We start from the raw sequence: 110,897 nt of genomic DNA, 5'->3' as shown, positions 1-110,897 counted from the left end.
GACGAAGCGGTGCGTGATGGGCGGATCCAGCGCGGCCAACTGGTGCTGCTGGAAGCCTTTGGCGGCGGCTTTACCTGGGGCTCGGCGCTGGTTCGTTTCTGATTAACAGGAAGAAAAAATGACGCAATTTGCTTTTGTTTTTCCAGGTCAGGGGTCACAGACTCTTGGCATGCTGGCCGATTTGGCCACTGAATATCCGATTGTTGAAGCGACCTTCAGCGAAGCCTCTTCCGTCCTGGGTTACGACCTGTGGCAACTGGTGCAGCAAGGGCCTGCGGAAGAGCTAAACAAAACCTGGCAGACGCAGCCGGCATTGCTGGCCGCCTCCGTGGCGATTTTCCGCGTCTGGCAGCAGCAGGGCGGTAAAATGCCTGCAATCATGGCCGGCCACAGCCTGGGTGAATACTCGGCGCTGGTGTGTGCGGGCGTGTTGGATTTCCAGGCGGCAATCCGTCTGGTTGAACTGCGCGGCAAACTGATGCAGGAAGCGGTACCGGAAGGCACGGGTGCGATGTCCGCCATTATCGGTCTGGACAACGCCGCGATCGCCAAAGCCTGTGAAGAGTCTGCTCAGGGGCAGGTCGTTTCTCCGGTGAACTTTAACTCACCGGGCCAGGTTGTCATTGCTGGCAATAAAGAAGCGGTTGAGCGTGCAGGGGCTGCCTGTAAAGCCGCTGGCGCTAAACGTGCGTTGCCGTTGCCGGTGAGCGTACCTTCACACTGTGCACTGATGAAACCGGCGGCAGACAAACTGGCCGTTGCGTTGCAAGAAATCACTTTCAGCGCGCCACAGGTTGCAGTGGTGAATAACGTCGACGTGCGCACCGAAACCGATCCTGAAGCGATCCGCAGTGCGCTGGTGCGTCAGTTGTACAGCCCGGTACGTTGGACTGAGAGCGTAGAGTTTATGGCAGCACAGGGCGTTACGTTGCTGCTAGAGGTTGGTCCGGGCAAAGTTCTGACCGGTCTGACTAAACGTATTGTTGATACCCTGACGGCGGCGGCAGTTAATGACACCGCCAGCCTGTCAGCGGCGCTTGAACAATAAAGAGGAAAACAATGAGCTTCGAAGGTAAAGTTGTTCTGGTCACCGGCGCTAGCCGGGGTATTGGCCGGGCTATTGCAGAAACGTTTGTGGCACGCGGCGCTAAAGTGATCGGCACCGCCACCAGTGAAAGCGGCGCTGAGGCTATCAGCAGCTACCTGGGTGCAAACGGCAAAGGGTTTGCGTTGAACGTGGTTGATGCTCAATCTATCGACAGCGTTCTGGCATCTATTCGTGCTGAATTTGGCGAAATCGACATTTTAGTGAATAATGCCGGTATTACGCGTGATAACCTGCTGATGCGTATGAAGGACGATGAGTGGCAGGATATCCTGAACACCAATCTGACTTCCGTATTCCGTCTGTCAAAAGCGGTAATGCGAGCTATGATGAAAAAGCGGTTTGGCCGGATCATCACCATCGGTTCCGTTGTTGGTACCATGGGGAACGCAGGGCAGGCTAATTACGCGGCGGCTAAAGCCGGTTTGATTGGTTTTAGTAAGTCTTTGGCACGTGAAGTTGCTTCACGTGGCATTACAGTCAACGTCGTGGCACCTGGCTTTATTGAGACGGACATGACACGGGCGTTGACAGATGATCAACGTGCAGGCATTTTGTCATCAGTTCCAGCCAATCGGCTGGGGGATGCTAAAGAAATCGCCAGCGCTGTTGCATTTTTAGCCTCTGATGAGGCTGGCTACATCACCGGTGAAACGTTACATGTCAATGGCGGCATGTACATGATTTAAAAAATGCGAAAACTATTTGCGTTATTTGGGGTAAAAACCGCAGAATAGCGTAAAATCGTGGTTTGACCAGCCGGGATTTAGTTGCATCTTTTTCAACATTTTATACACTACGAAAACCATCGCGAAAGCGAGTTTTGATAGGAAATTTAAGAGTATGAGCACTATCGAAGAACGCGTTAAGAAAATCATTGTTGAGCAATTGGGTGTTAAACAGGAAGAAGTTTTAAATAACGCTTCTTTCGTTGAAGATCTGGGTGCTGATTCTCTTGACACTGTTGAGCTGGTAATGGCACTGGAAGAAGAATTCGACACTGAGATTCCAGACGAAGAAGCTGAGAAAATCACTACTGTTCAGGCAGCTATTGATTTCATCAACGCTAGCCAGCAGTAAGAGAACATATCTAGGCGGTCACTCGACCGCCTAAGTTTTTTCTATCCCTAGTGTTATATTTTCCCTCCTTGGAGGACAAACGTGTCTAAGCGTCGAGTAGTTGTGACCGGACTGGGCATGTTGTCTCCTGTCGGCAATACGGTAGAGTCCACATGGAACGCTCTTCTTGCCGGTCAGAGTGGCATCAGCCTGATCGACCATTTCGATACTACTGCCTATGCAACGCGTTTTGCTGGCTTGGTAAAGAATTTTAACGTTGAAGATTTCATCTCCCGCAAAGATGCGCGCAAGATGGATGCCTTCATCCAGTACGGTATCGCTGCCGGCATGCAAGCTATGCAGGATGCTGGGCTAGATATCACCGAGGCTAACGCCAACCGCATTGGCGCCGCTATCGGCTCCGGTATCGGCGGCCTGGGTTTGATTGAAGAGAACCACAGTTCACTGGTTAACGGTGGCCCACGGAAAATCAGTCCGTTCTTTGTGCCGTCAACCATTGTTAACATGATTGCAGGCCATCTGACTATCATGTACGGCATGCGTGGCCCGAGCATTTCGATCGCCACCGCCTGTACTTCAGGTGTGCACAACATTGGCCATGCTGCGCGTATCATTGCTTACAATGATGCCGACGTGATGCTGGCCGGTGGGGCAGAGAAAGCCAGTACCCCGTTGGGCGTCGGCGGCTTTGGCGCAGCACGCGCGTTGTCGACCCGTAACGAAGATCCTCAAGCGGCTAGCCGCCCATGGGATAAAGACCGTGACGGTTTTGTTCTGGGTGATGGTGCCGGCATGATGGTGCTGGAAGAGTACGAACACGCCAAAAAACGCGGCGCCAAGATTTATGCTGAAATCGTCGGCTTTGGGATGAGCAGCGATGCTTATCACATGACGTCACCACCTGAGAACGGTGCGGGCGCAGCGCTGGCGATGGAAAATGCGTTGCTTGATGCCGGTGTGACTACGTCACAAATCGGTTATATCAATGCGCACGGCACTTCAACGCCAGCAGGCGATAAAGCCGAAACGCAAGCAGTGAAGTCGGTCTTTGGCAGTGATGCACAGCGTGTATTGGTCAGTTCGACCAAATCGATGACTGGCCACCTGTTAGGTGCTGCGGGTGCGATTGAGTCGATCTTCACCGTACTGGCATTGCGTGATCAAGCTGTACCACCAACCATCAACCTGGATAATCCAGATGAAGGTTGCGATCTGGACTTCGTTGCACATGAAGCTCGTCAAGTAAGTGATATGCAGTATACGCTGTGTAACTCCTTTGGCTTCGGCGGCACCAACGGTTCATTGATCTTCCGCAAGGTGTAATACCTCTGCTGGCAGACGACATAAAAGCCCGGTTTTTTAAACCGGGCTTTTTTTATGGCGCAGACCTGTGACTCGGAAAACTCTGCTTGTCGGTGCATTTGCTCAATAGCAAGCTGCTGCTAACGGCATCTGTGCCTGTTATTCTGTACGGAAAGTCATAGTGGCCAGGGGGAGTCTATGTACTGGATTAATGGGCATCAGCACGATGCGCTCGCGCCAAGCGATCGCGGTTTGCAGTTTGGTGACGGCTGTTTCACTACAGCTCGGGTGATGGACGGCAAAATCGACCTATTGCCCTGGCATATCGAACGCCTAAAGCTGGCGGCGCAACGGCTGATGCTGCCTGTTTGCGACTGGGCTGCATTAGAACGTGAAATGGTGCATGCAGCAGAATCTATTTCGCTGGGTGTGGTCAAAGCGATACTGACACGAGGCAGCGGTGGGCGAGGTTACAGCCCAAAAGGGTGTGAAAATCCCACACGCATTGTCTCTCGCAGCACTTTCCCTGTGCATTATCTGCAATGGCGTGAACAAGGTATCAGCCTGACGCTCAGCCCGGTCGCGCTGTCGCGCAACCCGCTGCTGGCAGGGCTGAAACACCTGAATCGTTTGGAGCAAGTGTTGATCCGCACGCATCTTGACCAGACAACTGCCGACGAGGCGCTGGTGCTTGACACTGCGGGTATGCTGGTGGAATGCTGTGCGGCTAATTTGTTCTGGCGTAAGGGAAATGCGGTATTCACGCCAGATTTGAGTCAGGCCGGTGTAGCCGGGCTGATGCGTCGCCGTGTCATTGAGTTGCTGGCGGACAGTGGTTACGCGCTGCATTGCGTCAGTGAGCCGCTGGAGACGCTGGCAGACGCCGAGGAAGTGCTGGTGAGCAATGCGTTGATGCCGTTGTTGCCGGTGAATATCGCGCAATCATGGCGTTATCCATCTCGCCAACTCTATGATTTTTTGCGCCCACATTGTTAACGATGGCTGATTGATGAAGAAAAGAAAGCTGAAGTTCGTTTCTATTACGCTTGTTCTGGTGTTAGGCCTGCTGTTTTGGGGGTACCAGAAGGTTGAACGTTTCGCGGATACCCCGCTGGCCATCCAGCAGGACGCTATTTTTAAATTACCAGCAGGCACTGGACGGGTTGCATTGGAAGGGCTGCTGGTACGCGATAAGCTGATCCACAATGGTACGTGGTTCCCGTGGTTGCTACGCCTGGAGCCACAACTGGCGGAGTTTAAGGCAGGAACCTACCGCTTTACTCCGGGTATGACCGTGCGCCAGATGCTTAAATTGCTGGCCAGCGGTAAAGAGGCCCAGTTTAGCGCTCGCTTTATTGAAGGCTCTCGCCTGCGTGACTGGCTGACGGTGCTACAACAGTCGAAATACCTCAAACATACGCTGGCAGGTAAAAGCGAGGCGGAGATCGCCGTGGCGCTGGGAATGCCGGAAGGCAGCAACCCAGAAGGGCGTCTGTATCCCGACACCTATTCGTACACTGCCGGCATGAGTGATCTGGCTTTGTTGAAGCGTGCACACTTGCGAATGACCAAAGCCTTGGATGACGCCTGGCAGGGACGTGATACCAGTTTGCCGTACAAAACACCTGAAGACCTGCTAACCATGGCCTCAATCATTGAGAAAGAGACGGCGGTGCCAGAAGAGCGCACCAAGGTGGCCTCGGTGTTTATCAACCGCCTGCGCATCGGCATGCGTTTGCAGACGGACCCAACGGTGATCTACGGCATGGGCGAGGGTTATAATGGCAACATTACCCGCAAAGATTTAGAAACGGCGACACCGTATAACACCTACGTGATCAACGGCCTGCCGCCAACGCCGATTGCCATGCCAGGACAAGCATCGCTGGAAGCTGCGGCCAACCCAGCTAAGACGCCTTACCTGTACTTTGTTGCCGACGGCAAGGGCGGCCATCAATTTACCACTAACCTGGCCAGTCATAATCAGGCAGTGAGAGCCTATCGCCAGGCGTTAAAGGAAAAGAATGAAAAGTAAATTCGTGGTTATCGAAGGCCTTGAGGGCGCAGGTAAAACTACCGCGCGCGATACCGTTGTAAGCGTACTGCGTGAGCATGGCGTCAACGAAATTGTCTTTACCCGAGAACCCGGCGGCACACCCCTGGCAGAGAAGCTACGCGACCTGTTTAAACGTGGTGTGGACGGTGAGTTACCAACGATCAAGGCCGAAGTGCTGATGCTGTATGCGGCCCGTGTACAATTGGTGGAAACGGTAATCAAACCGGCGATGGCGCGTGGTGCCTGGGTTGTTGGTGACCGTCATGACCTGTCTTCGCAAGCCTACCAGGGCGGTGGTCGAGGGGTTGACCAACAACTGATGGCCTCACTGCGCGATACGGTGTTGGGAGACTTTCGTCCGGACCTGACGCTTTACCTGGATTTACCGCCTTTAGTGGGTTTGCAACGCGCCCGTGCGCGCGGCGAACTGGATCGTATCGAGCAAGAAGCCTTGCCGTTTTTTGAACGTACCCGCGCACGTTACCTGGCGTTGGCGGCGCAGGACGAGTCCATTGTTACTGTTGATGCCTCTCAATCGCTGGAGCAGGTAACCGCAGCGATTCGGGATTGTGTCAGCCAATGGCTACAGCAGCAGGAAGGCGCGTAATGAACTGGTACCCGTGGCTGAATACCCCTTACCGGCAGTTGGTCGGGCAATATGCTGCCGGGCGCGGTCACCACGCATTATTGTTACATGCCGCAGTGGGCAACGGTGAGGACGCATTGGCCTATGGCCTGAGTCGCTGGTTGATCTGTCAGCGCCGTAACGGTGAGAAAAGCTGCGGAGAATGTCATAGCTGTCGGTTAATGCTTGCGGGGAATCACCCGGACTATCATGTGCTGATGCCAGAAAAAGGCAAAAGCAGCCTGGGGGTCGAACCCATCCGTCAGGTCATTGAGATCCTTTACTCCCATGCGCAGCAGGGCGGTGCCAAGGTTATCTGGTTACCTCAGGCGGAGTTGCTGACCGAAGCTGCCGCTAATGCCCTGCTAAAAACGCTGGAAGAACCGCCGGAGAAAACCTATTTCCTGTTGAGTTGCCGTGAGCCATCACGTTTGTTGGCGACGTTACGCAGTCGTTGTTTGTACTGGCACCTGGCTAGCCCGGATGAGCAACTCAGCCTGCAATGGCTCAACCGACAAACACCGGGTAACCAGGTTGATCTTCTGACCGCGTTACGTTTACACGATGGCGCACCACTGGCTGCTGAGCAGTTGTTGCAGCCGGAACGTTGGCAGCAGCGTGGGGCATTATGTGCCGCTCTGAGTGCAGCCCTGCCACAACGTAACATGTTGTCGTTGCTGCCGGTGTTGAACCACGAAGACGTCGCAGAACGGCTACACTGGTTATGCGCGTTGTTGGTGGATGCCATGAAATGGCAGCAGGGTGCGGCAAGCTTTGCACTTAACCAGGATCAACAAACGCTGGTGCACCAATTGGCCAGTGGTTTGAGCAGTACTTCACTACAGCAAGTGGTGCAACAATGGCTTAATTGCCGCCATCAATTGCTCAGTGTGGTTGGCGTTAACCGCGAGCTGCTGCTGACCGAACAGTTACTCAGCTGGGAGCAAATGCTCGACGCGACCGGCTATTCTCATCCTCATTCGCTGTAAAGAGCTAAAATATTATGTTGTTAGTAGATTCTCATTGTCACCTGGACGGCCTGGATTACCAAACGTTGCACCAAAACGTAGATGACGCACTTGCAAAGGCCAAGGCGCGCGATGTCGGCTACGTACTGGCTGTCGCAACAACTTTGCCAGGTTATCAAGCGATGACGCAGTTGATCGGCTCTCGCGATGACGTGGCGTTCTCTTGCGGTGTACATCCACTTAATATTGACGGCGGTTACGATTACGCGGAATTACGTCGTTTGGCGGCGGCAGAACAGGTCGTGGCTCTGGGTGAGACTGGGCTGGATTACTTCTATCAGAAGGACAATCTGGAACTGCAACAAGCGTCGTTCCGCGAGCATATCCGTATCGGCCGTGATCTTAATAAACCGGTGATCGTGCATACTCGCGATGCACGTGAAGACACACTGGCGATCCTACGAGAAGAAAATGCCCAAGATTGCGGTGGTGTGCTGCATTGCTTCACTGAAGATTGCGCTACCGCAGAAGCGCTGCTTGATCTGGGGTTCTACATTTCGTTCTCCGGTATTTTAACCTTCCGTAATGCCGAACAGCTGCGTGAGGTGGCGCGTTATGTACCGCTTGATCGCATTCTGGTGGAAACCGACTCCCCGTATCTGGCACCCGTGCCGCATCGCGGCAAAGAAAACCAACCTGCCTATGTGCGTGATGTGGCTGAATACATGGCGGTATTGAAAGGCGTGAGCCTGGAAACGCTGGCCGAAACCACCACCGCCAATTTTTCACGCTTATTTCACATCGACCTCTAATCTTTGACCTAGGCTATAGCTGTAGTCATTGATGTCGGAATTTTTTTTAAGCTCGTAATTAATCACCGAAACGGGTAATGTTCCCACCCGTTTTCGGGCGAGGTGTGGGCGTTTTTCCCTCTTTTTTGATAAAAAATAGGCAATTTAAGAAAAACACTCGGTTTTGTTCATCGAAACGTGACTGTCATCAAACATTGCGCAGCCTATTTATTTTACTCTGCGTAAAAATTCAAGGGGTGCTCAGACACCCTGAATTGCAGGGGTTTTTTCTCCCCCCCTTGCAACGCGAAGAATCGCGGAAAGTAGCAAAGCACTATTACTCAGGAGCACACTCAACTATGTTCAAGAACGCATTTGCAAACCTGCAAAAAGTAGGTAAGTCGCTAATGCTGCCGGTGTCCGTATTGCCTATCGCAGGTATCCTGCTGGGCGTCGGTTCCGCCAACTTTAGCTGGCTACCTGCGGTAGTCTCCCACGTGATGGCGGAAGCCGGCGGTTCTGTTTTCGCCAATATGCCGTTAATTTTCGCCATCGGTGTTGCCCTGGGCTTCACCAACAACGACGGTGTATCCGCACTGGCTGCAGTCGTGGCTTACGGCATCATGGTGAAAACCATGGCGGTGGTTGCACCTTTGGTGCTGCACTTGCCGGCTGAAGAGATTGCGGCCAAACATTTGGCGGATACCGGTGTGCTCGGGGGGATTATCTCCGGCTCCATCGCTGCCTATATGTTCAACCGCTTCTTCCGCATTCAATTGCCGGAATACCTGGGCTTCTTTGCAGGTAAGCGTTTTGTGCCGATTATCTCCGGCCTGGCGGCGATCGTTCTGGGCGTAGTATTGTCCTTCATCTGGCCTCCAATCGGTACGGCTATCCAGACCTTCTCCCAGTGGGCTGCTTATCAGAACCCGGTAGTGGCGTTTGGTATTTACGGCGTGGTTGAACGTGCGCTGGTGCCATTTGGTCTGCACCATATCTGGAACGTACCGTTCCAAATGCAGATTGGTGAGTACACCAACGCAGCAGGTCAGGTATTCCACGGCGATATCCCACGTTATATGGCGGGTGACCCAACTGCGGGTAAACTGTCCGGTGGCTTCCTGTTCAAAATGTACGGTCTGCCTGCTGCTGCGATTGCCATCTGGCACTCAGCCAAGCCGGAAAACCGCGCTAAAGTCGGCGGTATCATGATCTCCGCTGCCTTGACCTCGTTCCTGACCGGTATCACCGAACCGATCGAGTTCTCATTCATGTTCGTCGCGCCGATCCTGTACGCAATCCATGCCATCCTGGCTGGCCTGGCGTTCCCGATCTGTATCCTGCTGGGTATGCGTGACGGCACCAGCTTCTCACACGGTTTGATCGACTTTATCGTACTGAGCGGTAACAGCAGCAAAATTTGGCTGTTCCCAATCGTCGGTATCATCTACGGTCTGGTGTACTACACCATCTTCCGTGTGCTGATTGCCAAGCTGGATCTGAAAACCCCAGGTCGCGAAGACACTGTTTCTGAGCAGGTTGCACAGGGCGGTTCTGAAATGTCTGCGGCGCTGGTTCAGGCTTTCGGCGGTAAAGAAAACATCACCAACCTGGATGCCTGTATCACCCGTCTGCGTGTTAGCGTGGCGGACGTGAGCAAGGTTGACCAGGCTGGCCTGAAAAAACTGGGTGCTGCCGGCGTAGTTGTCGCAGGCTCTGGTGTTCAGGCTATCTTTGGTACCAAATCTGATAACCTGAAAACGGATATGGACGAATACATCCGTAACCATTAATTCAGGCAGGGGAGTTTTAAGGGAGGCGAAAGCCTCCCTTTTTTATTGGCGAGGATTTATTTTACTGCGTGCTTTTGCAGATACTGTTCAAACACTGCCAGAGTGTCGCTAGAAATGTGGTGCTCAATCCCTTCGCTGTCCAGCTCGGCGGTTTCATTCGGTACCCCGAGACACACCAGCAGGTCAACGACAATTCGGTGGCGACGCCGTACCTTCTGTGCCAATTGCTCGCCTTCTTCAGTCAGAAAAACTCCCCGGTAAGGGCGCGACTCGACCAAGCCAGCGCTTTTCAGCCGGGCGATGTTCTTGATCGCCGTCGGGTGTGAAACGCCGAAGCGTTTGGCAATGTCGGTGGTTCTGGCCTCGCGAGTGGTCATCAACAAGTCGGCAATCAGCTCGACATAATCCTCTATCAGCGCATTAGATTGCGCCTCACGAGCGCGGGTGAAGCGCAGGGCATGTTCAGCCTCGTCCGGCATTTCAGCCACCACGGGGCGTTCGGCGTCATCTGATGCGCTTGTAACCATATTCTGAGACGTCCTTTAAACGTTAAACCAGTAAGTTGCAGGTTGATGCAGTTCCGCCATACGTTAGTCCAAAGGCGACGCATTATCAATTCGGCTGGTGTATTCGATGACAATAAGAAATATTTGTACACAAAGGCAGTGAATCTTCCATTTTGCATAAAGTGTAGCCGATGCTACATTGCTGTGAGTGTTGGGTGAAAAATAACCAGAGAAAGATTGAGGGTAAACCATGCGTGATGCGGCAACCACCACATCGTTAACCGAACGAACCAATGCGGCAATTGGTAACGCACTTGCCGGGCGCAAGCGTGGAGCATTCACGCCGCTACTGTTCGCTGGGCCCGCTGTGATTGCCTCTATTGCCTATATGGATCCCGGTAATTTTGCCACCAATATTCAAGCCGGGTCGAAATACGGCTACAGCCTGTTATGGGTGGTCGTGATGGCTAACCTGATTGCCATGCTGTTTCAGGCGTTGTCGGCCAAGCTGGGGATCGTCACCAACCGTAATCTGGCCGAGATGTGCCGCGATCAATTTTCACGTCCGGTGGTCATCGGTATGTGGTTGCTCAGTGAAGTGGCCGCGATGGCGACAGATCTGGCTGAGTTTCTCGGCGGGGCTATAGCGTTGGCCTTGCTGTTTCACATGCCGTTGTTGCCGGGAATGGGGGTGACGGCGGTTATCACTTACGCGTTGCTGATGGTCGAGAAAAAAGGTTTCCGCCCGGTAGAACTGATGATTGGCGGCTTGGTCGCGGTGATTGCACTGTGTTATCTGGTCGAAATGTTTATCGTGCCAGTTGACTGGGCGGCAGCCGGTATTGGCATGGTAACGCCGCAATTGCCGGATGCACAGGCACTGACCATTGCCGTCGGTATTATCGGTGCCACGGTGATGCCGCATGCTATTTTCCTGCACTCAGGTTTGACCCAGCACCGTGCGCCGGCCAGCGACAGCGGCGAGCGGCGTAAATTGCTGCGCTTTTCCAATATCGAAGTGGTAATTGCGTTGTCGATCGCGGGGCTGGTGAATATTGCTATGGTGATTATGGCCTCAAGCGCCTTCCATGCGGGTAATAGCGATGTGGCAGAGATAGGCACGGCTTACCACACATTGACTCCGTTGTTTGGTGCTGCCGCTGCTGGCATCTTCCTGATGTCGTTGATTGCCTCCGGCATTTCCAGTTCGGTGGTGGGCACCATGGCGGGCCAGATGATTATGCAGGGGTTTGTCGGTTTCCGCATTCCGGTCTGGGTACGCCGTATGGTAACCATGATCCCGGCATTCATTGTGGTGGCGTTAGGCGTGAATGCGACCGATGCGCTGGTTTACAGCCAGGTGGTGTTGAGTCTGGCGTTGCCGGCACCGATGATTGCGTTGGTGATGTTTACCCGTCGTCGCGACATTATGGGCGAGTTTGTCAATAGCCGCCTGACCAGCCTGGTATCGATCATCGGCACAGTGATTATTCTCCTGCTCAACATGGTGTTGCTGTTGCAGACTTTTGGTGTTGCCATCCCAGGGTTGGGATAACCGATAAGCCGTGCAGCCAATGCTGTCACGGCTTGCCGCCTTTCTTTATCACGCTATCTCCCACAGTGGCGTCATTTTGACGTTGGGTTTTGACCATTGGTCAGTGCTTTCTCGTCGTTAGAAATACTGCCGGTATTTGCAGCCCATACGCCTTCCTGCGTTTTGGTGACTTTCTGGTGTGTGGCATTCAGGTTTTGACCTACGGCGGCAATGTGATTGGATTCAACACCGCCGGTATTTTCCCCCCAAGGGATTGTCTGGTCGTTGGCTTGGGCTATTCCCCCTAGCACCAACGGCATTAGCAGTAGCATGGTATTAATCAGGTATTTTACTCTCATCGTCTCAGTCTCCACTTATGCGTTCTGCACCTTACTTACTGGCGGGTGCATGGCACTATCAGGAAAAAAAGTATAAGAGGGTGAGGGATAGCTAGGGTCAGTCGGGGTTTTGGCTGGCGATAAGGGATCCACAATACGCCCTGTATATACAGTCTAGGTCTAACGGTCTGCGGTGTAGTGACGTTGATGTAAACGGAGTCGCTAATTTCTAAGCGAGTATGTAGGACTGTTTCATGAGAAATAATTCGCATGCTGGCAATGAGGGAACCCCGTCTTATTAATGTGCCTTGAACAAAATTAACTCGCTCTATTTTCTTGTTTTTCGGAGAAAAGCGCACTGATGAAATCGACGAACACACGTATTTTATGGCTGCGATCGCGCAGCCTTGGGTAAAGAATATTGACAGGTGCACCGACGGGTGACCATTCCTGCAGCACAGGTTCCAGCGTGCCTGCACGCAGATAACTTTCTAACGTGCAATCCAGGAGATAAACCAGGCCAAGATGGTTTTTTGCCACTTCGCACAAAGAGTGCGAATGATTAAAGCTCAGCAGTGGGCTGGGTGCCAGTTGGTAGACGTGCTCATTACGTATAAATTGCCACGAGTCCGCCATTGCCTCACCTGAGCGTATAAAACCAAGCCGCACGTGTTCTTGCAGCTGCTCCGGGTTTTTTGGCCGGCCATGGCGTTCAAAATACACCCTTGAGCCGCAGCACAGGTAGTGCGGTTGGAAGAGCTTGAGGCTGACCATATCTGGCACGTCGTTGGCACCGATCCGAATAAACACGTCTGCACGATCTTCCACTGGGTTCACCAGTCGATCGTTCACTGAAACGCTGAGCTGTATTTCTGGATATTGTGCCAAAAATGCCGGTAGTGCAGGGGCGATATGCATACTGCTAAGCATCGAGGCGATCTCAACGCGCAAGGGGCCACGAGGCTGTTCAAACTCACCGGACATGTCATTCTTCAACTGATCAAACTGCTGCAATATCTCCTGTGCCGAACGATAGCAACGTTCGCCGGCGCCAGTGAGTGAGAACCGGCGGGTTGAGCGTTTAAATAAAGGCTGTTGAAATTGCTTCTCAAGCTGGTTAATGCTGTAAGTGATGCTCGCGGGTGATAATCCAAGTTTGGTTGCAGCCTGGCTGAACCCATCCATTTCCACTACCTGACAGAAAACGCGCAGGGCGTGCAATTCATTCATTTCGGCCACATCCATTATTTAAGTTTTTTAAAGAATATTTTTAAATCTGTCGGCTGTCAATCAAGGTGGATGTTGGGTAAATTATTTTTCGTTACCTATCGTTTAATGATGGCTTATTATTTTCGTAGTTAAATAAAATCCGTTAAGGAAAAAATATGAAAAAATTAATCGCTGCGTTATTGCTGGCGGGACCTGGTTTATTCACTCAAACCTATGCGGCTGAAAATGATTCAGCGCATCAACGTTATAAGGTTTCTGCTGACGCTAGTGTAGCGGCGGAACAAAAAGCGGTTTACGACACGGTCAATCGCTACCAGACTGCACTTAATGCAGGTGATACCAACACTATTTTGTCGTTGTTCGCTAAAGAGAGTTACTCGCAATGGAATGATAAACCAACGGCAGATACCAGTGAAAAACGTCGGCAGCAATATGATGACTTATTTAAAAAAGAAAAATTTGAAACGGAATTTGCTTATGACAGTGTTAGTGTCAATGGCAATATGGCCTATGTGCGCACTCACCATCACCGCGGTGCGACAGTAAGCCGAATTAGCGATGGTGCGACGTTAATTGATTTAAATCGAGAGGTCTTTGTTTTGGAAAAACAGCAGGGGCGCTGGAATATTGTTGTTTACACATTTAATACTAACCCCATTCAAGGTGTAGGCTGATTTATTATTAGATAAAGACCGCGTTTGCGGTCTTTATCTATGGTTTGATGTGACTAAAGGTTTCTTACACCACCGTCTAACAATAATTCACTGCCGACCATAAAGGCAGATTCATCGGATGCCAGAAACACCGCCGCTTTGGCCAATTCCAGCGGCGTGCCCATACGACCAATGGGGACCAATTGGCGGATCTCGTCACGTAATACCTGTTCATCGGCATCTTTCAAACCGAGCTTACCCAGTGCCGGAGTTTCTGTCGGTCCGGGGCTGAGACCATTGACCCGGATGCCGCGTGGATGCAGTTCACCGGACAGCGTTCTGGCCAGTGACAGCAGACCAGCTTTGCTGGCAGCGTAGACATTACTTAACGGCAGGCCAATATGCGCGCTGACCGATCCGCACAAGATAATTGACGCGGGGTTAGCTAACAGCGGCAACAACGATTGGATCAGAAAAAAGGGCCCTTTAAGGTTAATGTCCATCAAGCGTTGATAGCTCTGTTCATCCCATTCTTGTAGAGGATGGTGAGTGACGTCACCTGCATTGATGTACAGCACATCGAGGCGTGGCCAATGGCTGGCCAATTGCTGCGCTAAAACACGTTGCTGCCCAATATCTCCTGCATCGCTGCGTAACAACAGTACGTTACCCAGTTCTTTCCCCGCCGCCTCTAGGCTGTTCTGATTGCGACCGGTAATCGCTACGGCGGCGCCTTCGGCGATAAACTGACGTGCAGTTTCCAAACCAATGCCGCTGGTACCACCGGTGATCAATGCGTACTTGCCTTTAAGTCGTGACATAACGTACTCCTGTTTATTGTCGGAACAGGCATTATTTGCGCTATAGTATCTTTTGCATAGTAGGCACCTTTTGGATACTAGAGGACAAGGTGGGATGAAATGACCAAAGCAGGGCTGTCGACAGCGGAAATAAATTTAGCGGCATTGCCAGCAGCGGGGGAATCTTGCCCAATGGTAGGCTTCGTGAATCTGGTTGCGGGCAAATGGGCTATTCCAATCCTCTACCGGTTGATACTGATCGATAACCCGGTCCGTTTTAGCGAGCTGCAGCGTGCAGTTGCACCCATTGCCCAGAAAGAGTTGACGCGTCAACTGCGGCAGTTCGAACAACGCGGTTTGGTCACTCGGCAGGTGTTCCCGGAGGTTCCGCCGCGGGTTGAATATCAAATTACGCCACTGGGTAAAACGTTGCGCCCGACACTCGATTCTTTGGCCAACTGGATGCGCACCCACGCACCCCAGTTGATTGATAACTAGTCACCGATACCCGGCGGATTGATGACGGAACGTGGGACTTTCTCATCATGTTCCCCCCAGCGGTCCAAGACCTGAGCATATTCACCGCTGACGATTACACCATTGATGGCTGCGTTGATTGCTGTAACCAGACCATTATCTTTTTTAGTGGTCACTGCCACATAGGCGACGTTCGGGCCAATGCCGACCATTTTCGTCCTGCCAGTCAGCGCTGCTTTGTAGGCACCGGTTGAGTGGGGGCCGAAGAACGCATCGGCGCGTCCGGACTGAATGCTCAGGTTAGCGGCTGCGTCATCGGTGACATAAATAGGTTGTACCGGTGCTAAGCCATTAGTCTGGTTCTGCTTATCCCAACCCAGCAAGATATTTTCCTGATTGGTCCCTGAGCCGACAATAACGCGTAGCCCGGCAATGTCCGCAGGTTGGTTAATGGAACTGATTTTGCTGGTGGATTTGACGTAAAAGCCCAGCGTATCCACGCGATAGGTAGCGAAATCAAACTTGGTTTTCCGCAGCTTGGTCACAGCAATATTGAAAATTGCAGCATCATATTTACCGGAGCTGATACCGAGAGGCCAGTCTTCCCAAGACGTTGGTACCAGGTTCAGCTCTAGCCCCAGACTGTCTGCAACCAGTTGCGCTATGTCCGGGTCGCTGCCAATCAACGTTTTATTATCTTCGGCAAACAGCGCCAGTGGAGGGGAATTTTCAGACGCCACTGCTATGGTTAGCTTGCCCGGTACGGCAAAATGATAATTGGCTGGGATCAGCGCTACAGCGGCTGGGTTTTTCTCCGCACGCAAATGTTGCTGGTTGGCCTGTAGATCAATAATGCTTTTGGTTTCAGCCACAGAATGGCCGCATATCAGCAATGCGCTCAGTGCCAGAGTTTTGAATCGCATGTTGTTCTCTATCCTTTTTAATCATAGAGTTACTATTCGCGTCGACAGCGGGCAAGTAAAGCAACAATAGTGAATATCGAAAGTGAAAAAAATCAGATGATTGCCGCCGGACGGCAACGAGAGAGGGAGGATAATCCCAAAGGGTTGTCTGATTCTGCATCACTCAACGCGGAAAGTGCGCAATCAGGTTGAAAGCAGTAGAATTTGTCACTCATACTGCGTACAGCTTATTTTCCTCTACAAGGAACGCCAGATGGCCGAAGAAACGATTTTCAGTAAAATTATCCGCCGCGAAATCCCTGCTGATGTGGTCTACCAGGACGAATTGGTCACCGCTTTCCGTGATATTTCACCTCAGGCTCCGACACATATTCTGATTGTACCCAATGTGCTGATCCCTACTATCAACGACGTCACTGTTGAACACGAAGCTGCACTTGGCCGTATGATCACTGCCGCGGCGAAAATCGCTGAACAAGAAGGCATTGCCGATGATGGCTACCGCCTGATTGTTAACTGCAATCGCCATGCGGGCCAAGAGGTCTATCATATTCATATGCATTTGGTCGGTGGCCGCTCGTTAGGGCCTTTGTTGTCTCGCTAATCGAGGAAAGTCATGCGCTATAGCAAATCCCTGCGTCTCTTGGCGCTGGCGTTGCCCGCTGTCATTTTGATGGGGTGTAGCAGCCCACGTGGCATCGCGGTGAACGATCGGCAGACGGTAGTGATGGATTCGCCGGTGCTTACCGCAGGCATTCTGGCCGACAACCCGTCGATTTCGAATGCCTCCGGGCGCGTGATGGCTACCTCGGAGCTCAGTAACAGCCAACCTACGCCGGTAACGGTGCATTATCGCTTCTACTGGTATGACGATCAGGGGCTGGATATCCGGCCTTTTGAAGCGCAGCGTACAATCACTATTGCACCAAATTCAGACGCCACCATTTATTCACTCAATGGCAATCTCGATGCCAAACGCGTGCGTCTGTACCTATTCTTATAACCTCTTGGTTCAGTGGGAGAGAGATGAATGAAAAAGTATCTATTTGTTGCACTGGCCGCGTTGATGTTAACCGGTTGTCTGTCGCGCCCGCCGGAACCCGAACAACCTCAGCCGCCGGTGACTGTTGAGCCGGTGACGCCGCCAGTCGTTGAGCCACAGCCGCCAGTCACAGAACCTGTGCCTCAACCGCCGAAAATTCAGCAGCTCGACTGGCTGAGCAGTGTACAGCCACTGGTGAATCAGATGCTGAAAGCTGATGGTGTCAATCCAGGTAGCGTGTTGTTGCTGGACAGCGTAAAGAACAACACCAATGGTGCGTTACAGACCGCGAAGGCGACATCGGCTCTGCATAAAGCGTTAGCGTCGAATCAGACGTTCTCTATCGTGCCAGAAGCGCAGTTGGCAACCGCCAAACAGACCCTGGGCCTATCGGCGGATGATAGCCTGGGTTCGCGTAGCAAGGCCATTGGTCTGGCGCGTATCGTCAGTGCGCAATATGTACTGTATAGCGACGTTAGCGGTGATGTGAAGTCTCCAACCTTGGACATGCAACTGATGTTGGTACAAACCGGTGAAATCGTCTGGTCAGGTAATGGCGCAGTCACACACTGAAGCCGCACTGCGAAAACTGATTGAAAGCGAGCTGCCGGCGGTGAAAACCGCCGGTTGTCGTTTCAGCCCGGTACAGGGGCTGACAGGCGAAAGTTGGCGTATTGAAGGTGACGGCGTACAGCTTCTGGCGCGTCAACAAAGCGCAGAGAAAAGCGCGCTTGGTGTCAGTCGTCGGCGTGAGGCGCGCCTGCTTCGGCGTAGTGGAAGAAGAATCGGCCCGCAGGTTTTAGCGCAGAATAATCAGTGGATTATCCTGCAATGGCTTGATGGTGACGTTGTCACAGAGTCCGGTTTCATTCAGCTAAATGAGTGTGGAAACTTGTCAGAGTTGATGGCAAGTTTGCATCGGCAACCGCGCAGTGGCTACCCGCTAAATCTGCAGCGACAGTTTGCCCGTTATTGGCAGCAGTTGGATCGCCAGCGTCTTACGCCCGCTTGGTTACGGCTGCATCAGCGTTTCCTGCATCGCTGCCCGCCGACACCCTTGAAATTGGCACCGTTGCATATGGATATTCATCCGGGCAATCTGATAGCACAGGCCGAAGGCCTGAGATTGATTGACTGGGAGTATGCCGCTGACGGGGATATCGCGCTGGACATCGCTGCGCTGTTTCGTGGTAACGCCTGGTCGTCAGCCGACCAACAGCGTTTTTTACAGCGTTATGCGCAGATCGGTTATCTCAATGTGCAGGTGCTGAGCGCGCAGGTGCAGCGCTGGCTGCCGTGGGTAGATTATCTGATGTTGTTATGGTTTGAAGTGCGCTGGCAACAGACCGGCGATCCTGAATTTTTGCGCTGGGGTGCCGTGTTGCACCGGCGTTTTTGTTTAACATCCCATGTTCTATACCTAAAATAATGGGCGTTGCATTGAGGCGCAGCCAACAAAGATGCAGCTTCAAGTATGACAGGTATAAATGAATAATGAAGTGAGGTGGCCGTGGGCCCAGTAATGTTAGATGTCGCCAGCTATGAGCTGGATGCAGAAGAACGTGAGATCCTAAAACATCCGCTGGTGGGCGGTCTGATCCTGTTCACCCGTAATTTCCATGACGCAGAACAGTTGCGTGAATTGGTACGCCAGATCCGTGAGGCTTCCCACGATCGACTGGTGGTGGCGGTGGATCAGGAAGGTGGCCGCGTGCAGCGTTTCCGCGAAGGTTTCACCCGGTTACCGGCTGCGCAGTCGTTCGCGGCCCTGAACTCAGCCCATGAAGGTGGTCGACTGGCGCAGGAAGCCGGCTGGCTAATGGCGGCGGAAATGATCGCGCAGGATATCGACATCAGCTTTGCTCCAGTGCTTGATATTGGCCATGTTAGTGCAGCGATCGGCGAACGTTCTTTCCACAGCGATCCACAGCAGGCGCTGGTGATGGCCGAACGTTTCATTTTGGGCATGCACAGCGCTGGAATGAAAACCACCGGTAAGCATTTCCCTGGTCACGGTGCAGTGAGCGCAGATTCGCATAAAGAAACGCCTCGCGATCCGCGTCCGTTGGCTGAGATCCGCGAACATGATATGGCGATCTTCCGTGAATTGATTAACCGTCAGCTGTTGGACGCCGTGATGCCAGCGCACGTCATCTATACTGAAGCAGACCCACGTCCAGCCAGCGGCTCACCTTACTGGCTAAAACAGATTTTGCGTCAGGAGCTGGGCTTCGACGGTGTTATCTTCTCGGACGATTTGTCGATGGAAGGGGCGGCGATTATGGGCAGCTATGCCGAACGTGGCCAGGCAGCATTGGATGCCGGCTGCGACATGATTCTGGTATGCAATAATCGCGCAGGGGCGGTCAGCGTGCTGGATAACCTGTCCCCGGTCAAAGCAGAGCGTGTTAAGCAGTTATATCATCGCGGTCAGTTCACCCGTCAGGAGCTGCGTGATTCTGCGCGCTGGCAGCAGGCGCATAAAGAGCTGAATGCGCTAAGCGAACGCTGGGAGGAGCACAAACAGCGTAATGCGGGGTGAACCCAGGGCGTCGTAATGCGGCGTAAATGATGAGGGCTGCGGCACGGCCCTCAGCTTGTTGCGAGGATCCACATGATTATCTATTTGCATGGTTTCGATTCCACCAGTCCCGGCAATCATGAAAAGGTGTTACAGCTACAGTTTATCGATCCGGACGTACGCTTTATTAGCTACAGCACCTTGCATCCACGCCATGACATGCAGCATTTATTGAAAGAAGTAGACAAGGCAGTTCAACAGGAAGGGGACAAGCACCCGCTAATCTGCGGTGTTGGTTTGGGCGGATTTTGGGCCGAACGCATTGGCTTTCTGTGTGGTATCCGACAGGTGATCTTCAACCCCAACTTGTATCCTGAAGAACATATGCAAGGCAAAATCGATCGGCCGGAGGAGTATCGCGATATTGCCACCAAGTGCGTGGACGATTTCCGAGAAAAAAACCGCGATCGTTGCCTGGCGGTGCTTTCCCGTCATGATGAGGTACTCGACAGTCAGCGCAGTGCTGAATTGCTGCATAAGTACTATGAAATTGTCTGGGATGAACAGCAGACCCACAAGTTCAAAAATATCTCGCCACATTTGCAACGCATCAAAGCATTCAAGACGCTGGCGTAACAGTTTCATAACGCCTGAAGCCGCCGCAATGATTGCTTTTTACGGGCAAAAATTGCGGCATTTTTTTGCCAAAATGCCGGGTTTTGCCTCATGGGCGACAAAATTTAAAACTGTGACCCAGCGCTAACTATTTGAATCACAATCCTCAAAATTTCCCTTCGTCCAGGCTTTAACCAAAAAAGTTTGATGTACATCAATTTTGGTATGACCAAATAACCTCGCATGCTATTCTGGCTTCAGATAGCAGGTTTATTTTACGCGAACCCTATGTATTCTAAGGATATTATTTATTTACCCTTGGATAACAATTGGTTCACATTTAGGGGATTATTTTGACAACGCCAAAGAAAAAAATCGTCATTGTGGGCGGTGGTGCTGGTGGTCTAGAACTGGCGACCAGCCTGGGCCATAAACTCGGTCGTAAGCACAAAGCAGACATCACACTGGTAGACCGTAATCACAGCCATCTGTGGAAACCTTTGCTGCATGAAGTCGCAACCGGTTCCCTTGATGACGGCGTCGATGCGCTGAGCTACCTGGCGCACGCACGTAATCATGCTTTCAGCTTCCAACTGGGTTCGCTGACCAATATTAACCGTGAGACGAAAACGATCCACCTGGCGCAAATCTGCGATGAACAGGGCGGCGAACTGGTACCTGAGCGCGAGTTGTCTTATGACATCTTGGTCATGGCGCTGGGCAGTACTTCGAACGATTTCGGCACGGCTGGCGTAAAAGATCACTGTATCTTCCTGGATAACCCTCACCAGGCGCGACGCTTCCACAACGAAATGCTTAACCTGTTCCTTAAGTTCTCGGCGCAGCCGGGGCAAAAAGAACGGGTAAACATCGCCATCGTCGGTGGTGGTGCTACCGGTGTTGAGCTGTCAGCTGAACTGCATAACGCGGTGAAGCAATTGCACAGCTACGGCTTTGAAGGCCTGGACAACAGCGCACTTAACGTGACGTTGGTCGAAGCAGGTGAACGCATTCTGCCTGCATTGCCGCCACGTATTTCTGCCGCTGCACATCAGGAATTGAACAAACTGGGCGTACGCGTACTGACCAACACTATGGTCACCAGCGCGGATGCCAAAGGTCTGAACACCAAAGGTGGCGAATTTATCGATGCTGATCTGATGGTGTGGGCTGCCGGTATCAAGGCGCCAGACTTTATGAAAGACATCGCCGGGCTGGAAACCAACCGTATTAACCAACTGGTGGTAGAGCCAACGCTGCAGACCACGCGTGATCCGAACATTTTCGCTATCGGTGACTGTGCTTCCTGTCCGAAAGAGGGCGGCGGTTTCGTCCCGCCACGTGCACAATCGGCACATCAGATGGCATCGCGCTGCTTCACCAACATTCTGGCTCTGATGAATGGTCAGACGTTGAAGCCGTACGTGTACAAAGACCACGGTTCCTTGGTGTCTCTGTCCCGCTTCAGTACCGTTGGTAGCCTGATGGGCAACCTGATGCGTGGTTCAATGATGGTAGAAGGCCGCATAGCGCGTTTCGTCTATATCTCACTGTACCGTATGCACCAGGTCGCTTTGCACGGCTATATCAAAACCGGTCTGATGATGCTGGTCGGTGGCATTAACCGGGTGATCCGCCCGCGTTTGAAAATGCACTAACAGCTCGCGTTGTCGACTCCACCCACGCCGGTTCGCCCGCGTGGGTTTTTTTATGGCTTATCCCGGTGAAATAGGGCGGTTATGGACTGATTGTTCAGAACAATGTCCCGCCTCTATAGGTAAAAGTCTTAAGAATCCTCCTAAACACTGGGGGCAAACGTGATTTCCGGCATCTTTGGTCATATTGTCTTATTGCGAGGTTCTGGAACATTGTGCAGACTTTATCTCGTTTACAGACGGCGCGTCGCGCACGCCGTAAACCGGAATACCACGTGCCGCCAATGCGCAAAATAATAAGCGCGGTGCAATGTCGGTAAAGTCCCCGGTACAAATGCGTGGTAACACTTTCAGGAGGATTTCCTGTGAACAAGTCAATGTTAGCTGGTGTGGGTATTGGTATCGCTGCAGCTCTGGGTATTGCTGCGGTCGCCAGTCTTGATGTCTTTTCTTCTGGTCCGCAATACGCGCAGGTACTTGCTGCAACGCCGATCAAAGAAACGATCAAGACCCCGCGTCAGGAATGCCGCAATGTGACCGTGACTCACCGTGCGCCTGTACAGGATGAGAACCGTCTTGCCGGTTCTGTTCTGGGTGCAGTGGCGGGTGGGGTAATAGGCCATCAGTTCGGCGGGGGTCGTGGGCGTGATGTTGCGACGGTCGTCGGTGCTCTGGGTGGCGGCTACGCCGGTAATCAGGTACAGGGGGCGATGCAGAATAACGACACCACCACCAGTACGCAGCAGCGTTGCAGAACAGTCTACGACAAATCACAGAAAATGCTGGGTTACGATGTGACCTACAAGATCGGTACTCAGCAGGGCAAGATCCGTATGGATCATGATCCTGGTACCCAGATTCCGCTGGATAAAAGCGGCCAGCTGGTGCTGAATAAAGCCTGATCACAGTTTAAGAATTAAACCCGCGGACAGTGTTAGTTCTGATCGTTTAACGCAGTTAAGCGAGCGGCATTAATATTGACGCGGGTTTCTGCTTTTTGTCCCCGTAGTCGTTCAAACAGCAACAACGAGATTCATAGGGTTTTAATCCCTGCCATTTGCTATCAGGCCAGTTCTGACGCGATTTCCGACCTAATGTATCCGTGCGATTTATCCGGGCATACCTTCAATAGTGCAACAGTGTTTGTTATATTATTGTGCAGTTGAGTGGGTGTGATGACGTGCATCTTGCACCGACCCAGTCCAAGCATTTAGTCTCCCGGAGACAGAGATAAAAACATGTTAGATTTTCGCTTTCCGACTGCAATGCAAATGGTACTTAGCGTGGCCGTGGCTGAGAAGCTGGGCGTGCGTTCGACCAGCGCGGTGCTTGCCGCCGGTCTGGAAGCTAACCCCAGTTTTATCCGCAAGCTGATGGTGCCCTTGACCAAAAGTGGCATCATTGTCTCGACCCTAGGCCGTAATGGCTCGATTCATCTGGGCCGCCCGGCGGAACAGATCACCCTGCGGGATATCTATCTGTCTGTTATCGATGATAAACGCATCTGGGCAGCCAGACCGGAAGGGCCGGCACGTTGCCTGGTCAGTGCCAACGCCTGCTGGTATTTCAAGTCGGTGGTGAACGAGGCGGAAGAGGCATCGCTGAACGTACTGGCGCGCTACACGGTGGCGGATTCTCTGGCTGAACTGGAGCGTGGCGATAAGCGTGCCTGCGCGGCCTATGCAATGCAAGACGTAAAAGACGAAGAAACAGCGGAAAAATAGTCTGCGGTACACGCGATATAAAGAATAAAGCAAAGAAAAGCCCGGTTTAAAAAACGGGCTTTTTTGTGGCTGTGGCAGGCGTATTATTCGGCCACGTGTTGCCGCGTTTTGCGTGTCACCATACGGCGCAGAGTAACGTAGAACACCGGGGTCAGGAACAACCCAAACAGCGTGACGCCCAGCATGCCGGAAAACACCGTGATGCCGGTGACGCCACGGACTTCAGCACCGGCTCCGTGCCCCATGATCAGTGGGATAGTCCCGGCGATAAAGGCAATGGAGGTCATGACGATCGGCCGCAGTCGCAGACGACAGGCTTCAAGCGCTGCTTCCATAATACTTTTGCCTTGCAGTTCCAGCTCGCGAGCGAACTCAACGATCAAAATGGCGTTCTTACAAGCCAGCCCCATCAACACGACTAACCCCACTTGTACGAATACGTTGTTGTCACCGCCGGTCAGCCAGACGCCGAACAGTGCCGACAGCATGGTCATCGGCACGATCAGGATCACTGCCAACGGCAACGTCCAGCTTTCGTACAAGGCTGCCAGCGCCAGGAAAGCCAATAGCACGGCTACCGGGAACACAATAATCGCCGCATTGCCCTGGGTAGATTGCTGATAGCTCAGATCGGTCCATTGAATGTTCATGCCATTCGGCAACAGCTTGTTGGCCATCACGGTCAATTCACTCATGGCTTGTGAAGAAGACAATACGCGTGGATCGGCATCACCAATCAGATCCGCCGCCGGGAAGCCGTTGTAACGGATTACCGGATCGGGGCCGTAAGTGGTACTGATGCTGACCATACTGCCAATGGGGACCATTTCACCCTTATCGTTACGGGTACGGAGGTTGGCAATATCCTCCACGCTGTCGCGGAACTGGCCGTCGGCCTGCGCCATCACCTTCCAGGTACGGCCATAACGGTTGAAGTCATTGATATAAGACGAACCGAGATAGGTTTGCAGGGTGCTGAACAGGGCGTTGAGTGGGACACCTTGGGCTTTAGCCTTATCGCGGTCAATTTTCGCATCCAACTGGGGAACATTGGCCTGATAAGATGAGATTGGGAACCCCATGCCCGGTGTTTGCATGATCGCGCCTGACATCGTGTTGACTGCGGTTTGCAGCGCGCCATAGCCCAGACCGGCACGGTCCTGAATATACAGTGAGTAACCAGAACCTTGGCCGATGCCGAGGATCGGCGGTGGCATAATGGAGAACGCGAATCCTTCCTGGATCTGTGAAATCTTGGCGTTAATCTCGGCATTAATCTGCGCCGCACTGCGCGTGCGGGTGCTTAATGATTCCAGTGCAAAGAACACGGTGCCGGTGTTCGGCGTATTGGTAAATTGCAGCGCATTCAGCCCAGGGAAGGACACCGCATCCGTCACTCCGTCAACGCTTAGACCGATGGCGCTCATTTTGCGAATCACGGCATCAGTACGTTCCAGTGATGACCCCTCCGGCATTTTCACCCCGCCAATCAGGTAAAGCTTATCCTGAGTCGGGATAAATCCGCCGGGCACGGTTTTAAACATTACTCCAGCGGCACACAGCAACAGCACATACACCACAAATACCGCGCCACGTTTGCCTAAAGCTCGTGAAACTCCACGTTGATACCGTTGTGAGCTGTTGGCAAAGAATCGGTTAAACGGACGGAACAGCCAACCAAACAGTCGATCAATCAGACGTGACGGCATGTCTTTAGGCGCACCGTGCGGCTTCAGCAGCAGTGCTGCCAATGCAGGTGATAAGGTCAGTGAGTTGATCGCGGATATCACGGTTGAAATAGCGATAGTGACAGCGAACTGTTTATAGAACTGACCGGTGACCCCAGACAAGAATGCCATCGGCACGAACACGGCGCACAGGACGACGGCAATCGCGATAATCGGGCCGGACACTTCACGCATTGCCTGATGCGCCGCTGCGAGCGGTGACAAGCCTTCTTCGATATTACGCTCGACGTTTTCCACCACGACGATGGCGTCATCGACCACGATGCCGATAGCCAATACCAACCCGAATAGGCTCAGTGTATTGAGCGAGAAACCCAACAGATAGAGCGCAGCGAAGGTACCGACGATAGAAATGGGTACTGCCAGCAGCGGGATGATTGATGCACGCCAGGTTTGCAGGAAGAGAATAACCACCAACACCACCAGCAACACCGCTTCGAGCAGGGTATCTATCACTGAGCTTATTGAATCACGCACGAACACAGTGGGATCGTACGGTGATTGCCAGCTCATCCCTTCAGGGAAACGGGTCGAGAGTTCGGCCATTTTGGCTCGCACTGCATTGGACAGTTCAATGGCATTAGCGCCCGGAGCCTGGAAGATACCGATCCCCACGGCATCTTTGTTATTCAACTGAGCACGTAGCGCGTAGCTGCCCGAGCCCATCTCAATGCGAGCGACGTCGCGCAGACGCACCACTTCGCCGTTGTCGCCATTCTTGAGGATAATATTGCCGAACTCTTCTTCGGTTTGCAGGCGGCCCTGTGCATTAATCGACAGCAGATAATCGCTGCGCGTCGGCATAGGTTCCGCACCCAATTGGCCAGCGGAAACCTGCACGTTCTGCTCTTGCATCGCGGTGACAACGTCAGACGCCGTCAGCCCGCGTGAGGCGACTTTGTTTGGATCCAACCAGATGCGCATGGCGTACTCACCAGCACCAAAAATTTGCACCTGTCCAATCCCCGGTAAACGGGCAAGCTCATCTTTGACCTTCAGGGTGGCGTAGTTGCGCAGGTAGAGCGAATCGTATTTGCCTGACGGGGAGACCAGATGCACCACCAATGTCAGAGCTGGTGACTGTTTCTGAGTGGTAACCCCTTGGCGACGGACGTCTTCCGGCAAGCGCGCCTCGGCCTGTGCCACACGGTTTTGCACCTGCACCTGCGCCTGGTCCGGATCGGTTCCTGGGCGGAAGGTGACGGTAGTGACCAGCACGCCGTCAGAACCGGCTACCGATTTCATATACATCATGTTTTCGACGCCGTTGATCGCCTCTTCCAGTGGGGTTGCCACCGTTTCAGCGATCTCTTTCGGGTTAGCGCCGGGGTATTGGGCACGCACCTGCACGCTAGGCGGCACCACGTCCGGGTATTCACTGATCGGCAGCAATGGAATAGCGATAACGCCGCCGACAAAAATCAGGATCGACAGCACCGCGGCAAATATCGGCCGGTCAATGAAAAAACGGGAAAAGTCCATGGATCAGGATCCTTTGCTGGGGCTCAGTTAAGCGCGGACGCGTCGGCGTTGATCGCCACGTTTTTGGCTGCGACCGGCATGCCCGGCATAAACACTTTTTGCATGCCGTCGACGATCACCCGGTCACCCGCAGAAAGGCCCTTTTGCACAATGCGCAGCCCGTCGGCTACCCGGCCCACTTCGATATCGCGTCGCTGTGCTTTACCGTCTTTATCGACGATATAAACAAATTTGCGATCCTGATCGGTCATGACGGATTTATCGTTGATCAGCATGGCATTGAACTCGGCGCTGCCAGGCATCTGTACGCGTGCGAACAGTCCTGGGGTAAAGCGGCGCTCAGCGTTTTCCAGCAGGGCACGCATGCGAATAGTGCCGGTACCGGCGTTCAACTGGTTGTCGGTAAAATCAACAGTTCCCTGATGCGGATAGCCGTCCTCGCCGACCAATCCGACTTTCACCGGCAGTTTTTCCGTGCGTCGGCCATCATTTTGGTAACGCAGAAAAGTGGCTTCATCCACGTCGAAATAGACATAGACCTTATCGAGTGACACCAGAGTGGTGAGTACGCTGGCGCTGTCGCCTGCGGTGACCAGGTTACCTGTGGTGATCATCGCACGGCTGGCACGGCCGTCGATGGGCGCGATCACACGGGTAAAGTCGAGGTTCAACTGTGCCATATCGAACTGTGCCTGTGCCGCCAATACGTTGCTTTGCGCTTGAGCGGCAGAGGCTTTGCGTTGTTCCCATACTTCAGTCGAAATCGCTTGGCTGCCGATCAGTTTTTCGGTACGGCCGGATTCGCTGCGTGCCAGTGCAGCTTGGTTACGTGCTCGCACTAGCTCGGCCTGAGCTTGTTCGCGCGCGGCGCGGTAGGTGCGATCGTCGATGGTGAATAGCACCTGGCCTTTCTTCACTTCATCGCCTTCGGTGTAATTGACTTTATCGATATAGCCGGAGACGCGTGGTCGCAGCTGTACGCTTTGCACTGCCTCGATCCGGCCGTTAAAGGCATCCCATTGACTGATGGGTTTTATCACCACGTCGGCAGTGCTGACGGCGGGCGGTGGGGGGGCAGCATTGTGTGCGACGCTGTTATCACATCCGGCCAGCAGTACAGCCAACAGCGCGACGGCTGATAGATGTCCGCTGAAACCGAAACCGCGCTGACGGCTGCGTGGATGGAGCGATGAAGCAGGCTGGCTTGGCATTATTTTTATTTCCAGTAGTAAGTGCGTTCAGGCCATACACCCGGCCCTGTTATCCGGGTAACGTCCTTGGCCTGAGATCGGCGGCAGAGCAGTTGCACCCTTCATCGGTGCAACGGTTAGGTTTTGAAACACATTGTTGTCACATTAATGTATTAATATCGGGTACATTAATTGGCTGGATTATAGAAGTGCCTCTCCGTTAAATGCAATAATAAAAATTGCATTTAGTGCGAAACTGCTGCAACGTATCTACATCGGGCAGCGGATCTACCTGCCAAGTCATGGGAGCGTCAGCATGAACAGCACGGGTTTTATTACGGATTTGATTGAGTGGATTGATAACAATCTGGAAGAAAAGCTGGATATCAATACTGTGGCGGGCCGCGCCGGGTATTCCAAATGGCATTTGCAGCGAATGTTCAAACGCCAAACGGGCTATGCGCTGGGGGAATATATCCGCATGCAGAAGCTGAGGGTGTCGGCAGAGCGTCTGGCTAACAGTGGTGAGCCGATCGTCAGTGTGGCAATTTCACTCGGCTTCGACTCACAGCAATCTTTCAATCGCAGCTTTAAACGCCACTACGGTCAAACACCGGGTGACTGGCGCCGTGCCGTGATGCAGCCCTCGATGGCAGCTAGCCGCACGCACTGAGGCGGCTGGCCGGCAACAAAAAGCCTGAACTTGCGTGCAGGCTTTTTGTGAAATAGAACTGAGAGGGAAGAGGGGATTGCCACTTTCCCGGCCGATATTACAGGCATAAAAAAAGCCCGGAGGTTAATCCGGGCTCTCTCTTTAAAATATGGCGGTGAGGGAGGGCTTGATTCGCTGCGCTCACCCTGCGGGCCGCCTTTGGCGGTCCAAAACGCATGCGTTTTGTCAAACCCTGTCGAGGGTTCTCGCCCCTCCTGGTCTGTGTAACAGGCATAAAAAAAGCCTGAAGGTTAATCCAGGCTCTTTCTTTAAAATATGGCGGTGAGGGAGGGGTTCGAACCCTCGATACACTTACGCGTATACACACTTTCCAGGCGTGCTCCTTCAGCCACTCAGACACCTCACCGTATTTTGTTGTTGCGTACTCTCTGCTGCAACGGGGCCGTACTATAGGGAGAGTGAGCGATCCGGTCAAGCAGAATTTCTACGTTCCGGTGCGTCCGCTTAACCTGTGTTCGCTTTGCTGAAAACTGCGGCGAACCTTACGGGCGGCAGGATTAGCTCCCGTACGGCGGACAACAAAAAAGCCTGAACTTGCGTTCAGGCTTTCTCGTGGAATATGGCGGTGAGAGAGGGGTTCGAACCCTCGATACACTTTCGCGTATACACACTTTCCAGGCGTGCTCCTTCAGCCACTCAGACACCTCACCGTTTTACTTCATCGCTAACGCATTGCGCTGTCGACGGGCGCTAATGTAGGAGAATCTGATCCCAGCGTCAACCCTCTTGTGACATAACCATGACTGTTTAGCTAAACTTGCAGCAATTTGCTGATTTCCCGAGCGATAGGTTGCCATAAGGCACAGATTTCCAAGATGGTCACGGGACTAAATTATCTTTAAGACTGTTATTTGTACATTTCAGTGCGAGTTAGCTCAATATACCAGCAATGATATTATCTATGGTGCAGTTATATGCATTAATACTGGATTATTAGTCATATGTGTCGCTAAATGGAGTGGTGCTGACGTGGGGTTTTGGCAAGGAATATCACACCCCCGCGCAGGTTGCCGGGCATTGTACTGGCGATAACACAGACAGGGACTGATCTATCAAATAATAATGCAGCAGAGGTTCACTTTGACTTCATCGGATTCCACAACGGCGGCGCCACAGCGTCATGCCATCCCCCCGGGTGCCGGGGCACTGTTCTTTATCCAAATCTTCGCCACACTGGGTTTTGCCGTGCTGTACTCCACGCTGGTGCTTTACGCCACCAAGCGTCTGGGTTTCAGCGAAGGTAATGCCAACGCCATGATGGGCGTATTCGGCGCGTTCAACTACGGTCTGCATATGTTCGGTGGCTACCTCGGCGGACGTTTCCTCAGCAACCGCAATTTATTCGTGCTGGGGATGGTGTTACAGGTGATCGGCTGCGCGTTGATCGCTGTTGCAGGCGTCTGGGGCCTTTACTGGGGGTTAGCGATGTTCCTGACCGGCAGCGGGCTGAACGTCACGTGCATTAATATGATGTTGACCCAGCGCTTTAAGCCGGACGACGATCGGCGCGAATCGGCCTTTTTGTGGAACTACGCCGGGATGAACCTGGGGTTCTTTGTCGGCTTTACCGTGGCGGGCTATTTCCAACTGACCGAAAATTATCGTGCTCTGTTCTTGTTTGCCACCTTGGGTAATGCGGCGGCGATCATTGTCGCCGTCAGCCGTTGGCGCATCCTGGCCGATCTCAACACGCCGCTGCACGATGCCAGTCGTTCACAATACCGCTGGCGCATGCTGGTTGGGTTAGCGGTGCTGGTGGCACTGGTACCGATCATCCGCGTGATGCTGACCCATGCTGAGTTCAGTGGTCATTTTGTTATTGGCCTCGGTGTGTTGATTTTCCTGATGCTGTGTGTGGTCACGTTACGTCATCATCCGCGTGATGAACGCCGTCGGATGACTGCATATCTCATTCTGGCGTTGGGTTCTCTGGTCTTCTGGGCGCTGTATCAGCTGGCCCCTATGGGGTTAATGCTGTTCTCTGAGCACAATATCAACCTGAACGTTTATGGCATTCAGGTGGCCCCACAGTGGATTCAGAACATCAATACATTGGTGATTGTGGTGGGTGGCCCGTTAATGGCCTGGTGGTTTAATCGCCTGCGCGCACGCGGTTGCAAGATTGACATCCCAATGCAGTTTTCCGGTTCGCTGTTCTGTATCGGCTTGGGCATGCTGGTACTGCCGTTAGGCATCAGTCTGGCCGGTGGTGATGGGTTGGTGGCGTTTAAATGGATTGTCATCAGCTATGTGTTGCAAAGCATTGGTGAACTGATGATTTCCCCGATCGGCTACGCAATGATTGGTAAACTGGCACCGCCGCGTTATCAGGGGGTAATGATGGGGTGCTGGATGATGGTTACCGGGGTCGCATCGGTATTGGCTGGTTACGTCTCCGGTCTGATGCCTGAAAACAGTGGCAGCACTCCAGTGATGACCAATCCCGGTTACAGCGAAGTGTTCAGTGCGCTGGGTTGGGGGGCAGCAGGCGTTGGTGTGGTGATGTTAATCTTGATCCCATTGTTACGACGGCTAATACGGCACGATGCTCCTGTTGCAGCCTGATAGTATTCAGCATAAAAACAGCCCCACTGGTCGGGGCTGTTTTCATTTTGGGCTTTAACACTTGCATCTGTCAGCGAATCGCGGAAGTCTGGTTGCAAATACATAAAAACAGACAGGAGCAGAACAGATGAACATCCTTTTTTATCACCCTTTCTTTAATGACCAGGAATGGATAGCAGGTATGTCACAACGTTTGCCGCAGGCGACGGTGCGTGCCTGGCAAACGGGCGATGATCGTCCGGCAGATTACGCGTTGGTGTGGCGACCGCCGCACGAGATGTTGGCTAACCGTGGTGAGTTAAAAGGTGTGTTTGCCCTGGGGGCGGGCGTCGACGCTATCTTAGATCAAGAGCGCCAGTACCCAGGTACTCTGCCGGCAGGTGTACCGCTGGTACGCCTTGAGGATACCGGCATGGCGCAACAGATGCAGGAATATGCACTGAGCTATGTGCTGCGTTATTTCCGCCGTTTTGATGAGTATCAATTGCTGCAACAACAGCAGGAGTGGCGGCCGCTCGATCCTCATCAACAGGATAATTTCACCATTGGCATCCTCGGTGCCGGGGTGTTGGGGAAAAGCGTGGCTCAGAAGCTGACGGCGTTTGGTTTTAACGTGCGTTGCTGGAGCCGCAGCCCCAAGCAAATTGACGGCGTGCAGAGCTTTGCCGGAGCCGAACAGCGCGCCGCGTTTTTGGATGGTGTGAAATTGCTGATAAACCTATTGCCCAATACGCCGGAAACCACCGGCATCCTCAATCAACAATTGTTTGCGCATCTGGCGCCGGGGGCTTATCTGATCAACCTGGCACGCGGTGCGCATCTGATTGAGGACGATTTGTTGCAGGCACTGGAGCAAGGTCAACTGGCCGCCGCTACGCTGGATGTGTTCGTCAACGAGCCGCTGCCACAGACGCATCCGTTCTGGCGTCATCCGCGTGTCACCATTACCCCGCATATTGCTGCCATCACTTTGCCGGAAGTGGCAATGGATCAGATAGCGGCAAACATCCTCGCGCTTGAGGCCGGGCAAGCACCTGCCGGGTTGGTGGATGTACAACGTGGCTACTGATCTTTCGGTGATGCACCTGCTAAGCTAAATAAATAAGAAATCGCCGCCTGCCGTTGTACTCCTGGCAGGCCGCCCAGAAGGAGAAGCAATGTACCCCGTTGATTTACATATGCACACCGTCGCCAGCACCCACGCCTACAGCACGTTGCATGATTACATCGTCGAAGCCCAGCAAAAGGGCATCAAACTGTTCGCTATCACCGACCACGGCCCGGATATGGCTGATGCACCGCATTATTGGCATTTTATGAACATGCACGTGTGGCCGCGTCTGGTAGATGGCGTAGGCATCCTGCGTGGTATAGAGGCCAACATCAAAAACCTGCAGGGTGATATCGACTGCACCGGCCCGATGCTGGATAAAATCGACGTGATTATCGCCGGTTTCCACGAGCCGGTGTTTGCGCCACAGGACAAGGCCGCCAATACCGAAGCAATGATTGCCGCGATGGCGCAGGGGGATGTGCACATTATCAGCCACCCTGGTAACCCAAGATACCCGATTGATATTGCGGCGGTGGCCGCTGCGGCGGCTAAATACGAAGTGGCGCTGGAGCTGAATAACTCGTCGTTCACCCACTCGCGCAAGGGCAGCGAAGACAACTGCCGTGCGATTGCAGCAGCGGTACGTGATGCCGGCGGCTGGCTGGCGCTGGGCTCAGATTCACATATTGCTTTCTCACTTGGCGGTTTTGAACACTGTGAGCGAATTATTGCCGAAGTGGCGTTCCCGCAGGAACGTATCCTTAACGTCAGCCCACGGCGCCTGTTGGACTTTCTCGAACGACGTGGCAAGCCGGCGATTGCGGAACTGGCCGATTTGTGACATCGTCCCGGCAAATTTTTCCGTATTGTATAAGGCATTATCATGAATGAGTTTTCCGTTGTTTGCCGCGTGCTGGGTACGCTGTTTTACCGTCAGCCACAGGATCCGTTGTTGGTGCCGCTGTTCACGCTGATCAAAGAAGGCAAACTGAAACAACACTGGCCGCTGGAACAGGACGAATTGTTGGTACGTCTGCAACAAGGTTGCGATGTCAATCAACTGTCCACTGATTTCAACGCGATGTTTGTCGGCAGTGAATGCAGTGTGTCACCGTACCGTTCTGCCTATGTTGAAGGGGCATCGGAAGCTGAAGTACGTACGTTCTTGCAGCAACGTGGTATGCCACTGGGCGAAGCACCAGCTGATCATTTTGGTTCTTTGCTGCTGGCAGCCTCTTGGCTGGAGGATCAGTCACAGGAAGACGAAGCGCAGGCGCAAATCACCTTGTTTGACGAATACCTGCTGCCGTGGTGCGGCCGTTTCCTCGGCAAAGTAGAAGCTCATGCCACCACCGGTTTTTACCGTACGCTGTCGTTGTTGGCTCGCGAGTCGATCCAGGCGATGCGTGATGAACTGGCAGAATACGAACAGGAAGAAGAACAGCCGGGTGAAGAGGACGAACAGCCTTAATGCCGTGCTGGCCGGCTTACGCTTAACGGTGAAGCCGGCTTTTCCCCCTCGTAAATGCCTCGCTACACAGGTTTTCATCCCCCATACGTAAATTGACATAAAATCCCCTAATCTGGCGGTTTACCGGCGGTCTGGCCTTCGTATGCCTGCGCGCCCTGTTTTCTCACGCAAAGGGTAGATCATGAAAAATAACTGGATGCAGCAGATCCAATCGATGATTGGGCAAAAGGCCGGTTCAATTGGCGGTTCGGAAGGCATCGGCAAACTGCTGGCCCCCACCGCGCTGGGGGGGCTTGTGGGGGTCTTATTGGCGAATAAGTCTTCACGCAAACTGGTGGGGAAATTCGGCAAGAACGCGTTGATTATTGGCGGCAGCGCAGCGGTGGGGGCGGTGCTGTGGAATAAATACAAACAGCGGGTAAAAGAAACCCATCAGGATGAACCGCAGTTCGGTTTGCAAACCACGCCAGTAGATTTACGCGCCAAACGGCTGGTGCAGGCGCTGGTGTTTGCCGCCAAGAGTGACGGCCATATTGATGCGGAAGAAAAACTTGCCATCGATCACAGCCTGGAGCAATTGCAGGTAGGTGAGGAAGCGCAAAAATGGGTGCAAGAGGCTATCGATCAACCGTTGAACCCGGATCTGATCGCCCAAAGCGTGAAAAATGAAGACGAAGCGCTAGAAGTGTATTACCTGAGCTGCATGGTAATCGACGTCGATCACTTTATGGAACGTGGTTATCTTGACGCACTGGCGCAGTCGTTGAAGATCCCCGCGGATGTTAAGCAGGGCATTGAAAACGACGTGAATGAGAAAAAGCGCGAGCTGGCATAGCGCTGCTTGGCAAGCCGGGGGGAATCGTGTCACTCTTGCCGTAATCAAGGTAAGCGGATGATTTAGCAATGATGACACCCCCTAAGGCAGAAAAACGTCCTTATCCCATCACTACGCACGGTGACACGCGTGTTGATGACTATTATTGGCTGCGTGACGATGAGCGCGCAGACCCGCAGGTGCTGGACTATCTGCAGGCGGAAAATGCCTTTACTGACGCGGCATTGAAACCACAGCAGGCGTTGCGCGAAACGTTGTATGAGGAGATGGTTGCGCGTATTCCTCAGCAGGAACATTCGGTACCTTATGTTCGGCACGGTTACCGCTATCAGACGCGTTTCGAACCAGGCAATGAATATGCGATTTACGTCCGCCAGCCCGAGGCAGAGAACGCACATTGGGATACACTGATCGACGGTAATCAGCGTGCTGAGCAGCGCGAGTTTTATACTTTGGGTGGGTTGGAAGTCAGTCCAGATAACCAACAACTGGCGGTTGCAGAAGATTTTCTCTCTCGTCGCCAGTACGACATTCGTTTCAAAAACCTCAGCAACGATACCTGGGCTGACGAAGTGCTGGAAAACACATCCGGTAGCTTTGAATGGGCAAACGACTCGTCCACCGTGTACTACGTTCGTAAACATGCCAAAACCTTGTTGCCTTACCAGGTGTATCGTCATGTGGTAGGCACGGATCCACAGCTGGATGAGCTCATCTACGAAGAACTGGATGATACTTTCTACGTCGGGCTGGAAAAAACCACCTCCGAACGTTTTATTTTGATCCATCTCAGCAGCACAACCACCTCAGAAATCCTGCTGCTGGACGCCGATCGCGCCGACAGCACGCCGCAGATGTTTGTGCCGCGCCGTAAGGATCATGAATACGGTATTGATCATTATCACCAGCATTTCTATATCCGTTCCAACAAGGACGGCAAAAACTTCGGTTTGTATCAAAGCGAACAGGCAGACGAAGCGCAGTGGCAGACATTGATTGCCCCACGCGTTGAAGTGATGCTGGAAGGTTTTAGCCTGTTCCGTGATTGGCTGGTGGTGGAAGAGCGTAGCGAAGGCCTGACCCAACTGCGTCAAATCCACTGGCAGAGCGGTGAAGAAAAACGTATTGCCTTCGATGATCCGACCTACACGACCTGGTTGGCATACAATCCTGAGCCGGAAACCGAGTTGTTGCGTTATGGCTACTCTTCGATGACCACGCCGACCACACTGTATGAGCTCAATCTCGACAGCGGTGAGCGGGTGATGCTTAAACAGCAGGAAGTGAAAAATTTCACCCCGGAAAATTACCGCAGTGAGCGGGTGTGGGTGAAGGCGCGTGACGGTGTCGACGTGCCGGTTTCACTGGTTTATCGCTCTGATAGCTTTGTACGTGGTAGCAACCCACTGATGGTGTATGGCTACGGCTCATACGGCAGCAGTATGGACCCAGCCTTCAGCGCCAGCCGCTTAAGTCTGTTGGATCGCGGCTTTGTCTTTGTTCTGGCCCATATTCGCGGTGGCGGGGAACTGGGGCAATTGTGGTATGAAGACGGCAAGCTGTTCAAAAAGCAAAATACCTTTAACGATTTTATCGACGTGACAGAAACGTTGATCGCCCAAGGGTACGGTGATGCTAAACGGGTGTTCGCCATGGGCGGCAGCGCGGGTGGGTTGCTGATGGGGGCGGTGATTAATCAGGCACCACAGTTGTTTAATGGCATTGTGGCGCAGGTGCCATTTGTCGACGTGGTTACCACGATGCTGGACGAATCTATTCCGCTGACTACCGGAGAATACGACGAATGGGGCAACCCGAACGATCCGGCGTATTACGACTATATCAAGCAATACAGCCCGTACGATCAAGTGAAGGCACAGGAATACCCGCATATGCTGGTCACCACTGGGCTGCATGATTCTCAGGTACAGTATTGGGAGCCGGCCAAATGGGTTGCCAAGCTGCGCGATCTGAAGACAGACGATCGCCAGTTATTACTGTATACCGATATGGATTCCGGCCACGGCGGCAAGTCTGGGCGTTTTAAAGCCTATGAGGACATTGCGCTGGAATATGCCTTTATTCTGGCGTTGGCGGAGTAACTTTTGGGCGGGCAGCGAGTGCTGCCCGTTTTTTCAGCCGATCAGATAATATTTCAGCGTGTACTTCATGTCTGGGCTGAGATCATCTATGGACTTCAACATCCAGCGCAAATAGCCGGGATCTTCCTGCGCGACGCGATCAATTTCCTGCCCACGATACTTACCGAACTTAAACTTCTTCAGCAGCACTGGCTGAGCAGTGATTTGCGCCATTTGTTCCGGCGTCCAACCTGAATCCCTGATGATGCGTTGTAACAGCGCAGCGGTCACGTAGCAGTCGTATAGCGCCCGGTGTGGGTAAAGCGTGGTGTCCTGCGGCAGTTGAACATCGAGATTCAGCGCATAGCGTAGATATTGGTTGCCGTATTTGATGTCCGGGTACAGGTTGCGCGCAAGCTTCATGGTGCATATCCATGCGCCGCGCATTTCTGGCAGCACGCCGCGATCGAATGCCGCATTGTGCGCGACATAATAGGGGCTGCCCAAATAACGCCCGATCGCCACAGCGATACGTGGTTTCCCGTCAACCATTTGCTCGGTGATATGGTGAATGGCCATTGCGTCAATGCTAATTGGCCGATCGGGGCTGACCAGGTCGCTCATTGGGTTAGCGATTTGCCCGTCGATCAGATCAACAGAGGCCACTTCTACTACGCCGCCTTCCAGCCCGCAGGTTTCAGTGTCTATTACACGTAAATTCATGGTTTCCTCAGAGTGACTGCACAGGTTTAGCTTAACCGGCAGGCGCGGCGATGCCAACCGCTGAAAGGAGGCAATTTCAGTCAATAAAAAACCCGCCTTGGCGGGTTTAACTACGGTTCGAAGTTCGCTTACTCGCCGGAAGTCTGGCCTTTCTTAGCGCGTTTGTCTGCGCGTTTCTCTGCGGGGGTTTTCAACGGCTTCTTCTTCGCATTTTTTTTGCTATCCATTCCCTTACTCATGATGGCCTCTCAGTTACCTATGGTTGGGTGGGTTGCTCAACCATTAACCCCCTTACGCCTGCCGGATGCAAGCATGAAAGCAGCTGAAATAACTAATTGATTGTTTATCTGCGTAATTTTGTTTCGCATGAACGGCTGCTTAAAAATTATGATATGTTATAATATAACAATTAAAAATAACCGGAGAGCGCAATGAACGTTGTGACCTTGTTAAACCCACAGCAGCTTTTGGCTATGCCGGAGTCTGATTACATGAATCCGGCCCAGCAGGCATTTTTCCGCCAACGCTTGCTCGACGAGCAACAAAAGCTGTTGCAGCACATTGATGCGTTGAAACGGGATATCGATGGCGGCGAGGTGTCCGGCGACGAGGCGGACAAAGCCGCCCGCGAAGAGGACTTGCGGTTGTTGTTCCGTCAGTTGGATCGCGAAAGCCGCCTGCTGCCGAAAATCAGCGCGGCGCTAACGCGATTACATAACGGCGAATACGGCTATTGCCGTGAAAGTGGTGAGCCTATTGGTCTGGCGCGTTTGTTGTTGCGGCCAACAGCGGAGCTAAGCATTGAAGCCAAAACCGCCCAGGAAATGCGCGAACCGCATCTGCGCAAACGGGGCTAACTCCCCAATTCTTCAACCATCAGATCGATAAACCGTCTGACGCGGGGTTCCAGCAGGCGTTTGTTGGGGTAAAGCGTAACTATCCTGACTTCTTCCCCTTCAACGCCGGTTAACACCTGCTTCAGACGCCCTGTAGCCAACTCCTCGTTCACCAGAAAGTCGGGCAGATACGCGATGCCTAACCCGGACAGGGCGGCGTCGCGGATCGCTTCACCGTTGTCGAGCCGTAAACGGCTGCGGCCCATTGCTTTGACCCAAATACCTTGATCATCACGCAGACGCCAACTCTGTTTTTGATTCCGACTGCTGAATAGCAGGCAATCGTGTCCTGTAAGCGCGTCCACATCACGAGGTTCTCCGTGTTTTGCGAGGTAAGTCGGTGAAGCGCATAGCACCGTCTGATATTTGGCGACCACACGCGAGACCAGCCGGGTATCTGGTGCAGTCACCCCCATCCTTACCGCCAGATCGAACCCTTCGTCGACCAGATCGGCCAGACGATCGGAAAAACTCATTTCAACCTGCACGTCGGGCCAGGCGGCCAGATACTTAGCCAACAGGGGCAGCAACAGCAACCGGCCGAAAGCCGCGGGGACGGTGAGCCGCAGTACACCACGTGCTGTGCTTTTGGTTCCGGCCACACTGGCTTCCGCGTCATCGACCGAAGCGAGGATTTGCAAACCACGCTGGTAAAACTCCCGGCCTTCATCCGTGAGGCTCAGGGCACGGGTCGTACGGTTTAACAGACGTGTGCCTAACCGTTCTTCCAGGCGGGTGATGGCTTTTCCAGCAGCCGATCGCGACAGTCCCATGGCATGACCACCGGCAATAAAACTGCCGGCATCAACGACGGCCATAAAGACTTGAATGTCATTTAGATTTGCACGCAGCATGTGCGCTCCCGGTGTGCCATAAGTACGGTTACCAATGTAGCAGATTCAATACGTTAACCGTCTCAAACGATTCGCTTTTGTGTCGACGTCCATTCGTCAATCAACCGATTATAGTCTTCAGCGTAACGATAACCGGCAGGAGAACGGATATGACGAACAGTATTACTCATTACAATCATGGTGTGGCGTGGGAAGAAGGCAACGGCGTCACCCAAGGATATTGCGTTAACGGTATCCTCTATATTTCAGGACAATTTTCCCATGATATGCAGGGCGTATTTGTCGGCGCAGGTGATATCGAACTTCAGACTCGTCAAACGTTGGACAATCTGGACCGGGTGCTGGCGGGATTTGGCGCTAGTCGGGCCAATCTGGCTTACGTGGAGATCTATTTAACGGATGTACAGGCCGATATTGAACCTTGCTTGGCTTTGTTCAAGGCCTATGTTGGCGAGCACCGGCCGGCGGGAAGTTTGATCGGCGTGACGCGTTTGGCGTCGCCAGATCAACTTATCGAGATCAGCGCGGTGGCGCACGTCAGTTGAGAAAAACCACTGGGATTTTGCCGGCAAGTCGTATTCATTTTAAGCAAACAAACCATAACTTGTTGGGTAGAGTAGGAGTTTTCAGGTTTTACCGTTGACCAAATGGGCTGCTTCAGCTTTGATGAGGGTATGACCCACAGAGAGACGGAAGCGCCATGGAACAATTACGAGGTTTGTACCCGCCGTTAGCAGCATATGACAGCGGTTGGCTGGACACTGGAGATGGCCACCGGATCTACTGGGAGCTGAGCGGAAACCCGAACGGGAAGCCGGCGGTCTTTATCCATGGTGGTCCGGGCGGCGGTATTTCACCTTATCACCGTCAGCTGTTCGATCCGCAGCGCTACAAGGTTTTGCTGTTCGATCAGCGTGGTTGTGGCCGTTCCAAGCCGCACGCGAGCCTGGATAACAACACCACCTGGCATCTGGTGCAGGATATTGAACGGCTGCGCGAAATGGCCGGTGTGGAGCAATGGTTGGTCTTTGGTGGTTCATGGGGTTCTACGCTGGCTTTGGCCTATGCGCAAACCCATCCACAACGTGTTAGCGAAATGGTACTGCGCGGCATCTTCACTCTGCGTAAGCAAGAGCTGCATTGGTACTACCAGGACGGCGCTTCACGCTTCTTCCCGGAAAAATGGGAACGCGTACTGTCGATTCTTTCAGAGGAAGAGCGTAAGGACGTGATTGCGTCTTATCGTCAGCGCCTGACATCAACGGATCCTCAGATCCAACTCGAGGCGGCGAAGCTGTGGAGCGTGTGGGAAGGGGAGACGGTCACCCTGTTGCCAAGCAGCGAGTCGGCGTCCTTTGGAGAGGATGACTTTGCACTGGCGTTTGCCCGCATTGAAAACCACTATTTCACCCATCTGGGCTTCCTGGACAGTGACGATCAGCTGCTGCGTAATGTCCCGCTGATCCGCCATATCCCGGCAGTGATTATTCATGGTCGCTACGATATGGCCTGTCAGGTGCAAAACGCTTGGGATCTGGCGAAAGCGTGGCCAGAAGCCGAGCTGCATATCGTCGAGGGTGCAGGGCACTCCTTTGACGAGCCGGGTATCTTGCATCAGTTGATGTTGGCAACTGACAAGTTTGCCGGCAAATAACACAGAGCCCGCCAACAAGGCGGGCTTTATTATTTAGACTTCGGTTCGTAAGGCAGACGTGAGTATTTGTGTGATTCAACACGGTAGTGCGCCACACGTTCGCGGAAATAATCACGCAGATGTGCAGGCTGTTCGCGTTCAACCATTTCCGGGATCACCGGCATGTTGTAGCGTTCTTTAAACGCCACGCCAGACGCCGCGAGATCAACGTTCACTTTGTCCATCTCTTCTTTGGAAAGCTCTGCCAAATTGTAACCCACCGTATTCTCCTTACTTGTTACCGCATTGGATCAGCGCAGAAGGTAATGCACCAAGAGGCGCTTGGCAAGCCTGATACGTACAGAGGTGAGGACAGAGATAATAACGTACGATAGCGAAGGTGATTTATTGCACCAATGGCAATGCAATCTATTTATTCTTTTAAATAAGAATGATTCGTTTTTTGATTAAATGTACGGATGTAAATAGTTATCATAATAATTTAAATGCATAATCATAAAATAAATCAACTTGCTGATTTTTAATAAATTTAAAATTAAATCATCCGTGATGTGAATCAAGTGTTTTTATTTTGTTTTCACCAAGGCATAATGCTGAAAAATTAAATTGATACCTGCAAAATAAGGGAATGATTATGCTGACGCCTGAAATGACCAAGAAGCTGAATGAGCAACTGAACCTGGAGTTTTACTCCGCTAACCTGTACCTGCAAATGAGTGCATGGTGCAGCGATAAAGGTTTTGAAGGTGCCGCCGCATTTCTTAAAGAGCATTCTCAGGAAGAGATGCAGCACATGCAGCGTCTGTTCGAATACCTGAGCGACACCGGTTCCCTGCCGCTGCTGGGTACCATCGCGGCGCCGCCAGTTGAATTTGCATCCCTGGCTGACGTATTCCAGCAAACTTATGAGCATGAGCAACTGATTACCCGCCAGATCAACGAGCTGGCGCATGCGGCAATGACGGCTCATGACTATTCTACCTTCAACTTCCTGCAGTGGTATGTTGCCGAACAGCACGAAGAAGAGAAACTGTTTAAATCTGTGCTGGATAAACTGGCGCTGGTGGGTAACAGCGGCAATGCACTGTTCTTCATTGATAAAGATTTGAAGAAAATGGGTGCGGCTGGCGAGAACGGCAACGGCCAGGTCTAATTATTGTTGTTAAAAACCGCGCTCCGGCTTTGTCTGGTGTGCGGTTTTTTTATGCCCTGCACTTATCGTGGCTTTACAGCGATATGTGCTACTGGATCTCAAAATGCCAGTGTTCTGCTCGACTTGCTGAATGGCACTCGTTATCATTTGACGTGATACGCTACAGGGATGGTAGAGAGTTAAAACAGTGGGTTATCATAATCCTATTCTTCTTCTGTTTACCCGTGGCGCAATCATCTGCGGTGGGTTGGGGCTGCTGATACATCGCCCAGGCGGTTAGCCTTAACCCTTATTACCCTCGATTATTGCTTTAAGGGATATCACTGTGATCGGTAAAATTCGTTCTTCTTATCGCCTGCTTTCCACTATTTTCGTGCTGTTTGTTGGTTTGTCTTCACAGCAGGCGCTGGCGCATGCTCATTTGAAAGTTGAAACACCAGCAGCAGATGCCAGCGTGAGCCCAGCACCGAAAGTGCTGACGCTTAACTTCTCCGAGGGTATTGAGCCTAATTTCAGCGGCATCAAAATCACCGGGCCGAACAACGCGGAAGTGAAAACCGGTAAATTGCAGCTCGACGCTAACAACAATACCCAGGTTAACCTGCCTATCGAAGGTGAGCTGACCGCCGGTAAATACAATGTTAATTGGCACGTGGTTTCGGTCGACGGTCATAAAACCAAAGGCCAGTACAGCTTTACCGTAAACTAATCCATGAGTCTGGCGACCCTGTTTGTCCTGTGTCGCTTTGTGCACTTTGCGGCGGTGATGCTGATGTTTGGCTCCAGCCTGTTCACCGCCTTATTGTCGCCGCAGCGCCTTTCCCCGTATCTCACCCGTGATGTGCGTCCGTTGATGGTCTCTTGCACCTGGCTTGCCGGGCTTTCTGCCGTGGCATTATTGGCTATTCAGGCCGGGCAGATGGGGGACGGCTGGGTTGATACCTGGCGTCTGGACGTTTGGTGGGCAGTACTAGGTACTACATTTGGTGAAGTCTGGCGTTGGCACTTGGGCATTTCATTACTGGCACTGCTGAGCCTGTGGCTGGCAGAACCGCGCCGTACACAACTTTTGGCACTGCTTTCCACACTGTTGCTGGTCAGCATGGCATTTATTGGCCATGCGGCAATGCATGAAGGGGGGCTCGGCGTACTGCATCGTTTTAACCACGCACTGCACCTATTGGCGGCTGGTTACTGGTTCGGCAGCCTACTGCCATTATTGGTCTGCCTGCGTTATCTGGCCCAACCCCAGAGCCGCAACGATGCAATTACCACACTGATTCGTTTTTCACGCTGGGGCCACTTGGCGGTAGCGCTGGTGGTGCTGACCGGTGTGATTAACAGTTTGATTATTCTCGGCAGTTGGCCGTTGAACGTGGATTCCCCATATCAACGCCTGCTGTTGTTCAAGACCGCACTGGTGGCGCTGATGGTAATGGTGGCGCTGGCTAACCGTTACGCTATCGTTCCTGCAATGAGCAGCATGCCACGGCTGGCACAGCGCGGCCTGGTACTCGCCTGTTGGATTGAGGTGGGGTTGGGCGCAGGTGTGCTGCTGCTGGTCAGTTTATTTGCAACTTACGCGCCGGTATAACATTCCGGCTTGCCGGATGCCCCCAAACTGCGGGAAAATTGAGTCAAAATAGCAACCTTAAGGCCATAACATGAAATCGGTATTACTTGGCATGACGCTGTTGGCAACCGCGACCGGTGCGCTGGCGGCAGACCAACTGGTTAATATCACCAAGCTGGAATACGGTAAGCAGTGGGCGTTCACCAAAGAAGAAGTGACGCTTCAATGCCGCAGCGGCGGTGCACTGTTCGTACTCAACAACAGTACCTTGATGCAATACCCGCTTAATGCAGCCGCAGAAGCGCAGGTGAAAGCAGGGCAGCAGCGTGCCCAGCCACTGGATGTCATCCTGCTGGATGATGCCGCCAATCCCGGTAAGAAAATGAGTGTTGAGCCGTACCGTGAACGTGCCGAGAAGCTGTGCGCTAACTAATCACTTATCCCACAATGGCTTAGTATGAGATAAATCTGTGGTGAAAAATCATGCGAAATTAATTTCTTCATGAAACTATCACCGAGCCTGTGCTGGCTGGCAAAAATAGCGCGGTAAGCTACTCTTAAAGTGCACGGCTGAACAAGCTTTGCACAAAATGCCAACTTTTAGCGCACGGCTCTCTCCCAAGAGCCATTTCCCTAGACCGAATATAGGAATCGTATTCGGTCTTTTTTTAACTTGTTGTTTTATATGTAATAAAACCTTAAAAATCGAAATCACTCGAATTTTACTCGAATTTTGATATTCGGTCTTTTACAGCATTACGTATTCTTTCCCCCTGGTATCGAGGTATTTACCCGTCATTTTTTCGGATTTATGCCCCAGCAATTTCTGTGCAAATTCCTTCCCCTTTTCCTTCTCGTACAATCGCCCGGCCAGACTCCGGATCTCATGGAATGTCGGCGGATTTTCATCAAATTCCAACTTTGATGCTTTTCGCGTAGCAACGAACTTTTTCGTCAATCCGTCAGGATGCAAAGATCCGTCCAGGCTATTTTTTCTGATGCCGGCGCTGATCATAAAATCTGTGGTACTGGCCAGTCGGCAACGTTCGATCACAGTGCCGAGGTGTAGATTTACCGCTTTTAACTCCAGGTCTAGGGGAAGGGAGATCATTGCTCCCGTTTTTCCTTGTTCAATCTGCAGGCGTCCGTTAACAACCTGATCAAATCGGAACTGGGTCAAATCTTCGCGTCGTTGGCCGGTGATGAGTGCCAGATCCATCGCCAGACCAAACCAAGCTGGCATTGTGGCTGCGGTTTCACGAATGGGGATGTACTGCACCAACTCCAGCCGCTCACGCTTTACCACCACTTTTGCCGCGCGGGTCGGCGCAACAGGGTTGTTATCGATATGGCCTTCTACAATGGCTTCGCGAAAAATGTCAGACAGAACAGATCGCATGGTTGCAGCCATCGTATTTTTGTCTTGGGCTACCCAAAATTCGAGGAATTCAGCGACATGGCGCGTCGTGATTTTTGACAGCACCATACTCCCCATTTTTTCGCTGATAATGGCAATTTGCCCTTTGCGTACCTTGTAAGTGTTCTCGGCCAAGTTTCGACGTTTAAAAATGACGTCGTACCGTTCGACCCAAGAATTTAACGTGTATTCGTGGGTGCCTTTTATTTTCTCCAGCAGTAGAACAGGGGAATAATTCTGTTCGATGTAATGGTTAGCCTCGATCGCCTGTGCAATGGCATCTCGGCGCGCAATTTGCCCCAGTGATATTTCCTTTTTGGTCACAGGATTGCGCCAATAGAAGGATTTGCCTTTCCGACGATAAGTCAGGTTCTTGGGTAATTTCATGTCATACCCTTCCTTTCGCCGTGTCATTGATTACTTTCTCCATAAACGCCAACCTCGCAGGTTGCGGATTTTGCGCATCTTTTATCTTTTTGCCCAAACGAGGATCCTTTGGGTCTATATATATTGCGCCTGGCACTAATCGATATTGCTTCCCATGTTTCTCGGCCGCCGGGTAGAAATTCCCGTTGCGAGCCCAGCGTTGCAAGGTTTGCAGTGTTGGTTTTTTGCCAGGGTATATGTCATTGCACCACTCCTCCAATGTCAGAAATGCAACATGGCCGGTGGTGTCATTTAGTTTTAGGGGACGGCTATTGCACCCCCCCAGGGTCAATTTGTTGGGCATGGTCTTTCCTCGGTTTCATCAGTTGGGCTATAGCGTCGTCGGTCACACGACAAGCCCGGGTTATATCGTCATCGCTGAGCGTCTTTTTCCTGACGCTGGCGGATAGCCGGCCGATCTTGATATCGAAATCAGAGAGTAGGCGGGCGCCTGGTTGCCATCGTTGCATTGCTGTTCCCCGTTGTGTGGTTTCCAGCAATGCTAACGATGGCGGGGTGTTATTTCTGATTAGGCAGAATTGGTTTTTTAAACGCTTCCTTTTCTCGCGTTAGCCGTACACTCTGCGGGAAGTGAAAAGCCAGTTCGCCACGGCTTTCGGCCTCAATGATCCCCGTAGTTCCGTCGGGGAAAGTCACGTGAATGGCGTCGCCTTTAGCCAGGTACATTCTCAGCATGGTGAGTCCTCAGTGTTGGCCCCGTTGCCGGGGCCGGGTGATTACCGCACCTGCAGCGAGCGTTCGCCGATCTCTATGTGCGCTCCAGCGACTTCAACACCATTCTCGATCGCCTCCTTAATGGCTTTTTTATCTGGGGCCGTCAGAACTTGGGTGGTTACCAGTTCATCCGGCAGTAACTCGATATTGTCGATCACTATGCTGGCCACACCTTTGCGCGCGGTAAACGTGTTGGTGGTGGTTTTTAGTGAGTCTTGGCCGCTGGCCAGCAGGCAACTCAACACGTACTTGCGGATCGATTTTGCTCGGTTTTCGAAAGACTTTTTCCGCTCGGTCAGGCGCTTAACTTCTTCATCAACAGTTTTTGCCAACCCTTCCAGATTGCGGACATAAGTAAATGCGCCGTCCAGTTTGTCGCCCAACGCACCCTCTATACCTTCCAGTGTGTCGGCGATCATTTCCGGCGTCAGGTCGTCGGAGGTTTCGATCAGTTCCTGAAACTTAGCGTAATCAGCTGCTAATGCAATGGCGGTAGTGCTCATGATGCTTTCTCCTCAGCGGACAGGGCTGCAATGCGTTCATCTTTCAGTGAGGTCAGGCGGCGCAGGCGGCCAGCTAGGTACTGGGCGTGTTCTTTATCACCCTTGGCATCCGCAGCCTTGCGGTGTGCTTCAATCTCACGGGCGATCGAGGTGTGAACCTTGTTCGCTTCGTTGACAGTTACAGCGCCTTTGAGCGTTTCCGCGACCTTGGTCATGTGCTCATCCAGCTCTTCACGCATGCGGGTCACGCCTTCGGCTTTTTCACTGGCATTCTTGAGCGCGAATTCTGCTTCGTTCTCTTGGCGATACGTCAGATCGTCATACAGGCCAAGGAACACGTCGGCAGAGAAACCAAGCTGTGAGAGGGCTTTTTTGGTGGCATCAGTGAGGGATTTTTTCGGTGCTTCGCCGTCGCTCATTGCACCGTGTTTGCTCTGGTAAATGTACTGCGTACAACCATATGCGAACACCTCGCCAGTCTTACCGTCATGTTTGTACCAAAGGCGGATTTTTACGACGTGGTTCACTTCACACAGGTAGCCGCCAGAGCCGTTTGGAATAATTGCTTTGGCAAAATTGCCATCCTCTTGTTTAACGGACTGCATGATCGGTGCGCCGTTCTCGAAACGTTCCTCGATGATTTCAACGCCCCAATTAATGCCCTGTGGCCCGAATACCTTGGTGGCCTGCATCACCATGTAGGTACCATTGATTGAGGTGCCGCCGCCGTTATTGCTGAAAGCCTTGGTGAACTTGGCATCGGTTTTATAAACACGATTCCAAATCCCAAGATTGTCCTGATCCTCTGCTGGCTGTTCTGCGATTGTTTGCTCAACCTGCGCGGCACGTTGTTGGAAATCGTCGGTTTTCAGTTGTTTCGCCAACGACTCGGCGCGGTCTGCGTTATCTTCTGCGCGCTGCAACTCTGGAGATTTTTCTGCTGGCGCATTGGCATAAACGCCGTAACCCATTTGATCCAGATCTTGCTTGGCTTTCTGCGCCGCCGCATCAGTAACTGGTTGCTGAGCTACTTCCTGTTTTTCACCTTGATTTGAGGTGTTAGCCGTTGCTGGCGCTGGGTTTTCCTGAGGTGCATCAGCGCCGGTCAAGCCGTCAATCGAGAAGCGGCCGCCGCCGAGGTTTTCTACCTCGACACTTTTCTCGGCCTGCTGGCCATAGTTCGCCAACTCAGCGCATGCCGGATGGCCAGCAAGGCGCGTTTTCACAAAGTGCAGGCGCTCTTCGTCGTTATTTACCAATTTGAGATTTTTCAGTCCCTCGGAAACGATCGCGTGCCGGGTATCAGTTTCAACATTCAAAATGCCGATGATCACCCGTAGAGATTTATCCCAGGCGCGCCAGACGGAATCACGAGAAGAGATAATTTCCTTCGCGTTCTTCACGTCTGTCGCTTTTGCTACGGCAGGGTTAACGCCCATGATCGATAGCGCCGTGTGCATGCTGAGAGTGTTGTAATCCGGCACGCCCCCAGTATTTTCGGTGCTGGTGCTGGTGCTGGTGCTGGTGCTGGTGCTGGTGCTCGTCAGCGTCAGGTTGTCCCGTTCGCCTGGCTTATCTACCCACGCCTGAGCAAAGGCCGTTGTGTCAGCCTGTGATGGCATAGCATCGCCAGCGCGCTGGAAGAGGGTAGAGACTAATCGGCTAACAGCCTCAGGGGACATTGCGCCAACTGCGGCCACAGACACAAGCCCATCGATCACAGCACGCATGCCGGTATCGTCTGGTGTTTCATCGTCGTTGATGAAATCGACCGCCATCGACAACTGGCTGTTATCGATCTCAGCGTCGCCATACATCACCACTGCAGTGATTCGGACGTTGGCAGGTTGTGACATTAAATCTACTGGCCCGGCCGGAAATTCTGGTTCAGGCTCTTTCGGTGCCCATACGCTGCCATCGAAAGTGTTCTCTGCGGCGAACTGCTCATCGAATTTGCCGACTACCGGGCGCGGGTGCCCGGGCTGATCTTCGACGGTTTTCGCGTTGAAGAAATTATCGCCGCCCTCTGGGTAGGACTCGTAAAGCTTGCCGGTCGCGATGCTCTCAGCCACACGCTTATTTGGCGCTTCGAGAGCAATCACCAGCGCCACAGCGCCGTTTGTCAGAGCCTTTTTCTTTGGCTCAAAAAGTGAAATATAGATAGGCATTATTGGTCTTTCCTCTGTAAAAATCGGCGCTGGTCAGGCGCCGGGGTGGGTTAAAACTTCTCGCGTGCTACGGCCTTCACGTTGTCGCAATACCAGCTGTACAGCTCATTCTGGCGAAGGCGCAAAGTGTCAGGCGTCGCCATCATTACGGCCATCAGCAGGCGGTCGCGGGTGTCGGCGGCAGTGCCGTCGATATGGGTGAACACCTCGATCGCCTCGTCGGAATAACCGTGCGTCGCAGCAGCTTCGAACTGGTCACGCAGTTCGGCTGCGTCATGGCGTTGCCACAGCTCCAGCTCAGCGCTCAGGTTGTGAGTTTCGATATCCATGACCGCGCCTCAGAATGGGATTTCGTGGGCGTCGATAGGGCAGTGCTCAATGCATAGCAACTGCTGTACCTGATCATCGATCTCGGCGATACGCTTATAGGCTGAGTCAGTCAGTCGGACTTTTTCCAACTGCAGCGCTTCAACCTGTTTGCCGATGATGTCGATCGGTTCTGGCTGGTTAACATCGATATGGATTTGGCGAGTTTCCAGCAGTACGTAACCGCGATAGGAAGACATATCCGCAGTGGAAACCGCGAAGCCTTCTACGTTTGGGTAGGTAGTTACATGAATAAACAGCGTGACGGGTATCTGTAGTGCTTTCATAGCGACTCCTGATATAATCGGAGCTGATCGACAGCTCATTGGGTTGTTGGTCTTTCCTCGATACAGGGTTGGTCCCCTGTATCACTCCCGGTTGCTTTGGTCGGCATCCGGGGTAAAAGAACCCACTTCGGTGGGTTTTTTTACGTCTGGTGGTTGCCGGTCTTTCCCTGCTGTCAGGCTGGTCATGCCGTTGGTCTTTCCTCGATTTGCCCTGTAAAAAATTGCCCCGAGGCTCGGGGCCAAATCTCACACAGCAATGGTTATTCATTTCTTTGCCGCGTATCGCCCGGCTGGCGGAACATTCTGAACAACTGCTGCAGGGTTAGTGCGCTGTTGATGGGGTGAATATTAGTTTTGAGCATATTTAAGGTCAAGATAAAAATAATACTAAAACTAATATTTTTATTAATTATTTGAAAAATAAGAATAAAAAAATCCCGGATAACCGGGACTGGAGGGGTTACTGCTTTCTGGCGGCGAGTAGTTCTTCAAAAAGGCGGTCGAAACCTAAAACTTTTTCTTTTAATTCAGATAAATGCTTTTCTTTTTCACTTTGCGGGAGGCGCTCATACAAATCTAAAAGCTCTGAATACTCAGGTTTGAGCAACCTCCATCCAGGAGCTGAATAATCATCTGAATGGGAGCCAGATCTCCTGATGTAATTCATCATATCAGTCAGATCAGGACGGATAGCCTCCGGTTTGACCCCGAGCAAAGCCGCAAACTTCAGTGTGGCATCAGTATTTAGCGGCATAGTTCCGTTCAGGTAATGGCTGACTGTCGCTTGGGTGCTAAACCCAAGGGCGTCCGCGGCCTTCTCCTGGGTAAGGCGTAAAGTGATTTTTTTCTCGTCCCAAATCTTCTTGAGGCGACTTGCTGCCTCAATTTCAGCAGCGTCAAGCAGGGTTTTCTTTCTCATATAGCCAATGTTATTCGCAAAATTAATTATCAACCAATCGCATTACTATTGACACATTGATATTATTAAAACTAATATTTGTGCAAGCCATAAACACTAGGAGCCGATCATGGATTTAATGTCCTTTCTGAAGGATTCAGGCGTGAAACAGAAAGAATTCGCCGCGCTTGTTGGTAAAACCCAAGGCTATGTAAGCCGTGTGGCCGCTGGAGAATGCTTGTTGGGTGGTCCAGCAGTATTGATCTGGGCTGTAGCAACAAAATTCCAGGTTACCCCACACGACTTGCGGCCAGATATCTATCCCAAACCTACGGATGGTCTACCGGAACAGGCTGCAGCTTAACAACCAACCCCACCGAAATCTGATTAAGTGAAATTGGTTTTCGAAGCGACAGGAGACGCGAAGTGGAACACATCGAAAAACTGAAAAATGAAATTACAGCCTGGGCGGCTGAGAGTGGTCAGGAACATGTGGCCATCGAGATCAGCCGCGCGTGGTTCCAGCTCGGAACTGACGGCGGCCGCGTGCGGCTTTACCCGATTGAAGATTCTGCCGGTACCGCTGATTGGCGTGCGATTAACACCAACCGTCAGGCGATTTTTCGCCACATGCGCAGCGACTCTAAAGCTGCCCGGGCAAAGGTGCAGGAACTGGCCGACGCGATGATCGCGGCAATGCCAGCAGAACGGCGCGCAAGATTGGATGGCCCAACGCCGCAATATTTGCTGTCAGTGGCCATTCGAGAATTTGCCGCGGCAATTATCGCAATTTTGCTTGGTGCCTGTGACACGCCACAACGAATAGCCGGCGCATTAAGCGCCTTGCAGGAAACCCAGCGCCTGACCAGCGCCGCGTAAAACTTTGTACCGAGGAAAGACCAATGCTCAATTCAATCGACCGCATCACATGGCGGAACGGCTACATGCTGAATGGCGCGCCAGTGCACCGCGAAGAAATAGAACCCATTTTTGAAGGTCGGCGCGCAGCTGCGCTGTCGGTCTGGGAACAATACGAGCAGAGCAAGGCCGCACTGCGTCAATTAAACCTATCGCCGGAGCAGTACCAGGACGCGTGCCGCCAGCTTGCCGATGGGCTGGGGATCTAATCATGAGCATGGAATTGATGGTGCGGGCGATGAAAATGAAAGTCGGCAACCCACTGCGTAAATTGGTGTTGTTGAAACTGGCGGATAACGCCAACGATCAGGGTGAGTGCTGGCCAGCAGTTCAGTACATCGCTGAACAATGCGAAATATCCAAACGCTCTGCCCAAAATCACATTCAGCAATTGGTCAAAGATGGCCTGGTGCGCATCGAAGAACGGAAAGCTGAGAACGGTCTAAATCGTTCAAACGTCTACCACCTTGTGCTGAATAGCTATGGTGCAGATGCTGCACCCTATGGTGCAAATCCTGCACCCATGGGTGCATCTGCTGCAGGGGGGAGGGTGCAGGAGCTGCACCCAGAATCAGTCAGTTTAGAACCAGTCATTGAACCAATACCCCCTAACCCCCAAACGGGGGACGACGCTGACGCGCCGGGTAAGCTTCCAAAAGTTAATTATCAGGACGTGGCTGACGCCTACAACGAAATCCTCGGCGACCGTCTGCCGAAGGTGCAGGAACTGAACGAGAAGCGCAAACGCCAAATCAAGCGCCTGCTAGGCGAGCTGCATGAGCCAACCCTCGACGCGGTGAAGGCCTATTTCGAAACCTTCGGTGATGCTGCAGGGCCGTTTTACTTTGGCGACAACAATCGCAGCTGGCGCGCTGGGTTCGATTACCTGCTTCGCTCTGATGTGCTGGTGAAAACCCGAGAGGAGGCGCTATGACCCCGCAGGAGATGGAAGCCACTGTGTTGAGCGGTCTGCTGGTCGGCGGTGCCACCCCTGACGCGCTTGACGTGATCGCCACCATGCCGGAAGAGGCATTCAGCATCCGTTTTCACCGTGAAACCTACAAAGAAATCAAAAAACAGGCACTGACGCACGGTGTGATCGACGTAGTGCTGATCGGTGAATCGCTCGGCGGCGATAGCCTGGCGTCACTGGTGGAAATCAGCCGCATGCCCGGCACGCTGGCTAACTTGAAAGGCTTTGCGAGTCTGGCCACCAAGGGATGGCGCAGCCGCCAGATGGCCGCATTGCTGCAGGAAGGTGCCGACGGTATCCGCAGCGCCAGAAACCAAGAGCAACGCGACACTGTGATCCAGGCGTCAGTAACCAAGCTGATCGAAATGACCGCAGACACGGGCGGGGTGGTGCCGGTGCATCTTGGCGAGCTGCTGGGCGGCTACATGGATTTAATGGATCGCCGCATGAAGGGCGATGCCGAAATGCGCAACCTGTACAGCGGCATTGAGGAGCTGGACGCGATTACCGGCGGTTGGAACCCACAGGATTTAATCGTGGTTGCCGGTCGTCCAGGCATGGGGAAAACCGAGTTTGCTCTGAAAGTTATCGAAGGGGCAACGCGTAGCGGGGGCGGGGCGCTGATTTTCAGCATGGAAATGGCTGCATTGCAGATGGTTGAGCGTTCAGTCGCGGGTGCCGGAAACCTGTCCGTGTCGAAGCTTCGCAAACCTGAATCACTGTGCGATGAAGATTGGGGACGTATCCACTCGGCGCTCGAGGTGCTGAACAACCGCGACATTTGGATTGTTGACGCTACCGACCTGACCGTTGACCAGATCCGCGCCATCACAGAAACCCATAAGCGCCGGTACCCGCACCTGAGCGTGGTGATGGTCGATTACCTTGGCCTGATTGCCAAGCCAAAGGCAGAGCGTAATGACCTGGCCATGGGGCACATTTCCCGCAGCTTGAAAACCATGGCCATGCGCAGCAAAACGCCGGTGTTGGCATTGAGCCAGTTATCTCGGAAAGTTGATGACCGTCCGGTAACAGCCAGACGCCCAACGATGTCCGACCTGAGTGAATCAGGGAAAGTTGAGCAGGACGCCGACAGCATCGTTTTGCTGTACCGCGATGGTGTTTATAACCCGAACGGGCCAGCCGCACGCTTTGCGGAAATCATCGTAGGTAAAAACCGGTTCGGGCCGGGCGGCACGATTTACCAGGAATTTAAAAACGGCCACTTTATCGCTGTCGATCAGGTGGTGGCACAGGAATCCAGTCGTATGCAACAGGAGGCACAACAACCAAAACCGAAAGAACGACGTTATGCGACCAAACCGTTTTAACCAGCGCCTGACCAGCGCTTGAACGAACAAACGAGGAAAGACCAATGACCCATATCAACGAAATGATCCGCGATAAGAGTTTTGTGATGGATGACGGCTGTGATTACGGCCCGGCCATCATGGACAGAATCAACCAGGCGGCTCGCGCACGCTGTCGCGCTCCGTTCTGCCCGCCACCTAAACCCCAACGTGTTGCAAAACCAGTCTGCGAAATGGGGCCAATCGTCAAAATCGGTGACCGTATCAGTTATGGCCGCCGGGTAATGACTGGCGTCTACGAGCTGCAGCGCCTTGGGCGCACCCCTGAAAGCATCGCCCTGATGCTCCGCATGCCTCTCGATCGGGTAGTGCACATCCTTAAGCCTCTAACGGCTGTACGCCGCGAGATACAGCAAAGGGTACTCACACACCACTTCCGTCAGAAAAAGACGTCATGCGCCGTTTGGCTGCCGAATCGAGGGCATAAACGATGGCTGGGCAATCGGATTATCTTCCGCCCGGCCTGCCATTCAATCGAGGCCAGTGGCCGCAGGAATGCCGTGACTTAGAGCAGTACGACCTGCGCGCCAGCGGCCTGATCCGTGACCTGTACGCACGGAAGATCACCCGCACAAAGGTGCTGGTGGCGATTGAAGAGGCACCGGAGCGGTACCGGGAACATTTCAAGGCGCGTCTGAACTACTGGCGCGAACGCAGAGAGGGGAAGGGACAATGACAAAATTTAAGTGTTGGGTGGTGTGTAATCCGTGGGCGGCGGTGTTCTGGTCGCTCGTAATTTTCTGGGTAGCAGTTGCGGCGGCTGTCGCTTTGGCGGTGCTGGCATGACGGAAATAAAAACGCCGGCATTGCGCTATCACGGCGCCAAATTCCGATTGGCACCGTGGATTATTGAGCACCTGCCAGAGCACACCTGCTATGTAGAGCCATTCGGGGGGGCTGCAGGTGTACTGCTTAGAAAAAAACGCAGTTATTCAGAGGTGTATAACGATCTTGATGGTGAAGTGGTGAACTTATTCAAGATCCTCCGCAATCCGATAGATAACGCCAGATTGCGCGTGCTGTGCGCCCTGACACCTTACAGCCGTGAAGAGTTCGATGCTGCTTATGAGCCCACAGAAAACCCGATCGAGCAGGCTCGGCGGATGGTTGTTCGTGCTTGCATGGGATTCGGTTCTGCCGCAGCAGTCGGCGGGCAATCTGGTTTCCGCAGTGACAGTAAGCGGCTATACGCGACGGCATCCCATCTGTGGGCAAGCTACCCAGATAACTTAGCTGCCGTGGGGCGGCGATTTAGCGGGGTAATTATCGAAAACCGGGCGGCCGTTGATGTGATAAAGGCTCACGACTCAGAAAAAACAGCGTTCTTTATTGACCCCCCATACATGCCGGAAACTAGGGTTCAGCGCAATCGCTACTATCGGTTTGAAATGGACGAAGCAGACCATATCGCCTTGTTGGAGGTGATTTTAAAGGTCAAGGGGATGGCCCTCATTTCCGGATACGACAGCAATCTCTACAACGACATGCTTTCCGGGTGGCGAAAAGAGATAAAAGGCGCGCGAATTAGCGCGGGGAGAGGTACGAAAGTTAGAACTGAATGCCTTTGGATCAGTCCGAGTTCCGAAAAAATTTAGAGTTGAAACTGATGTTAATGCTATGTGCGAGCTGCCATTTTGTTGTACGATTTGAGCTAAATATCAAAGAGACACTCATATAATGGATGACGTAGCCTCCTATAATAAAGAGATTTCTTTTGTCTGGTGGAACACTAGTTTATCGCCAGTCACTAAACGTGATAGGTCGAGTGATTTAGAAAAAAATATTGCATTCTCTATGATTGGGGCATTTTTAACAGATCTTAAAGCTGACTGTGTTTGCTTAGGTGAAATCTCTAATAATGACATTGAGTTAATTAAGGGGGTTTGTGAATCCCTAGGTTATGAAATATACAATGGCGTTCGTCCGCTAGGAAGGACATCTTTTGATACTTGTGTAATATTCAATAAATTCAAATTGAAATTGTTGAATGGTAAAGAAATAAGTTCCATGAAGGGTAGCAGTAACCTAAAGGTTGCCCAGCAGATAGATTTTCTAAATTTAACAGATAATACTATTCTTCATGTTTTTTTAAGCCATTGGCCAAGTAGACTATGGTGTGATGAGAATGGAGCTGATAGGCATTACCTTGGTGTCAGGTTGCGAGATGCTATAGATAAATTAAGTATTGATCAGTGTTTGGCCAACGTAATTGTTCTTGGTGACTTTAATGATGAGCCATTTGATAAATCAATATCTGAGCAGCTAATGGCAACAAGGGATCGTTTCTTGGCAGCTAAAAAGAGATATCTTTTCTATAATCCTTTTTGGCGACATATGTGTGTGAATGGAGTCTACAGTCATGATTGCAATACCCCTGGTCATGGAGGGACTTATTATTACAAGAATGATAATAAAAATAGATGGAGAACGTTTGATCAAATTTTGATTTCATCTGCTTTTTTAGGACATACAAATTGGTATCTCAAAGAAAGTGGAATTAAAGTAATTGATATGCCAGGTTATGTTGAATATATTATAAATAGTGATACTTCTTTTGACCATATGCCTGTAATGGCTGTTATTGAGAGGGTTTAAGAATGGCTGATTTTATGGGTTCAATCAATGATGGGTTGAATGCAGCTAGGCAAGCAGAAGTCAATAAAGCTGAAATTAATGATGTTTTCAAAGAACTAAACAACCAGTTGTCTGTAGCAACTGGTGGGAGGGTTTCTTTGGTTAGAACCAAGTTTTATAAAGAAAGTCCAACGGCGTACCACAGCCTTGCAGCAAGCGTGTTAGGGCAAGCAAGGGAAACCTATCCCGGTCTTGGCATATCGCATAATAACTCTGAGCATAAACTGAGCGCTATTGAAGTTGCAAAGTGGGAAATGGATAAAAACGGTTATCCTTGCGTAATAAAAATTGGCTCTAACGAATTGTATTGTGAGGACAAGGGTGCTTTAGAGCAGGGCCTTGCGGCCTTGATGAGAGATCCCGATGTCGGAACGGCTATTCTTAAGTATATGAAATTCGGGCAACAAGAGTGAACTTACCCCACGTGATTAATTGGCAGTCGCGAATTTTGGAGTTTTTTGTTTGGTTTATAACACAACGGCAATAACTGTTTATTTGTACAGTTGCTTGGCTTAATAAGCCTGCAGTACACAATAAAGAGATGGCTAATTGATTGATATTGAAGATTTGGTTAAAGCATTGCCCAACACCGGACGAGTGGTATTTACCTGCGATAATGGCATCATAACTAGCACTCGTATCGTTAAGGGAGACGAGCACATAGCATCATTTAACGCGTTGATTGATTTAGCAAAATCTGCCGGTTATTCGATTGTAAGACCTGATGGAAACGCGCTATAATTAATGGGCTGGACTGAACACCTAGCCCATTCAAATTCTGAGCAACTGCTGCGCCACCGGAGAGAACCCAATGGCGCAGTATTCTTACATCAAAACGGCAGGTGATCTGCTGGTACCCGCGACAAGGGATGCCAGGGATTTTCTGCGTTCCAAAAAGCTCGGCTCTGTTCTATATGCCGACTTCAAACAGGCCCGTAATCCGGTATTTCACCGCAAGCTGTTTTCGCTGCTTAATCTTGGCTTCGACTACTGGCAGCCGATCGGCGGTGCCATATCACCGGCAGATAAAGCACTGGTGAATGGCTACGTCAAATTCCTCGCGTATTACGCTGGTGGTGAAGAAGCATTGCAGGCAGCTGCCGATGAATATCTGGCGGATGTCGCTGAGAAGCGCGCCGGAAATATCAGCGCTGCAAAATCATTCGAAGCGTTTCGCGCTTGGGTAACTATACAGGCCGGCTTCTATACCGAATACCTCATGCCAGACGGCACCACTCGTAGAGAATCCAAATCGATCTCGTTCGCGAAAATGGACGATATCGAGTTTGGCGAGTTTTACAAATCAGTCCTCGATGTGCTTTGGAATTACATCCTGTTCCGCACTTTCCCTGATCAACAATCTGCAGAAAATGCAGCTGCCCAGCTTATGGGGTACACCTCATGAGCAAATTGCGTAAAGAGGCACGCGGACGTGATTGCCAAATCCGGATCCCCGGCTTCTGCAACTTCAACCCAGAAACGACTGTATTGACCCATTACCGCATGGCGGGCACTTGTGGTACAGGAATCAAGTCCGATGATGTGCAGGCAGCTTGGGGATGTAGCGCGTGCCACGATGCTTGCGACGGTAGAACCAAAACAGAATACAGCCGTGAGGAACTTCGACTTTTCCACGCTGAAGGCGTTTTCCGTACCCAGGCTATTTTGCGCAGGGAGGGGAAGCTATGAATACCGACGGACTGAAACTGAATAAAGAACAGGAAGAATGGTTGCAGCCTTGGCTTGAGCGCTGGGGGGCCTGGGTATACACCGGACGCATGGAACGTCGGCAGAGCAGTATCATCGCCGAGTATATGGCCACCGTTGAACCTCGGCACTATCCAGAGCGCCCGATCTGCAACGATGATGATGGCATGTTGATAACCCGAGTTGTTGATCAGCTCTACGCTATCGACCGAAGGGCATTCAGTCTGCTGCTCAGTCGTTATGTTCATGGCTCTTCTGACCGTGCAATTGCCACTTACTATCACGCAGTCGCAAAACCTCGCGCTATGGTTAGACGCAATGGGCAACCTGGATTCCGTCGGCCATCGCATACAACTTGCCGCCGTGAAGTCAGTGAAATATTGGCTGCTGCAGAATATCTGTTGTATCAACCTCTACAAGATGCGTTTATCTCACGCGAACAGGAGCGAAAAAATAAAAAAATGCTGTGAACGTGTTGACATTCATGAGCCAATGAGCCAGTATTTTCACATACACTGCCATTTGTGTGTGCGTGATAAGACAAGAACCCGCCGAGTGCGGGTTTTTTTATGAATTAATGTTCTGCAAGGTTATCGCTTCAAAGGCGCTGTAGCACCCATAACCAAAGAGTATCAAAGAAGCAAGCCCAGCTAATACAGCTAAAATGTTGAATATGTTCCCAGCAATATCCCATTTGCTATCGCTGTCACTATCAGCGGATGCATAGCAATATTGTGCAATATAGGTAATTCCAGTACAAAGTGCAGCAAGCCCAACTCCCGAGCAAAAAAATAGAATCCCATAAGCAAGCTCAGCGACTGCCCCTGCATTCGGATTTTTATTCCAGATATTACCGACGAATGCGAGTAATGCAACTGCAGCACCGCCATTGACGAGCATGCAGGATTTTGACGCATTGGCTCCAGTTGCGATAACGCTACGAAAACTCTCCAAATTAGCATTGGCTATTAACTTCAATCGCTCTATATGAAATTGGTTTGTTGCCTTCAATCTCTCAAGATTTTCTTCGTGGGATTGTGTTTCGTTGTCCTTTAAATCTTTCAGGTAGCCTAGTAGCTTCTCTGTGTCGATAAACTCCGTTCCACCGTCTTTTACAGCCTGAACATCCTCAATGATTGTATCTATAGGGTTATTCATACCTGAACGCCATTTTGTGTGTAATACCCAAATTATATAACAAACGCTCCCCCCTGACATAGGGGACTATTCATTACCCGACAATTGGGACATCCCCGGCAGGGGGAGGACATGAAAATGCCGAACAACCCGCATAGCTGGCCGGATTGGATCGAACTACTACAGGCTGCCATTGAGCGGCCTTTCTTCATTGTAAGAGGCTAATCTATGGACAAGAACGAACCATACTTTTTCAATCCAGGCATGTCACCCGAAGAGCTTGAGCATTGGTTGGGACAGCAAAAATTACACCTAAGCCATTACAATCGGGTGGTGAAAGAAAAAGCCGCGCTATTGTCACGGCTTGAGGAAATTGAAGGTGAAATTGAGTTATTAACTAAGAATGGCATCGAAGGAATACAGCGTTTTCCTTCGGGTCCCAATCCGTTACTGGAAAATCATCAATAGGATGGGCGTATTCAGACAGGTTAAGTTTATCTATAAAATCCTTGGCATCATCAGGGAGTTTGCTTAACTTCATCTCATCTTTGATGACGAACAGGGCATCATTAAAATCTAGCGCTCTAATGACATTGGGCAACCATTTAGTTTTATCGAAAATTAGATGATGAAGAGCTTTCTCCCCTTCCATGGGGTTAAAACTAGTGGCATGCATCTGTCGGTATTGATGCAGAACGCATTCTAAAGTGAATATCTGCAAGGTTCTGAGTTTTACTCTGGTTCCAACGTAATTGTTTGAACCGTAAGTAGCTGACTCTGGAATGGAGCTGTTTTGGCAGATCCTTAGCTTTATCATTTGCCATAAATCTGAATAAGAATTCATTTTAATTATCCCTTATCTGGATTGTTACTTTTGGCGATTTAACAGTATCAGATGCAGGTAGATTCAGCCAGATCGTATCTGGCACCTATTCGAGGCTACGCTTTTGCGTGGTCTTTTTGCATTTCAGCCCCAGCCAACATTCGACACACACTTGGCACACCCCATATCGCCGACTCGTTTACGGCTGGTGGCTGAACCCTATCCATAACCCGGAACCGGGAAAGATCCCCGGAAGGGGGAGGTTATGAAAATGCCCTGGAAGAACGAACCCAACATCTTATCAATGCTGATTGCGTTTGGTATGACCCTGCTGGGTGCAATTGCCAGTTACTCCTTTAAGGTGCTGAACGGCGAGGCCTTCAGCTGGCGGACTTTATTCTTACAGCTGTTCGTATCCATTTTTGCAGGCCTGACAATGGTCATGATAGCTCTTCATTACGAATGGCCATCGGAGATTATGGGTGGCGTGTGCGGTATGGCTGGTTGGTCTGGCGCATCGCTGATCAAGGCGCTTGAGCGTCGTTTCCTTAATAAAGCATCAGGGGAAGCAAATGCAGATTAGCAACAAAGGACGTGACTTCATCAAGGGGTTTGAATCTCTTCGCCTGGTGGCTTATCCGGATCCTGCTACTGGCGGCAAGCCGTGGACGATTGGCTGGGGGCATACTAAGGGGGTTAAGCCTGGCGATCGCATCACACAGGAACAGGCAGAGCAATTTCTCTCTGATGATCTGTCCGTGTTTGAACTGACGGTAAACAGTGCCATCAAGCGCCCAATGACGCAGAACCAGTTCGACGCGATGGTATCGCTGGCGTTCAACATTGGTGGCCCTGAGTTTGTCGGTTCTACCCTGGTGAAAAAATTCAATGCCGGTGATGTGCTGGGGGCAGCTGATCAGTTCCCTCGGTGGAAATTCGGCAAAGGCAAGGTAATGCCTGGGCTGGTAAGACGCCGTGCAGCGGAGCGCGAGACGTTTTTATCATGAATACCTTATTCAGCTTGCGGACGATGGTGCTCGGGCTGCTGGTCGTGGCTCTGATTGTTGCTGGTAGGCTGGCATTTTACTTCCACGCAAATGCTGTAGAGGCTGGTGGGAAGGTTGAACAGCTTCAAAGCGATAACAGCCTGCAGGCGACCACCATTGCTACCCAGGCATTTCAGTTCCAACGCGCCAACGCAATCAGCACCGCTGCAAGCCAGTACGGCATTAATACCGACGCGGCCACCCAGGGGAAAGAAATTGAATACCGGACAATCCTCAAAAATCAGCCTACATGCGATCTGGTTGTGCCTGCCGCTATTGCTGGTGGGTTGCTCGACTACACGCACCGTTTACGTTCCCGCGCAGTGTCAGCCGATACCGGCGACGCTGACTCAACCGGTACTGGCACCACTGCCTCCGGCACGCTGACATATTGTCAGGCGGTATTGTGGATTGATCCGCTGCTGGCGGCGCTCGACAAGGCGAACAACCAACTGCTGGAGATACGGCGGCTTGATGGGGAAAGGCGGAAATGACGGTACTTGATTTCATTTTGATGTGCATAGCGTTTAGCTGGTTCGCAGCACCTCCGCTGGTAATTCTGTTTGGACGAACCTGTTTCATTGGCCTGCATGAGTGGGAAGATGAATGGGTTCAATCCAGCGATTTCGCACTTCCAAGGCCGAGCTCAAAGTGCGCTAGGTGCGGGAAGGTGCATGAAAGTTGAATTTACAAAATTCTGCAAAAGGCATTCACTGAGTGCCAGCATAATTTTCCTCAATGAAAATTTCCGATTCCCACACTTTTATCAATGATGTATAAATAGTGCAGAAATAAGCGGCGGTTGCCTTGTGAGAATGGTACTTACTTACGTTGTTATGGGTGCGGTAGATGGCTACTCTGCATTTCTGTTTAATTTCGCCATGGCTGAAGGAATTGGTTTCATTGCACACTATCTCGTCAATAAGGGGGCATCTATGTCTAAATATTTTATGGAACGCTTTGTGGATTTAAAAAGCAAATTTGGCTGCCGTGGCTTCGGGTTAACCTGCTGATGATCTTGTGAGATTCAAGTGAAAGCCAATTTCTACTAACCGCCTACGGGCGGTTTTTTAATGGGAGCAATTCATGGCAAAACCAACTCAGGAAGAAAGCCATGATAGGCGACCATACCCACCCCTGCAGTTCATTGAGTCACACCAACTAATGCCATACATCGGCCTTATTCCAGCCAACGAAGTTAAAGAGTGGCTTATAAGCCAAATCCTGAATGACACAGGGAGCCTGCACAACCCTGACCACGCACACCTGATAGATACTGATATCCAGTTTATGTGGGCGTCATCTGCATTTGAGAAGAAAGGTCGGTACGTGCTAGGGCAGGCCGAAGAGGTTGCTATGCGTGCAGGTGGTTGGCAGAAGGCCAGAATGGAACAGCAGATGCATGAATGGTTTGGCGAGGTGCCGAAGTTCATTATCACGCTGGCGGCTGATTACTGCTCGCAGTGCTCCGATCTGGAGTTCTGCGCTTTGGTTGAGCCACATTGCCCAGGCTACCGACGAATTCGGAGCGCCGAAATTCAACAAAGAAGGCCAGCCGGTGCTGAAGCTGCGCGGCCACGATGTTGAAGAGTTTGTTGGTGTGGTTCGCCGGTATGGCGCAAGCGTTGAAGTTCAGGAAATGGTTGATGCGGCTAACAAGCCTGCGGAGGTGGCACAGCTAAACATTGCCAGGGCATGCGGTAACTGCATGTTGCGGCTGGCGTAAATATTGGACTGTATTGGACGGATGGTGAAATATGGCTGCATTAAAACCAGACGTAAAAGCCTTCATCATTCAGTCGCTTGCGTGTTTTGATACCCCCTCCCTGGTAGTTGAGTCCGTCCAAAAAGAATTTGGGCTAAAAATTACCCGTCAGCAGGTTGAGTCTCATGACCCGACGAAGGTCAGCGGAAAGGCGCTTGCGAAGAAATGGGTAGAGCTTTTTCACGTCACTCGAGAAAGGTTTCAGACTGAAATTTCTGATATTCCGATCGCTAACAAAGCCTATCGGCTGCGAGTTCTTGATCGTATGGCGACCCGCACTGAATCAATGAAAAACTACGCGTTAGCCGCTCAGATTGTTGAGCAGGCAGCAAAAGAATGCGGTGACGCTTACACGAACAAGCAGAAGTTTGAGCATACCGGTAAAGACGGCGGCCCGATCGAGTCATCAAACATGACACGAGATGAGTATAAGCAGGCTCGACAGGAGATGCTGGAGGATGACGACTGTTGAGCAGCGGAACCAAGCCCGCAAAATAGAATGTGAAGAAGACGGGCTGTATTTCACCCGCTATTTTTTCAAGCAGCGCACTGGCGGCAAGATGATTGTCGCACCACATCACCAAGTAATACAGGACACATTAGACCGAGTGGTGAGTGGCGAAATTACGCGCCTGATAATTAATGTTCCACCTGGTTACACTAAGACAGAAATGGCGACCATCAATATGATGGCTAGAGGGCTGGCGCTGAATAAGCGCGCGCGCTTCATGCATCTGTCTTATTCGCACAACCTTGCATTGCTTAACTCCTCAACCACGCGTGGCATGATCAAATCGAAGCTCTATCAGGCTATGTGGCCTATGGAGTTGCGTGATGATGCAGATAGCAAGGCGATGTGGTGGAACGAGTTCGGCGGTGGGGTGTATGCCTCATCAGCTGCGGGACAGGTTACCGGTTTTCGAGCAGGGCATATGGAACCGGGATTTCAGGGCGCGTTGATTATTGATGACCCTGTAAAGCCTGACGACGCGTACAGCGACATTATACGTGGCGGAGTAAATAACCGCTTTAACGAGACAATTAAGTCACGACTGGCTATCGAAACAACGCCAATGATCGTGATTATGCAACGCATCCATTATAACGATCTAACCGGATACTTGCTGCGCGGCGGAAGTGGTGAGGAGTGGCATCATCTCAACCTTCCCGTAATCACCGATAACAGCAAGAGCTACGCTGAAGTTTACCCAGAAAACACCCACGCCATTCCGATTAACCATGGGCTACCTGATGGCTGGCTGTGGCCGTTCAAACATAACGAATCGCACCGGGTTTCCCTGTTTTCACATCGGCGGACAGCCGAAGCGCAATACATGCAGAATCCGAAGCGATTTAATGCTGAGGGTGCGCTATGGGATGAGGCGATGATAAACGCCGCCCATGAAATGCGTGTAACCCATGAGATTTCTCGAACTGTAGTTGCGATAGACCCACAGGCAACAAACAGCGAAGAAAGCGATGAATCAGGAATTGCAGTCGCTAGCTGTTATGGAAGTGGCGACGAACGGCAATACAGCTTGGATGCTGATTACAGCGGTAAATATTCTCCAAACGGTTGGGCGACTCGAGCCATTGAGGCGTATCACCTGCATGAGGCTGACGCCATTGTGATCGAAACAAACCAGGGCGGTGATATGGCAGAGGAAACTCTGCGTAACGCCGGGTTTAAAGATCGCATCATCCGGGTACATGCCAAAAAAGGGAAATACGCCCGAGCAGAGCCAATTTCTGCTCTTTATGCACAGGGGCGCGTAGCTCATAGAGGGAACCTGTATCAGGTTGAAAATCAGTTCATGGAATATGTGCCAGCGACTGCGAAAAAATCACCTGACCGACTCGATGCAGCTGTTTACGCCCTTACCGAATTATCAGACCCACAATCCATTGGCATGTTGGTGCGCTCGCGCTGACGGAGGAAACCGTGAACGAAAGCCAAATGAAAACAGAACAGCGTGCCGCTAACAGTAAGTATAAAGATAGAGCTGGGAACCTTTCCTTGCTTCTCAGTGGCACCAGTAACACCAAGCGCGAAAGGCTTTATCAAGAGTTTGGTTATCCAGTGGAATTGTGTTTCGACGACTTCTACAGGGCATATAAGCGCAATGCTATCGCGGGTGCAGCAGTAAAACGCATGCTCGACTGCTGGGAGGACTTCCCAGAGGTTTATGAAGGAGATAAAACCAAGGATGCCACTAAGCAAACAGAATGGGACAAGCGCATAGCTAAACTGCTTAAACGCTGCTGGAAACAGATTCGCGGCGCAGACAGGCGAAACTTGGTAGGTCGCTACTCCGCTTTACTGATACAGCTTAAAGGCGCTGGTCGGTGGGATGAGCCAGTAAATACGGGTGCCGTGAAACTACTGAAGGAAAGAGCGCTGGTTCGGTTAATTCCTGCATGGGAAGCCCAGATCGAGCCGATAGCATGGGAAGTTGATGAACAGAGTGAAAACTTCGGCCAGCCTACGATGTACTCGTTTATCGAATTACCAGTGCATGGGCAACGTGACGCCAAGCCAGGGCGGATAATCAACGTCCATCCTGATCGTGTGATCATCCTGGCTGAAGGTGCAGACGATGAGAATCTCGGCTCTGGGACATCGTTGCTTGAATCTGGTTTTAACAATCTGTTGGACATCGAGAAAGTAAGCGGTGGCTCATCAGAAGGTTTCCTGAAGAATGCCAGTCGGCAGTTGAATTACAACTTTAGCGAAAAAACCAATTTTTCGGCACTAGCTAAAGCGCTAGGCGTACCTGAAAACCAGCTTGCAGATGCTCTTGATGAGCAGGCGAAGCGTTTAAACAATAACACTGATGCTGCCAGCTTCATGCAAGCTGGTACTGCTGAGGTGCTATCTGTAACTGCTTCAGACCCTGAGCCAACGTGGAGAACAGCGCTCAGCGCATTCTGTTCTACCGTGCCGATCCCCGTAAAGGTGCTGATTGGGCAAATTACCGGGGAGCGTTCATCTACAGAAGACAATAAGGACTGGGCCCGCACAAGGATGACCAGACGAAATGGCTTTCTGGCAGACACAATCACTGAAATTGTTACTCGCTTCTGGACTATCGGCGTTATAGACCCACCTGTCTCTGATGAAATAACCGTGGAGTGGTCTGATTTACTTGCTCCGAGTGAGGCTGAAAAAATTGCCAACATGGACAAAAAGGCTGATGTAGCGGTTAAAACACAGAATGCATTTGGGCGTTCGGCTGTAACGGAGAACGAGGTTAGGGCGGCTGGCGAAATGCAAGCTATTCCTGGATTTGACTCAGGTGGAGATGATGGCAACAAACAAAATCGACCTGACCCTCTCACTGATGGCGAAGAAACATAAAAGCCCCATCATACCCCGCAATAAAGCCGATCCGACAATGTCCTATCGCGCAGTCAACAAGATGGCTCGGGATATTGAGGAACGCTATTACCAGATTAAGCTTCGACTAAGAGAGTTGCTTGATCGGGTGCTGGTGGGGCGAGAAACTCAAGAGAACAACCATCCGTGGCACCTGTTATTTAATAACGATGTTGACCAGCCCGCTACGCTTTACCAGGTCAATGCAGGAACGTTTGTCTATGACATGAGCGCTCAGCAGTTAGCTGACCTTCTGGAGGTGATACAGACGATTCTTGATGACTATCTGTTGGCAGGTAATGGGCAAGATATATGGGCGCTTCAGTACATTGCAGCAGAGTATGAGCGCGGCACTCTGGGGGCATATACCAACCTGTCCGTTCAGTCTCCGGTCTATGCCTCGCAAACCACGCTTGGTGCACTTCTATCATCACCTGCGTATCAGAATCAGGTTGCTGCAGCGTACGTCTCCACGTATAGCGACTGGAAGGGGATTAGCGATGCAGCACGCACCGACTTGGCTAACATAGTTGCTGATGCGGTAGGGCGCGGTGTAAATCCACGTGAAACCATGAAGGTCATCAGTAAGCGTTTAGATGTGTCGATGTCCAAAGCCAAAACGATTGCCCAAACGGAGCAGGTAGGGGCTTTACGCGAAGCTCAGTGGAACGAAACAACGTGGGCGCAGGACAGGCTAGGGATACGCACCAAACTACTGCATCTATCCGCACTGAAGCCCACAACGCGAACCTGGCATGCGTCACGGCATGGGAAGCTTTACACGGTTGAAGAGGTGCGTGAGTGGTATTCGAAAGACGGTAACCGTTTTAACTGCTACTGCAGCCAGATCCCAACCGTTGTGGATGAGAAAGACAACGTGGTAAACATAGGACTGGCAGAGCGTTTGGCGAAAGAGCGCGAAGCTTGGCAAACAAAAGAGGCCGCGTGAACGGCCATTTTTACTACACGTCAGCTGTGACGTAAAGAATCCTCAAAACCAATTCATCAGAGTCAATTTCCTGAGACTGATATTCGAGAACATGCTTAATGACTTCTTTAAAGACTGAGAGATCGTTGTTGGCGGGCTGGGCGGCTCTCTGAATAATGAGATCACTTTCTTTTCCATTCAATTTGTACAGGACTTTATAGTTAGCCATTTAATTTCCTTATGTTTTGTGAATAAAGAAATGCTGAAGTTACTCAGCTAAATCAATTAGTCAACTAAACGTTCAAAGAGGAATAGACGTGAAGCTATCCAGCATCCACGTTAAATCCCTCGCCATTAACGCCTCAAATATCTCAACTGAAACTATCGACGGTGAAGAACATTACGTTATTCGCGGCGTTGTGCCGATCGTTGATGACATCGTGATGAATGGCGGCCTATACCCGGCGACGGAGATTAACAAAAGCTATCAAACGCTCGAAGGGAAGAAAATGCCCGCAGGGCACCCAAAAATCGGCAGTGAGTACGTTTCAGCTGAGAACCCAAGAGCAGTTAACCAGTATCACATCGGTGCATGGCAAGAAAATGTCCGTAAAGACGGCGATCGTGTCGTCATGGATATGTACATCAATAAGCGGTACGCAGGCGCAACAGAGAAGGGTAAGCGCCTGATTGATCGGCTCGACGCAATGGTAAATGGCGATGACGTTGAACCTATCCATGTGTCAACCGGGCTCCTGCTGCAACGAGAGCAGAATAGCGGCAAATCAAAAGGCAAACGACATTCATGGATTGCCCGCAACCTTGCGTTTGACCACACGGCTATTTTGTTGGATGAGCCAGGTGCGGGAACTCCAAGTGAGGGTGTGGGCATTTTCGTTAACTCTTCTGGCGACAAAATCGACATTGAAGAGGTGAATCTGAGCGATGCATCAGACCTGACCAAAGAAGGTTTGCTGAATAAAACCAAATTCTTCTTAAGCCCAAACTCTCAGCTTTCTTTTGATGAAATTTACCAACGTATCAGCGACACGCTTAACGGCAATCGCGATATGGGACTGCGCCGCTGGATCGACTCCATTTACCCGTCCTACTTCATCTATGAAGACCAGGGCAAGAAATACAAGCAGTCCTACCTGATCGACGAATCGCAAACAGCCCAACTGGTTGGCGAACCCATCGAAGTAGTGAAAAAAGTCGAATACGACGAAGTTAAAACCAACGGAGAAAGAAACCCGATGTTTAAAGAAAAGATGATCGCCGCGCTGAATGCGAAAGGCGTTAAAACCGAGGGGCTGACCGACGATCAAGTCTTTGATGCCTACAACCAGAACCTACCTGCGACAACCCTTCCAGCCAATAATGCCGAAGCCATTACTGCTGCGGTAAATGCGGCAATCAGCCCATTAACTGCTGAATTGACATCCCTCAAGCAGCAGATGTCCGCAAATGCAGACAAAGATTTGAAAACCAAGCGCGACGCAGTGAAAGCGAAATTCAAACTGGACGATGCTGCTGTTAACGATCTGCAGGGTAACGCCCTGGATAGCTTCTACGCGCAATGCCAAACCACTGAGGGCTTGAATCCAGGCTTCCAGTATCAGCCCAACGCTGAAAATGATCAGTGGAAGGATTATGACCTGAACGCAGGCATGGAACAGGAGAATAAATAATGGCGAACGTCATTTATCGCGGCCCAGTAGAACGTGAGCCGGAAACGTTGAACATTCAGGTTGCTGCTGCTCTTAACCCTGGCGTAGCGGTGAAAGTCGCTTCTGGGAAACTGGCTGTAGCAACGGATACTACTGGTCGCTGGTTCATTCTCGGCAATCGCCGCTTTATCGGCCAGGACATCAATACCGCGTATGCGGTAAATGAAACCGGCGTAGCTTATCGCGTTGAAGGTGAGCAGGAGTATTACGTCCGCCTGGCTGCAGCGACTTATACCGTTGGGCAGGAACTTACCATTGGCGCAAGCGGCATTTTCAAAGCGGCCGCCACAGGTGATCAGGTCATCGCAACTTTCGACGAAAAAGCAGGGCGCACTCTGGCGGCGGAAGGTTTCGCTGACGTGGCGATCCTTTCCACTCCATACGCCAAGGCATAAGGAAAAAACGAATGTTAAAGTTTACCAAGCAACAGCAGGCGCTGATTATTAATGCGCGTCGCCGCTGGGATCTGATGCAGCGAAACATGGCAGTGCAGCATGGTTTTTCTGTTAACGACGCCAACGGTCAATTCATTGCATATGATGACCTGGTAGGTAATGCCTCTGTGCTGCCTAAAGATGTATGGGGTGAGTGGGATCGCTCGGCAATTACCGTGCAGCGTGATGTGCTGGCGGTATTTAACGACCTGGCGGCAAGCGTTTCTCGCCCAATGGCCTTGGGTAAAATTGTTCATTATTTCATGACGTTGTCCGATTCTGGTGATGTAAACATTAGCCTGGATGGTCGCGGTAAAGCGAAGGGTGATCAGCCGGTAATGGCGTATGAAGGAACACCACTGCCAATCATTGACAGTGAGCTGGTTTTCGGTTGGCGGCAAATGCTGGCAGCTCAGACCGAGGGCTACTCACTGGATAGTGACGCCATTTCGAACCATCAGCGCAAAGTAGCAGAGAAGCTGGAAGACATGGTTCTTAACGGCGACCCAGCCATCAACGTCGGCGGTTCTACTATTTACGGCCTTCGCACTGCGCCAAATCGTAGTACCGGTACGCATGCTTTAGACCTGAATGGAGCAACCGGAGCACAGTGGGTTGAGGCGATCTCCGATCTGATTAACTTGCTCCACAATAAAAACTTCTATGCGCCAGTAACTATCTACCTGAACTACAAAGACTGGTTCTATGCCTCAGTGAACGACTATGCGGCAAACTATCCTAAGACCATTCTGTCCCGTCTTATGGAAATCCCTGGTGTGGCGGCTTTGGTTCCTGGTTCAAAAGTGCCAGTCAACGAGCTGCTTGGCGTTGTTAAACGCACCGATGTGGTTCAGATCCTCAACGGCATGCCGATGACCATGCGACCAAAAGCCCGCCAAAACCCTGAAGACGATTATGTCTTCACTGTGCTGGCTGCTGCGGCTCCGCAGTTCAAGCATGACGCTAACGGCCAGGCTGGTTACGTTCAACTCACTAAAGCATAACTGATGGGGCTTTGGCCCCTCTTACTGGAGTATTTATGGCCCAGAAATGGATTGTAACTCACGACAGCCACAAGTTGGCAAAAGGTGAGTTTTTTGAGGGTGACAAATTGCCACTTTGGCTGGTAGGTAAAGCAACACCAATCGCCGAACAGTCGTTTGAAGTGGCAACTCCCAATGCAGTGTTGGAAAAGCTGTCTACCGAGCTGGAAGCGGCAAACAGTGAAGTAAAACGCCTAACTGACAGCAACGCGGCTTTGATCGCTGAACGTGACGAGCTAGCTGGAAAAAATACAGGGCTGTCTACCGAGTTGGAAGCGGCAAAAGCCCAGATCGTAGAACTGTTGAAACCAGCGAAAGGTAAGTAACTATGGCGGCCCCAATCACCAATGAGCAGGTTAAAGCATTTCTGGCTGAGCTGGGGTACTCCATTCCAGACGCAGTGCTGACACCGATTCTGTGCCGTGTAAATGGCATTGATGAGTGTTTGGATGGGGCGGGTTATGACGAATGCACCAAGGAGTTGATCAAGCTCTACGCTGTGGCGTTAATGTCCGCCTCGTCCGGGGCAAGGAAAATTAAATCACAGAGCGCTCCATCCGGTGCAAGCCGCTCATTCGAATACGGCGAAGATGCACTCTCCTGGCTGCGAGCCTCTCTATCACAACTCGATACCAGTGGTTGCACTGCAAGCCTGCCAATCAGTGCCGGTAACAGCGTGGGGTTCTTCTTCGTTGCGGGAGGTTGCTGATGGTTGAAAGTAAGCAAATTGCAGACCTGCTGAACAAGCTTTTCACCCTGGATGCTACAGCAGCAGAAGCGCTCGTTAATCATCGCGTTGAATGCAACGAGGCCTTTTTGGCGTCTGACATCCCATTCGTATGTTCCCGGAGCGGTAACGGTGTGATCAGTATTGGGATTGTTGGCTTTCTAAACGCAATGGCTTCGCCCGACAGTGGACGAGTGGCCGCTAATTACAGTGATGAAAAGCAATTGGTTGGGTTCACTGTGGTTGGATGTAAGGAGTGTGAGCCCTATCAGTATGAGGACTATCTCTCATGAGTGCCGCTGCTAACTGGAGCTATACGGCAGTAGCTACCGTATGGAGAAAGGATGGCCCAGCGGATGAGTATGGTAAGCAGAGGTTTTTACCGCCGATCACGATCATGTGTGATTACGGCGGGGATGCCACGGCGCGGTTAGGCAGTGTCGGTATAGAGTTTGTCGTAAAAAACACGCATTGGACTGAATATGCTGATGCTGAGCGTGGTGATTACATCTTGATAGGAGAGTCTTCAGACCTCGATCCGACCAAAGTCGAAGGCGCAGACGAAGTCCGTCATATCATCCGTGACGCTGACACGTTTGACCGCATAGCCGACGATTACGCGATTATCACAGGGGTCTGATATGGCTGTGAAGGTAAAAGGTATCCGTGAGGCCCAGGCCAATCTGGATCGGCTGATTGGTGACATTCAAGGCCGCAAGGCTGTGCGAGCCATTCACTCGGCGCTACTGCTTATAGGGCAGGAAGCGGCAGCGAGAACACCCGTAGCAACGTCAACCCTCCTTAACTCCCAATTTAGGGAGTTATCTGTAATAGGGAGCAGACTGATAGGTAAGGTTGGATATTCGGCCAATTATGCAGCGGCAGTACATGCTGCCAGTGGAAAATTAAAGGGTCAGCCAAGGCCGAAAAAGAATGGTGTTGCGCAGGGTAATTTTTGGGACGTTAGCGGCGAGCCTCGTTTTCTTGAGAAGGGTGCTGATGCTGCCAGGGATGCAGTTGATGCCATCATTAAGAAGGAGCTATCGCTATGACACCTGCTATGCATCGCCGGGTGCGTGATTACTTTGTTGATGCAGGGCTGACTACCGGATTTATCACACAGATGTTGCGCTGGCGGGACACTGGTAATGATATCGATAAATTCATTGTGTTTCGGCCAAACGGCGGTAGCGCAATTCGCAATGACTTGGGCAGTGAGTACTTAGTTATGGTCGATGTTGTGGGCGCTATCAACGAAGACGAAGATGCCGACAATGCCGCGCAGGCCATTATCAGTCATATCCAGGCTAACCCCATGCCAAATGACTGCATAGGCCACATAGAGAACGTCGGTGGCATCCCATCCCCAGTTTCAACAACTGAAGGGCGATTAGTCTATCGCCTGCAATTCGCTTGCCTGTATGGCGAGTAATCAATAATCAAAGAGGTAAGCAAATATGCAAGGTTGCTCAACTGACAACAGCAAGTTGTTCGGTCGTGGAATTGTGCTTGAGGTAGCTCTGGGCTGCCCTGATACGGTTCCTGCGGAAAGCGAATGGCAATCGCTGATCGCCGGTACATCCAAGGGCTTCGACTTTAGCCCAAACACGGTGACCTCCGATGCAGATGATACTAAGGGCTACGTTGAAAACTTGGTAACAAATTCGGACTTCACCCTTAGCTTTGAAGGCGAAGTACGTAAGCGGGACAAGTTGGATCAGTTCGGCGTTGCGAAGTTCGTCAAGTATTACAACGACGAGATTAAAGCCGCTCGCCAGCCGACCCTCTGGGTACGAGAGGAATACGGCCCGATAACTTTCATCGGCTACATGGTTATCACAGCCTTAAGCTCTGACGGTGGCACTAACGACATCGTTACGCTTTCAACGGAGTTTAAGGTTGCTGATTCTGACACCATACAGGTAATTGATACGCCTGTTGATGTGCCAGTAACTGGCATCACCTTGACCCCGACTAGCGGAACGGTAGCTGCCGGAGCAACGACTACGTTTAACGTGGTGTTTGCACCAGCCAATGCTTCCGATCAATCGTTCACGCTGGTTTCATCCGTACCAACGCGAGCTACTGCGACAGCCTCAGGGCTTGTTGTGACCGTATCAGCTCCATCCGGTGCAACTGCAGGCGCGGCTAACATTACTGCCAAAACAAACGACGGCGCGTTTACCGCAGTTTATGCAGCCACTGTCACCGCGTAACTATCACAAAGGGCATGCTATGTGCCCTTGATGATAATTATTCGAGGCCAATATGATCCCAATGACTGAAATCGGCGAGATGCTTATCTCAGATGCCCAGCACGATTATTTCTTCCGGCCATCTTTCGCCAACATGACCCGTATCGGCTCGCCAGCGGCGATTGTAGAGCGCTTCGCTGAGCTGCATACCAGTGACGCACCGAGATTGCTTGAAGGTGCCATTAAGGCGTATGGCGAGGTTCCTGGGTGGTTACTTGCTCATATCAATGCACCGTCATTCAGTAGCGATGCTATCTACGCTGGTATGATCGTCATGCAGGCGTGCTGCAAAGAGGATGTTAGTTCGCTGGTGGGGGAGTTAAGGCCAAGTAAGAGAGGGAAGAGAGCGTTTGTATTCCGTCGCGGCAGTATGCCACCAAGCGATATTATCGTTCTGGCACAATCCCTAATTACCCACGGCATCATCGGTAAGGCGAAAGTACGAAAGCTACAGCGCCATGAAACAAATGCCTATGTGGCTGAGTTCAGCGCCTTCGAGTACATCAGTGCAGCGCGTAATCACTTCAGCATGCCGCGAACAGAAGCGGAGCAACTGACCATGACCGAGTTTCAGCTTCTGATAAATGCTAAGTATCCAGAGCAGAAAGGTTTCACTGCCGAAGAGTATGACGCCGTGGCTGATGAGTACATGAAGAAGAAAGCACGACGGCTAACCAAGGCTGCGTAGAGGCGCTGATGACAGAAAAAAGATAGCTAACCACGGTATGGTGATCAAAAGATCAGTAACATAGCCGCACGTTCACATGGTAAATTTACAAAAAGGATAATGAGTAAATTACCATGAACAATGAAGCTGACCACCATAGACGAAATCAGCTTTTACTTGAGCGTAGGCTTGAAAAAGTTACTCCAGAATATCTTTCTGAGTTTCTTTATAAGCGTGGTGTACCTATTTTTCAGTGTCTTCTTTGTGGTAGCGAGGACATTGGAATTCCAGAGGCGGGACTTACCACTGTCGGACCAGATGGTGGAGAGTCTATTACATACGTTAGCTACATTAAGCTTGATGCCCCTGGGCCGCCTTGTTCGATCATGGATTACCAGTATCGGGTGATTTGCAGAAACTGCGGCTTTACTCACCACATAGCGGTATGGCCAGTGTTGAAATGGATTGAAGAGGGGCGAGGGAATGGCCAATGATGCGAAGGATTACGGAGTAACATCTTTGGCTGATTATCCTAAATATACATGGCATGGGGGCGGTGGTGATGGAGGTGCTAGCATGATCGAAGTCAGAGTCGCTAAGCTTGAGGCTGATGTTGAGCATATCAAAACTGATGTATCTGAACTCAAGCTGACCATGTTGAAGGTCGAAGGTACGATTGGCTCCATTGACAAAAATCTAGCCGTTTTGATTGAGAAATTTACCGGGCTTAAGGAATCGGTAGATAAAAAACCGTCATCTGATGCGATGGATAAGAAAATTTCAGATGCAAAGCTATCCATTCTTTTGGGTGTTCCGGCGATTATTGGCATTGGCACAGCAGCATATAAGCTCGCAATGCACTTTTTCTTCGCAGGCTAACAAATTATATGAAAAATCCCTAACCCACCCAAGAGGTGGGTTTTTGTTTGTCAGTTTGCCACTTTCAAAGCAGAGCAGTCAGGCCAGCAGTCGTTATCGTTTGAACAACTGCCTTGAGCGCTTCCGTAGGCATATCACCAAGGGTGGATTTAGCTTTATCCTTCTCTGCATCGCTCATGTTAGATATTGCAATAAGGTCCTCAAGAACCACAACCGTGTCGCGATGAAACCTGATGGTCTGGACATTAAGTATTGCACCAAGCCCCCCATCATTTCTAATAAAGTCAATACCTTTGCTCGTGATTTTTGTAAGTGCATAGATGATTTGGGGTGAGCGATAGCCTAATTCGTTACTCACTCTAGCCTCAAGAAGCCCGTGACCGGCAAGATATAGAATATTGGCGGATAAGGTTTTTATACTGCCGAATTTCTCGGCAAATTCTTCCATTAAATGGCTGTCCGCTGTTTCTGGGTAAATATCGCAAAGATATTGCAATAGCTCTCGCTGAATGGTTCGGTCAAATTTATCCATGTGCTTTACCTCGGGTTATTCCAGTCAGATTGCGCCGTTGTTTTCTAACACTCAACGCGAATGTCTTACTACAAGTATGAACCCCAACACTATTGCAGCAAACAGATACGATGCTCCGGTTGCACTAGCTGTTTCTGTAGCGATAATTGCCGACAAAAAGCTAGTCATCTTTACTAGCATCTTATCTTCAACCAAACCTCTAAGTCGTTCCATGTAATTGACTCAAACTGTTTATAAGAGGTCGGTATGGCCTCTTTTGTCAGGCAAGCTTATGGTGCTCTGACTGGGTTCACCAGGGAAAAGCTCCTCGTTTTGTTGACGAAAACCGCTTTGTCGTTGCTACCGCCGCACCCTCTGCTACCATGTAACAATATATTTCTTCGTGGAAGTTATAGGTGGAGCAATGAACATAAAAATTAGCGGTAAAAAAATTAGCGCATATCAGAAAATCTTAGTTGAGAAATCTCGACCGCCAAGCAGGGGTGGTAATGGCAAAGCACTTCATAGTCACATAATTACAATTGATGGCATTAGGTATAGTTTTCTAGCGAATGATTCAAAACAGTGGGTATTCAAGTCTGATACTGTTTCATTTGAGTACGAATCTGAAGGTGTTTATAACAACATTAATCGAGAATCGATAACCACTGTCGATAAGAATGGAGATTCAATTATTCGTGGTAATCGAGGCTATACAAAAAAAATGAGAACTGCTGATACCAGATTGCCAGGATCTAGACGCGAATGTAGAGATTAGCATTGTGCTACATCGTTTACTTGTGGGGATAGGGATGTGACAGAGGAAGAATGGTTAGATGGTTTGCGCCACCTATCGAATGGTCAGATTATTCAGATGCATTTCGAATTGCAGGAACAAATCAAAAAGCATTACAAGCTGAGAGCGCAAGGTAACCACCTGAAGAAAGCGATAGCACTTTGCGAGCAACAGATTGCACTTGCTCCATTGGCGATAAAAGCGTTAAAGGCAAAGCATCAAGCAGACGTGGAAGAATATCGCTCTGTGATGGGGAAGCCTCATCCAAGGCCAGAATTCTTCAACCCGGCACATCATGGGTACCGCCAGTACGCAGTTATACTGCGCCGACAAAAAGACTTTGATAAGCTTGCGCAGATAGAGGCGAAGGGAAAGTTGGAAGGTTGGGCTGGTTGATATGGGGTATCTATGAAAAAGAATTTATTTTTACTTGCATTGTTTGTTTCTCCATTAGCCATGTCGGCAGAGTATAAAATTTCAATACCTACCGATTCCAAAGCTGTGTATACAGTGTTAGGCAAGGGAGAGCATGATGGTCTGAAAACCATTATTACTAAGCGAGAGGGTAGTTCTGGGGTGTCATACTCTGAACGTGCTTATGACTGCGTTAATCGCACAGTAAAGTACTTGGGTGATGGCGAGACTCTGGAGCAAATGAAGTCATCCCGCGCAGATCCAAATATGAGCGATATAGTGCCCGAATCAATCGCTGATTATGTAGGTAATGAAGCCTGTAAGTAAAATATTAACCATAAGAAAATAAACCCCGCTTAGCCGGGGTTTTTTTATGCCCGGAGATCAGTAAATGGCGGAGCAGGACGGTGGGAGCTTGGTTTACCAAGTTGATATTGAAACTGCAAAGATGGTCACAGGTAGCCGTCAAGCAGCTGTTGTTTTAGGGGAGATGGAAAAAAAAGCCAATCGTTCATCTAAAGCAGTCGATGGGCTGACTTCCTCTGCTGATAGTGCTGGTCGGTCTATGTCTGGGTTTAAATCAGTGTTAAGCGGTGTTGCAAGCGCGATATCAGTTGCTTTGATTATCGATTACGGCAAGGCATTTTTGACAGTCGCCGATAATATCACGCAACTCCAGTCACGGATCACCAGGCTATCAACTGACGCAGCAACAGCAATGTCTACGTTTGAAACGTTGATGGCCATAGCATCGACTACCGGCGCTAGCCTCAGGGATACGGCCAAGCTATGGGAGGCAATGACCTCTGCGCTAAAAGGGACAGGAGCAACAAACACCCAAATACTGGCATTAACAGATACGCTTCAGAAAATAGGTAGGGTTGGCGGTTCGTCTACAGAAGAGATGGCAAATGCGTTAAGACAATTCGGCCAGTCTATTTCTTCGGGCACGGTAAGAGCCGACGAGTTTAACTCCATCCTTGAACAAATGCCTGAACTTGCAAGGCAGATTGGAGCTGGTATGGGGCTATCAATGGGGCAGTTGCGGCAAGCAATGCTCGAAGGGAAGTTGAGTGCTCAGGATGCACTTAATGCAATCATGAAGCAGTCATCGGCAGTTAACGATGAATTCTCTAAGCTCCCAAGAACGATGGATCAAGCGAGCAACTCCCTTACAATTTCCCTTCAGAACCTAATAGGGAAAATGAACGAAGCCATGGGCGCTAGCGCAACTATGGTGAAGGTTATTGACTCCATCAGCGCAGCAATTGATAGGCTGAGTGGCAAAACAGAGACGGCATCACAGAAGATTGCAGATCTCACGTCAACCGGCGAAATGTATGCACGAAGGGCAAGAACGTGGTCATGGCTTGGCCTTGATGGCTGGTCAGAACAAAATCAGGCGTTAGCGGCTCTCAGCAACAAAGCTGCCACGCTGATCGGCGACATGAATTCGGTGGCAAAAGCTTCAGAAAACGCGGCCAATGGTACGATTAATTTCAATAACTCTGGCACTGCAAACCCTAAGCAAGATGCATTGGTGAAACGTTCTCAGCAACGCATAGAGCTATCGAAACTTGAAGGGGAAGCAAGGGCCAGGCTACAGGCAGTATATGACGCTGAAGATGCTGGCATATCTAAGAATGATCCGCGAGTGAAGAAACTCCAAGATCAGTATGCCGAGATAGAGCGGAATACCAAAGCCCAGAAAGAAAGCAATGCGGAGGGCAAGAAGTCAGCTAGCCAGGCTGAAAGTGCCGCCCAGAAACTGGCAAACCTGAAGCAGCAGGCTGCTCTTGCTGCCGAATCGACCAGCGAGCTAAGCAGGGCGCAAGCCATCCTCAATGCTCAGCAATCACTTGGTAAAGGCGCAACGCAAACGCAGATCTCCCTGGCCGGTGAATATGCGGCGAAAAAGTGGGACACAGCAAACGCCATTAAGGCGCAAGCAGCGGCTGAGAAGCTGTTACCTGAAGCACGAGAGAATGCCAGTTATACGCAGGATGTGAAGGATTTAAACACTGCCCTTGCCGCGAAGAAAATCAGCCAAGAGCAGTACAATACGACCTCCGAGCAACTAGAGCAGCAACACCAAACCGCTCTGGCTCAAATTAGATCAAATCAGGTTGCGTCTCCCCAGCAACAGGCGGCAGGTTTAGTTGATCCAGTTCAGCAGCTGGCAAATGAGAATGCCCAGAAGCTAGCGCTGATACAGCAATTTACCCAACAGCGAGTAATCACTGAGCAGCAAGGCCTGCTCCTCATGAATGCGGCCAATCAACAATATGAGCAGCAGAGAACAGCGGCGCAATGGGAAATATTAAGCCAACAAAGCCTTGGTTACGACATGCTGACGAGTGCCGTAGACGCCTTTGCTGGCAATGCTTCCAACGCAATAACAGGCTTAATTACTGGCTCGATGAGCGCAGAAGAAGCGCTGAAATCTCTTGGTAGCACGATGCTAAACAGTGTCGTAAATAGCTTGGTTCAGGTCGGTGTTGAGATGTTGAAAAATTTCATCATCCAGCAAGTCATGGGTGGGGCGGCGACTACGGCTGGAGTTGCGCAGGCGGGAATACTTGCATCAGCATGGGCAGCCCCAGCAGCATTGGCTTCTCTTGCATCGTTTGGTGGTAACTCTGTCCCCGCAATGGCAGGGATGACTGCCACAGTGGGTCTCGCTAAAGGTTTAGCTGTTGCTGGCGCTCGTTATTCAGGTGGCCCAGTTGCTGGCGGTTCGATGTATCGCGTTGGTGAGAGAGGAAAGCCAGAGCTGTACCAGGCATCGAACGGCAGCCAGTACATGATACCTGGTGATAATGGGAAGGTGATCAGCAACAAGGACATGCAGAGCGGAGGAATGAACGTCGTGGTTAACTTCAATGACTATTCGTCAGGCTCGCATACTTATGATTATCAAGCATCACAGTCAGGTAATACGCTAACCGTTGATGCTTTCATAGCAGATATGGATAACGGTGGGCCTATGAGTCAAGCCGTATCGAGAAATCATCAAGCCCCTCGCAGGGCGACAAACTAATAACCCGCTTCGGCGGGTTTTTTATTACCGGGAGAAAACCGTGGCAATACCTTATCCCGACTGGCTATCCCTTCCTCAGAAGGCCAACAAGAGCCGCACAATTGATACCGGGTTTCGTACCGACCAACCGGCAGTGGGTGCGCCAATCTTCCAGCGGCTGACTGATGACCTCAAAACCACCTGGTCACTGAACTGGATTTTCACTCTGCCAGAGGATCGGGCTTTTGAGCAGTGGTACCGAAGTCCGCGCTATCTCGATAACGGCAACCAGTGGTTCACCATGCTGTGCAATCTGGGTGGCTCTGGTATGCAGGTGCAGGAGCTGCATTTTATCGCGCCACCGGTACAGACGAGTATCAACGGCAATACCACAACATGGACTGCCAGCGTTATCACTCGGAAAGTCTACAACCCGGATGATGAATACTCAGATGTCATTGTTGAGCTGCCGCCGAACCAGTGGGGGATTATTGACGAGGTAGTTAACCGAGATTTACCGGAGTTTTAAATGCCAACGTTACGCGAATTTCAGTCTCAGCGTCCTAACCGCATTTTGTATGACACCATGACGTTCTATCACTCGACCTTCGGCTATATCCGCCTGGTGAACCGGCAGATTTACCCCAAGACGTTTGCGGGGCAAATTTACACACCATGCCGGATGGAGGTTTCAGAGAGCCAGCAGAGCAACACGCCGGTAATCAACGCTACGGTGAAGTTTGGCCGCTTGGCGCAGGATTTTAAGCAGCAGTTGAAACTATGGCGAGCTTACTCCCGGATAACGCCTATATCAGCCACCTACCAGCGCTTTGATGCTGCTGACATGAACACGCCGCTGAAGCCGTGGACGCTTTACGTTAAAGATGTGTCGATGGATGAGAGTGATGTCACGTGCTCACTAACGCTTCAGAACCCGCTGAACAACAACATTGCCTTTCTCTATAACACTTCGGAATTTCCAGGGCTGGCCAATGCATAAATGGAATGAGTTCTTTGAATATAGAAATGGTTGTCTTTTTTGGAAAATTAGTCGTAGAGGACCAGTAAAGGCTGGTGATGAGGTCAGGAATATTGATGGTAAAGGATATATCCGCGTAATGGTGAACAGGAAATTTTACCTTGCTCATCGAATTATCTACGAATTACACAACGGCCCTATTCCTGACGGAATGCAAATTGACCATCTTGATGGAAATAGAACCAACAACGCTATTGAAAATTTGAGAGTTTCATCTTCGTCAACCAACCAAAGAAATAAAAGCAAACAAAGCAACAACACTTCAGGCGTGACCGGTGTTTGTTTTGATAAAAGCTCTTGCAAATGGCTTGCCAGGATATGCCACACCAACCTCGGTAAGTTCGAAAGCTTTGATGAGGCATGCAAAGCAAGGCAGGAAGCCATTAAATCAAACCCATCATTCACCTTGAGGCATGGGAAATAAAATGAGTAAAGATGACTTCATTTCGAAAATGATTGGCGTCCCATGGAGAAACAGAAGCTGCACATTTGATGGCGCAGATTGTTGGGGATTAGTCACTTTGTATTACCGCTATGTGCTGGGCATTGAGATACACCAGACACCGGACTACGAAGCCGGTAGCGACTTCCTGACGTGCTTTACGGGTGATGTTGTGTTTTGGCAACGGGCCGAAAAGTCCGCCGACAGTAGCATCTTTATCGCGTATTACGGCGCTGAGCCAAAGCATGTCGGTTTGGTGGTGGATGGGCAAGCATTCCATAGCCGTGGCGAATCAGGCCAGGTGCGCTTTGACAAGCTTCGGACTTTAGAAAAAGTATTCACCAAAGTGGAGTTTTACGATTATGCCGTTGATAGAAGTTCAGCGCGTGCCGGGGATACCCAAAGAGAGACATAACCTCGCAGCAGGCAGTATGTTTTACCCTTGGCTCAAATCGGCCAATTTGCATTGTGATGTTGAGATACTGAGGAATGGAGTAAAGCTTAAACCTGATGATGAACTGAACTTTCCGCTGAACGAGGGCGACATCATCAGCGTGTTTGACCAGCCAAAGAGTGGCGCGCTCGGCACAATCCTAAACCCGCTTGAACACTTCAACCCGATAAAGTTTACCCAGAAAATCCTATCGTCGCTCATCAGCCAACCGAGCGCTAACGCAGCCAGTAATAACTCCAAAACATCGCCTAACAACAGCCTGAAAGGGCAAACCAACATTGCTCGTAATGGTGAGGCTAAGCCAGACAACTACGGGCAAGTAAGGGCTTTCCCTGATCTCATTCAAGAGTCGCTATTCGAGTACACCAATAACATCAAAAAGGTGACTGAGTGGATGAACTTCGGGCTGGGCAAGTATGACGTGACGTCTGTTCGTTACTCAGAGTCAAACCTGGGTGCGCTGGCCGGAGCCTCATACCAGATTTTCCAGCCAGGTCAGAACATACCGCTCATCAATGAAGGGTTTGCTTTCGATGACATTGACGGCCAAGAGCTTCCAGGGCCAAACGAGAGCGAAGACTTCCCTGCTGAAACGGCTACGACAACCACGGATATGGTTTCTGGTGAATTCGTTGCCGGTCAGGCTCAGGTGAAGATTAAGCAAAATAGTGACTTCGACTACTTCTATGACCTGCCGAAACCGCACTCAGTGTCATTCGTGGTTAACGTCACCTACAACACGGTATCAGGCCCAGTAACGCGAGATATAACCGTGTTTGCTGATTTAGCCAATGCAACGACCTCTGATGATGGCGCTCCAGTTGACCCGCAACATTTCTATGAATTTACATTTTCAAACCTTGGCGGGAATGACATTGGGCAGATCCCCGCTGATGCAGTCATTAACACCACCATATTTACCCTAAACGACAACGAGCCACTGGTTATTGGGCCTTCATTCTCTCCGGTGGCGGGTGAGCAGCTTTGGATACACCTTCAGGCCCAGTTAGGGCATGGGGATTATGCAAGGACAACGGTGACGTGGTGGAAAATTGACGATGACAATAATCAGATACCCGGCACATCTGAACTGCTAAATATTGGACTGAATAATGATGATGAAAATTCAGATACCAAATACGGGACATTTAAAATAACACCGGCTGCAGGGTATGGGCGTTATGCGCTGCAATTTGTCAGAACGAACAACAGCAATGATCACTCAGTCCTGAAGGTTGAAGCGGTCCACATTATTAGAACGCGGACCAACGTCGCTTATCCAAATGATACCCTTGTAACCGTTACAGTCACTGCTACCGAGAGAGCGACAAGTTCACGCGATCGTAAATATAACGCGCTCATTACCCGCCATGTCATCAGTTACGACCTAACAACCCAAACTGTCAATTACACAGAAAGGCCAACACGCTCCTTTGCAGATGCTGTGCTGCACACCTGGGTAAAAATGGGCGGACAGGCAGAATCCAGTATTGATATTTATGAGCTGTATTCAATTGCGGCTTCACTGCCGGATCCGCGCCTGGGTTACTTCGACTACACGTTTGACGATGAAGATATCTCGCTTGGGGCCAGGGTGCAGACCATTTGCGACGCGGCTACAGTTACCGCGTTTTTTGATGATGGCGTGTTGTCATTTACACGTGACGAGCGCAAGCCGAATGCTGTGACCTTGTTTAACCGTGCCAATACCAAAGCCGAGGATTACAGCCTTTCGTATGACATGACGCTACCTGGTGGCTTTGATGGGGTTCATGTTACTTATAAGAACCCCACGACAAACAAACAGGCGTTTGTTCGTTACCGGATCACCGGCTCAACGATAGAAGAGGGGGAGCCAGTCAAGGCGAAGAAGTTCGATATGCTGTATGTCAGGAACTCATATCAGGCTCGGGACAGGGCCATTAAGGAGGTACGCCGTCTTCTCTACTCACGGCAGACGATGTCTATTCGGGCGTTGGCCGATGGTGAATGGGTGAATGTTGGGCAAATGGTGCAAGTGCCGGATATCTACGACGCTAATCAGCAAGATGGGTATATCGTTGCCAGGAACGGAAACAATTTTGATACCAGTGAGCGCATTGAATGGCAGGGGGATATGTTTGTTATCGTCACCGATTCGAATGGATCTCCGACTGCACGCGTTCAGGCTTTCCCCCGCACAGATACGATATTTGGATTCACCGCAGCGGTACCAGTAATAACCCTTAATATTTTTGACGGCTACAACGTGCAGTCACCCTCCCGTTATGTCATCGCCACCCAAGTGGAGATGGATGCGACAAAGTGGACGATCACAGAAAAGAAACCAAATGGCGACGGGACTACCTCGTTAACCATGTCTGAATATAACGATGAAATGTATAATTACGAGGTAACTGAATAAATGGCTACCACACCAACTACTAATCCAATTCCTAGCGGATCCGTTCAGGATTTAAAATTCAATTCAGAGAAAATAGACGAAATAGTTACTTCTGACAGCAAAACTTATACGGATAGGTTTGGTGTTCAACGTTACACATGGGCAGGTGCATTAGCTAACATTGCTCCACTTGGTCACCCGTGGACTGAAACGGAAGCGGCAGATGCTATAGCGTCTGGAGAAATACCTAATGATGCTTACTATTTTGTTTGGTCAAGTGATAGTAAAAGCATCGCTGATGTATGGCAAAACGTAAATGGCACAGGAACTAAAACAGATAAAAGCTATCCATCAAGTGAATTTGTCTTTGAGATTAAAGCGAAGCTGGATTTTCTCTATGACAGTAATGCTAAAAATGTTTCTGGCTTCCCGGGGATAGCTGAAATGGCTACAGATAAGAACGGTAATGTAACCTTTCAACGTTTAGATGATGGCACCGCTCAATTCCCGGCAGTGATGGTTGGCAGTAATATTGAACAAGTTCAGACATCAGATGGATCGTCATTTCAGTCAAGGGCGACAGGTAGCTCCGTTCTTGGGTTATCAGAAGATGGAAGTATGCGAATGCTTAAACAGGATGTGATCATTTCACGTGACTATCCTGAATATTCAGAAGTGCATGCGGATCGTTACGGCGAAATATTTAAGTTAGTAAAAAGAAATGGTGAAGTTGTAGACCTAAGAGACGATGGAGACGCTCAAAGTGAGCCAGAGGTATCTGCAGAAGGCGGGTTAGCTATAGAGGTTAATGGGGTTATTTACTTCATTCACACAAATGGCGACAACTTTGCACTGACTGTTGATGCTGGAAATAACACCCCGGTGACATTCAAGGCTGTAAACGGTGAATACTTCGTTAAGTTTGCATCGCAGGAGGGCGGGAGTGGTGACTTTAAGCTTCACCGGGCTTCGGTTGCTACGGCCTCACGGATCCGCCAGGGCAATGCCGATTTTATTCATATTATTATCGTCGGACAGTCTCTTGCAGTTGGTGGGGCAACCATCACGCAACCGGCAGTAACTGTAACGCCCCGCTATCCATATGGCGCGATGACTTTTAACGGCGGACCAAAATTCGACAGTGCAAATCCGGCTAAATCTGTTGCAGAAACAGACCTGGAATACCTCGTTCCGATGGCAGAAAATATCGGCAAGGTTAGCGGTCAGGAATCAGATTGCGGGGGTATTGCTGAGCGCTTGTTTGAAAAGTCCGGAGTGACATGCATGGCCTCCGCCACAGGGGCGTCAGGAACCACGTTGGCTAATATTTCCTACGGAACTGCATCTTTTAACGCTACAAAACTAGTGATGCAACGGGCACATGATATCTCTGTCGGCTTGGGGATGAACTATAAACCTTTTCTATTGTTTATTCATGGCAACGCTGATGCTGTTATGAATACCAATGCTAACGTTTATAAAGATCTGATGCTCAATTTGCGTATTGATTATCAAACATATCTCCGCTCATTATTGGATGACGACGAATTTACCCTGAAAGTGTTCGTTCAGCAGTTTAGCAACGCGACCGTGCAGGCTGGTGCAACTGGGGCTGACGTTAATTTAGTCATCGGTAATGCTCAGTATGAAGTCTGCCGCGATAATCCTGAATTCACACTAACAGGAACTCAGTACGCAAGGCCGTATGTCGATAAAGACCACTTGTCGAATAATGGATATCGCACCGATGGTGAGATTGTTGGTGTAGCGATTGCTGAATTTATTCGCAATGATGGAGTTATGGCATTGCGACCTGATGAAGCCAATATCATCCAGACATCAAGCGAAATTATCATTCCCTTGTTTGGTGGTGTTGGTAATGCCGTTATCGATGCGGTTCGAGTTTCAGACCCCGGAAATTATGGATTTAAACTTGTAGGCGCAACAATTACAGGTGTGACAATCTCAACGGGCAACGTCATTCATATTGCCAAGACGGGTGTCGCTACGGCTGTAAATTATGCATACACGGGCAATAGAGCAAATTATCCCGGCAGGCTAACGGGTAACCGTGGTTGTATCAGGGATTCAGCAACTGATGTGTCACCAGTTTCAGGCCTTCCGCTTTACAACGATCTCGTCGCATTCAATAAATCTCTCTGAGGCAATCTATGTCTACTACTCGCGTTTATATCGATAGCACAGTCACGGCCAGTCGTTCGCTCGGCCGCATTACTTTTCCCATCACCTCTTTGCCGGTTGTCATTCCAGGCATGATCTTACAATGGGATGTTGATTCAACATCTGGAGCACTGGCTCGAAACAGGGTAGGCGCAGCGATGACTGTTGTCGGCGCACCGGTAATCGATGGTTATGAAGTCACACTTAATGAGACGAATTATATTGATACGGGTATCCCCATTCAAAACTACAACGCCTCGGATATGACGTTTATCAGTATTTCAAAAAAACCAGAGGGTCGATTTAACATCGTAGGGGCCCTGCAAGTGAATGCCCCCCAACGCTCACGTTCACACCTTTTTGATACAGCAAATAATATCGGTGCACGATGGCTAAATGCCGGGGGGGGAGCTTTAGTTGCAACGCTGGGAGGCGCATCGCTTGTCGCTGCTGCAGATGGAGTGGACGGTATTTTCTGTGCGGCCCGTTCATATCTTAATAATGGATCAGGGAATCAGGGTTTGCGTATTGATTTAACGCGCACAGGGGCGAATGCTGCGGTAACTGGTGGTGCTCCGCCGACAAACATCACCGGTAACATATTAATCGGTGCCAGCATTGATCACGCTACAACTGTGTCAGGAAAGGTTATGGCGGTGCTAGCGTTCAGCCGTGCCCTGGATGCAAGTGAGATCGACACTATTTATCGAACATACAAAGAGTATTACGCGGGTGTTGGGAAAACGATTTAAAGCGGGAACTGTTATAAAGGCGGCTTTATGGCCGCTTTTTCCAGTCCCACTCAGCATGAAGCCAGATGGCGATCATAATCAGGCTGACTATAAACAAACTCTCAGTCCCTGTGTAGATTGAGATGGCAGATATGAGTACGGCTAGACGAACTAACGATTTGATCAGCATTTAGATGGTCGTGAAGGAATTCTGCACATATGGTGAGGGCATGAGTCCGTTGATTCAAATTGGTTTGGTAGATCAATAATCGCGTATCGATCGTTGAAAACGATCGCATTTCAAACTATTACCTTGCGTTTTTATTAGCCAAGCTTGATGCGTAGAAAGTGTGCCAGGAAGAACTTTAGATTTTCAGAGGTGTTGATGCTGCCCATTGTGTCACTCCGGGGATGGTCATGGAGTAATGGTAGCGGAGGTGGGCGTGATCGTGGGTGGTCTGGGGCATGTATGGGGCAAAAAATTACCGCAATACGATACAACTACGTGATTTGCAGTGGCTCGGATTGCGGTAATGCTTGTTTTTCCCTTAGTCTGATCTAGCTTCCAACAGCTTTCGCTCTTTACCTCTGCCTGTCATGAACAAACCAAGTTGGGCACGCTGAGGCTTTGAAACAAAAGGGAAAGTCGGAGATTACATGCTTACAGCAGTGCTCGTAGGAGGAAACACCAGCCTCGGTCTTGCGGAGAATACTGATGACTTGTTTATCGGAAAATGTCTCTTAATAGGGATGTTTTTATGTTACTTATGAAGACATTACTAGCATCGGGATGTATTAATCAGCATTGAATATTGGAAAGGTAAGGCAACGTCTACTGCCTTACCTTAGGGTCCTAGATGGATTATCTGCGGTGTTAGGTATTTCTCTATTTATATTGACGTTTGCCAAAATGAGGGCGTTCCAATAGGAAATTGAGGTGCAGCCGCTGAATGATAAAATAGGCGATAACGGGCATTGCTAATCCGCATAATGTGCCAGCGACTACGTGTACCAGCCAGCTATTTATATGCATAAAGGTACTCAAAATGATACGTAGACCGCTGGCAGCTAAGATGTGCATCAGGTATATCGCTATGCTTAGCTCACCCAACCGACGCAGCCAGAATATGTTTACTCTGGACAACTGTACCGACAGGCAAACAATAAAGAAAATAGCCTCAATGGCGACCAGCAATGAAAAAACCCCAGTGTCAGTATACATACGACCAAGATGGCCATGGAATATATATTCCAGGATAACAAAGGCTAGCATAGTTGTCAGGCAGTGACTAATGTTCAGGCGGCCTATGACATTGGAATAACGGATAGCCAGCGAGCCAAGCAAGAAGAAAAGGAAGAAGCGAGTAATATAATCTAAATGTAAGGCTTTAGTAAGGTTGTCTTGATAAATATATAGCGCTGCACTGATAGCGATCAATAGTGGCAAAATGTAATTGGCTTTGCTTTTGCTATAAAGTAATGTAGCCAGAAAAAACACCATGAACAATGCATAAAGGAACCAGAACTGAGCTCTCGGCTGGATAAATAGTAATAATATATCACTAAAGTTGGACGTATTGTTGGTATAACGTGACAATGTGGCCTCTATTGTCCCCTGAAGCAAAGACCAGATGACATAGGGATAGACGATAGTATCAATCTTGCTGGCGATAAATTGCACTTTATTTTTTCTGTCCAAAGATTGCATGAAAAACAAGCCAGAAAGAAAAAAGAACAATGGCATGTGGAAGCTATAGATGACGCTGTCGGTTAACTGATAAAACGACGTGGAAATATGAATGCCAGCGCTGTAAAGACCTCGGTTAACATGACCAAAGACTACCAAAATAATGCCTATCCCTTTTGCATAGTCTACCCATAATTCTCTCATGTGATTTCCCTGTCTAAAATAATTCATAATGTAATTATTTATTGTTTGAATAATTAAATGGCTGTGTAAATTTTTTACATAAAGATTTTATTGTTGTAGCTTATTTATTCCCCTCACGGGAATAAAATTTAAAATAGGCTGCGATCATCGCATTACATGTCATTTTTGATATGTGTAGTTGATCGTTTAGCGTGCTCTTTCAGTGTGTATTCCCATTTCTGGCGTCGTATTTATCCATAGCTCAAATAATTTTTCAAGATTTTTTTAAGCCAAAAATTGACCTAATCTTGTACTGCGGCTGTTTGTACAGAACTGACGGCTATGCTGACGTTGTCCATTGTGTGACTCCGAGGATGGTCAAGGAGTAATAGTAGCTGCGCCCGCATTGGTGCGGGAGAAAAATAATAGTGACCGATCATCATTTTTTTGGCTGAATAAAACTGTTCGAATTCTTTCCGAATCGATCCTAGGTTTTTAATAACTATTTGAATGTTAAAGACGGTTAACGGAGGTGTTTGAGGTGTTTTTTTTAACGATTGTTAGTTTATCTTGTTGAAATTTAATAGGTTGTTATGCTATTTGCGGTTAAAGGAATCGTATTCGGTCTTTTTTTGTTTTACTTATTATTCAATTGGTAACCTCGCTACTTCCGAAGTTTCTCCGAATTTCCATATCCGGTCTTTTGCTGCGTCATAATGCTGACGGCCATTATTGATAACTCATTTCTTTTTTTATGGCACTCTTCTTCTGCCAACATAGAGAAGTAGTTACCTATGGTATGCATTGCGCCAGCCACCAATTTGTATGCACGCTAGGCATCATCACTGATGCTGACAAGGCTTCACTGGTTGCATGGATGGAGTATGTGCAGAAGGTTCAGGCTATTGATACACAATTGGCAGATAAAATAGTATGGCCTAATCCGCCGAACCAAAGCAAAGGCCCTCGTTAGGGAGGGCCGTTTTTGAACGGTACTAATTTTTATTGTTACCCAAGGACACGATGACTTCATCATCGAGAAAGTAAAGTGAATAGTCCTTGTTAGACGAGAAAGGTTTGATGCCCTTACCTACTATATAGGCAAGTTTGTTTTTATTACTTTGCTCGTCACCATAACCATGCAAGGTTTGTGGTAAACCTTTATTAATTAACTGGAATGATGCCAAAAATTCAGACGCAGGGCTAAGGAAATAGCCTATTAATGGTTTGTTATCCATCAGTAGCCTTGCTCTCTCATTAATGTTAACTTGACCTGTTGTGCCAATCAACTTCACATTAGAGTGATTTATGATGTCTCTGGATATCATGTTAAATACAAAGCATTCATATTCACGCTGCGATTTCATAGCGCTACTTAATTGAGCGCTAAAAGCAAATGTTGTAATTAGAGGTATTAACGCAAGATACTTTAATTTTGGTGCGAGCTCAACGATTGAAATGGAAATAATTACAAGCAGCACTGAGAATGACACCAATGTTCTCGGGAAAGTTGGAGCATCATGCAGAAATATTGTAGGCCCTAAAAGTGAAATTAAAAATATAAATATAGAAAGAATTATTAATATTGAGGTTGAAACGAATGGTTTGTTTTTTTGAACTGAGTCTTTTATTAAGAGCAAAATTATGAATAACACAGGAATTAAGAAGTAAATATACACGGGGCCATGAAAGTAAGATGCAACAAGTGCATGTAAATCTTTTACAGTCCTAACTAACGTTCTATAGCCATAAATATCTGGGGTTATTAATTCTGAGCGAGAGTTGCTTTTTGTTGAAAAGAGCAACATATAAACAATGTAAAATGAAATGAATTCACAAGCTTTTCTTGCAATAAGCTTCGTAGACTGATGTTTCCCTGAGTGATTTTTAAGTCCAAATATAACAACATCCACAGCAAGTAGACCTATAAATATATTTGCGCATGGTTGATATAGAGTTAATGCAAGGACTCCGGTAACTATTTTTATTGACACTTTGCGGATTAAGTTTTTGTCGCTATAAGTGTAGGCTAAAACAGCAAGGAAAAAAGCCAAAGCCATACCAATGGAGTCATATCTATAGGCGATGTTTTGTAGCATGTAAGGATTGAATATCAAAAACGCAGCGACGAAAACAGGATATGGTACATCCATTCTAGTCAGATGCTTTTTTAGCAATAAAGATGACGCCCCTATGAACAGACAGGACATAATCATTGTGTACGGGAAGAGGTCAAGATTGTAGTGACCGCTTGCAGAGAGTATTTTCATTAGGATATCAGCCACGGGTCTTCCTAGCCCTCGCCATCCATATTGCCCTGTTATAGCCCTATCCAAATCATCCCTGTAAAACACCCCAGATTGGATAAGAGGGTATATGAATAACAGAGCCAAGCCTGAGTACAGTGCCAATGTTTTTTTGTCGTTTTTGCAGATCATTTAAAATCCCGTCTCACTTTTTCACTATATAACGTGGCCTACATTTTGTTTCAATATAAATCCTACCGATATACTCACCAAGGACACCAATGCCAATGAGTTGTACGCCTCCAAGAAAGAGGATGGAAACGATTATAGATGGATAGCCTGCCACAGGGTTATCCCAAATAATTTTATCTAAAATCATCCATGTTCCATATAGGAAGGATAAGGTTGCAACGAAAAAACCAAGGTATGCCCATATTCTAAGTGGCAATGTTGAAAAACTGGTGATTCCCTCAATGGCCAAGTTCCAAAGCTTCCAACCATTGAACTTGCTTGTGCCGGCGATACGCTCAGCTCTGTTGTATTCTACAGCATCAACTTTACCCCCGACCCAACTTAATATTCCTTTCATAAATAAATTCCGCTCTGGAAGTAGTTTGATATTATCTACAACCTCTCGAGACATAAGCCTAAAATCACCGACATTTTCCTCTATTACGGGTTCGCTTATTTTATTATGAATTCTATAAAACCACTCTGCACTTTTACGCTTCATTCTTCCATCACATTTCCTATCAATACGCTTAGCTAAGACCACCTCTGCACCATTTTTCCATCGCTGAATCAATCGTGGGATGACATTTATTGGATCTTGCAAGTCAACATCTATAGGAATAATCACATCGCCAGTAGATGATTCTAATCCAGCGAAGAGGGCAGGTTCCTTACCAAAATTACGGGTGAAGTTTATAGCCTTGACATTGTTATCTGCCAAGGATAATGAAGATATAATACTTTCCGTTTTATCTGAACTACCATCATTGATGAAAATGATCTCAATATCATAATCGGAAAACGGTTTATATTCGCGCACTGATTTATAGAATACAGGTATTGTTTCTTCTTCATTAAATACAGGAACTACCAAGGAAACTTTCATTAATTATCCTTGAATACAAAAAATTTAGAGTAAATGAAACCACATATTAGGCTTACCGCAGAGAAAGTAACTAGTGTAACAATTGGCTTTACATCCATTTTATCTGCTAGCCACCCCACCAAGAATGCCATGCCGCCCATAAACAGCACATACATCACGTACCGGATTGTTGTTGCTTCCGATTTGAACGTCCACTTTGCGTTAACAAAGAATGAAATGGTTACTGCGATGCAGAAGGCAACAACGTTAGAAAGTGACTGCGAGGAGCCGCCAAGCAGCATGAGCGCAAAAACAGCCCAATGAGCACAGGTATTCATCACACCTACTGATGCATAACGTAAAAAAGTATTCAATGCGGAAAATTCTTAAAATTTGATTTACGGTATTTTGCCACTGCGTCATGCTGAAGGCAAAGTTTTCTACGTCATGTACATGAGAACATTATGTATTGATGTTTAATGCGGAGTTTTCAGAAACGTGTGGCACACCATACATATATGCTTACAGAGCAACAGGGAGTAACAATGGAAACTGATGAACAACGTGCAATGTTCATAGCCAACGAGATTGGCGCAGCAGTGATTGACCTGATAGCAAATGGTATGGACGTGAATCGTGCCAAAATCACTGACTACTTGGAGTTGAAGCGAAAGACTGTGGGCAACACGCTTTACAAAGGTGTGCTGAGGAATGCGGCCGCTTTGGTGCGGGAGAAAAAATAAGGCTGATTGGTCATCATTACTTTGACGGCGTCAAACTACTCGAATTCTTCCCGAATCGAAACGACTTTTTTGATAACTCTTTGAATTTAAAAGAAGGTTAACGAAAGTGTTCGAGGTTGTTTTTTAAGCTGGGCATGTTTTATCTTGTTGAAATTTAATGAGTTATTAAGCTGGTTGCGGTTAAAAGAATCGTATTCGATTTTTTTTGTGTTTGATTTTAAAGTGATTTTTTGAGGAAGTTGAACCTCGATATTCGGCCTTTCACTGCTTTATTTATTCTTTCCTCGCTTTATTTAAGCATGTTGTGAGGCCTGCACAGCCTCCTGTATGCTGGCCATAACAGACTTTCGCAGAAGGTTAATGATTGTTGAATACGAATAAATATGGTCAATCTGTAGGCTTTCCCTTGCCTGAATGGCAGCCCGCGACATTTCCGAGATTGAGTGAGTTAAACGGACAGTACTGTAAACTTTCGCCCCTTGAACTCGGTCATTGCGAAGCGCTTTTCGATGCATTTTCATTAGCAACAGATGACCGAGACTGGACTTGGCTTGGTGCAGAACAACCTGCCTGTCTGCAGGAAATGATGCTTTGGATTAAAAATAAAATTAACGACAGTAGTCTGGTTGCCTGGGCCGTGACGGAGGTAAAAAGTGGCCGCCCGGTTGGTGTTGTCTGCTATAGCTGCATTGATACTGTTAATGGCGCGCTGGAAATAGGGCATGTTACCTGGTCACCATTGATGCAACGAACCACCCTGGGTACAGAGGCCATACAACTGCTACTCAAAAATGCCTTTTCTCTGGGCTACCGCCGGGTTGCATGGCGTTGTGATTCACTGAATGTGGCGTCAAGAAAGGCAGCGGAAAGGTTGGGGTTCTCGTTCGAAGGACGTTTCCGTCAGGCGATGACTCGTAAACAACGTAACCGCGATACGGACTGGTTATCTGTTATCGATATCGAATGGCCAGTTGTAGAGAAGGCTCTTTCAGGTTGGCTTTCACCCGATAACTTCATTGAAGATGGAACTCAAAAGCGCAATCTTGAAACATTTTTCAAAATAACAGCAGTAGTGGGATGAGGTTAATTCATGCGCTGGCAAGGCAGCTAGAGAGCGTAGCGCTTTTAGACGTAAGATTTCTGAATTTATAAGCTGCATTAAGCCCTATTTATCGAAATAGGGCTGCCGCTTAGGTCAATACAAAACAATCAGCGGCTTGCGGGGCCGGCCTTAAACGAGTATGTGGCGAATAAAGCTGTTACAGCCTGTTGAATTTGGGTTTGGCTGGCCGGTGTACCATCTGAGTTCAGCGTATTACTGGCGGTTCCGCGCCAGACCAGCTGTTTTTTCTTACTGTCCACCAGGTCAATCGTCAGTGTACCTTCGGTATAGCTCCATACGGTTTGATTATAACCGCCCCAGCCAGCGTAACCTCTGCGGCCAACCGGCACGGGCGTATCATTCACCTGCACTTTATTTTCTTTCATTGCACTACTGTAGACCAATAGATCAGGTGTTGCGCTGGGTTGATAACCGCGCTGTTCCATCTGTTGTTTAATCGCGCTTTGAATGTATTTTCCGGTCAAGGTTTGGTATTGGCCCGCAGTCTCGGTGGCAAAACCATATGTATGGTATTGGGTGAAGTTAGCGCTATGGTCATAATCGCTGGTCACTTTAGGTTGGCTAGCACAGCCCGACAATAAAGCCATCGAACTCGCGATGAAAATATAAGAAAGTGAACGCATAGAAAACCCCTTTGGGATTATTGATTTCATAAAGTTAGACGCAGAAACTGTGGTTGGCAAATGGTGAACTGAAGTCATTTTGGGTTAGTAACAATGAGAAAGAGAGCACGCTCATTACTGCTAATGTGTTTCGCCGTAGTCCGTGCACATACTCAACCCATTCGCAATTCAGAACACACCGATGGCCTTGGTAGCAGCAGTTTTGTTACTATCACCTCACCTAAAGACTTAATGGTGTAGTACATTGAAAATCAAAGCGTTGTTATTTGTTGCCTTGGCCGGTCTGGCCGGCTGTAGCCAGGAGGGAGCGACAGTGAGCCAACCCGTGAAGAAAGACGGAAACCATACGGAAGTGTTGCTGGTTAACAGCGCGCTGGTAAATTGTACGGGTGTTGCCCCGATGAAGTGCATGCAAGTGCGTCATTCTGCGCAAGAACCGTGGGGCTTGTTCTATACTGGGATTGAAGGTTTTACTTTTGAACCGGGCTACAACTATCGCTTAAAAGTGCAGGTGACGGAGGTAGAAAACCCGCCGGCCGATGCGTCTTCACTGCGTTATACTCTGATCGAACAGTTGGAAAAGAACAAAGTCTGATAACCTTTTGATAGGTCAGGACTGTATGCCCTAACCTATCAACGTTAAAGCGTTATTCTCACCTCTGTCGCAATCTGCTCAAGCTGATCGCGGGGAGTGCGTGTCAAGGTAGTTAATAACTAGATTGTTATTAACTACCTTGCGAAATTAAAATCTGAAAACTCATATCATTTTAATATAAAAAAGCTTAAGTTTATATTATATGAACATTGCAGCACAGGTATATACGCTGATGTACGTATATACGTGTCGTTTTTATCCTTTTGAAATAATTTAAATTAACTGATCGGTGCGATGTTCATGGGGTTTGAATGAGGTGGGTTCCGGTGAAGTTTATAAAGCATAAATGAATGTCATTCAGGATTTTGTCCATTGGTATTGTTGTTAATTCTGCTTATTATTTCAACTGCATTAGTTTTGGTTTGACGCGCCTAATTATCCTAACTCATTGTTATATATCACTATGAAGGGTTCTGAGTAGTGTTTGGGTCATTTAGTCATAGAACGATGATGCCAGCCATTCTAGTTGGTGTGATTTTTTTCTATTTTAATATGGTTTTTTTCTTAAAAATAAACTATATATAATAATTCCTTTTAATACTTACTACACATCAGTATAGGGAAATATTCTAAATCTGATGGTTGTCTTTTACTAAATATAATGTCTGGGGCAAGTATGCAAGCATTACAACTTCATCAATTAGCTGCTGCAATAGAGTATAGTGTTCTAGGTGAAATTAAAAATGAGTTCGAACTGGGTTACATAGCTCATGAGTTTAAATCAAAACACATTTCAAATGAAGGATTTATAAAATTAGTACTAAATTCTGAATCTGGCATGTTACTTTATCAAGATAAAAAAGAAGATGAAATTATAACTAGTGTCTACGAGAATATATATAAGGTAACACCTGCTATTGAAAGCGTGAATTATTATTTAAACTTACAGGATAAGGATGGCACAAAGGCAACAATAGAATATAAAGTAAATGAGCTGTTCAATGATTTATTTAATTACCAAGGGTTTGATTCATCTAAAATAAATGCTCAAAATAATTTCATAGAGACTATAGATAAAACATATAAAGACCCAGGAGTAATTGATATTTCTATAAATAATCAAAATATATTGGCAATGGCTTATATTTCAATGTTGGGGCGCGGAATTGATGCTCAGGGGTTTAATGCTTATTTGGGAAGTTTGACAAGCAATGCACGTGGGATTGATTATATATTAAATGATATCATCGTATCTAAAGAGGCGGCAAGTTTTGCCGGGTATCTATACGGTGTTGAATTTGCAAATTATATGTTTAACAAATTTATTAATAGAGATGCAACTGCTCAAGAGTTATCATTGTTATACTCAAGTAGCAGAGCGGAATCATTAAAAAATGCAATTGATTATGTAATGAATTCAAAAAATATAACTCTCAAAGAGAAAGGTTTTTTGACGCAGAATATTGGTGATAGTTTGGTTTTTGATAAGAATGTAATCGCCGAAATAAAAAGTGATGGCGGGCTTTTATCATCAGCAAATACCGGAAAGGTACATGTATTATCAGACCTTGAAATAACCGCCATAGTTAACTTGACCCTTCGTTCAGAAGGGAAATCGGAAATAGACTTGAGTCAGGAAAAAAATTTAGCCACAGTAAAAATAGTTGGGAGTCAAGATGTCGAACTGGTTCTCTATCCATCCGTCAATCCGGTGGTAATTGATAGTTCTAATTATTTTGAGGGAACCGATGGTAATGATATAAAAATACTGACCGATGTTACCGAATCAACCCAAGGCTGGTTTTATTTAAAGGCTGGAGACGATAGTCTTCTGTGGTTTGGTCCTGTAGATGATATTCATCACCCCTCAAAATTTATCATTGCCGATGGAGGTGATGGTATTGATACATTATCAGCAAATTTTTTCATAAAGCCACAACCCTCTGATAATCCTTATATAAAAAGTCCGAATAGTGATAATTTCAAGAATTTTGAAAAAATAGACTTTGGTGGTTACAGTGGTGATTTTTATTTTAATTGGACTGATATAAAAAGTGGATTTTCACTTTCACAAAAAGCCGAGAATGTGGTAGTTAAAAAAATTAATAAAGAAAGTTCATTGAGTCTTGATATCACCGGAAATGCAACTTCACAAAGTAATATAAAGTTCATTATTGATGGGATTCAAAATGACAGCATGGGTAGAAAAAGTAACTTCGAAATCCACTTCAATAGTAAAAGTGGCGGGTATGTTGATGGGGGAACAATAACATTAGAGTCAACGCCAATATCCGAAATGCCAGGGTATAAGTCATTAAGCTCTATAACCATAAAGTCAGATGGATTGATAGGAAATATTAATAAAATAAAAATTGAAGGCTCTTCATTAGCAGCAGGTAATGAAGGTGGTGATTCAAAAATAAACATACTGGGGAACAATAAGTTAGAGTTAACTCTATCTGACGTAAGTCTAGGTAAACAAGGAATGGGTAAAGTTATTGACGCCTCAGGGAATTCGGGTGGGCTAACGTTACATTCTGACTATTGGATTTATGAGGGAATGAAATTACGCTGGCTGGGCTCGGATGTAAAAGATCCTTCTGGATTTGATGTGAATTCCTATATTACTGATGGGCATTATACACCAATGCCTTTGAGCGTTATTGGTACCAGTACTGATGACCTATTTGATGTTGCTAGCGGGACTATGATTACGAGTGGTTCTGGAGACGATTTAATTAAAATTAACGCGGCCAGTAATGGATATGTTCGGGTCACAGATTTTGATTTGAAGCATGATACCCTTCGTTTTGATGATACAGTAAACCTATCGATAAAAGAGAGTGTTCCTATCTCTGACTATGGTATTCACACTTTTGATGAAATTGGATCCTCTTGGATTGAGGTTTTTGTTAATAATGACTTCGCAAATGATAGAATTATTAGTAGCATAATTTCTTTAGCAGGCCCATTAGATACAGTGGGTGTTTTTTCTTTAAAGGGGCAAAATGGGAAAGTAAACTCATTTATTATTAACGATGTAAATAATAATCATATTTTTGATGCTAACGATAGCTACTTTATGTTGGATAACCAAAGTCACCAAGAATTGGTTCAAGGTCTAAAATATAGTCCAGTGGTTGAAGTTAATGGTGTCAGTGCCAGTTTTGAATAGTGTCTTTTAATCAGTTTAGTCTTGGCAGGTGAAGTCCTCCAGCTAGAGCTATTTTCTACGCGTAATCGACTTCTGCCAGAAGAGAGAGACAGTGAACCAATTGGCACTGATCCAGTAGTTGGAAAGAACAAGACCTGATAGCCCTTTGATAGGTCATGACAGTATGTCTTGGCCTATCAACCTCAAATCGTTAATCTAACATCTGCCGCAATCTTTTCAATCTGATAACGCGAAGTGTGCACGAGCGTAGGTTCTTTTTCCACGTAATAGGTATACGCAATTACGCCAATCGATAACGCCCAGGGGCTGCCAGGTTGCTGTATCGGTATCTACGGCGCGTTTAAAAACTTCCAGGTTATTCATATCCAGTAAATTCCATGCAACAATCAAATCCACCGCAGGGTCACCTATTGCCATGACACCCCAGTCGATCACCGTCGCCAGCTTACCTTCGTTGACTAATAGGTTGCTTGGCAGAATATCGGTGTGGATTCAGCTTGGGTCAATGCTGCTTTCCTGTATCTGGCTAACGATTTCCCACACTTGTATAGACTATCCGTGTCTAGATAGTCGCCACATTGTACTGTCACGATTCGGGTGGGGGCATCTCTGGTACCAAGCGGGCCTCTACGATAGGAGGTTAAGCCCCCTTGCAACTAAGGATCTGTAATAGGTATGGTATACAGTGCGTGGACAAACTCTCCTAGTTGTTACGCCATCACGTGACTACCTTCACCGTAAACCGGCGTTAACCCTTGGATCCAGCGGCCAACACATCAGCCAATGGCGTGCGTGGCTGGCTAATATAGAATTCGTCGCCCAGCCGCAGTATCACATTATCGGTGCCGGCAATGGTGACCGGTGTTATAGCCAGCGTCGTCCACGGTGGAAACTGGTTGGTGAGCATCGTGGCGACAAGATGGAGTGCAATACCCACTTCGTCGGTGTGCAATTTGGCGATAAAACTCATGTTGTGGTCCTCCTTTAAGCGGAATATAACCAGCACAACTGGTCTGTTCACTGTACTTGTTGCGATTCTGCCATGCACCCAGCTTAAGTATATTGAGAAAATCAGGTATATTGTCCTTCGGTTTTTAGCTACCAAGAAAAAATTACTATGATTATCAAACCTAAAATTCGTGGTTTTATCTGCACTACCGCTCACCCGGCAGGTTGTGAAGCCAATGTCCGTGAGCAAATTGCCTACGTTAAGTCACGTGGCGAACTGAAAAACGGCCCGAAAAAAGTGCTGGTGATCGGTGCTTCCACCGGTTACGGCCTGGCGTCACGTATCAATGCCGCATTCGGCAGCGGTGCAGCCACCATCGGCGTATTTTTTGAAAAGCCAGGCAGTGAAGGCAAAACCGGTTCTGCCGGTTGGTACAACTCTGCTGGTTTTGACAAGGCAGCTAAAGAAGAAGGCCTGTACGCGAAAAGCGTTAACGGTGACGCATTCTCCAATGAATGCCGCCAAACGGTTATCGATCTGATCAAACAGGACCTGGGCCAGATTGACATGGTGGTTTACTCGCTGGCTTCACCAGTGCGTAAAATGCCAGAAACCGGTGAAGTGGTGCGCTCTGCGCTGAAACCTATCGGCGAACCGTACAAATCTGTAGCACTGGATACCAATAAAGACGTGCTGGTTGAAGCCGTGGTTGAACCGGCCAACGAGCAAGAAATTGCTGACACCGTTAAAGTGATGGGTGGCCAGGACTGGCAGCTGTGGATGGACGCATTGGAAGACGCCGGCGTGCTGGCAGACAACGTGCAAGCAGTGGCTTATTCCTACATTGGTACTGATCTGACCTGGCCAATCTACTGGCACGGTACGCTGGGCAAAGCGAAAGAAGATCTGGATCGTGCGGCTCAGGCTATCGATCAGAAACTGAAAGCCAAAGGCGGCGCGGCTTACGTTGCCGTGTTGAAGTCAGTGGTGACTCAGGCTTCTTCCGCTATTCCTGTAATGCCATTGTACATCTCTATCGTCTTCAAAATCATGAAGGCTCAAGGGATCCACGAAGGGTGTATCGAGCAAATCCAGCGTCTGTTTGCCACCAAACTGTACAGTGGTACTGCACCGGACACCGATGAGAAGCACCGTCTGCGTCTGGACGATTGGGAACTGCGCGACGATGTGCAGAACACCTGCCGTGAAATCTGGGCACAGATCGACGACAGCAACATCAATGAGCTGACTGATTACCTGGGCTATAAGGCTGAATTCCTGCGCCTGTTCGGTTTTGGTCTGCAAGGTGTTGATTACGAAGCCGATCTAAGCGGTGAAGTTAAGTTTGATGTGGTTGAGCTAGTCTAAACCTGTCGAACATTGAGGAAAGGCCGGGATCTCTCCCGGCCTTTTTTATTGTCTGTTATTCGGTAACTCATCAGTCCAGTTGATCATTGACAGCAATAAATTATCGTTTTACGATAACTTATTGCTGTTTTTATGGATGAACTTGTTATGGGCACTGTGCCACGGATCCACCTGCCGCTGTATGTACGTTGTTTGTGTTTGTTGATCATGACGATGCTGGTTGTCAGCACCGGCGTAGAAATGTTTATGATCGTCCAGGGTTGGGTACAGGGTGAGGCGTTCAACAGCATCGTGGCCTCTTATCGTGACTATTATCCAGAGCTGAATGCTTACGCCATTCCACAGCAGGGTTGGGCGATTGGTGCAACCTTGTTATTAGACATGTGTGCCTATGTGCCTTATTACAGCGCATTGCTGTGTGGTGCGGGATTGTTTTATCAGTTTTATCGCGGCAATGTCTGGCACCGCAACAACATGTTGTTATTGCAGATCATTGGCATTTTACTGATTGTTGATGTGCTGTTTCCTTCGCTGGCAGGTATGTTGCAGGTGATGATACTGACCGCCAGTGAAAAAATGCTGCTAATAATCTATTATGGGGTCAACAGCGAGTCAGTGCGCTCGTTGGTCGTAGGCTGCGCAATCCTGGTGTTTAGCCGGGTATTCTTGGAAGCGTTGCGGCTGAATGAAGAACAGCTTTCTTTCGTGTGAGAATAGAGTGGCGATAATAGTAAGTCTTGATGTCATGTTGGCCAAAAGGAAGATGCGATCAAAGGAGCTTGCGGAGCAGGTGGGGATCACTGAGCAAAATTTGTCTCTGTTGAAGAATGGTAAGGTCAAAGGTGTCAGGCTAGAGACGCTAGATAAAATTTGCCGCATCCTCGACTGCCAGCCAGGCGATCTTCTCACCTGGCAACCGGATAACGAAGGCTAACGCACAGGCGTGCTCGGCACGCCATATCGCCATTATATTTAGACAATATTTATCCTGGCACGAACAGTCATTTTCTCTGTTTATTTTACGTTGAATTAATCCCCACATTATTTAAAATTAATGTGGTTTTTCTTAGTGTTCCTATTTTTTAATTTTAATTAATAAACTAAAAAAAGTAATTTTTTATTTACTGTTACTCATGGTTAAGTCTATTTTAAGGAGGATATATGATGTTTCGCCAGTGGATCCCTGCGTTATTAATTGTGTTGAGTGGTTGTAGTACTACCTATCCAAGCTCCTCTTATTCAGGCTGGGATCAGCTAAAGCAGGTAACTCGAGAGCAAAAACAACGTATTAGGGGTGGTGAGTCGGTCAATGCAGTATTGAATCAAGGTAGGGCCAGCATCGGTGGAACAATTGACTGGTCAAAATTATGGGATCGTTAACCGGCTAAATATATTATATCTACATATTATTCTTCTCAGTAATTCCTATTTCGATACGGTTTAGTGTTTATCAGCTAATCTATTTTTCAGGAAGCTGCTTGTTTAATTTTCAAAGGAATTCTCATAAATGAATGAAATGAGAATGAGCCTCCTCATGGGCCTTAATGGAGTTTAAGATTTTGAAATTGTCTTCTGTGATGACTGCGGTATTAACGCTGCTGGCGTCTTCCTGTTGCTATTCGTTTGTCGATAGGCGCCCACCGACTTCTCCACCAGGAGAAGGTGACGTCACCATTGATTATCGGCAGCGCCTCCATGGGATGCTGCAACATGTGTGGTACGCAGAGCAAATACGCATGGAACAGGCGCAACTTGCCATTTTACGCGCTCAGCGAAAAGCGTTGGAGTCCACGCTTCAGCAGAGAAAGTGTGTAACGGCCCCGTTCGCGGCGGACCAAGCGTCGGCAGGTGTGTTGTCGACTCCGCAACCCGATTCAATTTCAGGAGTGCATCAATGAAACGGATTTTTCTTGCCTGCGTAGCGCAGTGCTTTTCCTTCTCAGCTTTGGCGTTGGTTGATTTGCAGTATCACGGCGAACAACCGTTGGATAATAAAATCTCTGAGAGCTATCAGCAAAAGCGCAGCGAACTAAAACATAAGATATGGAGCGCCGAGGCTGTGGCGCAGGCCAATGACGAAGCGATAGCACAGGAACAAGAGCGTGCAATTGCGGAACAGGCAAGTCGACAGCAACACAATACCCTGTATGGTGAATACCGCTGCGGAAAAAACAAACAGCAGCATGGTAAGCCTTGCTACCCGCGTAACGGGATGATGAACTTCCCCGACTTTAAACGCTTTCACTAAGCCTACCGCTGGGTCCCGATGCGCTATTTTACCGCGCCTTTCTGCAACAGCGGCGGTACGTTCACTGCCAGAAAATCGACCAGTGCGCGTACCGAAGGCAGCATGCCACGCCGGGTCGGGAACACGGCGTGCATAATTAGCGGGGCGCAGGCCCATTGTGGCAACACGCGTACCAGCTCACCCTGTAACAGCGCCTGATGGCAGGTGATATCCGGCAGTAGCGCGATACCCAAGTGCTGATAAAGCGCACTGCGGACGATCCCCCATTCGCTGCACATCAGTCGTGGGCGTACGCGCACCGCTCTTTTTTCCCCTTCGGGGCCTTCCAGATCCCAGGTTTGTTGTTCGCCCACGTCGACCAAAGTGAGCAGATCGTGAGTGCTCAACTGTTGCGGATCGGTCAAGGGCGGGTGCTGCGCCAGATATTGCGGTGAAGCGACCAGAATCCGCACGCTTTGGCCCAGTTCACGGGCAATCATGCCTTCACTCATATCTTTGCGCTGGCGCAGACGCAGCGCGATATCGATCTTGTCGCCCACCGGATCAAAGCGGTTGTCGTTCGCCAACAGCTGCACCTGAATGCCGGGGTTCTCCGCCATAAAGGCAGGCAGGCAGGGTGATAGCAACACATCGGCCGCCAGTTTTGGGCAACTGACTCGCACCAGCCCGGAAGGTTCTGCCCGGCTTTGGTCGATAAGCTCCTGAGCAATTTCTGCCTCGTTGATCGCTATCTGCGCATGGCGCAGCAGCAGCGAACCGGTCTCCGTCAGCTTGACTCGCCGGGTGGTGCGCTGGAACAGCAACACGCCAAGACGATTCTCCAGCGCCAGCACGCGGGCGCTCAGTTTGGATTTTGGAATATCCAGCGCCCGACTGGCGGCGGAGAACCCGCCGTACTGGGCAACCTGGGCAAAATAATAGAGGTCGTTCAGGTCTTTCAATATGCCTTTCTGCATCACGTATTGTCCTTAATTCGAGAACAGTGAGTCAGAGTATGGCATCTTTTTACGCCCAATAGAGCATCTTATACTGCCCCACATCGACGCAATAGCATCAGACTCAGTGGGAGCGGATATGGAAATTACAGCAGCAGTCAGTGAGACCGTGGCGAGGGGATTTACCCTCAAGCAGTTGCAGCTTGGGGAACCTCGTGCTGATGAGGTGTTGGTGAAACTGGTGGCTACCGGCTTGTGTCATACCGACATTGCGGCACACAAGGGTGTTATACCTATGCCCACGCCGGTGGTGCTTGGCCACGAAGGCGCTGGGGTTGTGGTGCGAGTCGGCGCCGCGGTCAATAAAGTGGTTCCCGGAGATCACGTGGTGTTGTCGTTGGCCTCTTGCGGCACCTGTGACAAATGCAGCATCGGCATGCCGACTTATTGCCGTCAGCATGTCCCGCTGAACTGGCAAGCACAGCGCGCTGACGGGTCGGTCAGTCTGCATGATGAACGTGGGGATGTGCATAGCCATTTCTTCGGTCAATCCTCCTTTGCACAGTATGCGGTTGTTAATGCCAGCAGTGTTGTGACTATCGATAAAGCAATCCCTCTGGAATACCTCGGGCCGTTAGCTTGCGGGTTGATGACCGGCGCGGGGGCAGTCATGAACACACTGCGAGCGCATGCAGGATCTGGCTTGGTGGTTTTTGGTTTGGGTGCGGTGGGATTAGCGGCGGTGATGGCGGCGCGCGTAGTGGGGTGTGGCCAAATTGTCGCTGTGGACATCAAGGAGAACCGTCTGGCGCTGGCCAAAGAATTGGGAGCCACGGTGGTGATCAACCCGAAAACGGCAGACGTCGCGGAAGTGCTTCATCAACTGACCAACGGATATGGCGTGGACTACAGTGTTGAAGCCGCAGGACACGCGAGCGTAATGGCTGATGCAGTAAAGGTGCTGTCGGAAAATGGCAAATGCGTACTTACCGGCGTGGTACCGCAGGGCGAATCTTTGCCACTCGACATTATGCATTTGATTCGCGGCCGGGCGGTACAAGGTTCCATTATGGGTGATGCGGCACCGACGGTATTTATCCCTATGTTGGCACAACTCTTTCAACAGGGGCGTTTCCCAATCGATCGCCTTATCCGTTTTTATGACATGAATGACATCAACCAGGCGATGGCGGATTCACAGTCCGGTGAAACCATTAAAGCCGTTATTCGTATGTAACCCCTCATAAGGTAAATAACATGAAACGACTCTTTTCAGCGGCCTTGCTGGGGCTGATGGGCGCGGCTGCGTCTGCACAAGCCAATGACCATATTACCGAAAAGCAGGGATTATATTACCTGCAACCGGGATACGGTGTTAACGACGTCGCCGAGTTTTACTGGCGTAGTCTGAATGGGTGGTCAGAAACACCGGGCAATGTAGCCAAATATTTTACGCCGCAAGGGGTGTTTGAACTGCCTTATGCGCCTGTGGAGGATTTCAGCTTCTTTTCCAAGGCATCCAAGGGGCGTGAAAATATAACTCGCTACTTTACCAACATGAGTGAATATCTCGGCGATCTGAAATACGCAGACTGGAAAGGGTGGAATAAAATCGTGACGGCAGAACCCGGTGTGTTTGTGTTCGAGTACACCAGCAGCGGAAAAATCAAACAAAGCGGTGGTGATTATAATCAGCAGTTTATCGCCATCGTGACCATCAGCCATGGTCAGATAGCGAACGCTCGTGAATATTGGGATCCGTACGTGGCGCTGCGTGATTTTGGCCTGATTCGTAAAACTCAATAATGGCCCAATGTCCCCCGGCGTTCACCGGGGGACATTGGCTAGCGGCAATACTCTTTCAACATGGCAATCGCGTCCGGCTTTAACTGGTAAAGATAGACCGGCCTGCCGGTAGTGCCATAGAGAATCCGGGTCCCCAGAATGCCGCTTTCCGCCAGATAAATCAGGTATTTTCGACAGGAAACCCGTGAGATGCCGATGGCGTTAGCCAGGTTATCGGTAGAAAACTCCCCATCATGCTGTTGCTCAATCCATTCACACACCGTACTCAGCGTGATGCTGGTTAATCCCTTAGGCAGCTTTTTGCTTTCGCTGCTGCTGGGTTGGCGACGTAACAAACTGTCGACATCCCCCTGCGAAAATTCGCGTTGTGCCAGGATCTGTGATTGCTGTTGGTAGTTGCTCAACGCCTCTTTGAAACGGCCAAACTGGAAAGGCTTGATCAGATAATCCACCACGCCGTAGTGCAAGGCGCGTTGTACGGTATCTACGTCGCTGGCGGAAGAGATGATAATGACGTCGGTTTTCTCACCCAGTTCGCGTAGGCCAGGTAATAGGTCTAATCCATTTTCCTGCTGCATATAAATATCCAACAGCACCAGATCGATACTGATGTCGGGGTCAGCCAGTAACGCACGTGCCTGTGCCAAGGTGGCGACCGTCGCCTGGCAGTGAAAGCCGTTGACCTGACTCAGGTAGTATTTGTTCAGCTCCGCCACCATTGGGTCGTCATCAATAATCAATACGTTAATCATGGTTCAGCCCTTGGCTTGATAGGGAATATGTACAAAGAACTGGGTCAGTTCACCCGGTTCAGATTCGAAATCAATGCTGCCGCCCAGTTTTTCCAGGCTGCTGCGGATCAGTGCCAGGCCAATGCCGCGCCCGGGTCCTTTGGTGGAAACGCCTTGTTCAAAAATGCGTTCGCCGAGAGCAGGATCGATACCGGGGCCGTCGTCACTGACGATACAGTGTAAGTGATTATCATTGTGATGAAAGCTTAGGTTGATCTCATGCCCTTCAACGCCATCGATAGCGTCAATGGCATTTTCAATCAAGTTGCCCAGCACGCTGATCAGCACGTGGGTCGTTTCCGGATCGTCGGTTTCGGGCAGTAGGCTGGCTTCATCAATGGTCAATTCAATACCGGCTTCATGAGCACGGCTGATTTTGCCAATAAAGAAGCCCGCTACTTCCGGCGACTGTATTTTTCGCAATAACGCCCCAATCTCTTCCTGATAATTACTGGCGGTATTGATGATGTAATTTTCCAGTTGCTGATAGGCCTTCATGTGCAACATACCGAGGATCACATGCAGTTTGTTCATAAACTCATGGGATTGTACGCGCAACGCATCGGCATAATGCGCCATGCCACTCAGGCGTTGCACCAATTGGCTGATCTCGGTTTTATCGCGGAAGGTGGCGATAGCACCAATCACCTGGCCTTTGACGATCACCGGTACGGTGTTGGTTAACAGTTCGCTGCCATTAAAGTTGATCTGTTGATCACGCAGCGGTTTGCCACTGGCCAAGACTTCCGCCAGATGCAGTTGAGCCGGCCAATACCGGCTGGCTGATTCCAGCAGCAGGTTCTCGAATGGCCCGCTTTGGCGTAGCAGGCGCTTGGCTTCGTCATTAACAATGGTGATGCGTGACTGGTTATCGACCGCGATGACGCCTTCTTTAATGGATTGCAGCATGGCATTACGCTGTTCAAACAGGTTCGAGATTTCGTAAGGTTCAAAACCGAGCATGATGCGTTTCAGCGCTTTCACCAGGAAGAAGGTGCCGAGTGTGCCGACCAGGGCGGCGAAAGCGATGGTCCAGTAGATTATCCAGCGGCTTTCGCCTACTACACGGTGTACGGTGTCGAGCGCAATGCCTAGCGCCACTACACCAATTTGCCGCCGCTCGCTATCGTAGACAGGAGCAAACACGCGCAGTGAGGGGGCTAATGCCCCGCGGCTGATAGCGCTGTTGGTTTTGCCTTGCAATGCAGGTTCCAAATCGGTCCCGATAAAATGTTGACCGATCAGCCAAGGTTTGGGGTGCGAGTAACGGATGCCCTTCATATCGACTACCACCACAAACAGTAATTCGTTTTGCTGGCGCACTTGTTCGGCGAAACGCTGGATTGCACCGCTGCGATCCTCGTGTAACAGACCATCAATGACGTTGCTGGAGAGCGCCAACGTTTCGGCGATTGCCATCGCCTTCTGACGTTGCTGATCTTGCCCCTCGTGATTCATCTGCACAAAAAACAGCGCATACACCACCAGCAATACCGAAGCGATGATGGCGGACACCATCAACGTGAGAGTAGTGCTGAGTTTCAACGGTATCCGTTGTTTTGGCATGGCGGTTCTCCGAATAGGGTATATCAGGATAGTAGCGAGGAATGGCGTGCAGGGCAGCGACCGGCAGCAGGTTATAACATGCTGCCGCCGGGGGAGGGATTATTTTAATTACAAAAGCGGGATATCAGGGTTGATGGTAGATTTCCAGTGCCTGTTGGCCGCTGGCACCTTGATGGATGATCGCCATCAGCGCGCTAACCACTTTGGATGGATTGTTGTGTTGATACACATTGCGACCGTAAACCATACCGGATGCACCCTGTGCCATTAATGCAGCAGATTTCTCCAGCACTGCGCCCAGTTCGCCTTTACCGCCGCCGCGCACTAATGTCGGGCAACGAGCCGCCTCAACGATGCGATGGAAGTCCTCCACACGTTCAGTAGGATCGGCCTTGATGATATCGGCACCCAGTTCGCGCGCCAGCCGCACCAGTGGCACCATCTTTTCGACGTCCCCTAGCGAACCGTATGCCGAGCCTTGGCCGGCGGGGGCCATCACCAGTGGTTCAATCATCAATGGCATGCCGTAGTGTTCACAGGCATGACGCAGGCGGCCAATATTTTCTACGCACTGGCGGAAAATGCCAGGTTCATCGGGGATGAGGTACAGGTTAACCACCACTGCCGCCGCATCCATTTGCAATGCCGCGAGGATGGGGGCTTCGGGGTTATGCAACACCGCCCACATTTCACGGTGACGTGCGGCGTTATAAGCGTTACCAACGTCGGTGCGCATCACTAACGCCGGTTTATCACGTTGCGCTGAACGTTGCAGCAAATCCGCCTGGCCGTAGTTGACCTGAATGGCATCGGGCCGAGCGACGATCAGACTGCCCATCACGCGTTCGATATCTTCCAGACCGATTAAAAAATCGGGCTCATTGGCGATGCCATGATCAATCGCCACGTCGAGGCACTTGCCGTTATTAAACAGCCGGTTCATCCGTACCTTACTGCTGAGCTGCATGTCAGATCCTCCTGAAAATACTGTCCATTCAGTATTGTCGAGTAACGCGGGGGATGAAACAGCGGATCCGCAAACTGCGCGCTTGCTCGCATATTTTCTGAGAAACAGCGGCGCCATTTTTCATCGCGGCTGGGCATTCCGCGTAGCCTAACGCACTAAAGGAACAAGCGCGCTGGTGGCTTTTGCGTCATTTGTTAGATCCGTGTCATGTTTTTGTTACTTGGTTATTCCAAAACGCATGTTTCGCTTGTTTGGGTTAAAAAGTTTCAATAATCTCAATTATGAAATAAACATTTGATAGTGAAGTGGGGATATAAACGCCCCTGTAGAATGTTTGTTTTAAGATATTGTTTCTAATCTATTTTGAGACATGGATCAAAATTCCACACACCGCCTGAATACGGTGAAAAAGCGATAAATCTGCCGTATCAAAGGGATAACATCGACCGGATTGTTGTTTGAATGTAAAAAATATTTTTCATTAGCTGTCAAATCAACAGGCCTCTTCACTCTAACAATTAAAGGGTACAGAACATGAAGCTGAAGAAACTGATCGTCACCTCGGTATTGATGTGCATGTTGCCGGCCACCGTGTTGGCAAAAGACATCAAAATCGGTGTTTCAATGGCTTATTTCGATGACAATTTCCTCACTATCCTACGTCAGTCAATGCAGAACAAAATGAAACAGGACGGCAATGTCAGCGGTCAGTTTGAAGATGCGAAAGGGGATATAGCCCAGCAGATCCAACAGATCGAGAACTTTGTCAGCCAAGGCGTCGACGCCATCATCCTCAACCCAGTCGATACCCAGGGCGTCAAGCCGATGATCAAACTGGCGGAAAACGCCAAGATCCCGTTGGTGTTTGTTAACCGCCGCCCAGAAGTCACGCTGCCTGCGGGCATGGCTTACGTTGGTTCAGACTCCAAACTGGCCGGCAAGCTGCAGATGGAAGAGTTAGCCAAGCTAATGAACGGCAAGGGTAACGTGATGATCCTGATGGGTGAACTCTCTAATGAAGCGACCCGCGACCGCACCCGTGGTGTGGAAGAAGTCGCGGCCAAGTATCCCGGAATCAAAATCCTCGACAAACAAACGGCCAAGTGGGGTCGTAAAGAAGCCGTCGACATTACTACCGACTGGGCGCTGACTGGCCAGAAAATTGACGCTATTGCTTCCAACAATGACGAAATGGCGATTGGTGCAATCCTCGCGCTGAAACAGGCGAAGAAAAGTGGCGTGTTAGTGGCTGGCGTTGACGGTACCCCAGACGCGCTGGAATTTATCAAGAAAGGCGATCTGGCACTGAGCGTGTTCCAGGACGCTAAAGGGCAGGGCGAAGGTGCGGTGCAAACGGCCATTCAACTGGTGAAAGGCGAGAAAGTGGAAAGCAACGTGCTGATCCCGTATCAGCTGATCACCAAGGCCAATTATCAAGAATTTGCCGATAAGAACAGAAAATAAGCGTTAAGGCAGCGCGGTTATATCCCTGCCGCATTTACCCGGAAGATGGCGGTAAATACGGCAGGGATGCATTGACGAACGGCGGAGGTTATTTGTATGTATCCTTATGTTCTTGAGGCTGAAGGCATCAGTAAGCAGTTTCCCGGCGTGAAGGCGCTGGATAAAGTCTCTATTAAAATCAAACCAGGCAGCGTACACGCATTAATGGGAGAAAACGGCGCGGGTAAATCCACGCTGATGAAATGTTTAATCGGCATTTATCACCCTGATGAAGGCACCATCAAAATAAAAGGCCAACCTGTGACATTCAGCGATACGTTGCAGGCACTGTATTCGGGTATTTCCATGATTCACCAGGAACTCAACCTGGTACCTTATATGACAGTGGCGGAAAACATCT

Annotated in this window: 131 protein-coding genes, 2 tRNA genes and 1 pseudogene (2 of these 134 running past the window's edge); 98 read left to right on the top strand and 36 right to left on the bottom strand. The window is 49.7% G+C overall.

The annotated features are described in order from the left end of the window. From SGR01S_RS13740 to ptsG, 11 genes are all read left to right on the top strand, one after another. Nucleotides 1-102 carry the 3' end of a beta-ketoacyl-ACP synthase III gene (locus tag SGR01S_RS13740; RefSeq protein WP_037423865.1) on the top strand. 852 nt of this gene lie to the left of the window's left edge, so 102 of the gene's 954 nt are visible here — the last part of the coding sequence; its start codon lies off the left edge, out of view; the stop codon is at nt 100-102. Between the two features lie 16 nt (nt 103-118). Then, nucleotides 119-1,048, top strand: a complete 930-nt coding sequence (gene fabD / locus SGR01S_RS13735; RefSeq protein WP_037423862.1) for an ACP S-malonyltransferase — start codon at nt 119-121, stop codon at nt 1,046-1,048. A gap of 11 nt (nt 1,049-1,059) precedes the next feature. Next, nucleotides 1,060-1,794 carry a 3-oxoacyl-ACP reductase FabG gene (gene fabG / locus SGR01S_RS13730; protein ID WP_020826338.1) on the top strand — a complete coding sequence of 245 codons (735 nt, stop codon included), beginning with the start codon at nt 1,060-1,062 and terminating at the stop codon, nt 1,792-1,794. 154 nt (nt 1,795-1,948) lie between these two features. Continuing rightward, complete coding sequence (acpP, locus tag SGR01S_RS13725; protein WP_004719003.1) at nt 1,949-2,185, top strand: acyl carrier protein; 237 nt, start codon at nt 1,949-1,951, stop codon at nt 2,183-2,185. 81 nt (nt 2,186-2,266) lie between these two features. Next, nucleotides 2,267-3,508, top strand: coding sequence for a beta-ketoacyl-ACP synthase II (gene fabF, locus SGR01S_RS13720; RefSeq protein WP_037423859.1), 1,242 nt, complete (start codon nt 2,267-2,269; stop codon nt 3,506-3,508). Nucleotides 3,509-3,685: 177 nt separating this feature from the next. After that, on the top strand, nt 3,686-4,483 hold the full coding sequence (pabC, locus tag SGR01S_RS13715) for an aminodeoxychorismate lyase (protein WP_061807725.1): 798 nt from the start codon (nt 3,686-3,688) through the stop codon (nt 4,481-4,483). A gap of 13 nt (nt 4,484-4,496) precedes the next feature. Continuing rightward, nucleotides 4,497-5,522: an endolytic transglycosylase MltG gene (mltG, locus tag SGR01S_RS13710; RefSeq protein ID WP_061807724.1), complete on the top strand. Its 1,026-nt coding sequence runs from the start codon at nt 4,497-4,499 to the stop codon at nt 5,520-5,522. Beyond that, on the top strand, nt 5,512-6,150 hold the full coding sequence (tmk, locus tag SGR01S_RS13705; protein ID WP_061807723.1) for a dTMP kinase: 639 nt from the start codon (nt 5,512-5,514) through the stop codon (nt 6,148-6,150). Before mltG ends, tmk begins: the two co-directional genes overlap by 11 nt. After that, nucleotides 6,150-7,157, top strand: a complete 1,008-nt coding sequence (gene holB, locus SGR01S_RS13700; RefSeq protein ID WP_061807722.1) for a DNA polymerase III subunit delta' — start codon at nt 6,150-6,152, stop codon at nt 7,155-7,157. Before tmk ends, holB begins: the two co-directional genes overlap by 1 nt. Nucleotides 7,158-7,171: 14 nt before the next feature. Continuing rightward, on the top strand, nt 7,172-7,948 hold the full coding sequence (locus SGR01S_RS13695; protein WP_061807721.1) for a metal-dependent hydrolase: 777 nt from the start codon (nt 7,172-7,174) through the stop codon (nt 7,946-7,948). Between the two features lie 338 nt (nt 7,949-8,286). Continuing rightward, nucleotides 8,287-9,720, top strand: coding sequence for a PTS glucose transporter subunit IIBC (ptsG, locus tag SGR01S_RS13690; RefSeq protein ID WP_037423844.1), 1,434 nt, complete (start codon nt 8,287-8,289; stop codon nt 9,718-9,720). Between the two features lie 56 nt (nt 9,721-9,776). Here the strand turns inward: ptsG and mntR are convergent, their stop codons facing one another. Further along, nucleotides 9,777-10,247, bottom strand: a complete 471-nt coding sequence (gene mntR / locus SGR01S_RS13685; RefSeq protein ID WP_061807720.1) for a manganese-binding transcriptional regulator MntR — start codon at nt 10,245-10,247, stop codon at nt 9,777-9,779. A 229-nt stretch (nt 10,248-10,476) separates the two neighbouring features. Between mntR and SGR01S_RS13680 the strand changes: the two genes are divergently transcribed. Beyond that, the gene (locus SGR01S_RS13680; protein WP_037423838.1) at nt 10,477-11,781 is read left to right on the top strand and encodes an Nramp family divalent metal transporter; all 1,305 of its coding nucleotides are present in this window, start codon (nt 10,477-10,479) and stop codon (nt 11,779-11,781) included. Nucleotides 11,782-11,852: 71 nt separating this feature from the next. Here the strand turns inward: SGR01S_RS13680 and SGR01S_RS13675 are convergent, their stop codons facing one another. Then, nucleotides 11,853-12,119 carry a hypothetical protein gene (locus SGR01S_RS13675; protein WP_061807719.1) on the bottom strand — a complete coding sequence of 89 codons (267 nt, stop codon included), beginning with the start codon at nt 12,117-12,119 and terminating at the stop codon, nt 11,853-11,855. Nucleotides 12,120-12,416: 297 nt separating this feature from the next. Continuing rightward, nucleotides 12,417-13,328 (bottom strand): LysR family transcriptional regulator, encoded by a 912-nt coding sequence (locus tag SGR01S_RS13670; RefSeq protein ID WP_061807718.1) that lies wholly within the window; start codon nt 13,326-13,328, stop codon nt 12,417-12,419. 155 nt (nt 13,329-13,483) lie between these two features. Here SGR01S_RS13670 and SGR01S_RS13665 point away from each other — a divergent pair, with 155 nt between their 5' ends. Then, nucleotides 13,484-14,002: a YybH family protein gene (locus tag SGR01S_RS13665; protein ID WP_061807717.1), complete on the top strand. Its 519-nt coding sequence runs from the start codon at nt 13,484-13,486 to the stop codon at nt 14,000-14,002. A gap of 53 nt (nt 14,003-14,055) precedes the next feature. On the opposite strand, the gene SGR01S_RS13660 is transcribed toward SGR01S_RS13665, so the two are convergent. Next, entirely contained in the window at nt 14,056-14,802 is a 747-nt protein-coding gene (locus SGR01S_RS13660; protein ID WP_061807716.1) for an SDR family oxidoreductase, read from the bottom strand. A 99-nt stretch (nt 14,803-14,901) separates the two neighbouring features. Between SGR01S_RS13660 and SGR01S_RS13655 the strand changes: the two genes are divergently transcribed. After that, nucleotides 14,902-15,279 (top strand): winged helix-turn-helix transcriptional regulator, encoded by a 378-nt coding sequence (locus SGR01S_RS13655; protein WP_073963454.1) that lies wholly within the window; start codon nt 14,902-14,904, stop codon nt 15,277-15,279. Here the strand turns inward: SGR01S_RS13655 and SGR01S_RS13650 are convergent. Beyond that, entirely contained in the window at nt 15,276-16,181 is a 906-nt protein-coding gene (locus SGR01S_RS13650; RefSeq protein WP_037423829.1) for a transporter substrate-binding domain-containing protein, read from the bottom strand. The two genes, SGR01S_RS13655 and SGR01S_RS13650, sit on opposite strands and share 4 nt — an antisense overlap. Nucleotides 16,182-16,434: 253 nt before the next feature. On the opposite strand from SGR01S_RS13650, the gene hinT reads away from it, so the two are divergent. The 9 genes from hinT to SGR01S_RS13605 all read left to right on the top strand — a co-directional run bounded on the left by hinT (nt 16,435) and on the right by SGR01S_RS13605 (nt 23,738). Further along, nucleotides 16,435-16,785, top strand: coding sequence for a purine nucleoside phosphoramidase (gene hinT / locus SGR01S_RS13645; protein WP_037423826.1), 351 nt, complete (start codon nt 16,435-16,437; stop codon nt 16,783-16,785). Nucleotides 16,786-16,797: 12 nt separating this feature from the next. Further along, nucleotides 16,798-17,184 carry a YcfL family putative periplasmic lipoprotein gene (locus SGR01S_RS13640; protein WP_037423823.1) on the top strand — a complete coding sequence of 129 codons (387 nt, stop codon included), beginning with the start codon at nt 16,798-16,800 and terminating at the stop codon, nt 17,182-17,184. 27 nt (nt 17,185-17,211) lie between these two features. Continuing rightward, the gene (gene lpoB, locus SGR01S_RS13635) at nt 17,212-17,796 is read left to right on the top strand and encodes a penicillin-binding protein activator LpoB (RefSeq protein WP_037423820.1); all 585 of its coding nucleotides are present in this window, start codon (nt 17,212-17,214) and stop codon (nt 17,794-17,796) included. Beyond that, nucleotides 17,777-18,652 (top strand): thiamine kinase, encoded by an 876-nt coding sequence (thiK, locus tag SGR01S_RS13630; RefSeq protein ID WP_061807715.1) that lies wholly within the window; start codon nt 17,777-17,779, stop codon nt 18,650-18,652. The genes lpoB and thiK overlap by 20 nt, the downstream gene beginning before the upstream one ends. 93 nt (nt 18,653-18,745) lie before the next feature. Beyond that, nucleotides 18,746-19,765: a beta-N-acetylhexosaminidase gene (nagZ, locus tag SGR01S_RS13625; RefSeq protein ID WP_061807765.1), complete on the top strand. Its 1,020-nt coding sequence runs from the start codon at nt 18,746-18,748 to the stop codon at nt 19,763-19,765. A gap of 72 nt (nt 19,766-19,837) precedes the next feature. Next, nucleotides 19,838-20,380 carry an alpha/beta hydrolase YcfP gene (gene ycfP / locus SGR01S_RS13620; RefSeq protein ID WP_037423812.1) on the top strand — a complete coding sequence of 181 codons (543 nt, stop codon included), beginning with the start codon at nt 19,838-19,840 and terminating at the stop codon, nt 20,378-20,380. A 332-nt stretch (nt 20,381-20,712) separates the two neighbouring features. Beyond that, complete coding sequence (locus SGR01S_RS13615) at nt 20,713-22,017, top strand: NAD(P)/FAD-dependent oxidoreductase (protein WP_037423809.1); 1,305 nt, start codon at nt 20,713-20,715, stop codon at nt 22,015-22,017. Between the two features lie 362 nt (nt 22,018-22,379). Next, a complete protein-coding gene (locus SGR01S_RS13610) occupies nt 22,380-22,916 on the top strand; it encodes a glycine zipper 2TM domain-containing protein (protein WP_227021811.1) in 537 nt (178 codons plus the stop codon). 336 nt (nt 22,917-23,252) lie between these two features. After that, nucleotides 23,253-23,738, top strand: a complete 486-nt coding sequence (locus SGR01S_RS13605; RefSeq protein ID WP_037423804.1) for an RrF2 family transcriptional regulator — start codon at nt 23,253-23,255, stop codon at nt 23,736-23,738. 83 nt (nt 23,739-23,821) lie between these two features. Here the strand turns inward: SGR01S_RS13605 and sdeB are convergent, their stop codons facing one another. Continuing rightward, on the bottom strand, nt 23,822-26,968 hold the full coding sequence (sdeB, locus tag SGR01S_RS13600) for a multidrug efflux RND transporter permease subunit SdeB (protein WP_037423801.1): 3,147 nt from the start codon (nt 26,966-26,968) through the stop codon (nt 23,822-23,824). A 23-nt stretch (nt 26,969-26,991) separates the two neighbouring features. Then, nucleotides 26,992-28,179, bottom strand: coding sequence for an efflux RND transporter periplasmic adaptor subunit (locus SGR01S_RS13595; protein ID WP_061807714.1), 1,188 nt, complete (start codon nt 28,177-28,179; stop codon nt 26,992-26,994). A gap of 295 nt (nt 28,180-28,474) precedes the next feature. Here SGR01S_RS13595 and SGR01S_RS13590 point away from each other — a divergent pair, with 295 nt between their 5' ends. Next, nucleotides 28,475-28,831: a helix-turn-helix domain-containing protein gene (locus SGR01S_RS13590; RefSeq protein ID WP_037423795.1), complete on the top strand. Its 357-nt coding sequence runs from the start codon at nt 28,475-28,477 to the stop codon at nt 28,829-28,831. A gap of 316 nt (nt 28,832-29,147) precedes the next feature. On the opposite strand, the gene SGR01S_RS13585 is transcribed toward SGR01S_RS13590, so the two are convergent. After that, nucleotides 29,148-29,237 (bottom strand) — tRNA-Ser (locus SGR01S_RS13585). A gap of 214 nt (nt 29,238-29,451) precedes the next feature. Next, nucleotides 29,452-29,541: transfer RNA gene (locus SGR01S_RS13580), tRNA-Ser, on the bottom strand. A 412-nt stretch (nt 29,542-29,953) separates the two neighbouring features. Here SGR01S_RS13580 and SGR01S_RS13575 point away from each other — a divergent pair. The 6 genes from SGR01S_RS13575 (at nt 29,954) to SGR01S_RS13550 (ending at nt 36,918) form a co-directional block, all read left to right on the top strand. Further along, entirely contained in the window at nt 29,954-31,456 is a 1,503-nt protein-coding gene (locus SGR01S_RS13575) for a peptide MFS transporter (RefSeq protein WP_082797626.1), read from the top strand. 127 nt (nt 31,457-31,583) lie between these two features. Next, nucleotides 31,584-32,525, top strand: coding sequence for a glyoxylate/hydroxypyruvate reductase GhrA (ghrA, locus tag SGR01S_RS13570; RefSeq protein ID WP_061807713.1), 942 nt, complete (start codon nt 31,584-31,586; stop codon nt 32,523-32,525). A gap of 88 nt (nt 32,526-32,613) precedes the next feature. Beyond that, entirely contained in the window at nt 32,614-33,351 is a 738-nt protein-coding gene (locus tag SGR01S_RS13565; protein WP_037420292.1) for a phosphatase, read from the top strand. Between the two features lie 42 nt (nt 33,352-33,393). Further along, the gene (locus tag SGR01S_RS13560; protein WP_061807712.1) at nt 33,394-33,981 is read left to right on the top strand and encodes a TorD/DmsD family molecular chaperone; all 588 of its coding nucleotides are present in this window, start codon (nt 33,394-33,396) and stop codon (nt 33,979-33,981) included. A 181-nt stretch (nt 33,982-34,162) separates the two neighbouring features. Continuing rightward, a complete protein-coding gene (locus tag SGR01S_RS13555; RefSeq protein WP_061807711.1) occupies nt 34,163-34,816 on the top strand; it encodes a tellurite resistance TerB family protein in 654 nt (217 codons plus the stop codon). Between the two features lie 68 nt (nt 34,817-34,884). Continuing rightward, nucleotides 34,885-36,918 carry a S9 family peptidase gene (locus tag SGR01S_RS13550; protein WP_061807710.1) on the top strand — a complete coding sequence of 678 codons (2,034 nt, stop codon included), beginning with the start codon at nt 34,885-34,887 and terminating at the stop codon, nt 36,916-36,918. A 33-nt stretch (nt 36,919-36,951) separates the two neighbouring features. On the opposite strand, the gene exoX is transcribed toward SGR01S_RS13550, so the two are convergent. Next, entirely contained in the window at nt 36,952-37,620 is a 669-nt protein-coding gene (gene exoX / locus SGR01S_RS13545; protein WP_061807764.1) for an exodeoxyribonuclease X, read from the bottom strand. A 431-nt stretch (nt 37,621-38,051) separates the two neighbouring features. On the opposite strand from exoX, the gene dksA reads away from it, so the two are divergent. Then, nucleotides 38,052-38,477, top strand: coding sequence for an RNA polymerase-binding protein DksA (dksA, locus tag SGR01S_RS13540; protein ID WP_061807709.1), 426 nt, complete (start codon nt 38,052-38,054; stop codon nt 38,475-38,477). Here dksA and SGR01S_RS13535 read toward each other — a convergent pair. After that, complete coding sequence (locus tag SGR01S_RS13535; RefSeq protein WP_061807708.1) at nt 38,474-39,370, bottom strand: LysR family transcriptional regulator; 897 nt, start codon at nt 39,368-39,370, stop codon at nt 38,474-38,476. The genes dksA and SGR01S_RS13535 overlap by 4 nt on opposite strands. 149 nt (nt 39,371-39,519) lie before the next feature. Between SGR01S_RS13535 and SGR01S_RS13530 the strand changes: the two genes are divergently transcribed. Further along, on the top strand, nt 39,520-39,915 hold the full coding sequence (locus tag SGR01S_RS13530; RefSeq protein WP_037420304.1) for a RidA family protein: 396 nt from the start codon (nt 39,520-39,522) through the stop codon (nt 39,913-39,915). Nucleotides 39,916-40,070: 155 nt separating this feature from the next. Then, complete coding sequence (pip, locus tag SGR01S_RS13525) at nt 40,071-41,024, top strand: prolyl aminopeptidase (RefSeq protein ID WP_037420306.1); 954 nt, start codon at nt 40,071-40,073, stop codon at nt 41,022-41,024. A 29-nt stretch (nt 41,025-41,053) separates the two neighbouring features. On the opposite strand, the gene SGR01S_RS13520 is transcribed toward pip, so the two are convergent. Beyond that, entirely contained in the window at nt 41,054-41,284 is a 231-nt protein-coding gene (locus SGR01S_RS13520) for a DNA polymerase III subunit theta (RefSeq protein ID WP_037420309.1), read from the bottom strand. A gap of 374 nt (nt 41,285-41,658) precedes the next feature. Between SGR01S_RS13520 and ftnA the strand changes: the two genes are divergently transcribed. The 4 genes from ftnA to SGR01S_RS13500 all read left to right on the top strand — a co-directional run bounded on the left by ftnA (nt 41,659) and on the right by SGR01S_RS13500 (nt 44,183). Next, the gene (ftnA, locus tag SGR01S_RS13515; RefSeq protein ID WP_037420311.1) at nt 41,659-42,177 is read left to right on the top strand and encodes a non-heme ferritin; all 519 of its coding nucleotides are present in this window, start codon (nt 41,659-41,661) and stop codon (nt 42,175-42,177) included. A gap of 325 nt (nt 42,178-42,502) precedes the next feature. After that, complete coding sequence (yobA, locus tag SGR01S_RS13510; protein WP_061807707.1) at nt 42,503-42,886, top strand: CopC domain-containing protein YobA; 384 nt, start codon at nt 42,503-42,505, stop codon at nt 42,884-42,886. A 3-nt stretch (nt 42,887-42,889) separates the two neighbouring features. Continuing rightward, the gene (gene copD / locus SGR01S_RS13505) at nt 42,890-43,771 is read left to right on the top strand and encodes a copper homeostasis membrane protein CopD (protein WP_037420316.1); all 882 of its coding nucleotides are present in this window, start codon (nt 42,890-42,892) and stop codon (nt 43,769-43,771) included. Between the two features lie 70 nt (nt 43,772-43,841). After that, nucleotides 43,842-44,183 (top strand): YebY family protein, encoded by a 342-nt coding sequence (locus tag SGR01S_RS13500; RefSeq protein WP_037420318.1) that lies wholly within the window; start codon nt 43,842-43,844, stop codon nt 44,181-44,183. 315 nt (nt 44,184-44,498) lie between these two features. Here SGR01S_RS13500 and SGR01S_RS13495 read toward each other — a convergent pair whose 3' ends face one another. The 9 genes from SGR01S_RS13495 to SGR01S_RS13465 form a co-directional block, all read right to left on the bottom strand. After that, the gene (locus SGR01S_RS13495) at nt 44,499-45,581 is read right to left on the bottom strand and encodes a tyrosine-type recombinase/integrase (RefSeq protein WP_061807706.1); all 1,083 of its coding nucleotides are present in this window, start codon (nt 45,579-45,581) and stop codon (nt 44,499-44,501) included. After that, complete coding sequence (locus SGR01S_RS13490) at nt 45,556-45,897, bottom strand: excisionase (RefSeq protein ID WP_082797625.1); 342 nt, start codon at nt 45,895-45,897, stop codon at nt 45,556-45,558. Before SGR01S_RS13490 ends, SGR01S_RS13495 begins: the two co-directional genes overlap by 26 nt. Then, nucleotides 45,863-46,063, bottom strand: a complete 201-nt coding sequence (locus SGR01S_RS24520; RefSeq protein ID WP_073963452.1) for a hypothetical protein — start codon at nt 46,061-46,063, stop codon at nt 45,863-45,865. Before SGR01S_RS24520 ends, SGR01S_RS13490 begins: the two co-directional genes overlap by 35 nt. 49 nt (nt 46,064-46,112) lie before the next feature. Continuing rightward, complete coding sequence (locus SGR01S_RS24360; RefSeq protein WP_167348757.1) at nt 46,113-46,289, bottom strand: hypothetical protein; 177 nt, start codon at nt 46,287-46,289, stop codon at nt 46,113-46,115. Nucleotides 46,290-46,330: 41 nt separating this feature from the next. Beyond that, nucleotides 46,331-46,831 (bottom strand): siphovirus Gp157 family protein, encoded by a 501-nt coding sequence (locus SGR01S_RS13485; RefSeq protein WP_061807705.1) that lies wholly within the window; start codon nt 46,829-46,831, stop codon nt 46,331-46,333. Beyond that, entirely contained in the window at nt 46,828-48,999 is a 2,172-nt protein-coding gene (locus SGR01S_RS13480; RefSeq protein ID WP_061807704.1) for a phage-associated endonuclease, read from the bottom strand. The genes SGR01S_RS13485 and SGR01S_RS13480 overlap by 4 nt, the downstream gene beginning before the upstream one ends. A gap of 50 nt (nt 49,000-49,049) precedes the next feature. Then, on the bottom strand, nt 49,050-49,328 hold the full coding sequence (locus SGR01S_RS13475; protein WP_061807703.1) for a hypothetical protein: 279 nt from the start codon (nt 49,326-49,328) through the stop codon (nt 49,050-49,052). 9 nt (nt 49,329-49,337) lie between these two features. Further along, nucleotides 49,338-49,652 (bottom strand): hypothetical protein, encoded by a 315-nt coding sequence (locus SGR01S_RS13470; protein ID WP_061807702.1) that lies wholly within the window; start codon nt 49,650-49,652, stop codon nt 49,338-49,340. Between the two features lie 460 nt (nt 49,653-50,112). Then, nucleotides 50,113-50,571, bottom strand: coding sequence for a helix-turn-helix domain-containing protein (locus tag SGR01S_RS13465; RefSeq protein WP_061807762.1), 459 nt, complete (start codon nt 50,569-50,571; stop codon nt 50,113-50,115). A gap of 142 nt (nt 50,572-50,713) precedes the next feature. Here SGR01S_RS13465 and SGR01S_RS13460 point away from each other — a divergent pair, with 142 nt between their 5' ends. The 14 genes from SGR01S_RS13460 (at nt 50,714) to SGR01S_RS13400 (ending at nt 58,622) form a co-directional block, all read left to right on the top strand. Next, nucleotides 50,714-50,914: a helix-turn-helix domain-containing protein gene (locus SGR01S_RS13460; protein WP_255212229.1), complete on the top strand. Its 201-nt coding sequence runs from the start codon at nt 50,714-50,716 to the stop codon at nt 50,912-50,914. A gap of 62 nt (nt 50,915-50,976) precedes the next feature. Then, complete coding sequence (locus tag SGR01S_RS13455) at nt 50,977-51,429, top strand: toxin YdaT family protein (protein ID WP_061807700.1); 453 nt, start codon at nt 50,977-50,979, stop codon at nt 51,427-51,429. Nucleotides 51,430-51,452: 23 nt separating this feature from the next. Continuing rightward, nucleotides 51,453-51,677 (top strand): hypothetical protein, encoded by a 225-nt coding sequence (locus SGR01S_RS13450; protein ID WP_061807699.1) that lies wholly within the window; start codon nt 51,453-51,455, stop codon nt 51,675-51,677. A gap of 2 nt (nt 51,678-51,679) precedes the next feature. Continuing rightward, a complete protein-coding gene (locus SGR01S_RS23790; RefSeq protein WP_073963451.1) occupies nt 51,680-52,402 on the top strand; it encodes a helix-turn-helix domain-containing protein in 723 nt (240 codons plus the stop codon). After that, nucleotides 52,399-53,772: a replicative DNA helicase gene (locus SGR01S_RS13440; protein WP_061807698.1), complete on the top strand. Its 1,374-nt coding sequence runs from the start codon at nt 52,399-52,401 to the stop codon at nt 53,770-53,772. Before SGR01S_RS23790 ends, SGR01S_RS13440 begins: the two co-directional genes overlap by 4 nt. Before the next feature lie 44 nt (nt 53,773-53,816). After that, nucleotides 53,817-54,320 (top strand): hypothetical protein, encoded by a 504-nt coding sequence (locus SGR01S_RS23785; RefSeq protein ID WP_255212234.1) that lies wholly within the window; start codon nt 53,817-53,819, stop codon nt 54,318-54,320. Then, on the top strand, nt 54,242-54,487 hold the full coding sequence (locus tag SGR01S_RS13430; RefSeq protein WP_013813289.1) for a hypothetical protein: 246 nt from the start codon (nt 54,242-54,244) through the stop codon (nt 54,485-54,487). Before SGR01S_RS23785 ends, SGR01S_RS13430 begins: the two co-directional genes overlap by 79 nt. 106 nt (nt 54,488-54,593) lie before the next feature. Continuing rightward, nucleotides 54,594-55,406 carry a DNA adenine methylase gene (locus SGR01S_RS13425; RefSeq protein WP_061807696.1) on the top strand — a complete coding sequence of 271 codons (813 nt, stop codon included), beginning with the start codon at nt 54,594-54,596 and terminating at the stop codon, nt 55,404-55,406. 82 nt (nt 55,407-55,488) lie between these two features. After that, complete coding sequence (locus SGR01S_RS13420; RefSeq protein WP_061807695.1) at nt 55,489-56,406, top strand: endonuclease/exonuclease/phosphatase family protein; 918 nt, start codon at nt 55,489-55,491, stop codon at nt 56,404-56,406. Nucleotides 56,407-56,408: 2 nt separating this feature from the next. Continuing rightward, nucleotides 56,409-56,858, top strand: coding sequence for a hypothetical protein (locus tag SGR01S_RS13415; RefSeq protein WP_061807694.1), 450 nt, complete (start codon nt 56,409-56,411; stop codon nt 56,856-56,858). Nucleotides 56,859-56,994: 136 nt separating this feature from the next. Continuing rightward, on the top strand, nt 56,995-57,186 hold the full coding sequence (locus SGR01S_RS23780) for a hypothetical protein (protein ID WP_073963450.1): 192 nt from the start codon (nt 56,995-56,997) through the stop codon (nt 57,184-57,186). Between the two features lie 70 nt (nt 57,187-57,256). Continuing rightward, nucleotides 57,257-57,850 carry a DUF1367 family protein gene (locus SGR01S_RS13410; RefSeq protein ID WP_061807693.1) on the top strand — a complete coding sequence of 198 codons (594 nt, stop codon included), beginning with the start codon at nt 57,257-57,259 and terminating at the stop codon, nt 57,848-57,850. Then, nucleotides 57,847-58,134 carry a DUF1364 domain-containing protein gene (locus tag SGR01S_RS13405; RefSeq protein WP_061807692.1) on the top strand — a complete coding sequence of 96 codons (288 nt, stop codon included), beginning with the start codon at nt 57,847-57,849 and terminating at the stop codon, nt 58,132-58,134. The genes SGR01S_RS13410 and SGR01S_RS13405 overlap by 4 nt, the downstream gene beginning before the upstream one ends. Beyond that, nucleotides 58,131-58,622, top strand: coding sequence for an antiterminator Q family protein (locus SGR01S_RS13400; RefSeq protein WP_061807691.1), 492 nt, complete (start codon nt 58,131-58,133; stop codon nt 58,620-58,622). The genes SGR01S_RS13405 and SGR01S_RS13400 overlap by 4 nt, the downstream gene beginning before the upstream one ends. A gap of 97 nt (nt 58,623-58,719) precedes the next feature. Here the strand turns inward: SGR01S_RS13400 and SGR01S_RS13395 are convergent, their stop codons facing one another. Further along, a complete protein-coding gene (locus SGR01S_RS13395; RefSeq protein ID WP_061807690.1) occupies nt 58,720-59,310 on the bottom strand; it encodes a hypothetical protein in 591 nt (196 codons plus the stop codon). A gap of 207 nt (nt 59,311-59,517) precedes the next feature. Here SGR01S_RS13395 and SGR01S_RS23775 point away from each other — a divergent pair, with 207 nt between their 5' ends. After that, on the top strand, nt 59,518-59,757 hold the full coding sequence (locus SGR01S_RS23775; protein ID WP_073963449.1) for a hypothetical protein: 240 nt from the start codon (nt 59,518-59,520) through the stop codon (nt 59,755-59,757). On the opposite strand, the gene SGR01S_RS13390 is transcribed toward SGR01S_RS23775, so the two are convergent. After that, the gene (locus SGR01S_RS13390; RefSeq protein ID WP_255212233.1) at nt 59,687-60,106 is read right to left on the bottom strand and encodes an ECs1072 family phage-associated protein; all 420 of its coding nucleotides are present in this window, start codon (nt 60,104-60,106) and stop codon (nt 59,687-59,689) included. The genes SGR01S_RS23775 and SGR01S_RS13390 overlap by 71 nt on opposite strands. 271 nt (nt 60,107-60,377) lie before the next feature. Between SGR01S_RS13390 and SGR01S_RS13385 the strand changes: the two genes are divergently transcribed. The 8 genes and pseudogenes from SGR01S_RS13385 (at nt 60,378) to SGR01S_RS13350 (ending at nt 67,248) form a co-directional block, all read left to right on the top strand. Then, on the top strand, nt 60,378-60,695 hold the full coding sequence (locus SGR01S_RS13385; protein ID WP_061807688.1) for a phage holin family protein: 318 nt from the start codon (nt 60,378-60,380) through the stop codon (nt 60,693-60,695). Then, entirely contained in the window at nt 60,685-61,119 is a 435-nt protein-coding gene (locus SGR01S_RS13380; RefSeq protein WP_061807687.1) for a lysozyme, read from the top strand. The genes SGR01S_RS13385 and SGR01S_RS13380 overlap by 11 nt, the downstream gene beginning before the upstream one ends. Further along, the gene (locus SGR01S_RS13375) at nt 61,116-61,652 is read left to right on the top strand and encodes a hypothetical protein (RefSeq protein ID WP_061807686.1); all 537 of its coding nucleotides are present in this window, start codon (nt 61,116-61,118) and stop codon (nt 61,650-61,652) included. The genes SGR01S_RS13380 and SGR01S_RS13375 overlap by 4 nt, the downstream gene beginning before the upstream one ends. Nucleotides 61,653-62,244: 592 nt before the next feature. Next, nucleotides 62,245-62,884 (top strand): annotated as a pseudogene (locus SGR01S_RS13370) (putative metallopeptidase). A 31-nt stretch (nt 62,885-62,915) separates the two neighbouring features. After that, nucleotides 62,916-63,395, top strand: coding sequence for a DUF2280 domain-containing protein (locus SGR01S_RS13365; RefSeq protein ID WP_061807685.1), 480 nt, complete (start codon nt 62,916-62,918; stop codon nt 63,393-63,395). After that, on the top strand, nt 63,382-64,854 hold the full coding sequence (locus SGR01S_RS13360) for a phage terminase large subunit family protein (RefSeq protein WP_061807684.1): 1,473 nt from the start codon (nt 63,382-63,384) through the stop codon (nt 64,852-64,854). The genes SGR01S_RS13365 and SGR01S_RS13360 overlap by 14 nt, the downstream gene beginning before the upstream one ends. 11 nt (nt 64,855-64,865) lie before the next feature. Further along, a complete protein-coding gene (locus SGR01S_RS13355) occupies nt 64,866-66,281 on the top strand; it encodes an anti-CBASS protein Acb1 family protein (RefSeq protein WP_061807683.1) in 1,416 nt (471 codons plus the stop codon). Between the two features lie 61 nt (nt 66,282-66,342). After that, entirely contained in the window at nt 66,343-67,248 is a 906-nt protein-coding gene (locus SGR01S_RS13350; RefSeq protein ID WP_082797631.1) for a phage minor head protein, read from the top strand. A 13-nt stretch (nt 67,249-67,261) separates the two neighbouring features. On the opposite strand, the gene SGR01S_RS13345 is transcribed toward SGR01S_RS13350, so the two are convergent. Next, the gene (locus tag SGR01S_RS13345; RefSeq protein WP_061807682.1) at nt 67,262-67,456 is read right to left on the bottom strand and encodes a hypothetical protein; all 195 of its coding nucleotides are present in this window, start codon (nt 67,454-67,456) and stop codon (nt 67,262-67,264) included. Nucleotides 67,457-67,544: 88 nt separating this feature from the next. Here SGR01S_RS13345 and SGR01S_RS13340 point away from each other — a divergent pair, with 88 nt between their 5' ends. The 13 genes from SGR01S_RS13340 (at nt 67,545) to SGR01S_RS13280 (ending at nt 74,962) form a co-directional block, all read left to right on the top strand. Continuing rightward, the gene (locus SGR01S_RS13340; RefSeq protein ID WP_061807681.1) at nt 67,545-68,918 is read left to right on the top strand and encodes a DUF2213 domain-containing protein; all 1,374 of its coding nucleotides are present in this window, start codon (nt 67,545-67,547) and stop codon (nt 68,916-68,918) included. Then, entirely contained in the window at nt 68,918-69,352 is a 435-nt protein-coding gene (locus SGR01S_RS13335; protein ID WP_061807680.1) for a hypothetical protein, read from the top strand. The genes SGR01S_RS13340 and SGR01S_RS13335 overlap by 1 nt, the downstream gene beginning before the upstream one ends. 11 nt (nt 69,353-69,363) lie before the next feature. Continuing rightward, nucleotides 69,364-70,395 (top strand): major capsid protein, encoded by a 1,032-nt coding sequence (locus SGR01S_RS13330; protein WP_061807679.1) that lies wholly within the window; start codon nt 69,364-69,366, stop codon nt 70,393-70,395. 35 nt (nt 70,396-70,430) lie between these two features. After that, nucleotides 70,431-70,760: a hypothetical protein gene (locus tag SGR01S_RS13325; RefSeq protein WP_073963448.1), complete on the top strand. Its 330-nt coding sequence runs from the start codon at nt 70,431-70,433 to the stop codon at nt 70,758-70,760. 2 nt (nt 70,761-70,762) lie between these two features. Further along, nucleotides 70,763-71,143 (top strand): DUF7370 family protein, encoded by a 381-nt coding sequence (locus SGR01S_RS13320; RefSeq protein ID WP_061807678.1) that lies wholly within the window; start codon nt 70,763-70,765, stop codon nt 71,141-71,143. Continuing rightward, a complete protein-coding gene (locus SGR01S_RS13315; RefSeq protein WP_061807677.1) occupies nt 71,143-71,454 on the top strand; it encodes a hypothetical protein in 312 nt (103 codons plus the stop codon). The genes SGR01S_RS13320 and SGR01S_RS13315 overlap by 1 nt, the downstream gene beginning before the upstream one ends. Beyond that, nucleotides 71,451-71,801 (top strand): hypothetical protein, encoded by a 351-nt coding sequence (locus tag SGR01S_RS13310; protein ID WP_061807676.1) that lies wholly within the window; start codon nt 71,451-71,453, stop codon nt 71,799-71,801. Before SGR01S_RS13315 ends, SGR01S_RS13310 begins: the two co-directional genes overlap by 4 nt. 1 nt (nt 71,802) lies before the next feature. Next, entirely contained in the window at nt 71,803-72,213 is a 411-nt protein-coding gene (locus SGR01S_RS13305) for a hypothetical protein (protein WP_061807675.1), read from the top strand. Further along, a complete protein-coding gene (locus SGR01S_RS13300; protein WP_061807674.1) occupies nt 72,210-72,593 on the top strand; it encodes a phage tail termination protein in 384 nt (127 codons plus the stop codon). The genes SGR01S_RS13305 and SGR01S_RS13300 overlap by 4 nt, the downstream gene beginning before the upstream one ends. A 25-nt stretch (nt 72,594-72,618) precedes the next feature. Next, the gene (locus SGR01S_RS13295) at nt 72,619-73,377 is read left to right on the top strand and encodes an Ig-like domain-containing protein (RefSeq protein ID WP_061807673.1); all 759 of its coding nucleotides are present in this window, start codon (nt 72,619-72,621) and stop codon (nt 73,375-73,377) included. Between the two features lie 52 nt (nt 73,378-73,429). Further along, entirely contained in the window at nt 73,430-74,104 is a 675-nt protein-coding gene (locus SGR01S_RS13290; RefSeq protein ID WP_061807672.1) for a DUF6246 family protein, read from the top strand. 113 nt (nt 74,105-74,217) lie between these two features. Further along, on the top strand, nt 74,218-74,577 hold the full coding sequence (locus tag SGR01S_RS13285) for a hypothetical protein (protein WP_073963447.1): 360 nt from the start codon (nt 74,218-74,220) through the stop codon (nt 74,575-74,577). Next, on the top strand, nt 74,567-74,962 hold the full coding sequence (locus SGR01S_RS13280) for a hypothetical protein (protein ID WP_255212228.1): 396 nt from the start codon (nt 74,567-74,569) through the stop codon (nt 74,960-74,962). Before SGR01S_RS13285 ends, SGR01S_RS13280 begins: the two co-directional genes overlap by 11 nt. Before the next feature lie 64 nt (nt 74,963-75,026). Here the strand turns inward: SGR01S_RS13280 and SGR01S_RS13275 are convergent, their stop codons facing one another. Beyond that, nucleotides 75,027-75,494, bottom strand: coding sequence for a hypothetical protein (locus SGR01S_RS13275; protein ID WP_061807670.1), 468 nt, complete (start codon nt 75,492-75,494; stop codon nt 75,027-75,029). Nucleotides 75,495-75,897: 403 nt separating this feature from the next. On the opposite strand from SGR01S_RS13275, the gene SGR01S_RS23770 reads away from it, so the two are divergent. The 11 genes from SGR01S_RS23770 (at nt 75,898) to SGR01S_RS13225 (ending at nt 86,953) form a co-directional block, all read left to right on the top strand. Next, a complete protein-coding gene (locus tag SGR01S_RS23770) occupies nt 75,898-76,251 on the top strand; it encodes a hypothetical protein (protein ID WP_073963446.1) in 354 nt (117 codons plus the stop codon). 36 nt (nt 76,252-76,287) lie between these two features. Continuing rightward, complete coding sequence (locus SGR01S_RS13270) at nt 76,288-76,665, top strand: hypothetical protein (RefSeq protein ID WP_061807669.1); 378 nt, start codon at nt 76,288-76,290, stop codon at nt 76,663-76,665. Between the two features lie 12 nt (nt 76,666-76,677). Beyond that, the gene (locus SGR01S_RS13265) at nt 76,678-77,010 is read left to right on the top strand and encodes a hypothetical protein (RefSeq protein WP_061807668.1); all 333 of its coding nucleotides are present in this window, start codon (nt 76,678-76,680) and stop codon (nt 77,008-77,010) included. A gap of 64 nt (nt 77,011-77,074) precedes the next feature. Next, nucleotides 77,075-79,723, top strand: a complete 2,649-nt coding sequence (locus SGR01S_RS13260; RefSeq protein ID WP_061807667.1) for a tape measure protein — start codon at nt 77,075-77,077, stop codon at nt 79,721-79,723. A 40-nt stretch (nt 79,724-79,763) separates the two neighbouring features. Further along, entirely contained in the window at nt 79,764-80,231 is a 468-nt protein-coding gene (locus tag SGR01S_RS13255) for a hypothetical protein (RefSeq protein WP_061807666.1), read from the top strand. Then, nucleotides 80,232-80,702: a DUF1833 family protein gene (locus SGR01S_RS13250; RefSeq protein ID WP_061807665.1), complete on the top strand. Its 471-nt coding sequence runs from the start codon at nt 80,232-80,234 to the stop codon at nt 80,700-80,702. After that, nucleotides 80,695-81,165: an HNH endonuclease signature motif containing protein gene (locus SGR01S_RS13245; protein ID WP_061807664.1), complete on the top strand. Its 471-nt coding sequence runs from the start codon at nt 80,695-80,697 to the stop codon at nt 81,163-81,165. The genes SGR01S_RS13250 and SGR01S_RS13245 overlap by 8 nt, the downstream gene beginning before the upstream one ends. A gap of 1 nt (nt 81,166) precedes the next feature. Beyond that, nucleotides 81,167-81,598, top strand: a complete 432-nt coding sequence (locus tag SGR01S_RS13240; RefSeq protein WP_255212227.1) for an NlpC/P60 family protein — start codon at nt 81,167-81,169, stop codon at nt 81,596-81,598. After that, the gene (locus SGR01S_RS13235) at nt 81,546-84,041 is read left to right on the top strand and encodes a host specificity factor TipJ family phage tail protein (protein WP_061807663.1); all 2,496 of its coding nucleotides are present in this window, start codon (nt 81,546-81,548) and stop codon (nt 84,039-84,041) included. The genes SGR01S_RS13240 and SGR01S_RS13235 overlap by 53 nt, the downstream gene beginning before the upstream one ends. Continuing rightward, a complete protein-coding gene (locus SGR01S_RS13230) occupies nt 84,042-86,183 on the top strand; it encodes a hypothetical protein (RefSeq protein ID WP_061807662.1) in 2,142 nt (713 codons plus the stop codon). Nucleotides 86,184-86,191: 8 nt separating this feature from the next. Continuing rightward, a complete protein-coding gene (locus tag SGR01S_RS13225) occupies nt 86,192-86,953 on the top strand; it encodes a hypothetical protein (RefSeq protein ID WP_147284272.1) in 762 nt (253 codons plus the stop codon). Between the two features lie 865 nt (nt 86,954-87,818). Here SGR01S_RS13225 and SGR01S_RS13220 read toward each other — a convergent pair. Beyond that, nucleotides 87,819-88,823, bottom strand: coding sequence for an acyltransferase family protein (locus SGR01S_RS13220; protein ID WP_061807660.1), 1,005 nt, complete (start codon nt 88,821-88,823; stop codon nt 87,819-87,821). A 733-nt stretch (nt 88,824-89,556) separates the two neighbouring features. Between SGR01S_RS13220 and SGR01S_RS23765 the strand changes: the two genes are divergently transcribed. Further along, nucleotides 89,557-89,775 (top strand): tail fiber assembly protein, encoded by a 219-nt coding sequence (locus SGR01S_RS23765; RefSeq protein WP_082797624.1) that lies wholly within the window; start codon nt 89,557-89,559, stop codon nt 89,773-89,775. 22 nt (nt 89,776-89,797) lie between these two features. Here SGR01S_RS23765 and SGR01S_RS13215 read toward each other — a convergent pair whose 3' ends face one another. From SGR01S_RS13215 to SGR01S_RS13205, 3 genes are read right to left on the bottom strand one after another with little or no spacing between them, the layout of a single operon-like run. Continuing rightward, nucleotides 89,798-91,240 carry a glucosyltransferase domain-containing protein gene (locus SGR01S_RS13215; protein ID WP_061807659.1) on the bottom strand — a complete coding sequence of 481 codons (1,443 nt, stop codon included), beginning with the start codon at nt 91,238-91,240 and terminating at the stop codon, nt 89,798-89,800. 13 nt (nt 91,241-91,253) lie between these two features. Further along, the gene (locus SGR01S_RS13210; RefSeq protein WP_061807658.1) at nt 91,254-92,165 is read right to left on the bottom strand and encodes a glycosyltransferase family 2 protein; all 912 of its coding nucleotides are present in this window, start codon (nt 92,163-92,165) and stop codon (nt 91,254-91,256) included. Further along, nucleotides 92,165-92,518 carry a GtrA family protein gene (locus tag SGR01S_RS13205; RefSeq protein WP_073963444.1) on the bottom strand — a complete coding sequence of 118 codons (354 nt, stop codon included), beginning with the start codon at nt 92,516-92,518 and terminating at the stop codon, nt 92,165-92,167. Before SGR01S_RS13205 ends, SGR01S_RS13210 begins: the two co-directional genes overlap by 1 nt. 171 nt (nt 92,519-92,689) lie before the next feature. Between SGR01S_RS13205 and SGR01S_RS13200 the strand changes: the two genes are divergently transcribed. After that, nucleotides 92,690-92,887, top strand: a complete 198-nt coding sequence (locus SGR01S_RS13200) for a hypothetical protein (RefSeq protein WP_061807656.1) — start codon at nt 92,690-92,692, stop codon at nt 92,885-92,887. A gap of 367 nt (nt 92,888-93,254) precedes the next feature. After that, nucleotides 93,255-93,968, top strand: coding sequence for a GNAT family N-acetyltransferase (locus SGR01S_RS13195; RefSeq protein ID WP_037420320.1), 714 nt, complete (start codon nt 93,255-93,257; stop codon nt 93,966-93,968). Nucleotides 93,969-94,096: 128 nt separating this feature from the next. On the opposite strand, the gene SGR01S_RS13190 is transcribed toward SGR01S_RS13195, so the two are convergent. After that, entirely contained in the window at nt 94,097-94,633 is a 537-nt protein-coding gene (locus tag SGR01S_RS13190) for a DUF4136 domain-containing protein (protein ID WP_073963443.1), read from the bottom strand. A 244-nt stretch (nt 94,634-94,877) separates the two neighbouring features. On the opposite strand from SGR01S_RS13190, the gene SGR01S_RS13185 reads away from it, so the two are divergent. Together SGR01S_RS13185 and SGR01S_RS13180 are read left to right on the top strand one after the other, a co-directional pair. Further along, on the top strand, nt 94,878-95,228 hold the full coding sequence (locus tag SGR01S_RS13185; protein ID WP_037420326.1) for a DUF4377 domain-containing protein: 351 nt from the start codon (nt 94,878-94,880) through the stop codon (nt 95,226-95,228). Nucleotides 95,229-95,904: 676 nt separating this feature from the next. Beyond that, nucleotides 95,905-98,403 (top strand): DUF4214 domain-containing protein, encoded by a 2,499-nt coding sequence (locus SGR01S_RS13180; RefSeq protein ID WP_255212226.1) that lies wholly within the window; start codon nt 95,905-95,907, stop codon nt 98,401-98,403. A gap of 216 nt (nt 98,404-98,619) precedes the next feature. On the opposite strand, the gene SGR01S_RS24515 is transcribed toward SGR01S_RS13180, so the two are convergent. Next, a complete protein-coding gene (locus SGR01S_RS24515) occupies nt 98,620-98,838 on the bottom strand; it encodes a hypothetical protein (protein ID WP_073963442.1) in 219 nt (72 codons plus the stop codon). Between the two features lie 313 nt (nt 98,839-99,151). Then, nucleotides 99,152-99,373: a hypothetical protein gene (locus SGR01S_RS24510; RefSeq protein ID WP_061807653.1), complete on the bottom strand. Its 222-nt coding sequence runs from the start codon at nt 99,371-99,373 to the stop codon at nt 99,152-99,154. Between the two features lie 147 nt (nt 99,374-99,520). On the opposite strand from SGR01S_RS24510, the gene fabV reads away from it, so the two are divergent. The 5 genes from fabV to SGR01S_RS13145 all read left to right on the top strand — a co-directional run bounded on the left by fabV (nt 99,521) and on the right by SGR01S_RS13145 (nt 102,968). Further along, on the top strand, nt 99,521-100,720 hold the full coding sequence (fabV, locus tag SGR01S_RS13165; RefSeq protein ID WP_061807652.1) for an enoyl-ACP reductase FabV: 1,200 nt from the start codon (nt 99,521-99,523) through the stop codon (nt 100,718-100,720). 147 nt (nt 100,721-100,867) lie between these two features. After that, a complete protein-coding gene (locus SGR01S_RS13160; RefSeq protein ID WP_037420332.1) occupies nt 100,868-101,431 on the top strand; it encodes a DUF2975 domain-containing protein in 564 nt (187 codons plus the stop codon). A gap of 7 nt (nt 101,432-101,438) precedes the next feature. Continuing rightward, nucleotides 101,439-101,654 (top strand): helix-turn-helix domain-containing protein, encoded by a 216-nt coding sequence (locus SGR01S_RS13155; RefSeq protein ID WP_037420335.1) that lies wholly within the window; start codon nt 101,439-101,441, stop codon nt 101,652-101,654. Nucleotides 101,655-101,881: 227 nt separating this feature from the next. Then, nucleotides 101,882-102,100 (top strand): hypothetical protein, encoded by a 219-nt coding sequence (locus SGR01S_RS23760; protein WP_073963441.1) that lies wholly within the window; start codon nt 101,882-101,884, stop codon nt 102,098-102,100. 514 nt (nt 102,101-102,614) lie between these two features. Continuing rightward, nucleotides 102,615-102,968 (top strand): hypothetical protein, encoded by a 354-nt coding sequence (locus tag SGR01S_RS13145; protein WP_061807651.1) that lies wholly within the window; start codon nt 102,615-102,617, stop codon nt 102,966-102,968. A gap of 23 nt (nt 102,969-102,991) precedes the next feature. Here the strand turns inward: SGR01S_RS13145 and SGR01S_RS13140 are convergent, their stop codons facing one another. Further along, the gene (locus SGR01S_RS13140) at nt 102,992-103,924 is read right to left on the bottom strand and encodes a LysR family transcriptional regulator (protein ID WP_073963439.1); all 933 of its coding nucleotides are present in this window, start codon (nt 103,922-103,924) and stop codon (nt 102,992-102,994) included. 118 nt (nt 103,925-104,042) lie between these two features. Here SGR01S_RS13140 and SGR01S_RS13135 point away from each other — a divergent pair, with 118 nt between their 5' ends. Further along, nucleotides 104,043-105,140 carry an NAD(P)-dependent alcohol dehydrogenase gene (locus tag SGR01S_RS13135; protein ID WP_061807649.1) on the top strand — a complete coding sequence of 366 codons (1,098 nt, stop codon included), beginning with the start codon at nt 104,043-104,045 and terminating at the stop codon, nt 105,138-105,140. A gap of 20 nt (nt 105,141-105,160) precedes the next feature. Next, nucleotides 105,161-105,709, top strand: a complete 549-nt coding sequence (locus tag SGR01S_RS13130) for a nuclear transport factor 2 family protein (protein ID WP_061807648.1) — start codon at nt 105,161-105,163, stop codon at nt 105,707-105,709. A gap of 38 nt (nt 105,710-105,747) precedes the next feature. On the opposite strand, the gene dcuR is transcribed toward SGR01S_RS13130, so the two are convergent. The 3 genes from dcuR to SGR01S_RS13115 all read right to left on the bottom strand — a co-directional run bounded on the left by dcuR (nt 105,748) and on the right by SGR01S_RS13115 (nt 109,033). Continuing rightward, nucleotides 105,748-106,461, bottom strand: coding sequence for a two-component system response regulator DcuR (gene dcuR, locus SGR01S_RS13125; protein ID WP_037420347.1), 714 nt, complete (start codon nt 106,459-106,461; stop codon nt 105,748-105,750). Nucleotides 106,462-106,464: 3 nt separating this feature from the next. Then, complete coding sequence (locus SGR01S_RS13120) at nt 106,465-108,066, bottom strand: sensor histidine kinase (protein WP_037420350.1); 1,602 nt, start codon at nt 108,064-108,066, stop codon at nt 106,465-106,467. 124 nt (nt 108,067-108,190) lie between these two features. Next, nucleotides 108,191-109,033, bottom strand: coding sequence for a class I fructose-bisphosphate aldolase (locus SGR01S_RS13115; protein ID WP_037420353.1), 843 nt, complete (start codon nt 109,031-109,033; stop codon nt 108,191-108,193). 534 nt (nt 109,034-109,567) lie between these two features. Here SGR01S_RS13115 and SGR01S_RS13110 point away from each other — a divergent pair. After that, a complete protein-coding gene (locus SGR01S_RS13110; protein WP_037420357.1) occupies nt 109,568-110,497 on the top strand; it encodes a sugar ABC transporter substrate-binding protein in 930 nt (309 codons plus the stop codon). Nucleotides 110,498-110,593: 96 nt separating this feature from the next. Then, nucleotides 110,594-110,897, top strand: partial view of a sugar ABC transporter ATP-binding protein gene (locus SGR01S_RS13105; protein ID WP_061807647.1) — the 5' end (the start) only. The gene runs 1,181 nt beyond the window's last position; 304 of the gene's 1,485 nt are visible here — the first part of the coding sequence; the start codon lies at nt 110,594-110,596; its stop codon lies beyond the right edge, outside the window.

Source organism: Serratia grimesii NBRC 13537 (assembly GCF_001590905.1).
Taxonomy (GTDB): Bacteria; Pseudomonadota; Gammaproteobacteria; order Enterobacterales; family Enterobacteriaceae; genus Serratia; species Serratia grimesii.
The sequence above is the reverse complement of the archived record's forward strand: the minus strand, read 5'-3'. Positions and strand labels throughout refer to the sequence as shown.

Coding starts and splice junctions, on each gene's coding strand:
- SGR01S_RS13200 (WP_061807656.1), top strand. CDS start 92,690: ATGGAAACTGATGAACAACGTGCAATGTTCATAGCCAACGAGATTGGC.
- thiK (WP_061807715.1), top strand. CDS start 17,777: ATGGCGCAGTCACACACTGAAGCCGCACTGCGAAAACTGATTGAAAGC.
- SGR01S_RS13655 (WP_073963454.1), top strand. CDS start 14,902: ATGACCAAAGCAGGGCTGTCGACAGCGGAAATAAATTTAGCGGCATTG.
- SGR01S_RS13395 (WP_061807690.1), bottom strand. CDS start 59,310: ATGAATAACCCTATAGATACAATCATTGAGGATGTTCAGGCTGTAAAA.
- ghrA (WP_061807713.1), top strand. CDS start 31,584: ATGAACATCCTTTTTTATCACCCTTTCTTTAATGACCAGGAATGGATA.
- holB (WP_061807722.1), top strand. CDS start 6,150: ATGAACTGGTACCCGTGGCTGAATACCCCTTACCGGCAGTTGGTCGGG.
- SGR01S_RS13365 (WP_061807685.1), top strand. CDS start 62,916: ATGGCTGCATTAAAACCAGACGTAAAAGCCTTCATCATTCAGTCGCTT.
- SGR01S_RS13235 (WP_061807663.1), top strand. CDS start 81,546: ATGCCGTTGATAGAAGTTCAGCGCGTGCCGGGGATACCCAAAGAGAGA.
- SGR01S_RS13405 (WP_061807692.1), top strand. CDS start 57,847: ATGAGCAAATTGCGTAAAGAGGCACGCGGACGTGATTGCCAAATCCGG.
- SGR01S_RS13345 (WP_061807682.1), bottom strand. CDS start 67,456: ATGGCTAACTATAAAGTCCTGTACAAATTGAATGGAAAAGAAAGTGAT.
- SGR01S_RS13425 (WP_061807696.1), top strand. CDS start 54,594: ATGACGGAAATAAAAACGCCGGCATTGCGCTATCACGGCGCCAAATTC.
- SGR01S_RS13440 (WP_061807698.1), top strand. CDS start 52,399: ATGACCCCGCAGGAGATGGAAGCCACTGTGTTGAGCGGTCTGCTGGTC.
- SGR01S_RS13430 (WP_013813289.1), top strand. CDS start 54,242: ATGGCTGGGCAATCGGATTATCTTCCGCCCGGCCTGCCATTCAATCGA.
- SGR01S_RS13160 (WP_037420332.1), top strand. CDS start 100,868: ATGGGCACTGTGCCACGGATCCACCTGCCGCTGTATGTACGTTGTTTG.
- SGR01S_RS13550 (WP_061807710.1), top strand. CDS start 34,885: ATGATGACACCCCCTAAGGCAGAAAAACGTCCTTATCCCATCACTACG.
- SGR01S_RS13305 (WP_061807675.1), top strand. CDS start 71,803: ATGGCTGTGAAGGTAAAAGGTATCCGTGAGGCCCAGGCCAATCTGGAT.
- SGR01S_RS13660 (WP_061807716.1), bottom strand. CDS start 14,802: ATGTCACGACTTAAAGGCAAGTACGCATTGATCACCGGTGGTACCAGC.
- SGR01S_RS13650 (WP_037423829.1), bottom strand. CDS start 16,181: ATGCGATTCAAAACTCTGGCACTGAGCGCATTGCTGATATGCGGCCAT.
- SGR01S_RS13555 (WP_061807711.1), top strand. CDS start 34,163: ATGAAAAATAACTGGATGCAGCAGATCCAATCGATGATTGGGCAAAAG.
- SGR01S_RS13450 (WP_061807699.1), top strand. CDS start 51,453: ATGCTCAATTCAATCGACCGCATCACATGGCGGAACGGCTACATGCTG.
- SGR01S_RS13295 (WP_061807673.1), top strand. CDS start 72,619: ATGCAAGGTTGCTCAACTGACAACAGCAAGTTGTTCGGTCGTGGAATT.
- SGR01S_RS24360 (WP_167348757.1), bottom strand. CDS start 46,289: ATGCTGAGAATGTACCTGGCTAAAGGCGACGCCATTCACGTGACTTTC.
- SGR01S_RS13465 (WP_061807762.1), bottom strand. CDS start 50,571: ATGAGAAAGAAAACCCTGCTTGACGCTGCTGAAATTGAGGCAGCAAGT.
- lpoB (WP_037423820.1), top strand. CDS start 17,212: ATGAAAAAGTATCTATTTGTTGCACTGGCCGCGTTGATGTTAACCGGT.
- SGR01S_RS13310 (WP_061807676.1), top strand. CDS start 71,451: ATGAGTGCCGCTGCTAACTGGAGCTATACGGCAGTAGCTACCGTATGG.
- SGR01S_RS13480 (WP_061807704.1), bottom strand. CDS start 48,999: ATGCCTATCTATATTTCACTTTTTGAGCCAAAGAAAAAGGCTCTGACA.
- SGR01S_RS13560 (WP_061807712.1), top strand. CDS start 33,394: ATGAATGAGTTTTCCGTTGTTTGCCGCGTGCTGGGTACGCTGTTTTAC.
- SGR01S_RS13335 (WP_061807680.1), top strand. CDS start 68,918: ATGGCGAACGTCATTTATCGCGGCCCAGTAGAACGTGAGCCGGAAACG.
- SGR01S_RS13180 (WP_255212226.1), top strand. CDS start 95,905: ATGCAAGCATTACAACTTCATCAATTAGCTGCTGCAATAGAGTATAGT.
- SGR01S_RS13220 (WP_061807660.1), bottom strand. CDS start 88,823: ATGAGAGAATTATGGGTAGACTATGCAAAAGGGATAGGCATTATTTTG.
- SGR01S_RS13695 (WP_061807721.1), top strand. CDS start 7,172: ATGTTGTTAGTAGATTCTCATTGTCACCTGGACGGCCTGGATTACCAA.
- SGR01S_RS13110 (WP_037420357.1), top strand. CDS start 109,568: ATGAAGCTGAAGAAACTGATCGTCACCTCGGTATTGATGTGCATGTTG.
- mntR (WP_061807720.1), bottom strand. CDS start 10,247: ATGGTTACAAGCGCATCAGATGACGCCGAACGCCCCGTGGTGGCTGAA.
- dksA (WP_061807709.1), top strand. CDS start 38,052: ATGAACGTTGTGACCTTGTTAAACCCACAGCAGCTTTTGGCTATGCCG.
- SGR01S_RS13245 (WP_061807664.1), top strand. CDS start 80,695: ATGCATAAATGGAATGAGTTCTTTGAATATAGAAATGGTTGTCTTTTT.
- ftnA (WP_037420311.1), top strand. CDS start 41,659: ATGCTGACGCCTGAAATGACCAAGAAGCTGAATGAGCAACTGAACCTG.
- dcuR (WP_037420347.1), bottom strand. CDS start 106,461: ATGATTAACGTATTGATTATTGATGACGACCCAATGGTGGCGGAGCTG.
- SGR01S_RS13575 (WP_082797626.1), top strand. CDS start 29,954: ATGCAGCAGAGGTTCACTTTGACTTCATCGGATTCCACAACGGCGGCG.
- SGR01S_RS23770 (WP_073963446.1), top strand. CDS start 75,898: ATGAACATAAAAATTAGCGGTAAAAAAATTAGCGCATATCAGAAAATC.
- SGR01S_RS13225 (WP_147284272.1), top strand. CDS start 86,192: ATGTCTACTACTCGCGTTTATATCGATAGCACAGTCACGGCCAGTCGT.
- SGR01S_RS13325 (WP_073963448.1), top strand. CDS start 70,431: ATGGCCCAGAAATGGATTGTAACTCACGACAGCCACAAGTTGGCAAAA.
- SGR01S_RS13330 (WP_061807679.1), top strand. CDS start 69,364: ATGTTAAAGTTTACCAAGCAACAGCAGGCGCTGATTATTAATGCGCGT.
- fabD (WP_037423862.1), top strand. CDS start 119: ATGACGCAATTTGCTTTTGTTTTTCCAGGTCAGGGGTCACAGACTCTT.
- ycfP (WP_037423812.1), top strand. CDS start 19,838: ATGATTATCTATTTGCATGGTTTCGATTCCACCAGTCCCGGCAATCAT.
- acpP (WP_004719003.1), top strand. CDS start 1,949: ATGAGCACTATCGAAGAACGCGTTAAGAAAATCATTGTTGAGCAATTG.
- SGR01S_RS24510 (WP_061807653.1), bottom strand. CDS start 99,373: ATGAGTTTTATCGCCAAATTGCACACCGACGAAGTGGGTATTGCACTC.
- SGR01S_RS23785 (WP_255212234.1), top strand. CDS start 53,817: ATGACCCATATCAACGAAATGATCCGCGATAAGAGTTTTGTGATGGAT.
- SGR01S_RS13280 (WP_255212228.1), top strand. CDS start 74,567: ATGGCCAATGATGCGAAGGATTACGGAGTAACATCTTTGGCTGATTAT.
- SGR01S_RS13265 (WP_061807668.1), top strand. CDS start 76,678: ATGAAAAAGAATTTATTTTTACTTGCATTGTTTGTTTCTCCATTAGCC.
- SGR01S_RS13375 (WP_061807686.1), top strand. CDS start 61,116: ATGAATACCTTATTCAGCTTGCGGACGATGGTGCTCGGGCTGCTGGTC.
- SGR01S_RS13120 (WP_037420350.1), bottom strand. CDS start 108,066: ATGCCAAAACAACGGATACCGTTGAAACTCAGCACTACTCTCACGTTG.
- SGR01S_RS13145 (WP_061807651.1), top strand. CDS start 102,615: ATGAAACGGATTTTTCTTGCCTGCGTAGCGCAGTGCTTTTCCTTCTCA.
- SGR01S_RS13415 (WP_061807694.1), top strand. CDS start 56,409: ATGGCTGATTTTATGGGTTCAATCAATGATGGGTTGAATGCAGCTAGG.
- SGR01S_RS23765 (WP_082797624.1), top strand. CDS start 89,557: ATGGCACTCTTCTTCTGCCAACATAGAGAAGTAGTTACCTATGGTATG.
- SGR01S_RS13675 (WP_061807719.1), bottom strand. CDS start 12,119: ATGAGAGTAAAATACCTGATTAATACCATGCTACTGCTAATGCCGTTG.
- SGR01S_RS23760 (WP_073963441.1), top strand. CDS start 101,882: ATGATGTTTCGCCAGTGGATCCCTGCGTTATTAATTGTGTTGAGTGGT.
- SGR01S_RS13215 (WP_061807659.1), bottom strand. CDS start 91,240: ATGATCTGCAAAAACGACAAAAAAACATTGGCACTGTACTCAGGCTTG.
- SGR01S_RS13495 (WP_061807706.1), bottom strand. CDS start 45,581: ATGACACGGCGAAAGGAAGGGTATGACATGAAATTACCCAAGAACCTG.
- exoX (WP_061807764.1), bottom strand. CDS start 37,620: ATGAATTTACGTGTAATAGACACTGAAACCTGCGGGCTGGAAGGCGGC.
- copD (WP_037420316.1), top strand. CDS start 42,890: ATGAGTCTGGCGACCCTGTTTGTCCTGTGTCGCTTTGTGCACTTTGCG.
- SGR01S_RS13360 (WP_061807684.1), top strand. CDS start 63,382: ATGACGACTGTTGAGCAGCGGAACCAAGCCCGCAAAATAGAATGTGAA.
- SGR01S_RS13665 (WP_061807717.1), top strand. CDS start 13,484: ATGAAAAAATTAATCGCTGCGTTATTGCTGGCGGGACCTGGTTTATTC.
- mltG (WP_061807724.1), top strand. CDS start 4,497: ATGAAGAAAAGAAAGCTGAAGTTCGTTTCTATTACGCTTGTTCTGGTG.
- SGR01S_RS13300 (WP_061807674.1), top strand. CDS start 72,210: ATGACACCTGCTATGCATCGCCGGGTGCGTGATTACTTTGTTGATGCA.
- fabV (WP_061807652.1), top strand. CDS start 99,521: ATGATTATCAAACCTAAAATTCGTGGTTTTATCTGCACTACCGCTCAC.
- SGR01S_RS13135 (WP_061807649.1), top strand. CDS start 104,043: ATGGAAATTACAGCAGCAGTCAGTGAGACCGTGGCGAGGGGATTTACC.
- SGR01S_RS13670 (WP_061807718.1), bottom strand. CDS start 13,328: ATGAATGAATTGCACGCCCTGCGCGTTTTCTGTCAGGTAGTGGAAATG.
- SGR01S_RS13350 (WP_082797631.1), top strand. CDS start 66,343: ATGGCTCGGGATATTGAGGAACGCTATTACCAGATTAAGCTTCGACTA.
- SGR01S_RS23790 (WP_073963451.1), top strand. CDS start 51,680: ATGAGCATGGAATTGATGGTGCGGGCGATGAAAATGAAAGTCGGCAAC.
- SGR01S_RS23775 (WP_073963449.1), top strand. CDS start 59,518: ATGGACAAGAACGAACCATACTTTTTCAATCCAGGCATGTCACCCGAA.
- SGR01S_RS13320 (WP_061807678.1), top strand. CDS start 70,763: ATGGCGGCCCCAATCACCAATGAGCAGGTTAAAGCATTTCTGGCTGAG.
- SGR01S_RS13605 (WP_037423804.1), top strand. CDS start 23,253: ATGTTAGATTTTCGCTTTCCGACTGCAATGCAAATGGTACTTAGCGTG.
- SGR01S_RS24520 (WP_073963452.1), bottom strand. CDS start 46,063: ATGCAACGATGGCAACCAGGCGCCCGCCTACTCTCTGATTTCGATATC.
- SGR01S_RS13535 (WP_061807708.1), bottom strand. CDS start 39,370: ATGCTGCGTGCAAATCTAAATGACATTCAAGTCTTTATGGCCGTCGTT.
- SGR01S_RS13240 (WP_255212227.1), top strand. CDS start 81,167: ATGAGTAAAGATGACTTCATTTCGAAAATGATTGGCGTCCCATGGAGA.
- SGR01S_RS13250 (WP_061807665.1), top strand. CDS start 80,232: ATGCCAACGTTACGCGAATTTCAGTCTCAGCGTCCTAACCGCATTTTG.
- SGR01S_RS13490 (WP_082797625.1), bottom strand. CDS start 45,897: ATGCCCAACAAATTGACCCTGGGGGGGTGCAATAGCCGTCCCCTAAAA.
- ptsG (WP_037423844.1), top strand. CDS start 8,287: ATGTTCAAGAACGCATTTGCAAACCTGCAAAAAGTAGGTAAGTCGCTA.
- SGR01S_RS13380 (WP_061807687.1), top strand. CDS start 60,685: ATGCAGATTAGCAACAAAGGACGTGACTTCATCAAGGGGTTTGAATCT.
- SGR01S_RS13115 (WP_037420353.1), bottom strand. CDS start 109,033: ATGCAGCTCAGCAGTAAGGTACGGATGAACCGGCTGTTTAATAACGGC.
- SGR01S_RS13485 (WP_061807705.1), bottom strand. CDS start 46,831: ATGAGCACTACCGCCATTGCATTAGCAGCTGATTACGCTAAGTTTCAG.
- SGR01S_RS13530 (WP_037420304.1), top strand. CDS start 39,520: ATGACGAACAGTATTACTCATTACAATCATGGTGTGGCGTGGGAAGAA.
- SGR01S_RS13470 (WP_061807702.1), bottom strand. CDS start 49,652: ATGAAAGCACTACAGATACCCGTCACGCTGTTTATTCATGTAACTACC.
- pip (WP_037420306.1), top strand. CDS start 40,071: ATGGAACAATTACGAGGTTTGTACCCGCCGTTAGCAGCATATGACAGC.
- SGR01S_RS13500 (WP_037420318.1), top strand. CDS start 43,842: ATGAAATCGGTATTACTTGGCATGACGCTGTTGGCAACCGCGACCGGT.
- SGR01S_RS13390 (WP_255212233.1), bottom strand. CDS start 60,106: ATGATAAAGCTAAGGATCTGCCAAAACAGCTCCATTCCAGAGTCAGCT.
- SGR01S_RS13680 (WP_037423838.1), top strand. CDS start 10,477: ATGCGTGATGCGGCAACCACCACATCGTTAACCGAACGAACCAATGCG.
- SGR01S_RS13140 (WP_073963439.1), bottom strand. CDS start 103,924: ATGCAGAAAGGCATATTGAAAGACCTGAACGACCTCTATTATTTTGCC.
- fabG (WP_020826338.1), top strand. CDS start 1,060: ATGAGCTTCGAAGGTAAAGTTGTTCTGGTCACCGGCGCTAGCCGGGGT.
- SGR01S_RS13385 (WP_061807688.1), top strand. CDS start 60,378: ATGAAAATGCCCTGGAAGAACGAACCCAACATCTTATCAATGCTGATT.
- SGR01S_RS13130 (WP_061807648.1), top strand. CDS start 105,161: ATGAAACGACTCTTTTCAGCGGCCTTGCTGGGGCTGATGGGCGCGGCT.
- SGR01S_RS13260 (WP_061807667.1), top strand. CDS start 77,075: ATGGCGGAGCAGGACGGTGGGAGCTTGGTTTACCAAGTTGATATTGAA.
- SGR01S_RS13640 (WP_037423823.1), top strand. CDS start 16,798: ATGCGCTATAGCAAATCCCTGCGTCTCTTGGCGCTGGCGTTGCCCGCT.
- SGR01S_RS13315 (WP_061807677.1), top strand. CDS start 71,143: ATGGTTGAAAGTAAGCAAATTGCAGACCTGCTGAACAAGCTTTTCACC.
- SGR01S_RS13400 (WP_061807691.1), top strand. CDS start 58,131: ATGAATACCGACGGACTGAAACTGAATAAAGAACAGGAAGAATGGTTG.
- SGR01S_RS13230 (WP_061807662.1), top strand. CDS start 84,042: ATGGCTACCACACCAACTACTAATCCAATTCCTAGCGGATCCGTTCAG.
- SGR01S_RS13210 (WP_061807658.1), bottom strand. CDS start 92,165: ATGAAAGTTTCCTTGGTAGTTCCTGTATTTAATGAAGAAGAAACAATA.
- SGR01S_RS13595 (WP_061807714.1), bottom strand. CDS start 28,179: ATGCCAAGCCAGCCTGCTTCATCGCTCCATCCACGCAGCCGTCAGCGC.
- SGR01S_RS13410 (WP_061807693.1), top strand. CDS start 57,257: ATGGCGCAGTATTCTTACATCAAAACGGCAGGTGATCTGCTGGTACCC.
- SGR01S_RS13590 (WP_037423795.1), top strand. CDS start 28,475: ATGAACAGCACGGGTTTTATTACGGATTTGATTGAGTGGATTGATAAC.
- SGR01S_RS13190 (WP_073963443.1), bottom strand. CDS start 94,633: ATGCGTTCACTTTCTTATATTTTCATCGCGAGTTCGATGGCTTTATTG.
- tmk (WP_061807723.1), top strand. CDS start 5,512: ATGAAAAGTAAATTCGTGGTTATCGAAGGCCTTGAGGGCGCAGGTAAA.
- SGR01S_RS13475 (WP_061807703.1), bottom strand. CDS start 49,328: ATGGATATCGAAACTCACAACCTGAGCGCTGAGCTGGAGCTGTGGCAA.
- sdeB (WP_037423801.1), bottom strand. CDS start 26,968: ATGGACTTTTCCCGTTTTTTCATTGACCGGCCGATATTTGCCGCGGTG.
- SGR01S_RS13290 (WP_061807672.1), top strand. CDS start 73,430: ATGATCCCAATGACTGAAATCGGCGAGATGCTTATCTCAGATGCCCAG.
- pabC (WP_061807725.1), top strand. CDS start 3,686: ATGTACTGGATTAATGGGCATCAGCACGATGCGCTCGCGCCAAGCGAT.
- SGR01S_RS13275 (WP_061807670.1), bottom strand. CDS start 75,494: ATGGATAAATTTGACCGAACCATTCAGCGAGAGCTATTGCAATATCTT.
- hinT (WP_037423826.1), top strand. CDS start 16,435: ATGGCCGAAGAAACGATTTTCAGTAAAATTATCCGCCGCGAAATCCCT.
- nagZ (WP_061807765.1), top strand. CDS start 18,746: ATGTTAGATGTCGCCAGCTATGAGCTGGATGCAGAAGAACGTGAGATC.
- SGR01S_RS13565 (WP_037420292.1), top strand. CDS start 32,614: ATGTACCCCGTTGATTTACATATGCACACCGTCGCCAGCACCCACGCC.
- SGR01S_RS13420 (WP_061807695.1), top strand. CDS start 55,489: ATGGATGACGTAGCCTCCTATAATAAAGAGATTTCTTTTGTCTGGTGG.
- SGR01S_RS13285 (WP_073963447.1), top strand. CDS start 74,218: ATGAACAATGAAGCTGACCACCATAGACGAAATCAGCTTTTACTTGAG.